Origin of the sequence: Streptomyces sp. NPDC050164 (assembly GCF_044459945.1) — a bacterium.
GTDB lineage: Bacteria > Actinomycetota > Actinomycetes > Streptomycetales > Streptomycetaceae > Streptomyces > Streptomyces coeruleorubidus_A.
Genome location: NZ_JBITJK010000005.1, coordinates 170982 through 283140 on the forward strand (window position 1 = coordinate 170982; position 112159 = coordinate 283140).

Here is a 112159-nt window from a genome sequence, read left to right on the forward strand (position 1 = left end):
GCGCCGGGCCAGCTTGACCTGGGCGTCGGTCAGTTCGCGCTTCTGCTTGCGGAAGTCGGCTTCGGCGACGCGCACCATGCGCTCGGCCGCCTCCTGTTCGATCGCGAGGGCCTCCTCGTAGTCGGAGTAGTTGCCGCCGTACCAGGTGATCTCGCCGGAGCGGAGATCGGCGATCTGGTCGACGAGGTCCAGCAGTTCCCGGTCGTGGCTGACGACGACCATCACGCCCGGCCAGGACTCGACGGCCGCGTACAGCCGCCTGCGCGCGTACAGGTCGAGGTTGTTGGTCGGCTCGTCCAGCAGCAGTACGTCGGGCCGGCGCAGCAGCAGCGCGGCCAGCCGCAGCAGCACCGACTCGCCGCCTGACACCTCGCCGATCGTACGGTCCAACTCGACGTGCCCGAGGCCGAGTTCGCCGAGTGTGGCCAGGGCACGCTCCTCCACGTCCCAGTCGTCGCCGACGGTCTCGAAGTGCGTCTCGGCCACGTCGCCCGCCTCGATGGCGTGCAGCGCGGCCCGCCGGTCGGCGATGCCGAGCGCCTCGTCGACGCGCAGGGTGGTGTCGAGGGTGACGTTCTGCGGGAGGTACCCGATCTCGCCGGCCACGCGGACGGTGCCGTCGGCCGGGGCGAGTTCACCCGCGATCAGCTTCAACAGGGTTGACTTCCCCGACCCGTTGACGCCGACCAGGCCGGTCCGGCCCGGGCCGAAGGAGACGTCGAGGTCCTCGAAGACGGGGGTGCCGTCGGGCCAGGTGAAGGCGAGGGAGGTGACGGTGATGGAAGTAGGCATGCGGGCCTCTTTCGCGGTTGCTTGATGCGGTCAGGGGCAAACGCGTGTCGAGACACCTGCGACCAGGACGGAGGGCTCCAGGGGCATGAGAAAAGCCCTGTACCGGGGGACGGCTCGAACGCCGAGGTCGCACGCAGCGCACCCACCTGATGCGGGTGACGCGGTGTCTCAGGACCTCAGACGAGCAACGTCCTTCTCCAATCGGCGGCAACAGGACGCTGTACAACGTACGAGGGGGCGTCGGGCCTGTCAACGAATTAACGTGAGATCCGATCTCCCGGCCCCGAGGAGGCCCCGTGCCCGACGGCCCGCTCTCGCTGCCGGCCAGGCTCTGCCTGCTGGCCTGGGACCCCGCGCGGGCGGCGGGCACCGGCGCCGCGCATCCGCCCGGCCCGGTACGGGCCGGCGCCCTCACCGAGCTGGCCCGGCGCGGACTGCTCGTCGACGAGGACGGCATCGCCACGCCGGTCGACCTGGACTCCCGCACGGGTGACGCGGTCCTCGACGGGCTGCTGGAACTCGTCCGCGAGTCGTGCCCGCACCCCTGGCGGACCTGGGTGACGCTGCGGTCTCGGGTGACCCTCGACGCGGTGCGGGAGCAACTGGTGGCCGAGGGGTATCTGCGGGCGGAGAAGAAGCGGGTCCTCGGGGTGTTCCCGTCCGTTGAATACGCGCTGGAGCGCGCCGCCGCCGTGGAGGCGCTGCGGGAGGAGACGCGGCAGGCCCTCCAGGGGCCGGTGCCGGTCGCCGAGGTCTGCGAGCGGGATGCGGCGGTCGTGACGCTGGCCGCCTCGGCGGAACTGCTCCCCGCAGCAGACGTCCGCGCCCACGAGCGGCGCGTGCGGGCGCTGGCGGAGCGTGCCGTGGCGTCGGTGCCCGGGCTCGGCGAGATCGTCCGCGAGCTCCGTACGGCGCTCGCCGCGACGACGACGGCGACCGCTCCGCGCTGACCCCGCGTCCACGTCGGATTCCTGCCAGCCACGGCCCATCGGCCGCTGGTTGAGTTGCCCGCATGACGAACCAGATCGATCGAGCCCTGGCCTTCAGCGCCCTGCACGTCCCCGGGACCCCGCTGGTCCTGCCCAACGCCTGGGACGTGGTGAGCGCCCGGCTCGTCGAGGACGCCGGTGCGGCGGCGGTGGCGACGACCAGCGCCGGGCTCGTCTGGGCGCTCGGCGCGCCGGACGGCGAGCGGGTGGACCGTGCCACGGCCCTCGCCGCCGTCGCCCGGATCGCCGAGGCCCTGACCGTTCCCGTGACGGCGGACATCGAGAGCGGCTACGCCGAGGACACCGAGGGCGTCGCCGATACCGTCCGCGCGGTCCTCGCCGCGGGAGCGGTGGGAGTGAACATCGAGGACGCGCTGTACGGCGCCGGAGCGGGCGGTCCGCTACGGGACGTCGGAGAGCAGGCCGAACGGATCGCCGCCGTCCGCGAGGCGGCCGACGCGGCGGGCGTGCCGCTGTTCGTCAACGCCCGGACCGACACCTTCCTGAGCGGCGCCGGGCGAGTGGACCTCACCCTGGAACGGGCCGCCGCCTTCCGCTCCGCCGGCGCCGACGGCGTCTTCGTCCCCGGGGCCGTCGACGCGGGGATCGTCAAGGAACTGGTGAACGGCGTCGACGGGCCGCTGAACGTCATGGCAGGACCCGGCGCCCCGACGGTCGCCGAACTGGCCGCCCTGGGCGTCGCCCGGGTCAGCGTGGGCTCGGGCGTCGCCCAGGCCGCCCACGCCCTGGTCCGCCGGGCCGCGCGGGAGTTGCTGGACACGGGGACGTACCGGTCACTGGCGGACGGACTCGACTACGGCGAGATCAACGCCCTGCTGGAGCGGGGACGTTAGCTCGGCACGCATCGGCTCAGCACGCGTCGCGCATCAGCTCCGCCAGGCCGTGGTCCAGATCCAGCTGGAGGTGCTCCAGGCCGACCGGCACCAGCTCGCTCGTGGCCTCCAGAAACCGGCGCACCTCGCTGGAGCGGACGTGCACGACGGCGGTGCCCTCGGGGGCGTGGAACTCCAGCACCGTACGGTCGTACCCGTACGGCCGCACCCGCACGTCGCCGTGGCCCTCGGCGTTCTTGAGGCCTGCGGCGAGCAGCTCGCGGGAGAAGGTCCAGCAGACTTCGACGCCCTCCAGCGTCGCGGGGGCGGGGAAGGTCATGCGAACGGCGAACGGATCACGTCGGTCGTAGTGGAGCGTCGCGGGAATGCTCGGCATACGCGGCGCGGCGGCGACGAGGCGGGCCTCCACGGGCTGCTCGATGACGATGGACAACGCCTTGCTCCCTTGTGACGGCTGGACGGACTTCCGGGCGTATGAGACCGGGGTACTGGAAGAGACGACGGAATCAGCCGATCCGTGCACACGAATGGCGAGTGACCTCTGTCACCGTGTTCATGCACCGGAGTGACGTGGCTCTCCTCGTGTGCCCTGCAGGGCATGTGTGGCGCGCGCCGGAACACCCGGAGCGTCCGCGAGGCCATCTGGACGGCGCCGGGGCGGTGGGCTAGCTTCGCCGGCCATGAGGCGCTTGGGGACCACGCGACGGACGGGACGGACACGGAGCAGGGCGACCGGAGTGGCGGCGGGCGCGGCGGCACTGGTCGCACTCGCGGCCCTGACAGCCGTACCGGCGCAGGCGCACGAGCCGGAGCGCCGGGTGCCGCACTGGGAACTCAAGGACACCGGCGCCCCCGACGTACGGTTGCGCGGCCTGGCCGCCGTCAGCCGGGACACCGCCTGGCTCGCCGGGACCTCCGGCACCGTCCTGCGCACCACCGACGGCGGCGCCACCTGGCGGAACGTCTCGCCCCCGGGTGCGGCGGAGTTGCAGTTCCGGGACGTCGAGGCGTTCGACGCGCGCCGGGCCGTGGTCCTGGCCATCGGCGAGGGCGAGGCGTCCCGCGTGTACCGCACCGACGACGGCGGAGCGACCTGGACGGAGTCCTTCCGCAACCCCGACCCGAAGGCCTTCTACGACTGCCTCACCTTCTTCGACCACCGCCACGGCCTCGCGATGAGCGACCCGGTGGACGGGAGGTTCCGCATCCTGTCGACCCGCGACGGCGGCCGCACCTGGAAGGTGCTGCCGGACGAGGGCATGCCGGCCGCGCAGGAGGGCGAGGCCGGATTCGCCGCGAGCGGCCAGTGCCTGGTCGCCTCCGGGCCGAAGGACGTCTGGCTCGCCACCGGCGGGGCGGCGCACGCGCGCGTGCTGCACTCCGCCGACCGGGGACACACCTGGACGGCCACCGACACGCCCCTCCCGGCGGGCGACCCGGCCCGCGGCGTCTTCGCGCTGGCCTTCCGCGACCGCACCCACGGTCTCGCCGTCGGCGGCGACTTCACCCCCGGCCGGCCCTCACCGAACGCCGCCGCGCGCACCGGCGACGGCGGTCGTACCTGGCGCACCGCCCCCGCGCCCCCGCCTGCCTACCGCTCCGGGGTCGCCTGGCTTCCGCACAGCCGCACCACCGCCCTCGCCGTCGGCCCCACCGGCACCGACCTCACCACGGACGCCGGCCGCACCTGGCGCACGGTCGACACGGGCTCCTACGACACCGTCGACTGCACCCCGGACCAAGGGTGCTGGGCCGCCGGCGAAAAGGGGCGGGTTGCCCGCCTGGAGCATTGAGCATGCGGTATGTCCTGATTGTTGGCAGTGTGGGTACTCGTTCACTGAAGCTGAAAGGAAGTGAGCGGTCATGCCACGCGGTTCGAGCTCCAAGCGGGAGCGCCAGTACGAGCACATCAAGAAGAGTGCGCAGGACCGGGGCGAGAGCACCGGCCGCGCCAAGGAGATCGCCGGGCGGACGGTGAACAAGGAACGTGCCCGCTCCGGCGAGTCGAAGACGGCCAGCCGTACCTCCACCAAGGACATGTCGTCCGGCAAGCGCGGCGGTCAGCGGTCCGGCCAGGGCTCCCAGGGTCCCACCTACGACCAGCTGTACCAGGAGGCCAAGCGCCGCGGCGTCGAGGGCCGTTCCAACATGAACAAGAGCCAGCTCCAGCGCGCGCTGGGCAAGTGAGTCGCACGCCCCCGAGGCCGGCGGGACTCCTGAGTCCCGCCGGCCTTCGCGCAGCCCATGGGCTCGGCAGCCCATAGGCTCGGGGGCACCATGACGACCGTACGCATCCCCGAGGACTGGCCCGCCACCGAAGAACAGGCCCGTGCCGTCCAGGACGAACTCCGCGAGCGCGTGGTCCTCGACGAACCGGGGCCGCCGCCCGGGACGGGCCATGTGACGGGGGTCGACGTCGCGTACGACGACGCACGGGACGTCGTCGCGGCGGCCGCGGTCGTCCTGGACGCGTCGAGTCTCGACGTCGTCGCCGAGGCCACGGCGGTGGGGCGGGTCTCCTTCCCCTACGTGCCCGGACTGCTCGCCTTCCGCGAGGTCCCCACGGTCCTCGCCGCCCTCGACGCCCTGCCGTGCACACCCGGCCTGGTGGTCTGCGACGGCTACGGCCTCGCCCACCCCCGCCGCTTCGGCCTCGCCAGCCACCTCGGCGTCCTGACCGGCCTGCCCACGATCGGCGTCGCCAAGAACCCCTTCACCTTCGCCTACGACGACCCGGACACCCCGCGCGGCAGCACCGCGGCGCTGCTCGCCGGCTCCGAGGAGGTCGGCCGCGCCCTGCGCACGCGCGACGGCGTCAAGCCGGTCTTCGTCTCCGTCGGCCACCGCGTGACTCTGGCGAACGCCTGCGCCCACACCCTCGCGCTGACCCCCGAGTACCGCCTCCCGGAGACCACGCGCAGGGCGGACGCGCTCTGCAGGAAGGCGCTGCGGGAGACCTATTCCGCCTGATCGGCCACGCTCCAGCGGCCCACCTCGCGGTACTCCGAGTCGTAGATGACCGACCCGTCCCCGGGCCGGAGCGCGTAGTGGCGCAGATTGCCGCCCCAGTACCTGAGGATCCGGCCCAGCTCGCCCGCCGGGTCCTCGGTCAACGCCGTGTCGTCCATGGTGACTTCGAGAAGGAACTTCATGCCTTCAATGGTTTCATTGAACTCCTTCTTGGCACTTTTCGAGCTGTCGCCAGGAGCGGAAGGCGGAAAGTCTCAAACCGGGGGGAGGGGTCCACCCAGGGCGGGGCGGCAGATCTGAGTACCGGCTCTGAGTACCTGTACGGATGCCCGGCCCCCACCCCCGTCGGCAGGCTGGGGCGCATGACAACGCACCGCGCCCCCAAGCCTGTTGCCGGCCCGACCCAGACCGTCGAGCGGGCCGTCACCATAGGGCTGATCCTCGCCGTGCTGGCGGGGCTCGGCTGGATCGCCGGCATGATCTACACCATCGCCGAGTGGCCGTTGTAGGATCTTTGGCCGCTGTCGGACCTTCAGCGGGTCGACGCGACGCGGAAGCGGATGCCTGCCGCGCGCAGCCGGCCCAGCAGCGCGTCGCCCATCGCCACCGCCGTGGTGACCTGACCCGCCGTCTTCCGAAGGTCGTCGAAGGCCAGGCACAGCGCCGACTCGGCGAGCATCTTCGCCGTCTCGTCGTAGCCGGGATCGCCGCCCGAGACCTCCGTGTACACCCGCCGGCCGCCGCCCTCGCCCACGAAGCGCAGGGAGAACCAGCTCTTCGCCCGCTTCTCGGGGCTCGGCCCGTCCCCGGGCCTGAGCCGGCCGGACAACCACCGTCGTGCCGGGGGCACCTGGGCCGCCGCCACCAGGGCGCCGACGGTCGCCACACCGCCCACCGCGACGGGCAGGTGCCGGACGGCCGCGTACTGCCGGTAGCGGAAGTCGGGACCGTACCGGTCGAGGGCCGAGGCCGACCGCCGCACGATCTGCGGGTCGATCGTCGGCATCGGCAGCGCCCACGCGCCGACCTCCTTGGCGAACCGCGGCCCGCCCAGCGGCGCCGACGCCCGCCGGCCCACCAGCCGCGGCTCGTGCCGCCGCCGGTCCCGCGCGGCCGCTGCCATCTCCCGCTGCCGCGCGAACTGGTTGAGCGCGGAGGCGAAGGTCCCGCCCGAGAACGCGGCGTCGGCGGTCACGAAGCCCTCCACGGTCAGCGGCACGTCCTCGGGCAGCTGCCGCACGGTGAAGTACACGCCCAGGTCGTGCGGGATCGAGTCGAAGCCGGCGGCGTGCACCAGCCGGGCCCCGGTCTCACGCGCGCGTGCGTCGTGCCGGACGTACATCAGGTCCACGAACTCGGGCTCGCCGCACAGGTCGAGGTAGTCGGTCCCGGTGTCCGCGCAGGCGGCGACGAGTTCCTCGCCGTACGTGATGTACGGGCCGACCGTCGTGGCCACCACGCGCGCGTGCTCGGCGAGGGCGCGCACCGAGGCCGGGTCGGAGACGTCCGCCCGCAGCACCCCGACCTCCGCACCGCCGGGCAGCCGCTCCCGCAGCCGCTCCAGCTTCTCGGCGCTGCGGCCCGCGATCGCCCACCGCAGCCCCTCGGGCGCGTGGGCGGCGAGGTACTCCGCGGTGAGCGCTCCGGCGAAACTCGTGGCTCCGAAGACCACGATGTCGTACGGACGGTCGGTCCTGTTCAGCCTGCTCATGACACCCCTCGGTCGCGCAGCCCGTGCCGCTGTCGGTGGCCGAGGCTAGCGTGAGGAGTGCGGAGCCCGACGACGAGCCCGGAGGACGATGATGGCCGTGCCCAGGAATGCCCTGAAGAAGTGGGAGAAAGTGCGCGCGTTCGCGCTGGGGCTGCCGGGTGCCGTCGAGGAGTTCCCCTGGGGCGAGTCCGTCGCGAAGGTCAACAAGAAGGTGTTCGTCTTCCTCGGCGTCGAGGACGGCAGCTATCCCCTGGGCGTGACGGTGAAGCTCAAGGACGAGACGGCCCACGCGCACGCGCTGGCCTGCTCCGGCGCCGAGCCCGCCGGATACGGCCTGGGCAAGGCGGGCTGGGTGAGCATCCCCCTGGAGCGGCAGGACGCCCCGGCCGCGGAGGTGCTCTGCGACTGGGTGGAGGAGAGCTACCGGGTGATCGCCCCCAAGCGGCTGATAGCGGAACTGGACGGGAACTGACGCGTCCGGCAGATTGCTAAGCGCTTGCTCGTTCAGGTCTTGTGCCGAGTGGAACGCGTTCTTAGCATCACTGGTGTTACATCAGATGTGTCACAGCGCTGGGGGCTGGATGACCACGGCAAGGACGCCAGGACACGGCCCGCTCACCGGCGTGCGCGTCGTCGAGCTGGCCGGCATCGGGCCCGGCCCGTTCGCCGCCATGCTCCTGGCCGACCTCGGCGCCGACGTCGTGCGCGTGGACCGCCCAGGCGGCCCCGGCCTCGCGATCGACCCGGCGTACGACGTCACCAACCGCAACAAGCGCTCGGTGGTCGTCGACCTGAAGTCCCCGGACGGCCCCGCCCGTGTGCTCGACCTCGCCGCGCGGGCCGACGTCCTGGTCGAGGGCTACCGCCCCGGCGTCGCCGAGCGCCTCGGCGTGGGACCCGAGCCCTGCCACGCCCGCAACCCGGCGCTCGTGTACGGCCGGATGACCGGCTGGGGCCAGGACGGCCCGCTCGCCGACCGCGCCGGGCACGACATCGCGTACATCGCCCCCACCGGCACGCTCGGCATGATCGGCCGGCCGGACGAGCCGCCGGCGGTTCCGGCCAACCTGCTCGGCGACTACGCGGGCGGCTCCCTCTACCTCGTCGTCGGCGTCCTCGCCGCCCTGCACCACGCCCGCGCGACCGGCACCGGGCAGGTCGTCGACGCCGCCATCGTCGACGGTGTCTGTCACCTCGCCACGATGATCCACGGCATGCTCGCCGCCGGCGGCTGGCAGGACCGCCGCGGCGCCAACCTCCTGGACGGCGGCTGCCCGCACTACGGCACGTACGAGACGGCCGACGGCCGGCACATGGCCGTCGGCGCCCTGGAGCCGCGGTTCTACGAGGAGTTCCTCGCCCTCCTCGGCGTCGAGGACCAGGCCGCCGCCCGCAAGGACGTCACCCGGTGGGGCGAGCTGCGCGAACAGATCGCCGCCCGCTTCAAGACCCGGACCAGGGACGAGTGGACGGCCGTCTTCGAGGGCTCCGACGCGTGCGTGGCGCCCGTCCTGTCGCTGCGCGAGGCACCGCACCACCCGCATCTGGCCGCCCGCGGCACCTTCACCGACCACGGCGGCATCTCCCAGCCCGCCCCGGCCCCCCGCTTCTCCACGACCCCGACCTCCGTCCGCACCGGCCCGGCCCGGCCGGGCGCCGACACGGCGGACGTCGCCCGGGACTGGGACGTTCCCGGGCTGCTCCCAGCGTCCCGAAACCCTCAGCGAAAGGCCTCCTCGTGAGCACCGAAGCGTATGTCTACGACGCGATCCGCACCCCGCGCGGGCGCGGCAAGGCAGGCGGCGCCCTGCACGGCACCAAGCCCATCGACCTGGTCGTCGGACTCATCCACGAGATCCGCGCCCGCTTCCCGGGCCTGGACCCGGCCGCCGTCGACGACATCGTGCTCGGCGTCGTCGGCCCGGTCGGCGACCAGGGCTCCGACATCGCCCGGATCGCCGCCATCGCCGCGGGGCTGCCCGACACGGTGGCCGGCGTGCAGGAGAACCGCTTCTGCGCCTCGGGCCTGGAGGCCGTCAACCTGGCCGCCGCCAAGGTCCGTTCGGGCTGGGAGGACCTCGTCCTCGCGGGCGGTGTCGAGTCGATGTCCCGGGTGCCGATGGCCTCCGACGGCGGCGCCTGGTTCAACGACCCGATGACCAACCTCCAGGTCAATTTCGTGCCGCAGGGCATCGGCGCCGACCTGATCGCCACCATCGAGGGCTTCTCCCGGCGCGACGTCGACGAGTACGCGGCCCTCTCCCAGGAGCGGGCGGCCACCGCCTGGAAGGAAGGCCGCTTCGAGAAGTCCGTCGTAGCGGTGAAGGACCGCAGCGGTCTCGTCGTCCTCGACCACGACGAGCACATGCGCCCCGGCACCACCGCCGACTCCCTGGCCAAGCTGAAGCCGTCCTTCGCGGACATCGGCGAACTCGGCGGCTTCGACGCGGTCGCGCTCCAGCAGTACCACTGGGTGGAGAAGATCGACCACGTCCACCACGCGGGCAACTCCTCCGGCATCGTCGACGGCGCCTCGCTCGTCGCGATCGGCTCCAAGGAGGTCGGCGAGCGCTACGGGCTCACGCCCCGCGCGCGGATCGTCTCCGCCGCCGTCTCCGGCTCCGAGCCCACCATCATGCTCACCGGCCCCGCCCCCGCCACCCGCAAGGCCCTCGCCAAGGCCGGACTGACGATCGACGACATCGACCTCGTCGAGATCAACGAGGCGTTCGCCGCGGTCGTGCTGCGCTACGCGCGGGACATGGGCCTGTCCCTGGACAAGGTCAACGTCAACGGCGGCGCGATCGCGCTCGGCCACCCCCTCGGCGCGACCGGCGCCATGATCCTCGGCACGCTCGTCGACGAACTCGAGCGCCAGGACAAGCGCTACGGCCTCGCCACGCTGTGCGTGGGCGGCGGCATGGGCGTCGCGACCATCGTCGAGCGCATCTGACCACCTCCCGACGGATCACACGGAGCACTCCACATGAGCACTGAGTCCACCACCATCCGCTGGGAACAGGACCGCACCGGCCTCGTCACCCTCGTCATCGACGACCCGAACCAGTCCGCGAACACCATGAACCAGGCGTTCCGCGACTCCCTCGCCGCCGTCACCGACCGCCTGGAGGCCGAGAAGGACACCATCCGGGGCGTCATCATCACCTCGGCGAAGAAGACCTTCTTCGCCGGCGGTGACCTGCGCGACCTGATCCGGGTCACGCCCGAGACGGCCCAGGAACTGTTCGACGGCGGCATGGCCATCAAGCGGAACCTGCGCCGCATCGAGACTCTCGGCAAGCCGGTCGTCGCCGCGCTCAACGGCGCCGCTCTCGGTGGCGGTTACGAGATCGCCCTGGCCTGCCACCACCGTGTCGCCCTCGACGCGCCCGGCTCCAAGATCGGCTGCCCCGAGGTCACCCTCGGCCTGCTGCCCGGAGGCGGCGGCGTCGTGCGCACCGTCCGCCTGCTCGGCATCGCCGACGCCCTGCTGAAGGTCCTCCTCCAGGGCACCCAGTACAGCCCGCGCCGCGCCCTGGAGAACGGCCTCGTCGACGAGGTGGCGCAAACGCAGGAGGAACTCCTCGAAAAGGCCCGCGCCTTCATCGACGCCAACCCCGAGTCGCAGCAGCCCTGGGACAAGCCGGGGTACAAGATCCCGGGCGGCACCCCCGCGAACCCCAAGTTCGCGGCGAACCTGCCCGCCTTCCCGGCCACCCTGCGCAAGCAGACGAACGGCGCCCCCTACCCGGCCCCACGGGGCATCCTCGCCGCCGCCGTCGAGGGCTCCCAGGTCGACTTCGAGACCGCCCAGGTCATCGAGGCCCGCTACTTCGTGGAACTGGCCGCGGGCCAGACCTCGAAGAACATGATCCAGGCCTTCTTCTTCGACCTCCAAGCCGTCAACTCCGGCGCCAACCGCCCCAAGGGCATCGAGTCCCGCCCGGTCCGCAAGGTCGCCGTCCTCGGCGCCGGGATGATGGGAGCCGGCATCGCCTACTCCTGCGCCCGCGCCGGCATCGACGTCGTCCTGAAGGACGTCTCCCTGGAGGCGGCCGTCAAGGGCAAGGGCTACTCCGAGAAGCTGTGCGCCAAGGCCGTAGCCAAGGGCCGTACGACGCAGGAGAAGGCCGACGCGCTCCTCGCCCGCATCACGCCGACGGCCGATGTGCAGGAACTGGCGGGCTGCGACGCCGTCATCGAGGCCGTCTTCGAGGACACGTCCCTCAAGCACAAGGTGTTCCAGGAGATCCAGCACGTCGTCGCCCCCGACGCGCTGCTGTGCTCCAACACCTCCACCCTGCCCATCACCGCGCTCGCCGAAGGCGTCGAGCGCCAGGCCGACTTCATCGGACTGCACTTCTTCTCGCCGGTCGACAAGATGCCGCTCGTCGAGATCATCAAGGGCGAGCGCACGGGGCAGGAGGCCCTGGCCCGCGCCTTCGACCTGGTCCGGCAGATCAACAAGACCCCGATCGTCGTGAACGACGCGCGCGGCTTCTTCACCTCCCGCGTCATCGGGCACTTCATCAACGAGGGCGTCGCCATGGTCGGCGAGGGCATCGAGCCCGCGTCGGTCGAACAGGCCGCCGCCCAGGCGGGCTACCCGGCCAAGGTGCTGTCCTTGATGGACGAGCTGACGCTGACCCTGCCCCGCAAGATCCGGGCCGAGACGAAGCGGGCGGTCGAGGAGGCGGGCGGCAGCTGGACGGCCCACCCCGCCGAGGCCGTCATCGACCGCATGGTGGACGAGTTCGGCCGCACGGGCCGCAGCGGCGGCGCCGGCTTCTACGACTACGGGGAGGACGGCAAGCGCACCGGACTCTGGCCGGGCCTGCGCGAGCACTTCACCAAGCCCGGGTACCGGATCCCGTTCGAGGACATGCGGGAGCGCATGCTCTTCTCCGAGGCACTGGACACCGTCCGGCTGCTGGAGGAAGGCGTGCTGACCTCCGTCGCCGACGCCAACATCGGCTCGATCTTCGGCATCGGCTTCCCGGGCTGGACGGGCGGCGTGCTCCAGTACATCAACGGCTACGACGGCGGCGCCGGGGCAGGGGTCGGCCTGCCCGGATTCGTGGCACGCGCGCGTGAACTCGCCGAGCGCTACGGCGACCGGTTCACGCCGCCCGCGCTGCTGGTGGAGAAGGCGGAGAAGGGGGAGCGGTTCAGCGACTCAGTCCGGGCCTGACGTACCTGAAGGCTTGGTCAGCCATTCGCCCAGCTCTTCCTTCAGCGACCGCTGAAAGGCGGTGAGAAGCGCCTGCACCACCAGGGGGTGCATGTGAGCGGACAGGGACCGCACGTCCCGCGCGTCACGCTCCGCCACCTCGCCGCGGAAGAGCCGGGAGAGTTCACGGGCCGCGGCGCGCGAGTGTTCCAGGAGAACCTTGCGCGCCGCGAAGATCGCCTCCTGGGAGAGCGGCATGTCCAGCAGGCCGACGCCCAGCCGCAGCAGACCGAGGTCGGCCTCGTACCCGTCGTCTCCGGGCCGGACCACGCCCATCGCGACCAGCCGCTCGACGTCCTCGTCGCCGAGCGGCCGCCCGGCCCGCCGCTCCAGTTCCTCCCGCCTGACCGTCTCGACGGTGTCCGGCGCCCAGGAGGCCACCACCGCCCGGTGAACGGCGAGGTCGCGCGCGCTCAGGTCCGGCGGCAACTGGCGCAGATGGCGCTCGATGCCCGCCAGCGTCATGCCCTGGTGCTGCAACTCCTCGATCAGCGCCAGCCGGGCCAGATGCTCCCGCCCGTAGTGCCCCACACGCCGGGGGCCGAGCACCGGCGGCGGCAGCAGCCCCTTCGTGCCGTAGAAACGGACCGTGCGCACCGTGACACCGGCCCGGGCGGCCAGTTCGTCGATCGTGAGGGTCGGTTCCTCGGTGTCGGTCGTCATGTGCAGCAGTATCGCTGTCTCACCAGTGCTGTGAAACCTCGTCCGCATCTCCTCATGACCATGCAGTGAACGACGAATGGTGGCTGTGCCTCTCGCTGGTGGATCTTGTGAGAGGTGACGCTCTGTGATGCCGGTCACCGTGTGCGAGCGAATCGGTGTGGGAAGGTGCTGGCTTGGTCTGTGCCGCGTCACAAGGGTGGTACGGGCCACTGCACTGTACGGACCCGGGCCCACGACGTCCGGGGCGATCCAGAGAGTGGAACCACCCGTGAGCAAGGACGCCGTGAACACGGCTGCGGCCACGCCGCGTACCGATGCGGCCCAGGTGCCCGCGGACGCGGGCGACGCCGGGTACAGCAAGGACCTCAAGGCCCGCCACGTCAACATGATCGCCATCGGCGGGGCCATCGGCACCGGCCTCTTCCTCGGCGCCGGCGGTCGCCTCCACGACGCGGGCCCGGCACTGGCGATCGCCTACCTGGTCTGCGGCATCTTCGCCTTCTTCGTGGTCAGGGCCCTCGGCGAGCTCGTGCTCTACCGCCCCTCCTCGGGCTCCTTCGTGTCGTACGCGCGCGAGTTCCTCGGCGAGAAGGGCGCCTACGTCGCCGGCTGGATGTACTTCCTGAACTGGTCGACCACCGGCATCGCCGACATCACCGCGATAGCGCTGTACACGCACTACTGGAGCATGTTCACCGACATCCCGCAGTGGGTGCTCGCGCTGGCCGCCCTCGCGGTCGTGCTGGCCGTGAACCTGATCTCGGTGAAGATCTTCGGCGAGATGGAGTTCTGGTTCGCGATCATCAAGGTCGCGACGCTGGTCGGCTTCATGTTCATCGGCATCTTCCTGCTGGCCACCCAGCACGAGGTGGGCGGCCAGACGCCGGGCCTGAGTGTCATCACCGACAACGGCGGCGTCTTCCCGCACGGCATGATGCCCGTCGTCCTGGTCATGCAGGGCGTGATCTTCGCGTACGCCGCGCTGGAGCTGGTCGGTGTCGCCGCGGGCGAGACCGCCGAGCCGGAGAAGGTCGTCCCGCGCGCGGTGAACTCGATCATGTGGCGGGTCGGCCTCTTCTACGTCGGCTCGGTCGTCCTGCTGGCCCTCCTGCTCCCCGGCTCGGTCTACTCGGCCGACCAGAGCCCCTTCGTCACGGTGCTGTCGAAGATCGGCGTCCCGGCGGCGGGCGACGTGATGAACCTGGTCGTGCTGACCGCCGCGATGTCCTCGCTGAACTCGGGCCTGTACTCCACGGGCCGCATCCTGCGCTCCATGGCGATGGCCGGCTCCGCACCGAAGTTCACCGCCCGCATGAACCGCAGCCAGGTCCCCTACGGCGGCATCCTGCTGACCTGCGCGGTGTGCGTGCTCGGCGTCGGCCTGAACTTCCTCGTGCCGGCCCAGGCCTTCGAGATCGTGCTGAACGTCGCCTCGCTCGGCATCATCAGCACCTGGGTGATCATCATGATCTGCCACCTGGTCTTCGTCCGCCGCGCCAAGGCGGGCCTGGTCACCCGCCCCTCCTTCCGCCTCCCCGGCAGCCCGGTCACGGAGATCACCACGATCGCCTTCCTGCTGGCCTGCCTCGGCATGATGTGGAACGACCCGGAGGTCGGCCGCAAGACGCTGCTGCTCATCTCGCTGATCGCGGCCGCGCTGGTCGTGGGCTGGTTCGGCATCCGCCGCCGGGTGTCGCAGACGGCCGACCAGGAGCTGTCGCAGTTCACGAAGTAGCAGGCCAGGGCCACTGTCAGTGGGAGCGCCTACGGTGGCGTCATGTCGGGGATCAGGTATGTCCGGGGTGACGCCACCGTTCCGTCGGTGAAGGGCGTCAAGGTCATCGCCCATGTCTGCAACGACAGCGGGGGCTGGGGCAAGGGCTTCGTCCTGGCGATATCCCGCCGCTGGCCCGAGCCGGAGGCGGCGTACCGGGCGTGGCACCGCAGCCGCGCGGCGAACGACTTCGGGCTGGGCGCGGTGCAGCTCGTCCAGGTCGAGCGGTACGTGTGGGTGGCCAACATGATCGGCCAGCGCGGCACCAGGACCGGCAGCAAGGGCGTCCCCGTCCGCTACGAGGCGATCGACACGGCGCTGGAGACCCTGGCCGAGCGGGCCGGCGACCTGGGCGCGACCGTCCACATGCCGCGCATCGGCTGCGGTCTCGCCGGCGGCAAGTGGTCCCGGCTCGAGCCGCTGATCGAGGAGCGGCTGATACGGCGGGGGATACAAGTGAGGGTGTACGACCACGGGGACTGACCGGCCTCGGCTCAGCCCTGGCCGTCCCTGTCGAACGCCCGGACCAGACAGTCGCCGAGGCGCTGCGCGATCGCCCCGTCGGGATCCAGCCGGGGGTTGAAGATCGCCACGTCGAGGCCGACGGCACCGCCGCCGGACAGGGCCGTGCGCAGGACGGTCTCCAGCTCCTGCCAGGTCAGCCCGTCCGGGAGCCGGTAGTCGACGGCGGGCATGACCGCGTCGTCCAGTACGTCGACGTCGAGGTGGATCCAGTACCCGGCGCCCGCGCCGTCGCCGGTCATCAGCCCGACCGCGCGCCGGGCCGCCTCGCCCGCCCCCAGGGCGCGCACGGTGTCCAGCTCCAGCGCGTGCAGCGCGGACGGCAGCGGCTGCATCCCGTACGCCGCGGACTCCTCCGCGTCCCGGAACCCCAGCGCGACGACGTCCTCGTCCCGCACCAGCGGACCCCGGCCCTCCAGGTCGGCCAGCACGCGCGGACCGCGCCCGGTGGCGAGGGCGAGCTCCATGGAGGCCACCTCACCGGCCGGTTCCGCGGAGGGCTGGTAGAAGTCGGTGTGCCCGTCGAGGAACAGCAGCCCGTGCCGGCCGCGGCGGCGCAGCGCGAGCAGGTTGCCGAGCAGCACGCTGCAGTCGCCGCCCAGCACGACGGGGAACCGGCCGTCGTCCAGGACACCGGCTACGGTGTCGGCCAGTGCGGTGGAGTATGCGGCGATGCCGCCGGGGTTCAGGACCCCGGTGTCCGGGTCCCGCTCCGGGTCGTACGGGGGCGGCTCGACCCGCCCCGCACGCACCGCACCCAGCCCTTCGGCCAGCCCGGCCCCGAGCAGCGCGTCCGGCAGCTGCTCGACGCCGGTCGGCCGCAGCCCCAGCACGGACGGCGCCTCGATGATCGCCAGGTTCCGCACGTCCGGCTCCTTCGTGTCAGCCGTCGGCTCCTTGGCCCAGCCGCCGGTCCACGGTGGGCCGGGCCCACGCGCCCGGCGCGCATGGGCCCACCGTAGACGGCCGTGCGGGACGCGGCGCGTCAGCGCACGTGTTCCCCGTGGTTTCCGTGCTCCCCGTGCTCCGCATGGCCCGAACCCGCACCCGCGTGCTCGTGCACACCGTTCGTCGCCGCGATCTTCTTCCACGACTTCGGCTGCGCCACCGTCCCGCCGGCCTTCGTAACCGCCGCGGCCCGAGCCGCCGGCACTCCCGGCTTCGACGGCTGGTACAGCCAGGTGTCGAACAGCGTTGCCAGGGGCTTGCCGGACACCTCCTCGGCGTACTGCTGGAAGTCGGCGACCGACGCGTTGCCGTGGGCGTACTTGCGCGGCCAGCCCCTGAGGATGGCGAAGAACGCCTCGTCGCCGATCTCGTTGCGCAGCGCCTGGACGGCCAGCGCGCCCCGGTCGTACACCGCTATGTCGAACTGGTTCTCCGGCCCGGGGTCCCCGGGCTTCACCGTCCAGAACGGGTCGTCAGCCGGATGCGAGGCGTACACGTAGTCGGCGAGTTCCTGTGCCGTGCCCTCGCCCTCGTGCTCGGACCACAGCCACTGCGCGTACCGTGCGAAGCCCTCGTTGATCCAGATGTCCTTCCAGTGCTTGAGCGACACGTCGTCGCCGTACCACTGGTGGGCCAGCTCATGGACGACGAGGGTGACGTTCGACCCGTTCGAGAACTGCCGCGGGCTGTAGTACGGCCGGGTCTGCGTCTCCAGCGCGTACCCGGTGGTGGTGTTCGGCACGTATCCGCCGAGCGCGTTGTAGGGGTACGGCCCGAAGTAGCCGGTCAGCCAGTCGGCGATCTCCCCGGTCCGTTCGATGCTCGCCCGCGCCGCGCCGGCGTGGCCGCCCAGGTCCTTGCTGTAGGCGTTGAGGACCGGAATGCCGCTCTCAGTGGTGCCGGTCGTGATGTCGAACCTGCCGACCGCGAGCGTGGCGAGGTACGTGGCCTGCGGCTTGTCGGAGCGCCAGTTCCAGCGGGTCCAGCCGAGGCGTGAACTCCTCGACTGGAGCGTGCCGTTGGAGATCGCCTGTGTGCCGTCCGGGACCAGCACGGACACGTCGTAGGTGGCCTTGTCGAGCGGGTGGTCGTTGCTCGGGAACCACCACGCCGCCGCCTCGGGCTCGTTCGCCGCGACGCCACCGTCCTGGGTGCGGTGCCAGCTGGTGAAGCCGTACGCCTTCTTCGACGACGGCACGCCGCGGTAGCGCACGACGACCGTGACGGGCGTGCCCTTGGCCAGCGGAGTCTTCGGGGTGATCTCCAGCTCGTGCTCGCCCGACGTCCTGAACGACGCCTTCGCGCCGTTGACACGCACCTCGCCGACGTCCAGCAGGAAGTCCAGGTTGAAGCTGGACAAGTCCTGGGTGGTGCGGGCCACGAGGGTCGCCGTGCCCTCGAGTTCGTCCGTGGCCGGCCGGTACTTCAGCCTGAGGTCGTAGTGGGAGACGTCGTAACCGCCGTTGCCGTAGGCCGGGTAGTAGGGGTCACCGATCCCCGGTGCGCCGGGGGAGCGGGGCGCGGCCGATGCCGGGATCGCCAGCAGGAGAACGGCCGCGGCGAGGGCTCCCGGCGCGATGATTCTGCGGTGCACGCAAAACTCCAAGTCGTAGGGTCCCGAAGTCTGTCCGGAGCTTATTGGCTCCCTGTGTCCCTGATCATGTCCATGGCCCCTGCTGTCACACGATCGCCATTCGGCCGACATGAGACACCGGGCCCTTGGGTCCATCCCGGACACGCCGGTCCGTCAGCTGCCCTCTTCTGAACAGGAGTTCACCGATGTAGCGTCCGCCGCATGCCGAAACGCACGCGCTTAACGACCTGGAGACCGCTCGCGACGGCGGCCTCGGCCGCCCTGTTGGCCACGCTGCTCACCCCGGCCGCGGCGGACGCCGCCCCGCGCGAGAGCCGTCCCGTCCACTCGTACGACGACGCCATCCGCGAGGCCGTCTGGGTGGACACCGGACTCGACGGCGACCGCGACGGAAAGGCCGACCGGGTCGCCGTGGACATCGTCCGTCCCCGCGAACCCGCCCGACAGGGCCGCAAGGTCCCCGTCATCATGGACGCCAGCCCGTACTACTCCTGCTGCGGGCGCGGCAACGAGAGCCAGAAGAAGACGTACGACGCGAACGGCGACGTCACGCGGATGCCGCTGTACTACGACAACTACTTCGTGCCCCGCGGCTACGCCTTCGTCGGCGTCGACCTGGCCGGAACCAATCGCTCCGACGGTTGCGTCGACGTCGGCGGCCGCTCCGACATCCAGTCCGCGAAGGCCGTTGTCGACTGGCTCAACGGCCGTGCCAGGGCCTACACGACCCGTACCGGCACCACCCGCGCCAAGGCCGCCTGGACCAACGGCAGGACGGGCATGATCGGCAAGAGCTGGGACGGCACCATCGCCAATGGCGTCGCCGCGACCGGCGTCGAGGGACTGAAGACCATCGTCCCGATCAGCGCCATCTCCTCCTGGTACGACTACTACTTCCAGCAGGGCGCCCCGCTCTACGACTCCGGCCCCGAACGGCTCTCCGACTACGTCAACAGCCCCGACGCCCGCGCCAAGTGCGCCGCCGTGCAGCACAAGCTCGTCGACGGGGCCCCGCGCACCGGCGACTGGACCCCGCTGTGGACCGAGCGGGACTACGTCAGGGCCGCGCGGAAGGTCAAGGCCAGCGTCTTCCTCGTGCACGGCATGCAGGACCTCAACGTGCGGATGAAGCACGTCGGGCAGTGGTGGGACGCCCTCGGCAAGAACGGCGTCGAGCGCAAGATCTGGCTCTCCCAGACCGGCCACGTCGACCCCTTCGACTTCCGGCGCGGCGCATGGGTCGACACCCTCCACCGCTGGTTCGACCACGAACTCATGGGCTACGACAACGGGATCGACCGCGAGCCCATGGCCGACATCGAACGCCGGCCCGACCAGTGGACCACCTCGAAGACCTGGCCGCCGAACGGCACCCGGGCCGCCACCCTGCGCCCCGACCGAGGCGCCCAGGCCGGCGTCGGCACCCTCGGCCTGCACCGCGGCCGCGGCACCGAGACCTTCACCGACGACCCGAAGCTGAGCGAGACCGACTGGGCCGCGAAGATAGGCAAGACGACACCGGAGAAGGCCGGTTTCGTCACCGGGCCGCTCACCCGCGACCTGCGCCTGTCCGGCTCCTCCGAGGTCACCGTCACCGCGACGCCCTCCACCCCGACGGCCCACCTGTCCGCCGTCCTCGTGGACATCGGCCCCGCCGCCATCCGCGACTACGCCGACGCGGGCGAGGGCATCACCACTCTCACCGACCGCACCTGCTGGGGCGCGAGCACCGCCGGCGACAGCTCCTGCTTCAAGGAGACGAAGGCGAAGAACGCCGACGTCGGCTACACGATCGTCAGCCGCGGCTGGGCCGACCTCGGCAACCACGCCTCCGACCTGACGGGTGCCCCGCTCGCCCCGGGCAAGCGGTACACGATCACCCTCGACCTGGCGGCGACCGACCACGTCGTCCCCGAGGGCCACCGCTTGGCGCTGATCGTCGCGGGCACCGACAAGGGCCTCATCGACCCTCCCGCGGACACCCCCAGGCTCACCGTCGACCTGTCCCGCACCTCGGCGCGCGTCCCGTTCGTCGGCGGAGCCACCGCCTTCGCCCGCGCCACCACGGGCGCCGCGTCCGCCACGCCCGACGCCATCCTCCTGGACGGTGTGCGGGACCCGCTTACCACTCACCGCATCCCGGAAGGAAGCCAGTGAGCCGCGACACCGCAGGCAGGATCATGCCCGGCGACACCGCAGCCGGGCCGGTGGCCCGCACGGCGGCAGGCAGGACCACGACCCGCGTCCGCGCCCTGACCCTGACCGCCGCGGCCGTCGCCGCGTCCCTGGTCGCCGCCCCGGCCCAGGCCACCACCGACTCCCCGCCCCGCACCGGCTTCGAGCAGACGAACGGTGTCCGCTGGACCACCCAGCCCGAGGAACAGGACTTCCTCACAGCCGTCGACCGGTCGAGCAGCCGCGTCTCCATGACCCGCTTCGGCACGACGAAGCAGGGCCGCCCGCTCCAACTGGTACGGATCGGCACCCACCCGACACCCAACAAGGTGCTGCTCGTGTGCAGCCAGCACGGCGACGAACCCGCCGGCCGCGAAGCCTGTCTGACCACCGTCCGCGACCTCGCGTACGCCCGTGACAGCCGCACCCGGCGCTTCCTGGACCGCACCACGGTCCTCGTCGTGCCCACCGCCAACCCCGACGGCCGGGCCGCCGACACCCGGGGCAACAGCGACGGCGTCGACATCAACCGCGACCACCTCGCGCTCCGGACCGCCGAAGGCCGGGCGCTGGCGAAGCTCGTCCGCGACCAGCATCCCGACCTCGTCTACGACCTGCACGAGTACGGTGCCACACCCCCGTACTACGACAAGGACCTCTTCGACCTGTGGCCGCGCAACCTCAACACCCACGAGGCGGTCCACGACGAGGCGAAGACCCTCTCCGAGGCGTACGTCCGCCCCGCGGCGCAGCGGGCCGGCCACTCGACCGGCACCTACGGGATCTGGACCGACCCCGAGACCGGCGAGCCGGTCAAGCAGGTCGCCGGAGACGGCCAGGAGCGCATTTTGCGCAATATGTCCGGTATTAAGCACGGGGTCGGACTGCTCATCGAGAGCCGCGTCGACCCGCTCACCGATGCCGAGAAGGCGGACGAGGCGTTGAACAACCGCCGCCGGGTCACCTCTCAACTGGACGCGCTGGGCGGCCTGTTCGGTTACGCCGACCAGCGCCGCGGCGCGGTCGAGGCGGCGACGGGCAGGGCCCGGCTCGCGGGATACGCCACCGCCGGCCCCGTCTACGTCGGCGGAGCCGACAACGACGCGCCCGAACCGGCCGAGGTGATCCAGACCCCACCCTGCGGCTACCGGCTCACGGCCGCGCAGTACGCGGAGGTGGGAGACGAACTCGCACTGCACGGGGTGCGCGTACGCCGGGACGCCGAGGGCGTGCTCGTGCCCCTGCGCCAGTCCCTGCGGGCGCTCGTGCCGTTGCTGGTCGACGAGCGCGGACCGTACCACCTGACGGCAGGGAAGCCGGAAACACAATGTTGAGGAGGGTGAAATTGCGCCATACGTGGTAGGGGCGTTACGGAGGACTTACGGTCCTCCTACGTCCCAATGAAAGGTGCCGCCTGTGACGCACGACCGACCAAGTGAAAGCGACCACCAAGCGGGGGCCGCGCTTCCGGGTTCGGAAGCGGGCCTCCCCGGTCAGGAACGTCCCAAAACCGACCGAATTGTCTTCGGGGTTACGGCCGTGCTCACCCTCGCCTTCGTGGTCTGGGGAGCCGCGGCGACCGACTCGCTGGAAGACGTCTCCACCAGCATGCTCGGCGGGCTGATGCACAACGGCGGCTGGGCGTTCATGCTCGCCGCCTCCGCCTTCGTCGTGTTCGCCCTCTGGCTCGCGGCCAGCCGCTACGGCCGTATCCACCTCGGGGCCGAGGGCGAGGAGCCCGAGTTCCGCACGGTGTCCTGGGTCGCGATGATGTTCAGTGCCGGCATGGGCATCGGCCTGATGTTCTACGGCGTGAGCGAACCGTTGTCGCACTACTCGACGCCCCCGCCGGGCAGCGACCCGGCCGACTCCGGTGAGCGCATGGAGACGGCCATGGCCACCACCCTGTTCCACTGGACGCTCCACCCCTGGGCGATCTACGCCGTGGTGGGTCTGGCCATCGCCTACAGCACCTTCCGCAGGCGGCGGCGCCAGACCATCAGCGCCGTGTTCACGCCGTTGATCGGCAAGAAGCACGCGAACGGCGCCGTCGGCCGCGTCATCGACATCCTCGCGATCGTCGCGACCGTCTTCGGTTCCGCCGCGTCCCTGGGGCTCGGCGCGCTTCAGATCGGCTCCGGTGTGCAGGAGCTGGACTGGATGGACAAGGTGAGCACCGGGCTGCTCGTCACGATCATCGCGGTGCTGACCCTGGCCTTCGTCGCGTCCGCGGTCTCGGGCGTGGAGCGCGGCATCCAGTGGCTGTCCAACACGAACATGGTGCTGGCGCTGGTGCTCGCCCTGTTCGTGTTCGTGGCGGGTCCGACCATCATCGTCCTCGACCTGCTGCCCACGTCCGTCTTCGCCTACCTCGGCGACCTGCCCCAGCTGGCCGGCCGTACGGAGGCCAGCGGCGGGGAGGGTGTCGCGGACTGGCTGAGCAGCTGGACCGTCTTCTACTGGGCGTGGTGGATCTCCTGGACGCCGTTCGTGGGCATGTTCATCGCCCGCATCAGCCGGGGCCGCACGATCCGGCAGTTCGTCGGTGGCGTCATCCTGGTGCCCAGCACGGTCAGCCTGATCTGGTTCGCGGTCTTCGGCGGCTCGGCGATGAAGATGCAGGCGCAGGGCAAGCTCGGCAAGGAGACGACCCCGGAGGGCCAGCTCTTCGACGTGCTCCAGCAGTTCCCCATCGCCACCGCCACGAGCCTGCTCGTGATGGTCCTCGTCGGCATCTTCTTCGTGTCGGGCGCCGACGCGGCGTCGATCGTCATGGGCACCCTGTCGCAGAAGGGCGCGCTCGAACCGGGCCGTATGGTCGTGGTGTTCTGGGGCGTCCTCACCGGTGCGGTGGCCGCGATCATGCTCCTGGTCGGCAGCGGCCAGGGCGACGCGCTGACGGGCCTGCAGAACCTCACGATCCTCGCGGCGGCCCCGTTCGTCGTCGTGATGGTCTTCATGTGCGTGGCCCTCATGCGCGACCTGCGCCGCGACCCGGTGATGGTGCGCGAGCAGATGGGCTCCGAGGCGGTGGAACTGGCCGTCATCGAAGGCCACAAGAAGTACGACGGCGACTTCGAGTTCCGCGTCGGCCCGGGCCGCGGCCCGGACGTCGAGGGCGACCCGATCGGCAAACACTGACCCACCCAACCCGGCTGCCCCGGCCGGCCCCTTGACCTAGACGCCCCCGGCCGACATCGGCCGGGGGCGTCGGGGTTGGACGACCCCGGCCTGGCGACACGGAGGCCCCCTAGGGGGTGCCCGCAAAGTCCCGCCTGCCCTGCGACGCCCGGCACGCACTCTCGCCGCACCGGTAACCAGTACGCGGGCGTCCGCCCGGCACGCCGAGAGCACGCACCGAACGCCGCAGGGCCCGCCCTCCGGGCGGACGACGGGACTTTGCGGACACCCCCTAGCCGACCAGTCGAGCCGCCTCCTGCGCACAACCCCAGGCCACCGTCACACCCGCGCCGCCGTGACCGTAGTTGTGGATCAGGGGCCGGCCGTCCGGCAGGGCGTCGCGCTCCAGGCGTACCGAGGGGCGGGTGGGGCGCAGCCCGACCCGGTGTTCCAGGACGCGCGCCCCGGCGATCTCCGGCCGCAGCGCCGCGCAGCGGCGGATGATCGCCTCGGCCGTCGCGGGGTCGGGTTCCAGCGACCACGCGTCCTCCTCCGCCGTACCGCCGAGGACGAGCCCGCCCGGCTGCGGGAACATGTACGCGTACTCCCCGGCCGCGTCGGTGGAGACCAGCCAGGTGTCGATCCCCGGGTTCTCCACGACGACCAGTTGCCCGCGCACGGGCCGCACGGACGGATCCGGCACCAGCTCCCGAGCGGCGAGCCCCGTGCAGTTGATCAGGACCGGCGCGTCGGCCTCCGCGAACCCGGACACCGTACGAGCCTCGACCACACCGCCCGCCGCGGCGAACCGCTCCCGCAGCCACGCCAGATGAGCCGGCATGTCGATGAGCGGCAACCGCGCCCGGACGCCGTACCCCGTGTACTCCCCGGCCGTGGCCGCCCGCAGCTCTTGCACCCGGTCCGCCAGCCACCCGTCGACCTCGTCGAGACGCGTCTCGCCCAGTACCCCTTCGACCATGCGTACGCCGCTCGACCCGGACCCCGCGGCCAGCTCCTCGTACACCTCCAGCGACCTCAGCGCCCACACCCGCGCCAGGGCGACCGGCTCGATCCGGTACGGCCACCACAGCGCCCCCGCGACCGCTGAGGTGGTCGCCTCGACGGGGTCCCGCGTCCACACCCGTACCCGCCGCCCCCGCTCGGCGAGAACCACCGCGGTCGTCAGCCCGACCACCCCGCCACCGACCACCACGATCTCGTCACCGCGCTCACCAGCCATGCCCGGACCGTAGCGGAATGCGTCATGCCGTGCTCACATCACTAGCGGTGTGGGGATACTCACAGCATGTGTGCCGAGTACACGACCTTCGGCCTGGCACCCGCGATGCGGGCCGGCGGAGTCCTCACAGACGGTGGTTACCAGCTCCACCGGGACTTCCTGGACTTCATCGTCGACGGACGCCCGCTGCTGTTCCAGCTCTCCGACCTCGACGCGGTCTCCCCGCTCGCCTCCGACGTACCCCCCTCGATCTTCACCGCGCAGGTCCGCAGCCTGCTCCTGGAAAGCCCCGCACCACTGCCCGGCGGCCGGTACGTCGTCTACGGCTGCCCCGAGTGCGAGGACCTGGCCTGCGGCGCCGTCACCGCGGTCATCCGGCGGGACGGCGAGGACTTCATCTGGCGGGACTTCGCCTGGCAGACCGACGAACACGCCGACCTCGAGCTCAACGGCTACCACGGCATCGGCCCGTTCCGCTTCCGCGGCGCCGAGTACCGTGCGGCGCTGAGCGCCCTGCTGAACGGCTCCGCCCCGGACACCCGCCGCCGCGTCCTGCTGATCGGCGCCCGCGTCGCCGTCCTGGCCAAGCTCGCCGCGGCGTTGCGCACCATCGGCGTCGGCGCCGACATCGCCCACGACGCCGACCACGTGCCCGCCGACGAGCTGCGCGGCTACGGCGCCGTCGCCTTCGGCCGCGGGACCGGCGAGCCGGAACGCGCCGCCGTCCGCCGCGCCTTCGAACGCGCCGAGGTCCACGTCGCCCACGTCGACGGCCTCGCCCCGATCGTCCCCCTCCTCGTCGCCCAGATCGAACATGCCCTGGACCGCAGCCCACTGGAGCAGCGCCGCCTCACCGGCCTGACCGCCACCGACGGCGGGGCCGACGTCGAGGTCACCTCCGCCTGCCGGGTCACCCTCACCGCGTACCGCCTCGACCGCCTCTCCCGCACCCACACCCAGGAGATCTTCGACGGCGTCCTGGAACCGGGCCGCCACCGCATCGCCCTCGACGCCAAGGCGGTGAAGGGGCAGTCCTTCCTGGTGGCGCGCACCGCCACCGGTGTGCTGGTGACGGCCGCGACCCCCTTGAAAACCCATCGGCGGACCGCCCGGGACGGCCGTTAGGATCGCGGTCTGATGACTGCCACCCTCGTCGCCAAGAACCTCGCCGCCGGCCACGGCGACCGCTCCCTGTTCACCGGACTCGACCTCGTCGTCGCGCCCGGCGACGTGATCGGCCTGGTCGGAGCCAACGGCGCCGGCAAGTCCACCCTGCTCAGGATGCTCGCCGGACTCACGGTCCCCGAGCAGGGCGAACTGCGCCTGTCCCCGCCGACCGCCACCGTCGGCCATCTGCCGCAGGAGCCGGACCGCCGCCCCGGCGAGACCGTACGGGCGTTCCTGGCCCGCCGCACCGGCGTCGCCGAGGCCCAGCGGATCATGGACGAGGCGACCCAGGCCCTGGTCGACGGGGCACCCGGCGCCGACGACGCGTACGCCACGAGCCTGGAGCGCTGGCTCGGACTCGGCGGCGCCGACCTCGACGAACGCTCCGAGGAGGTCGCCGACTCCCTCGGGCTCACGGTCGATCTGGACCAGCCGATGACGTCGCTGTCCGGCGGTCAGGCCGCCCGCGCCGGACTCGCCTCCCTGCTGCTGTCCCGCTACGACGTCTTCCTCCTCGACGAGCCCACCAACGACCTCGACCTGGACGGCCTGGAGCGCCTCGAACGCTTCGTGAGCGGCCTGCGCGCCGGGACGGTGGTCGTCAGCCACGACCGCGAGTTCCTCACCCGCACGGTCACCAAGGTCCTCGAACTCGACCTCGCCCAGCGGCAGATCAACCTCTACGGCGGTGGCTACGAGGCCTATCTGGAGGAGCGGGAGGTCGCGCGCAGGCACGCCCGCGACGAGTTCGAGGAGTACGCCGACAAGAAGGCGGCCCTCCAGGACCGCGCGCAGATGCAGCGTTCCTGGATGGACAAGGGCGTGAAGAACGCGCGCCGCAAGGCGGGCAACGACAACGACAAGATCGGCCGCAAGTTCCGCAGCGAGGCCAGCGAGAAACAGGCCGCGAAGGCCCGGCAGACCCAGCGCATGATCGAGCGGCTGGATGCCGTCGAGGAGCCCCGCAAGGAGTGGGAACTGCGCATGGAGATCGCGTCGGCCCCGCGCTCGGGCGCCGTCGTGGCCACCCTGCGCGACGCCGAGGTGCGCCGCGGCGGCTTCGTCCTCGGCCCGGTGTCCCTCCAGATCGACTGGGCGGACCGGGTGGCGGTGACGGGCGCGAACGGCGCCGGCAAGTCCACCCTGCTCGCCGCCCTGCTCGGCCGCGTCCCGCTCGACGCCGGGCACGCGGCCCTCGGCTCGGGCGTCCTGCTCGGCGAGGTCGACCAGGCCCGCAAGCTGTTCCACGGCCAGGAGCCCCTGATGGACGCCTTCCGCGCGGCCGTCCCGGACACCGAACCTGCCGAGGTCCGCACCCTCCTGGCCAAGTTCGGCCTCAAGTCGGACCACGTCCTGCGCCCCGCGGCGACCCTCTCCCCGGGCGAGCGCACCAGAGCAGCCCTGGCACTGCTCCAGGGCCGCGGCGTCAACCTCCTGGTCCTCGACGAGCCGACCAACCACCTCGACCTGCCCGCCATCGAGCAGTTGGAGTCGGCCCTCGACTCCTACGAGGGCACCCTCCTGCTGGTCACCCACGACCGCCGCATGCTCGACGCCGTACGCGTCACGCGCCGTATCGAGGTGGCGGACGGCAAGGTGACCGAGCGCTAACGGGTCGTCAGCCGGGTGGCGAGGGAGGGGTACTCCACGACGTACCCCTCCTCGTCGAATTCCAGGTCGCTGCGGAAGTCGCCGGAGGCGTACCGGACCCGCCCGGGGTCGAGATGCGTGTACGTCTGCCGGGACGGCCGCACCGTCAGATCCGGCACCGACACCCAGGCCATCAGGAACTCCATCTCGCCCGGCGCCTGATGGAGCCCGTGCCGGAGCACCGGCATGGTGTTGGTGAGCGGGCACAGCCCGAGATCGCAGTCGAGGGCTCCGTCGACATCCGGGAGCCGCTCGCCGTCGGCGGTCCATGCGCCCCCGCCGTCGTGCCGCAGATCGAGCGTGCGGCTGCCGTCGGCGGACTCGGCCGTCACTCGCAGCCGACGGGTCACGAACCCGTCGCTCGTGTCGAGTTCGTACGTGACCCAGTAGGGCTCCGGATCGGTCCCGACGGCCCGGCCGTGTGCCAGCAGCACGCCGTCCCCCACCTGGACCCAGGCGGTCTCGAACCCCCGGCTCGCGGACACTTCCCAGGTGATGGCACGCGAAGCGAACATGACGGTCACTCTAGGTGACAAGGGCGCGTCGCGCCCCTTCAGGGGCGCGGGGAACTGCGCGACCAGCCCCAACGGACCCGCAGCTCCCCACGCCCCCCGGCGGAGCCGTCAGCGGCCGTTCTTCGGGTCGGCCAGACCGGCGCGGCGCAGCGCGTCGGCCATCGCGCTGTTGGCGGGCGGGGGCGCCTGACGCGAACCGCCACGACCGGCGCCACCGCCACGGCCACCCTGCCGCTGCTGCGGCGGACGCCCGCCGCGCTGCCGGCGCTCGCCGGAGCCGCCCTGCCCCTCCGGGGCCGCCTCGTCGTCCAGACGCAGCGTCAGCGAGATCCGCTTGCGCGGGATGTCGACGTCGAGGACCTTCACCTTGACGATGTCCCCGGGCTTCACCACGTCCCGCGGGTCCTTGACGAACGTCTTCGACATCGCGGAGACGTGCACCAGACCGTCCTGGTGGACACCGACGTCCACGAACGCGCCGAACGCGGCGACGTTCGTCACGACGCCCTCCAGGACCATCCCGGCCGACAGGTCGGAGATCTTCTCCACACCCTCCTTGAAGGCGGCCGTCTTGAAGGCCGGACGCGGGTCGCGGCCGGGCTTCTCCAGTTCCTTGAGGATGTCGGTGACCGTCGGCAGACCGAACGTCTCGTCCACGAAGTCGTGCGGCTTCAGCGAGCGCAGCACCGCGGTGTTGCCGACGAGACCCGCTACCTCCTGCCCGGAGGTCTTCACCATGCGCCGGACCACCGGGTACGCCTCCGGGTGCACGCTGGACGCGTCCAGCGGGTCGTCACCGCCGCGGATCCGCAGGAAGCCCGCACACTGCTCGTACGCCTTCGGGCCGAGCCGCGCCACCTTCTTCAGCTCGCCACGGGACTTGAACGGCCCGTTGGCGTCCCGGTGCGCCACGATGTTCTCGGCGAGCCCGGAGGTGATGCCGGAGACCCGGGCGAGCAGCGGGGCCGACGCCGTGTTGACGTCCACGCCCACACCGTTCACACAGTCCTCCACCACCGCGTCCAGCGAACGCGACAGCTTCACCTCGGACAGGTCGTGCTGGTACTGGCCGACACCGATCGACTTCGGGTCGATCTTCACCAGCTCGGCCAGCGGGTCCTGGAGCCGCCGGGCGATCGACACGGCGCCGCGCAGCGACACGTCCATGTCGGGCAGCTCCTGCGAGGCGAAGGCGGACGCCGAGTACACGGACGCGCCGGCCTCGGACACCATCACCTTCGTGAGCTTCAGCTCCGGGTGCTTGGCGATCAGTTCCCCGGCGAGCTTGTCGGTCTCGCGGGACGCCGTGCCGTTGCCGATGGCGATCAGCTCGACCGCGTGCTCCTTCGCCAGCCGGGCCAGCTTGGCGATGGCCTCGTCCCACCGGTTGGCCGGGACGTGGGGGTGGATGACGTCCGTGGCGACGACCTTGCCGGTCGCGTCGACGACGGCGACCTTCACACCCGTACGGAATCCGGGGTCGAGGCCGAGCGTCGCGCGCGTGCCCGCCGGGGCGGCGAGCAGCAGGTCGCGCAGGTTCGCCGCGAAGACCCGCACCGCCTCGTCCTCGGCGGCCGTGCGCAGCCGCAGCCGCAGGTCGATGCCGAGGTGGACGAGAATGCGGGTGCGCCAGGCCCAACGGACCGTGTCCAGCAGCCACTTGTCGCCGGGGCGGCCCCGGTCGGCGATCCCGAACCGGTTCGCGACCATGCCCTCGTACGACGACGGGCCGTCCGTCGGCTCCTCGGGCTCCAGGACGAGATCGAGGACCTCTTCCTTCTCGCCGCGCAGCATCGCCAGGATGCGGTGCGAGGGCAGCTCGGTGAACGGCTCGGCGAAGTCGAAGTAGTCGGCGAACTTCGCGCCGGCCTCCTCCTTGCCGTCCCGCACCTTGGCGGCCAGCCGCCCGCGCACCCACATGCGCTCGCGCAGCTCGCCGATCAGGTCGGCGTCCTCCGAGAACCGCTCGGTGAGGATCGCCCGGGCGCCGTCGAGGGCCGCCTGCGGATCGGCCACGCCCTTGTCGGCGTCGACGAACGCGGCGGCCGCGGCGAGGGGCTCGACGGACGGATCGCCGAGCAGCCCCTCCGCCAGCGGCTCGAGACCGGCCTCACGGGCGATCTGCGCCTTGGTGCGCCGCTTGGGCTTGTACGGGAGGTAGATGTCCTCAAGGCGCGCCTTGGTCTGCGCGCCCCGGATCCGCGCCTGAAGTTCCTCGGTGAGCTTGCCCTGCTCGCGCACCGACTCCAGGATCGCCGTCCGCCGCTCCTCCAGCTCCCGCAGATAGCGCAGCCGCTCCTCGACGGTGCGCAGCTGCGCATCGTCGAGCATCTCGGTCGCTTCCTTGCGGTAGCGGGCGATGAAGGGCACCGTAGAACCGCTGTCGAGCAGCTCCACGGCAGCCCTGACCTGCCGCTCCCGTACGCCGAGCTCCTCGGCGATCCTGCCTTCGATGGACCCTACTTCGAGGGACCCGGGTGTCGTCACGATCCCGTACCGCCTTATCCACTGAGGTTGCGCGGCAATTGTGGCAGGTGACACCGACACTCGGGGGTCAGGGCGGCACTCGGCAGGTCGGGACGGTCGTTATCAGACCCTGCGGCTGCGGGTGGCGGACGAAGCGCCGCCGAAGAGCCGGGCCAGGGCCCGGAAGGGCAGCGTCACGACGGTGGCGATGGCACCGCCGATCTGGCGCAGCACATCTGCAATGGCACGGAACACGTAATTCCCCTTTCTCCTCTCCCGACCGCAGCGGCCGGGAGAGACCGGGTACCTCACCAAGGTCTCACCATGCGTCACGGCCGAACACAAGCCCCGGCCAGGGCTTGTCCCCCAGCCCGGATCAGCGCTTGCCGAGCAGATCCGCCGGATACGCCCCGGCCGTGAGCGCCGCCTGCGCGAACACCGCCCCCAGCTCGGTCAGCCGTGCCACCTCCTCCGCGCCCAGGTGCTCGTACGGCGCCAGGTCCAGGCGGTCCGTCTCCTGCTCGATCTCCTCGCGCAGGGCGACACCGCGCTCGGTGAGCTCGCCGGCCGTGTCCAGCAGCCCGCGCTCACGCAACCGGCCCGCCGCCGCGTCCCAGTCCTTCTGGCTCCAGCCCCGGGTCCTGAAGACCCACTTCGGTGTCATGCCCTTGCCCGTCGCCGTGTGGGTCACCATGGCCTCCAGCCCGTCCAGCCCCGCGGACATCAGCACGGCCAGATGCCCGTCGCCCCGGTGCTCGCGCAGCAGGGTCGCCGCGTGCCAGTAGGCGAGGTGCGGCTCTTCGGGGACGGGCAGGTCGGCATGGGCGGCGTACAGCGGCCGGGCCCCGCGCGAGCAGGCCTCGGCGGCGCGCAGCGCGAGCCGCGCGGCCTCGGCCATCTCCGCCGACGTCAGGGCCTCTTCGCCCAGCAGGCGGCGCAGCGTCGCGTCGACCGCACGCGCGCGTGCCGCCAGCACCTGGCCGGGCGTCGCGGTCTCCCACACGGCGGGCACGTGCCGGGCCACGAGCTCGTACTTGTAGTTGTGGAAGGCCGCCGCCACCGCCCCGGCACCGACCGGCCCGAGCGCGGCGGCGCGCACGGCGAAGTTCACGGCGTGGGGATGGGTGATCCCGGCAGCACCCAGTTCCCGCCCCAGATCCGGCGAGAAGTAGTGCGTCACGTGCAGGGCGTTGAGCACGTTCTGGCAGCGTCGGCCGGCGAGCGGCCGGAGGGCGGTGGTCATCATGCCGGGCAGGTTACCAACCGCTTGGTATGTGCTCTACGGTCGCGTCGCCCATGGCAGGAAAGGTGGGGAACTTGTCATTGCGGCCACACCCCGGGCCCGCGAAGAATCGACGGCATGGCCCAGCGCACCGTTCTCGCCGTCCTCTTCGAGGGCGTGCAGAGCCTCGACGTCACCGGGCCCGTGGAGGTCTTCGCGGGCGCGGAGCTGCTCTCCCCGGGGACGTACCGGATCCGCACGGCCTCCCTGGACGGTGCGCCGGTGCGGACCACCAGCGGTCTGACCCTCGTACCCGACGTGTCCCTGGCCACCGTGCCCGACCCGGACATCCTTCTCGTCCCCGGCGGAACGGGCAGCCTGCGCCCCGACCCGCGCCTGGTCGACTGGGTGCGCGAGCACGGGCCGCGCGCCGCCAGGCTGGTCTCCGTGTGCACCGGCGCGGCCGTGCTCGCCGAAGCCGGCCTGCTGGACGGCCGCCGGGCCACGACCCACTGGGCGTACTGCGACCGGCTCGCCCGCGACCACCCGGCCGTCGAGATCGACCCCGACCCCGTCTACGTACGCGACGGACACATCGCCACGTCGGCCGGAGTCACCGCCGGCATCGACCTCGCCCTCGCCCTGGTGGAGGAGGACCTGGGCCGGGACGCCGCCCTCACCATCGCCCGCCACCTGGTCGTGTTCCTGCGCCGGCCCGGGAACCAGGCCCAGTTCAGCGCCCAGCTCGCGGCCCAGACCGCACACCGCGAACCCCTGCGCGACGTCCAGCGCTTCATCACCGAACGCCCCGACGCCGACCTCTCCGTCGAGGCCCTGGCCGCCCGCGCCCGCCTGTCGCCCCGTCACTTCGCCCGTGCCTTCCGGTCCGAGACCGGTATGACGCCGGGCCGGTACGTGGACCGGGTCCGCCTCGAACACGCCCGCCGTCTGCTGGAGGACAGCGCCGACGGCATCGAGGAGATCTCCCGCACCAGCGGCTACGGCACCCCCGAGGCCATGCGCCGGGCCTTCGTCAAGGCTCTGGGCACGCCCCCGGCCGAGTACCGCCGCCGCTTCCGCCCCGCGACAACGTCCTGAACACCGCCGAACCGACGGAAGGGTCCCATGCAGATCGCCATCGTCCTCTACGACCGCTTCACCGCCCTCGACGCAGTCGGCCCCTACGAGACCCTGGGCCGGCTCCCGGACGCGGAGACCGTCTTCGTCGCCGAGGAGACCGGCCCCGTACGGAACGACTCCGGGAACCTCGCACTCATCGCCGACCGGACCTTCGCCGACGTACCGAACCCCGACATCATCGTGGTCCCCGGCGGCCCCGGCCCGCTCCCATTAGCGGCGGACGGACCCCTCCTCACCTGGCTGCGCACAGCCGACGCCACCAGCACCTGGACGACGTCCGTGTGCACCGGCTCCCTGCTGCTCGCCGCCGCCGGACTCCTCCGGGGCCGCCGCGCGACCTCGCACTGGCTGGCCCTGGACGAGCTGAAGCGCCACGGCGCCGAGACGACGGGGGAGCGGGTCGTCACCGACGGCAAGTACGTCACCGCGGCCGGCGTCTCCTCCGGTATCGACATGGGACTGACCCTGCTCGGCCGCATCGCGGGCGACGACCACGCACAGCTCGTCCAGCTCGCCACCGAGTACGACCCGCAGCCGCCCTACGACGCCGGATCACCCGGGAAGGCGCCCACGCACATCGTCGAACTGCTCCGGTCGCACGCCAACCTCACCCTGACGTAGACACACTCCAGCCGAACCGCGGCTGCCTGCGCTCCAGGAACGCGGCGACACCCTCCGCGGTGTCGCCGCTCTCGCGTGCCAGCCCGGCCCAGTGGGCGTCGCGGTCCGTGCGCCCGTTCGCGAACTCCTTGGCCGCGGCCTGCGTCAGCTGCGAACGGGACACCAGGACCCGGGTGAACTCGGCGACCCGCTTGCCCAGTTCACCCTCGGGCAGCACCTCGTCGGCCAGCCCGGTGCGCAGAGCCCGCTCCGCGTCGATCAGTTCGCCGGAGAACAGCAGGTACTTGGCGGTGGCCGGCCCGACCAGGGACACCAGCCGCCTGGTCGAGGACGCCGGATAGACGATGCCGAGCTTCGCGGGCGTCACACCGAACAGCGCCCCCTGCTCGGCGAACCGCAGATCACAGGCCGCCGCCAGCTGCGCCCCGCCGCCCACACAGTGCCCGCGCACCGCCGCCAGCGTCGGCTTCGGGAACGCGGCGAGCGCCTCCTCCGCCGCCACTTGCCAGCCTCTGCGCCTCCTTAGGTGAGCCCCGCAGCGTCGAGATGTCGGCCCCGGCGCAGAACGTCCCGCCCTCGCCGGTGAGCACCAGCGCCCGCACGGCCGGATCGCCCGCGAGCCCCTCCAGCAGCGGCGGCAGGGAGCGCCACATGGCGGCCGTCATGGCGTTGCGCTTCTTGGGATGGCGGATGACGACCGTCGCGACCGAGTCGGTCACGCTGTACTGCAGCTGCGGCTCCATGCGCCGGATGCTATCCGGATGCCAAACCCGTACAACCCGAATAGTTCGCCGAGACGGCACAACAGGGACAGGATCAGTCCCACAACTGACCGTGTCATACGCCAACGGTCAGAAGTGTTCGATACTTGCTGACTTCTGGTCAACTCTGGGGTGGGGAGCGCATCGTTACCAACACTCGGGGTGTGGCGACAATCGAGCGCGAGGGTGGCGACCGGACGATGGACAACGACGGGCGTGGGTTCGGCTCACGCCCAGAGGGCGGCGCGGCGCCCCTCGGCCCCGGGCCCGCGGATCCGCTGCCGTACGAAGGGGTCTGGCGGTTCATCGCACCAGCGGTCGACGCCTCGGTGCCGCAGGCGCGGCACGCCGTAGGGGACCTGCTGCTGCGTCAGGGGGTGCCCGTCTCGGACGACCTGGCCCAGGGGCTGCTGCTGATCGTCTCGGAGCTGGTGACGAACGCCGTGAAGCACGCGGCGGTGCTCTCGCCGACCATCGCCGTCGAGCTGGCCGTCGGTGCCGAGTGGCTACGCGTGTCCGTGGAGGACAACCACCCCTACCGGCCGACCGCGCTGGAGACCGACCACGGCCGGACCGGCGGTCGCGGACTGCTGCTGGTTCGCGAGATCACCCGGGAGGCGGGCGGGGTGTGCGACGTCGACCACACCGCGAGCGGCGGCAAGGTGATCTGGGCCACCCTGCCGCTCAAACCCACGCGCTTCACCTAGGGGTTGTCCGCCCGGGCCCTGTCGTCAGGGCCGTCGTCACCAGTCGGCCGACGTGCCGGTCAGCTCCCTGATCGCCGGCCGGGCCGCGTCCAGGACGGTCATGAACCAGGACGAGAAGGGGTCCTTGGCGTGCCGCTCGGCGAGTTCGGGCGGAGTCACGAACGCCGTCGACGCCACCTCCTGCGGATCCGGCCGCAGCACGGCCTGCAGCATCCCGACGAAGAGGTGGTTGTACTCCTGCTCCACCAGACCGGACTCCGGGTCCGGGTGGTTGTAGCGGACCGTGCCCGCCTCGGCCAGCAGGGACGGGGAGGCGCCGAGCTCCTCGAAGGTCCGCCGCGCCGCCGCCGCGAAGGGCGCCTCACCGGGGTAGGGGTGGCCGCAGCAGGTGTTCGACCACACGCCGGGGGAGTGGTACTTGCCCAGCGCCCGCTGCTGGAGCAGCAGCCGACCGTACTCGTCGAAGAGGAACACGGAGAAGGCGCGGTGCAGCTGCCCGGGAGGCTGGTGGGCGGCGAGCTTCTCCGCGGTGCCGATCGTCACGCCGTCCTCGTCGACCAGTTCCAGCAAAATCGCGTCTGCGGTGCCGTTCGACGGGCTGTGCGTCGCGGTGGCAGGTGTGATCGGCATACCCATCCTTCACATCGGTCTTCGCGCCCCAAGTCTGCCGTACGAATCCGGCACTCCCGGCACTTCGCGACGCGCCCGCATGTCCCGCGCGGCGGCGCGGAGCGCGGACGGTGCCGCTCGGGCCCGGAAGAGGGACCCAGTAGGTGATCGTGCCCGCCACGGCGGGCCGAAATCGTCCCTGCCGGTGCGGTGAGAGCCAGGACGCGGGCGCGCGCCGGAGGGCTGGCTTCCCCGGCGCACGCCCAGCGCAACGCGCCCCACCAGCGCCATCAGCCCCAGACGCCTCAGCAGCGGGCGCGTCAGTGACAGAGGTACGCCTCGTGCTCCCGGTGCCCGCCCGGCTCCAGCTGGAAGGTGCAGTGCTCCACGTCGAAGTGGCCGCCGAGACAGTCCTGGAGCTCGTGGAGCATCTTCTCGTGGCCTATCGCGCTGAGTACCTCCGAGCTGACGACCACGTGCGCCGACAGCACCGGCATGCCGGAGGTGATCGTCCAGGCGTGCAGGTCGTGGACGTCCTCCACCCCGTCGGTCGCCAGGATGTGGGCCCGCACCTCCGCCATGTCGACGCCCTTGGGCGCCGCCTCCAGCAGGACGGTCAGGGTCTCGCGCAGCAGCTTCACCGTGCGCGGCACGATCATCAGCGCGATGACGAGCGAGGCGATCGGGTCGGCGGCCTGCCAGCCGGTGAGCATGATCACCAGGGCCGAGACGATCACCGTGACCGAGCCCAGGGCGTCCGCCGCCACCTCCAGGAACGCGCCGCGCACGTTCAGGCTCTCCTTCTGGCCGCGCATCAGCAGCGCCAGCGACACCATGTTCGCGACCAGGCCGATGGCACCGAACACGACAGCGAGGTGGCCCTCGGTGTCCGCCGGGGTGACGAAGCGCTGGACCGACTCGTACACGACGTACCCGCCGACCCCGAGCAGCAGCAGACAGTTGGCCAGGGCGGCGAGTATCTCGGCGCGGGCGTACCCGAAGGTGGCCCGGTCGCTGGGCGGGCGGAGCGCGAAGCGGATCGCGAGCAGTGCCATGCCCAGGCCCAGCGCGTCGGTCGCCATGTGCGCCGAGTCCGCGACGAGGGCGAGCGAGTCGGCGAGCACCCCGCCGACGATCTGGACGACCACCACGCCGAGCGTGATCGCAAGCGCGACCCGCAGCCTGCCGCGGTACGCCGAGGTCGCCGTACCGCCGGCCGCCGCGCCGTGCGCGTGCCCGTGATCATGCCCAGCCCCCATGAAAGCCGCCCTCCTGTGTCCGTCCGAGTACCGGTCCGATCGTGCTCGGGCACCCCAGTGAACTACGGGGAGGGGGTATGCGCAATGCGGCAGTGAACACCGTTGTCATGTGCCCTGACCTGCGGAAACTATGCGCAGGTCAGGGCACCCTCAGTGGCTCGGGAGCGGTGTGGCTCAGGAGCCGTGGTGCAGGAGCCAGCCCCGCCACGCCGACTCGGCCATCTTGCGCACCCCGCGCCGCGCGGTCCAGCCGAGTTCCCCGGCCGCCCGGGACGCCGAGGCGACCGCCCGCGGAGCGTCCCCGGGGCGGCGGCCCTCGACGAGCGGCGGCCGGCGGTCACCGGTGACCTCGCCGATGACCGTGATGAGTTCGCGCACCGAGACACCCTCGCCGCGGCCGATGTTGACCGTCAGATCGCCCGCGACGCCCCCGTCGGCGAGCCGCCGGGCCGCCGCGAGATGCGCCTCGGCCAGGTCGGCGACGTGAATGTAGTCACGGACGCAGGTGCCGTCCGGGGTCGGGTAGTCGGCACCGAAGATCCGGGGCGCCTCGTCGCGCGTCAGCCGGTCGAAGACCATCGGGACGATGTTGAAGACGCCCGTGTCCGCCAGTTCCGGCGCCGTCGCTCCCGCCACGTTGAAATAGCGCAGACATACGGTGGAGATCCCGTGCGCCCGGCCCGCCGCCCGCACCAGCCACTCCCCGGCGAGCTTGGTCTCGCCGTACGGGTTGACCGGCGCACAGGGCGTGTCCTCCGTGATGAGATCCACACCCGGGTCGCCGTACACCGCCGCCGACGACGAGAACACGAAGCGCTCGATCCCGGCCCCGGCGACCGCGTCCAGGAGTGTCACCAGACCGCCGACGTTCTCCCGGTAGTACCGCGTCGGCTGCGCGACGGACTCGGCAACCTGCTTGCGCGCCGCGAGGTGCACCACACCCGTCACGCCGTGCTCGGCGAGCACCCGCTTCAGCAGGTCACCGTCGAGCGACGAGCCCTCGACGAGCGGTACGCCCGCCGGGAGCCGCGCGGGCACCCCGGCCGAGAGGTCGTCCAGGGCGAGGACGCGCTCCCCGGCCTCGCTCATGGCCCTGGCCACGTGGGCCCCGATGTAGCCGGCCCCGCCGGTGATCAGCCAAGTCATGGTCGCCCACCCTATGCGGCTATGGGCCGGACCCCGTGCGATGTCCTCGATGTCCGGTCTGGGGAGCGCGGTTTGTGGGGCGGGCCCCGGATCCACGATGATGATCGTGGCAAGGGCTTATGCGAACCACGTAGATCGATCTGCCGAACAGGCGGTGAACGTGGCCTTCCCGGCATCCGATAGCCTCTGCCGACATGCCGCCCGGGAGCCACCGGCGCGGGCGCCCCCACCACGTACAGCACTGGCGCGGACGCGTCGGTCCCCAGGGAGTGAATTCGGTTGTCGACCGCCATCCTCACCGGTCAGCCGGTCCCCGGATCGTCGATCGAGGGCGATCTGCGGTCCCTCGGCTTCGACGTGCGGGTGGCGGCCGACGCCGCCGAGGCCGAGACCCAGCTCGCCGGGGTGCCGGGCGAGGAGCGGGTCGCCCTGGTCGACGCCCGGTTCGTGGGGCATGTGCACGCGCTGCGCCTGGGTCTCACCGACCCCCGCTTCCCGCTCGCCGCGATCCCGGGCGCCGTCACCGCACAGCCGGCCGGCCGGCAGGCCCTGACCCGGGCGATGGCCCGCGAGAACTCCGCGGGCGACGGCACCACCCTCGTCGACAGCCTCGCCGACCGCATCCTCACCGCGCTGGACGCCGACGGCGCCGACGTGCACCGCCCCGAACTGGGCAGCCTCGTCGCCACCGTCCCCGCCGACCCGCAGGCCCGCAACGAGGCACGGCAGGCGGTGACGGACGTCGACGACGAGGCCGTACGCCTGAAGTCGGCCGTGAAGTCCCGCGACGGCTTCTTCACCACCTACTGCATCAGCCCGTACTCCCGCTACATCGCCCGCTGGTGCGCCCGCCGCGGCCTGACCCCGAACCAGGTCACCACCGCCTCGCTGTTCACCGCCCTCATAGCGGCGGCCTGCGCGGCCACCGGCACCCGCGGCGGCTTCGTCGCGGCCGGCGTCCTGCTGATCGCGTCCTTCGTACTGGACTGCACCGACGGCCAGCTCGCCCGCTACTCCCTCCAGTACTCCACACTCGGCGCCTGGCTCGACGCCACCTTCGACCGGGCCAAGGAGTACGCCTACTACGCCGGTCTCGCCCTGGGAGCCGCCCGCGGCGGCGACGACGTCTGGGCCCTCGCCCTCGGCGCCATGGTCCTGCAGACCTGCCGGCACGTCGTGGACTTCTCCTTCAACGAGGCCAACCACGACGCCACCGCCAACACCAGCCCCACCGCCGCCCTCTCCGACAAGCTCGACAGCGTCGGCTGGACGGTCTGGGTGCGCCGCATGATCGTCCTGCCCATCGGCGAGCGCTGGGCGATGATCGCGGTGCTCACGGCGGCCACCACGCCCCGCATCACCTTCTACGCGCTACTCGTCGGCTGCGCTTGCGCGGCGACGTACACCACGGCGGGCCGCGTGCTGCGCTCCCTGACCCGCAAGGCCGTGGGGGTCCCCCCAGGCGTTAAGCACTGGGGGAGGACCGACCGGGCGGCCGGGGCGCTCGCCGACCTCGCGGACAGCGGCCCGCTCGCACAGGGCTTCGCGGAGGCGTTCAAGAACCCCGCCCGCAGGCTGCCGGGCTTCGCGACCCCCGCCGTCGCCCTCCTCGGCGGTGCCGCCGTCGTCGCCGTGGCCGCGCTCACCGGCTTCGGCGGGCCCTGGCCGATCGTCGCCGCCCTTGCCTACGCCCTGACCTCCGGCCTGGCCGTCGCCCGCCCCCTCAAGGGCGCCCTCGACTGGCTGGTCCCGCCGTTCCTCCGCGCCGCCGAATACGGCACCGTCCTCATCCTGGCCGCCAAAGCGGACGTGAACGGAGCCCTTCCTGCGGCTTTCGGGCTGGTGTCCGCGGTCGCCTACCATCACTACGACACGGTGTACCGCATCCGCGGCAACGCCGGAGCGTCCCCGGCCTGGCTGGTGCGTTCCATCGGGGGGCATGAAGGACGGACGCTGCTCGTCACGGTCCTCGCAGCGTTGCTCACCGCCTCGCAGTTCATGGTCGCGCTCACGGCTCTCGCCGTGGCCCTGGCCCTGGTGGTGCTCGTCGAGAGCATCCGCTTCTGGGTGTCCGCAGGGGCGCCCGCCGTACACGATGAAGGAGAACCCGCATGATCGGCCTCGTGCTGGCGGCCGGCGCCGGACGGCGTCTGCGCCCCTACACCGACAGCCTTCCCAAGGCTCTGGTGCCGGTGGGCCCCGCGGGCATAGAAGGCGAACCCACGGTTCTCGATCTGACCCTCGCCAACTTCGCCGAGGTCGGCCTCACCGAGGCCGCGATCATCGTCGGCTACCGCAAGGAGGCCGTGTACGCGCGCAAGGAAGCGCTGGAGAAGAAGTACGGCCTCAAGCTCACCCTCATCGACAACGACAAGGCCGAGGAGTGGAACAACGCCTACTCCCTGTGGTGCGGCCGTGACGCACTCAAGGACGGCGTGATCCTCGCCAACGGCGACACCGTCCACCCGGTCTCCGTCGAGAAGACGCTGCTCGCCGCCCGCGGCGACGGCAAGAAGATCGTCCTCGCCCTGGACACGGTGAAGGACCTGGCCGACGAGGAGATGAAGGTCGTCGTCGACCCGGCCAAGGGCATGACGAAGATCACCAAGCTGATGGACCCCGCCGAGGCCACCGGCGAGTACATCGGCGTCACCCTCATCGAGGGCGACGCGGCCCCCGAGCTGGCCGACGCGCTCAAGACCGTCTGGGAGACCGACCCGCAGCAGTTCTACGAGCACGGCTACCAGGAGCTGGTGAACCGCGGCTTCCGTATCGACGTGGCGCCGATCGGCGACGTCAAGTGGGTGGAGATCGACAACCACGACGATCTCGCCCGGGGACGGGAGATCGCATGCCAGTACTGACCCGGCTCATCCCCTCGCCGCTGGTCGTGGACATCCGCCCGGGTGCCCTCGACGACCTGGCGTGCGTCCTCGCCGACGAGCGCATCTCGCACTCCGGCCGCCTCGCCGTCGCGGTCAGCGGCGGCTCCGGCGCCAAGCTGCGCGAGCGCATCTCGCCGAGCATGCCCGGCGCCACCTGGTACGAGGTCGGCGGCGGCACCCTCGACGACGCGGTCCGGCTGGCGAGCGACATAAAGGCCGGTCACTTCGACGCGGTCGTCGGTCTCGGCGGCGGCAAGATCATCGACTGCGCCAAGTTCGCCGCGGCACGCGTAGGCTTGCCCCTGGTCGCCGTGCCCACGAACCTCGCGCACGACGGCCTGTGCTCGCCGGTCGCCACCCTCGACAACGACGCGGGCCGCGGCTCCTACGGCGTGCCGAACCCGATCGCGGTCGTCATCGACCTGGACGTCATCCGTGAGGCCCCGGTCCGCTTCGTCCGCGCCGGCATCGGCGACGCCGTCTCCAACATCTCGGCGATCGCCGACTGGGAGCTGGCGGGCCGCGTCAAGGGCGAGCGGATCGACGGACTCGCCGCGGCCATGGCCCGCCAGGCCGGTGAGGCCGTACTGCGGCACCCGGGCGGCATCGGGGACAACAACTTCCTCCAGGTGCTCGCCGAGGCGCTGGTCCTCAGCGGCATCGCCATGTCGGTCTCCGGCGACTCGCGGCCGTCCTCCGGGGCGTGCCACGAGATCAACCACGCCTTCGACCTGCTGTTCCCCAAGCGGGCCGCCGCCCACGGCGAGCAGTGCGGTCTCGGCGCGGCCTTCGCGATGTGGCTGCGCGGGGCGCACGAGGAGTCGGCGTACATGGCAGAGGTGCTGCGCCGGCACGGGCTGCCCGTGCTGCCGGACGAGATCGGCTTCACGACGGACGAGTTCGTCAAGGCCGTCGAGTTCGCCCCGGAGACCCGGCCCGGCCGCTACACCATCCTCGAACACCTCGACCTGAACACCGAACAGATCAAGGACACCTACGCCGACTATGTCAAGGCCATCGGTAGCTGAACTACGTCCCGTCGTTCACCCCGCAGGGGTGAAGGACCGGCGCAGCGGTGAGCACTGGATGGGACGCCTCTACATGCGTGAGGTGTCCCTGCGGGTCGACCGCTACCTGGTGAACACCAGGGTCACGCCCAACCAGCTCACATACCTGATGACCGTCTTCGGTGTGCTCGCGGCCCCGGCACTTCTCGTGCCGGGGATCCCGGGCGCCGTGCTCGGCGTCGTCATGGTCCAGATGTACCTCCTGCTGGACTGTGTCGACGGTGAGATCGCGCGCTGGAAGAAGCAGTACTCCCTCAACGGCGTCTACCTGGACCGCGTCGGCGCCTATCTCACCGACGCCGCGGTGCTCGTCGGCTTCGGCCTGCGCGCCGCCGACCTGTGGGGCAGCGGCCGTATCGACTGGCTGTGGGCCTTCCTCGGCACCCTGGCCGCCCTCGGCGCCATCCTGATCAAGGCCGAGACCGACCTCGTCGGCGTCGCCCGCCACCAGGCCGGGAAGCCGCCGGTCAAGGAGGCCGCCGCCGAGATGCGCTCCTCCGGCATGGCGCTGGCCCGCAGGGCCGCCGCCGCCCTGAAGTTCCACCGTCTGATCCTCGGCATCGAGGCGTCCCTGCTGATCCTGGTCCTGGCGATCGTCGACCAGGCCCGCGGCGACCTGTTCTTCTCCCGGCTCGGCGTGGCGGTGCTGGCCGGGATCGCGCTGGTGCAGACGCTGCTGCACCTCGTGTCCATCCTCGCCTCCAGCAGGCTGAAGTGAGCGGCATGAAGGTCGGCGCCGTCATCATCACCATGGGCAACCGCCCCGACGAGCTGCGCGCCCTGCTCGACTCGGTCGCCAAGCAGGACGGCGACCCCGTCGAGGTGGTCGTCGTCGGCAACGGCTCGCCCGTCCCGGACGTCCCCGAGGGCGTCCGCACGATCGAACTGCCCGAGAACCTCGGCATCCCCGGCGGCCGCAACGTCGGCATCGAGGCCTTCGGCCCCGCCGGCCGGGACGTCGACATCCTGTTGTTCCTCGACGACGACGGCCTGCTGGCCGGCCACGAAACCGCCGAGCTGTGCCGGAAGGCCTTCGAGGCCGACCCGAAGCTCGGCATCATCAGCTTCCGCATAGCCGACCCGGACACCGGCATCACCCAGCGCCGGCACGTACCCCGGCTGCGGGCCTCCGACCCGATGCGTTCCTCCCGGGTCACCACCTTCCTCGGCGGCGCCAACGCCGTCCGCACCCGGGTCCTCGCCGACGTCGGCGGACTTCCGGACGAATTCTTCTACGCTCACGAGGAAACCGACCTGGCTTGGCGGGCCCTCGACGCGGGCTGGATGATCGACTACCGGTCCGACATGGTGCTGTACCACCCGACGACCGCTCCCTCGCGGCACGCGGTCTACCACCGCATGGTCGCCCGCAACCGCGTCTGGCTGGCCCGCCGCAACCTCCCCGCGCTCCTCGTCCCCGTCTACCTCGGCGTGTGGCTGCTGCTCACCCTGGTACGCCGTCCCTCCCGCTCCGCCCTGCGGGCCTGGTTCGGCGGATTCCGCGAGGGCTGGACCACCCCGTGCGGGCCCCGCCGGCCCATGAAGTGGCGTACGGTGTGGCGGCTGACCCGACTGGGCCGGCCCCCCGTCATCTGACAAGCTCGTATCCGGGAATATCCGGGAGCTCCCGGGCCGTACCCTGGCCCCCGGCTCATACAGGCCGGCACAGGCCGCGCATCTCGAAGACGAAAGTTTCCACTAGTGAGTGAGACAACGCACGACGCCACGGTCGCGGTGAGCGCGCCCGTGGCGCCCGACGAGGGACTCACGGCGAGGGAGCTCGCCGCCAAGTACGGGCTGAGCGTGAGCGGCGCCCGGCCGTCCCTCATCGAGTACGTCCGTCAGCTCTGGGGGCGGCGGCACTTCATCCTCGCCTTCTCCCAGGCGAAGCTGACGGCCCAGTACAGCCAGGCCAAGCTCGGCCAGCTGTGGCAAGTGGCCACACCGCTGCTGAACGCGGCTGTGTACTTCTTCATCTTCGGCCTGCTCCTTGAGGCCGACCGGGGCATGACCCGTGAGGAGTACATCCCGTTCCTCGTCACGGGCGTGTTCGTGTTCACCTTCACCCAGAGCTCGGTGATGGCGGGCGTGCGGGCGATCTCCGGCAACCTCGGTCTGGTCCGTGCCCTGCACTTCCCGCGCGCCTCGCTGCCGATCTCCTTCGCGCTCCAGCAGCTCCAGCAGCTGCTGTTCTCGATGATCGTGCTGTTCGCCATCGCGGTCGGCTTCGGCCATTACCCGGACCTGTCCTGGGTGCTGATCGTGCCGGTGCTCGCCCTCCAGTTCTGCTTCAACACCGGCCTCGCGCTGATCATGGCCCGGGCGGGCGCCAAGACCCCGGACCTCGCGCAGCTGATGCCGTTCGTGATGCGCACGTGGATGTATGCGTCCGGGGTGATGTTCTCCATTCCGATCTTCCTCAAGGACAAGCCGGACTGGATCTCGAACGTCCTCCAGTGGAACCCGGCCGCGATCTACATGGACCTGATGCGCTTCTCCCTCATCGACAGCTACGACCAGAAGTACCTGCCCGACCACGTGTGGGCGGCCGCGGGCGGCTGGGCCCTGCTCTTCGCGCTCGGCGGCTTCGTGTACTTCTGGAAGGCGGAGGAGAGGTACGGCCGTGGCTGAGCACAAGACGGACGCGCGGATTCCCACCGTCGTCGCGGACGACCTGCACATCGTCTACCGCGTCAACGGCGCCAAGACCGGCAAGGGCAGCGCCACCGCCGCCCTCAGCCGCATCCTCAAGCGCGGCTCCGACGACGCGGCACGGGGCGTGCGCAAGGTACACGCCGTGCGCGGCGTCTCCTTCGTCGCCTACCGCGGCGAGGCCATCGGCCTGATCGGCTCCAACGGCTCGGGCAAGTCGACACTGCTGCGCGCCATCGCCGGTCTGCTGCCCGCCGAGCAGGGCAAGGTCTACACCGACGGCCAGCCCTCGCTGCTCGGCGTGAACGCGGCCCTGATGAACGACCTGACCGGCGAGCGGAACGTCATATTGGGCGGGCTCGCCATGGGCATGTCCCGCGAGGAGATCAAGGAGCGCTACCAGCAGATCGTCGACTTCTCCGGCATCAACGAGAAGGGCGACTTCATCACCCTGCCCATGCGCACCTACTCCTCCGGCATGGCGGCCCGCCTCCGCTTCTCCATCGCCGCCGCCAAGGACCACGACGTCCTGATGATCGACGAGGCCCTGGCCACCGGCGACCGTAAGTTCCAAAAGCGCTCCGAGGAGCGCATCCGCGAGCTGCGCAAGGAAGCCGGCACCGTGTTCCTGGTCAGTCACAACAACAAGTCGATCCGCGACACCTGCGACCGCGTCCTGTGGCTGGAGCGCGGTGAGCTGCGGATGGACGGCCCGACCGACGAGGTGCTCAAGGAGTACGAGAAGTTCACCGGCAAGTAGCCCGGCTCGGCCAGGGCCCCGCCGGAACTGTTCCGGCGGGGCCCTGCGTCTGCAAAAGAAGCGTCAACTCCGGCCCTACTTAGGAATCTTGGGGCCAATCGGTGTGTTCTCGTGATGTGCGGGACACCCTGGCGAACCTCGATGCGTTGTACAACGTAAGCTGTACCGGTCTCGAAACACGGCAATCAGGGCGATAATGCGCGACATCGCTCGCCGCACCGCCGTGCGGACGGCTGGGCGGCGTGTCCGAAATAGTGTGTATTGGGTCGGCGGTGTAGAACGGGAGATGTGACGGCAATGGCTACGGAAACTCCCCAGCTCCACGCAGCACGTGCCGTCCTCGCGCCGGGCAGTCGGCGGTGACGGGAACCGGCACGGCGCGCGCCCTCGATCCGGAGCGCGGCACGCTCGACAAGGCCGCGGGCGAGAACTTCCCGGTGGCCCCCTTCTTCCTGCCCCGGGCCTGGCGCGCCGACCTCATGGCCGTCTACGGCTTCGCCCGTCTCGTCGACGACATCGGCGACGGCGACCTGGCCCCCGGCGGCGCCGACGCCCGCCTGCTCGGCGTGTCCCCGCAGGAGGCCGAGGACCGGCTGGTCCTGCTGGACGCCTTCGAGGCCGATCTGCGCAGGGTCTTCGACTCGACCCCCCGTCATCCCCTGCTGCGCCGCCTCCAGCCGACCGTCCGCCGCCGCTCCCTGCCCCCCGAGCCTTTCCTCGGCCTGATCGCGGCCAACCGCCAGGACCAGCTGATCGGCCGGTACGAGACCTACGACGACCTCCTCGCCTACTGTGAGCTCTCCGCCAACCCCGTGGGCCGTCTCGTCCTTGCCGTCACCGGCACCTCGACGCCCGAGCGGATCCGCCGCTCCGACATGATCTGCACGGCCCTCCAGATCGTCGAGCACCTCCAGGACGTGGCCGAGGACCTCGGCCGCGACCGCGTTTACCTGCCCGCAGCCGACATGAAACGCTTTCACGTCCAGGAGGCGGACCTCGCCACGAAATCCGCTGGAGCGTCGGTCCGTGCGCTGATTGCGTACGAAGCGCAAAGGGCCCTGGATCTCCTGAATGAAGGCGCCCCCCTGGTGGGAAGCGTCCACGGCAGGTTGAAGCTGCTGCTCGCAGGGTTCGTGGCGGGGGGAAGGGCGGCCGTCCGCGCGATCGCCGCCGCCGATTACGACGTACTTCCCGGCCCGCCCAAGCCCGGCAAGGTCCAGTTGCTGCGTGAGGTGGGCGTGACTCTGCGAGGAGAGGGGTGATCCGGACCGTGGAGTCGGAACCACACGCATCCCCGCCGGTACTCGCCGCCTACAGCTACTGCGAGGCCGTCACCGGGCGGCAGGCCCGTAACTTCGCCTACGGCATCCGGCTGCTGCCGACGCCCCAGCGCCGTGCGATGTCGGCGCTGTACGCGTTCTCGCGGCGGGTCGACGACATCGGCGACGGTGCGCTCGCCCACGACGTCAAGGTGGCCAGGCTGGAGGAGACCCGGACGCTGCTCACCCGGATCCGCGAGGGCGAGGTGGAGGAGGACGACACCGACCCGGTCGCCGTCGCCCTCACGCACGCCGCCGGGCACTTCCCGATCCCGCTCGGCGGCCTGGACGAACTCATCGACGGCGTCCTGATGGACGTACGCGGCGAGACCTATGAGACCTGGGACGACCTGAAGGTCTACTGCCGCTGTGTGGCGGGCGCCATCGGGCGGCTCTCGCTCGGCGTCTTCGGCACGGAACCGGGGGCGCGCGGCGTGGACCGCGCGCCGGAGTATGCCGACACGCTCGGGCTCGCGCTCCAGCTCACCAACATCCTCAGGGACGTCCGCGAGGACGCCGTGGGCGGGCGCACCTATCTGCCCGCCGACGACCTCGCCAAGTTCGGCTGCTCGGCCGGCTTCAGCGGGCCGCGGCCACCGGAGGGCTCCGACTTCGCGGGCCTCGTGCACTTCGAAGTGCGACGGGCCCGTGCTCTTTTCGCCGAGGGCTACCGGCTGCTCCCCATGCTCGACCGGCGCAGCGGTGCCTGCGTCGCCGCCATGGCCGGCATCTACCGCCGCCTCCTCGACCGCATCGAGCGCGACCCGGAGGCCGTGCTGCGCGGCCGCGTCTCCCTGCCCGGCCGGGAGAAGGCCTATGTCGCCGTGCGCGGCCTGTCCGGCCTCGACGCCCGCCATGTGACCCGACGGGCCGTCAGGAGGCGCGCGTGACGAACGAACCGGTCCAGGGTGACGCCACCGGCGACCGGGCTCACGCCCGCCGCGCGGGTGCAGTCCTGCGCTGCCGGACAGCGTCGGAAACCGCGGTGCCGCGCGCCTCGCGGGCCTGTCGTGAGGCCGAGCCGGTGTTCTTTCTGGTCCGTCGGCGGGGGTGCGTGGCGGTTGTCGGCGCGGGGTCGGGTGGTTCGGCCTGCGTTGCGTCGGCGGGCGAGCGCGGGCACGACGCCCCTCTCGGCCAGACCGTCGGAGACAAGCGGCGGGCAACCCTCCGGCGTGGGACGGCGTCCCTGACGGAGACGGTCGGTCGCGCACCGTTCGAGCAGTACGGCCGCCGCGCAGGGGAGGGTGCACGATGACCCACGGCACGGGATCCCGGGGACCGGTCGCGGACGGGCGGCACACCGTCGTGGTGGGCGGCGGGCTCGCCGGTGTCACCACCGCGCTCGCGCTCGCCGACGCCGGAGTGCGCGTCACCCTGCTGGAGGGCAGGCCGAGACTCGGCGGTCTGGCCTTCTCCTTCCAGCGCGGCGAGCTGACCGTCGACAACGGACAGCATGTGTACCTGCGCTGCTGCACCGCCTACCGCTGGTTCCTCGACCGCATCGAGGGCGCGGCGCTGGCTCCGCTCCAGGACCGGCTCGACGTGCCCGTCCTGGACGTCACTCGGCCCGCGGGGCGGCGGCTCGGCAGGCTGCGGCGCGACGCGCTGCCCGTGCCCCTGCACCTGGGCCGCAGCCTCGCCACCTACCCGCATCTGTCACTCGCCGACCGCGCCAAGGTGGGCCGGGCCGCGTTCGCGCTCAAGGGACTCGACCTCGCCGATCCGGCCCTGGACACGCAGGACTTCGGCAGCTGGCTGGCCGCGCACGGCCAGTCGAAGCGCGCCGTCGAGGCCCTGTGGGACCTGGTCGGGGTCGCCACCCTCAACGCGGTCGCGGGCGACGCCTCCCTGGGGCTCGCCGCGATGGTGTTCAAGACCGGTCTGCTGTCCGACCCGGGCGCGGCCGACATCGGCTGGGCGAAGGTCCCGCTCGGCGACCTGCACGACCGGCTGGCCCGCAAGGCGCTCGACTCCGCGGGCGTCCGTACCGAGGTCCGTACCCGCGTCACCTCCGTCTCCCTTAACGGGAGAGGCGGGTGGAGCGTCCGGGTTCCCGGCGAGACGCTCGAGGCGGACGCGGTGGTGCTCGCCGTACCGCAGCGCGAGGCGCACGACCTGCTGCCCGCGGGTGCCCTCGACGCGCCCGAGCGGCTCCTGGAGATCGGCACCGCGCCCATCCTCAACGTCCATGTGGTGTACGACCGGAAGGTGCTCGCCCGGCCTTTCTTCACGGCCCTCGGCACCCCGGTGCAGTGGGTCTTCGACCGGACCGAGGCGTCCGGGCTGCGCACGGGGCAGTACCTCGCCGTGTCCCAGTCGGCGGCCCAGGACGAGATCGACGAGCCCGTGGCCGTGCTGCGCGAGCGGTACCTGCCCGAGCTGGAGCGGCTGCTGCCCCTGACCCGCGGCGCCGAAGTGAAGGACTTCTTCGTCACCCGGGAGCGCACCGCGACGTTCGCTCCCACTCCCGGAGTCGGGCGCCTCAGGCCCGGCGCCCGCACCAAGGCATCCGGCCTGTACCTGGCCGGAGCGTGGACCGCCACCGGGTGGCCCGCGACCATGGAGAGTGCGGTCCGCAGTGGCGTCGGTGCGGCGGACGCCGTGCTGGGCGCCCTGGGCCGGCCCCGCCCCCGCCACCTCTTCGAGTTCGAGGAGGCGGCGTGATGCTCGACCGACGCAACGCGGCAGGCGGCCCCCGCACCCCCGGTACCGCAACAAGAGGAGAGACTGTGCCCACTGTGCCCCCGGCCTCCAAGGCCGCTCGAGAGACCGCGGTGGACGTGACCGCGCTCCTGGAGCGCGGCCGGACCCTGGCCACTCCGGTACTGCGGGCGGTCATCGACCGCCTGGCACCTCCCATGGACACTGTTGCCGCCTACCATTTCGGATGGATCGACGCCCAGGGCCGGCCCGCGGCGGGGGACGGCGGCAAGGCCGTGCGCCCCGCCCTCGCGGTGCTGTCCGCCGAGGTCATGTCGGCCGCCCCCGAGACCGGCATCCCCGGTGCCGTCGCCGTGGAGCTCGTCCACAACTTCTCCCTCCTCCACGACGACCTGATGGACGGGGACGAACAGCGCCGCCACCGCGACACGGTCTGGAAGGTGCACGGCCCCGCCCAGGCCATCCTGGTCGGCGACGCCTTGTTCGCCCTCGCCAACGAGGTGCTCCTCGAACTGGGCACCGTCGAGGCCGGTCGCGCCACCCGCCGTCTGACCACCGCCACCCGTGCCCTGATCGACGGTCAGGCCCAGGACATCTCCTACGAGCACCGCGACCGCGTCACCGTCGAGGAGTGCCTGGACATGGAGGGCAACAAGACCGGCGCCCTGCTCGCCTGCGCCAGCTCCATCGGTGCCGTCCTCGGCGGCGCCGACGACCGCACCGCCGACACGCTGGAGAAGTACGGCTACCACCTGGGCCTCGCCTTCCAGGCCGTCGACGACCTCCTCGGCATCTGGGGCGACCCGGTCTCCACCGGCAAGCAGACCTGGAGCGACCTGCGCCAGCGCAAGAAGTCGCTGCCGGTCGTGGCCGCGCTCGCGGCGGGCGGCCCCGCCTCCGAGCGGCTCGGCGAGATCCTCGCCGCCGACGCCAAGAGCAGCGACTTCGAGAACTTCTCCGAGGAGGAGTTCGCGGCCCGCGCCGCCCTCATCGAGGAGGCGGGCGGCCGCGAGTGGACCGCCGACGAGGCACGCCGTCAGCACACCATCGCCATCGAAGCCCTCGACGCCGTCGACATGCCCGACCGGGTGCGGGAGCAGTTCACGGCGCTCGCGGACTTCGTCGTCGTACGAAAGAGATGATCATTATCGGTCGAATAGCCCTCGCGTAGTCGCCGGCCGGTGCCGCGAGACACCACGGAGCACCGGCCGACGGCGGACCCACAGCAGCTGCACACCTTGCACCACTGCACGAAGGGGAAGCCATGACAGCGACGACCGACGGAAGCACCGGGGCCCTGCCACCCCGCGCCGCCGCGGCCAGCGAAACCGACACCGACACCCCCGCGGCGGCCGGGGTACCAGAAGCCGCCGCCCGCGCCGTACAGCGCGCCACGGACTTCCTGCTCTCGCGCCAGGACGCCCAGGGCTGGTGGAAGGGCGACCTCGAGACCAACGTCACGATGGACGCCGAGGACCTGCTGCTCCGTCAGTTCCTGGGCGTCCGCGACGAGAAGACCACACAGGCCGCCGCCCTCTTCATCCGCGGCGAGCAGCGCGAGGACGGCACGTGGGGCACCTTCTACGGCGGCCCCGGCGAACTCTCCGCCACCATCGAGGCCTACGTCGCGCTCCGCCTGGCCGGCGACGAGCCCGGCGCACCGCACATGGCGAAGGCCTCCGCCTGGATCCGCGAGCAGGGCGGCATCGCCGCCGCCCGGGTCTTCACCCGGATCTGGCTGGCCCTGTTCGGCTGGTGGAAGTGGGAGGACCTGCCCGAACTGCCTCCGGAGCTCATCTACTTCCCGAAGTGGATGCCGCTCAACATCTACGACTTCGGCTGCTGGGCCCGGCAGACCATCGTCCCGCTGACGATCGTCTCCGCGAAGCGGCCGGTACGCCCCGCGCCCTTCCCGCTGGACGAGCTGCACAGCGATCCGTCCCAACCGAACCCCTCCAAGCCCCTTGCCCCAGCGTTCAGTTGGGACGGCGCCTTCCAGCGGATGGACAAGGGCCTGCACGCCCTGCGGAAGGTCGCGCCGCGCAGGCTGCGCAGAGCCGCGATGAACAGCGCCGCCCGCTGGATCATCGAGCGGCAGGAGAACGACGGCTGCTGGGGCGGCATCCAGCCCCCGGCCGTGTACTCGATCATCGCCCTGCACCTGCTCGGCTACGACCTCCAGCACCCCGTGATGCGCGAGGGACTCGCCTCGCTGGACCGGTTCGCCGTGTGGCGCGAGGACGGGGCCCGGATGATCGAGGCCTGCCAGTCGCCCGTGTGGGACACCTGCCTGGCCGCGATCGCGCTGGTCGACGCCGGACTGCCCGCCGACCACCCGCAGTTGGTGAAGGCCGCGGACTGGATGCTGGGCGAGGAGATCGTCCGGCCCGGTGACTGGTCGGTGCAGCGGCCCGGACTGCCGCCCGGGGGCTGGGCGTTCGAGTTCCACAACGACAACTACCCCGACATCGACGACACCGCCGAGGTGATCCTCGCGCTGCGCCGGATCACCCACCACGACCCGGTGCGGGTGGACAAGGCCGTCGGGCGCGGCGTGCGCTGGACCCTCGGCATGCAGTCGAAGAACGGCGCGTGGGCGGCCTTCGACGTCGACAACACCAGCCCGTTCCCGAACCGGCTGCCGTTCTGCGACTTCGGCGAGGTCATCGACCCGCCCTCCGCCGACGTCACCGCCCACGTCGTCGAGATGCTCGCGGTGGAGGGCCTCGCCCACGACCCGCGCACCCGGCGCGGCATCGAGTGGCTGCTGGCCGAACAGGAGCCCGACGGCTCGTGGTTCGGGCGCTGGGGCGTCAACTACGTCTACGGCACCGGGTCCGTCGTACCCGCTCTGGTGGCCGCGGGCATCCCCGCCGCGCACCCGGCGATCCACCGGGCCGTGACCTGGCTGGAGTCGGTCCAGAACGACGACGGCGGCTGGGGCGAGGACCTGCGCTCCTACAAGTACGTCAGGGAGTGGAGCGGCAGGGGCGCCTCGACCGCCTCCCAGACGGCGTGGGCCCTGATGGCCCTGCTCGCGGCGGGGGAGCGGAACTCCAAGGCCGTCGAGCGCGGCATCGAGTGGCTCGCCGCCACCCAGCGGGAGGACGGTTCCTGGGACGAGCCGTACTTCACGGGGACGGGCTTCCCGTGGGACTTCTCGATCAACTACCACCTCTACCGGCAGGTGTTCCCGCTCACCGCGCTCGGCCGGTACCTGCACGGAGAACCCTTCGCCGACCGGCACCAGGGGAGCGGGGCGCCCGGGAAGCCGCTCGCCGAGGCCGGGAAGAGCGCAGAGACCGGGATGCCGCTCGCCGAGGCCAAGGGAGCTGAATGAGCACACAGCCCGCTCCGGCCCCGCTGCTGATCGCCTGCGCGCTCGGCATCGAGCAGCTCGCCCTGCGCGCGGGGGACCGTGGCGGCGCCGGCGGGCCGGTCACCGTGCTGCGCACCGGCATGGGGCCGGCGGCGGCCGAGCGGTCCGTCACCCGAATGCTCGCCGACCCGGCCCTGCGCGACGCCGCCGTCCTGGCCACCGGCTTCTGCGCGGGGCTCGCGCCCGGCATGCACCCCGGTGACCTGGTCGTCGCCGAGGAGACCCGCGACCCGCGCGGTACGACCGCCTGCGTCGGGACGGACCTGCTGGTCAAGGAGCTGGGCCGCGCGGTGCCCGGGCGGACGGTGCACACCGGGCCGCTCACCGGCTCCGACCACGTCGTGCGCGGTCACGAACGGTCCGATCTGCGCGCGACCGGCGCGATCGCGGTCGACATGGAGTCGGCTGCCACGCTTCTGAGCGCCGTGCGCGCGGGAGTGCGCCCGGTTGCGGCCGTCCGGGTGGTCGTGGACGCTCCAGAACATGAACTCGTCCGGATCGGCACGGTGCGCGGTGGAATATCGGCTTTCCGTGTCCTTCGTTCCGTCCTTCCCGCTTTCTTCGAATGGCACCGTTCCTTGCTGCTCCCCAGGAGGTGAGCCATATGGCCATGCCGCTCCGACAGTCCATCAAGGTCGCTACATACTTGGCTGAACAGAAGCTCCGCCGACGGGACAAGTTCCCGCTCATCGTCGAGCTGGAGCCGCTGTACGCCTGTAACCTCAAGTGCGAGGGGTGCGGCAAGATCCAGCACCCGGCCGGGGTGCTCAAGCAGCGGATGCCGGTCGCGCAGGCCGTGGGGGCGGTGCTGGAGTCCGGCGCCCCCATGGTGTCCATCGCCGGTGGCGAGCCGCTGATGCACCCGCAGATCGACGAGATCGTGCGTCAGCTGGTGGCCAAGCGGAAGTACGTTTTCCTGTGCACCAACGCCCTGCTCCTGCGTAAGAAGATGGACAAGTTCAAGCCCTCCCCGTACTTCGCCTTCGCGGTGCACATCGACGGGCTGCGCGAGCGGCACGACGAGTCGGTGGCGAAGGAGGGCGTGTTCGACGAGGCCGTGGAGGCGATCAAGGAGGCCAAGCGGCGCGGCTTCCGGGTGACCACCAACTCGACCTTCTTCAACACCGACACCCCGCAGACCATCATCGAGGTGCTGAACTTCCTCAACGACGACCTCAAGGTCGACGAGATGATGATCTCGCCCGCCTACGCCTACGAGAAGGCTCCCGACCAGGAGCACTTCCTCGGCGTGGAGCAGACCCGCGAGCTGTTCAAGAAGGCCTTCGCGGGCGGCAACCGGCGCCGTTGGCGGCTCAACCACTCCCCGCTCTTCCTGGACTTCCTGGAGGGCAAGGTCGACTTCCCGTGCACCGCCTGGGCGATCCCGAACTACTCGCTCTTCGGCTGGCAGCGCCCCTGCTACCTGATGAGCGACGGCTATGTGCCGACGTACCGGGAACTGGTCGAGGACACCGACTGGGACAAGTACGGCCGCGGCAAGGACCCGCGCTGCGCCAACTGCATGGCGCACTGCGGCTACGAGCCCACCGCCGTCCTCGCCACCATGGGATCGCTGAAGGAGTCCCTGCGCGCCATGCGCGAGACGGTCTCCGGAAACCGGGAGTGACACCATGACCGCCATCCCGCTGGGCGTTCCCGAGGTACCGGTCCGGCCGATCGCGGAGCGGCGCGCCTCGCGCCGGATCCAGGTCGGTCCCGTCGCGGTCGGGGGCGGGGCCCCGGTGTCGGTGCAGTCGATGACGACGACCCGCACGTCGGACATCGGCACCACCTTGCAGCAGATCGCCGAACTCACCGCGTCCGGCTGCCAGATCGTCCGGGTCGCCTGCCCCACGCAGGACGACGCGGACGCGCTCGCGACCATCGCGCGCAAGTCGCAGATCCCGGTGATCGCGGACATCCACTTCCAGCCGAAGTACGTGTTCGCGGCCATCGAGGCGGGCTGCGCCGCCGTACGCGTCAATCCCGGCAACATCAAGCAGTTCGACGACCGGGTCAAGGAGATCGCGCAGGCCGCCAAGGACCACGGCACCCCGATCCGGATCGGCGTCAACGCCGGGTCGCTGGACCGGCGGCTGCTGCAGAAGTACGGCAAGGCGACCCCCGAGGCGCTCGTGGAGAGCGCGCTGTGGGAGGCGTCCCTCTTCGAGGAGCACGACTTCCGGGACATCAAGATCTCCGTCAAGCACAACGACCCGGTCGTGATGATCGAGGCGTACCGGCAGCTCGCCGAGCAGTGCGACTACCCGCTGCACCTGGGGGTGACGGAGGCGGGGCCGGCGTTCCAGGGCACGATCAAGTCGGCGGTGGCCTTCGGCGCGCTGCTCTCGCGGGGCATCGGCGACACCATCCGGGTGTCGCTGTCGGCCCCGCCCGCCGAGGAGGTCAAGGTCGGCATCCAGATCCTCGAGTCGCTGGGGCTGCGGCAGCGCCGGCTGGAGATCGTGTCCTGCCCGTCCTGCGGACGCGCGCAGGTCGACGTCTACAAACTCGCCGACGAGGTCACGGCCGGCCTTACGGGCATGGAAGTGCCATTGCGGGTCGCCGTCATGGGGTGTGTGGTCAACGGACCCGGCGAGGCACGGGAGGCCGATCTGGGGGTGGCCTCCGGCAACGGCAAGGGGCAGATCTTCGTCAAGGGCGAGGTCGTCAAGACCGTCCCCGAGTCGAAGATCGTCGAGACGCTGATCGAAGAGGCGATGAAGCTCGCCGAGCAGATGGAGCAGGACGGCGTGGGGTCGGGGGAGCCGGCCGTCACCGTGAGCTGAACAGCACGGAACCGAAGGGGGCCCGATCGTGACGATTCTGGAGACCATCCGGGGACCACGCGACCTGAAGGCGCTGTCCGAGGCGGAACTCGGCGAACTGTCCGACGAGATCAGGGAGTTCCTGGTGCACGCGGTCGCCAGGACCGGGGGCCATCTGGGGCCCAACCTGGGGGTGGTGGAGCTCACCGTCGCCCTGCACCGGGTCTTCGAGTCGCCGGTCGACCGCGTCCTGTGGGACACCGGCCACCAGAGCTACGTCCACAAACTGCTGACCGGACGCCAGGACTTCTCCAAGCTGCGCGGCAAGGGCGGCCTGTCGGGCTACCCCTCGCGCGAGGAGTCCGAGCACGACGTCATCGAGAACAGCCACGCCTCCACGGCGCTCGGCTGGGCCGACGGGCTCGCCAAGGCCCGCCAGGTGCAGGGGGAGAAGGGCCATGTCGTCGCGGTGATCGGCGACGGCGCCCTGACCGGCGGCATGGCCTGGGAGGCGCTGAACAACATCGCGGCCGCCAAGAACCGCCCGCTGATCATCGTCGTCAACGACAACGAACGCTCCTACGCCCCGACCATCGGCGGCCTCGCGGGCCACCTCGCGACCCTGCGCACGACCGACGGCTACGAGCGGGTCCTGGCCTGGGGCAAGGACGTGCTCCAGGCCACGCCCCTGGTCGGCAACACCCTCTACGAGGCCCTGCACGGCGCGAAGAAGGGCTTCAAGGACGCGTTCGCCCCGCAGGGCCTGTTCGAGGACCTGGGCCTGAAGTACGTGGGCCCGATCGACGGGCACGACATCGGGGCCGTGGAGTCCGCGCTGCGGCGCGCGAAACGCTTCCACGGACCGGTCCTCGTCCACTGCCTCACGGAGAAGGGCCGCGGCTACGAACCCGCCCTCGCCCACGAGGAGGACCACTTCCACACCGTCGGCGTCATGAATCCGCTGACCTGCGAGCCGCTCTCGCCGGCGGGCGGCCCTTCCTGGACCTCCGTGTTCGGCGAGGAGATCGTCAGGATCGGTGAGGAGCGGGACGACGTGGTCGCGATAACCGCGGCCATGCTCCATCCGGTCGGCCTGGGCAGGTTCGCCGAACGGTTCCCGGACCGGGTGTGGGACGTCGGAATCGCCGAGCAGCACGCGGCCGTGTCCGCGGCGGGCCTGGCGACGGGCGGCCTGCACCCGGTCGTCGCCGTCTACGCCACCTTCCTCAACCGCGCCTTCGACCAACTCCTGATGGACGTGGCCCTGCACCGCTGCGGGGTGACGTTCGTGCTGGACCGGGCCGGTGTCACCGGCGTCGACGGGCCCTCCCACAACGGCATGTGGGACATGTCCGTCCTCCAGGTCGTCCCCGGTCTCAGGATCGCCGCGCCGCGTGACGCCGACCAGCTGCGCGCCCAGCTGCGCGAGGCGGTCGCCGTCGACGACGCCCCGACCCTGCTGCGCTTCCCGAAGGAGTCCGTCGGCCCGTCGATCCCGGCGGTCGACCGGGTGGGCGGACTGGACGTGCTGCACAGTTCTGCGGAGCCGCGGGTTCTCCTGGTGGCCGTGGGCGTGATGGCGCCCGTCTGCCTCCAGGCCGCCGAGCTGCTCGAAGCCCGCGGCATCGGATGCACCGTCGTCGACCCCCGCTGGGTCAAACCGGTCGACCCGGCGCTCCCGGGCCTCGCCCGCGAACACCGCCTGGTCGCCGTCGTCGAGGACAACAGCCGGGCGGCCGGGGTCGGTTCGGCCGTGGCGCTGGCCCTGGGCGATGCCGAAGTCGACGTCCCCGTACGGCGCTTCGGGATCCCTGAGCAGTTCCTCGCGCACGCCAAGCGCGGTGAGGTGCTCGCCGACATCGGCCTGACACCCGTCGAGGTCGCCGGACGGATCAGCGCGAGCTTGACCGTGAAGGAAGAGCTGTCCAAGGAGCCACAGGAATGACAACCGCCGAGTCCGCGTCGGAGTCGTCGCAGGCCGGGGCGTTCGACCTCGGCGCGCTGCTGGCCGAACGCGGAGCCGAGCGCTACGAGCTGCACACCCGGTACCTCAACCACCAGCTCCCGCGCATGCTGCACACCATCGGCTTCGACAAGGTCTACGAACGCGCCGAGGGCGCCTACTTCTACGACGCGGACGGCAACGACTACCTGGACATGCTCGCCGGGTTCGGGGTGATGGGGCTCGGCCGCCACCACCCCGTGGTGCGCAAGGCGCTGCACGACGTCCTGGACGCCCAGCTCGCCGACCTCACCCGGTTCGACTGCCAGCCGCTGCCCGGCCTGCTGGCCGAGCGGCTGCTCGCGCACAGCCCGCACCTGGACCGGGTGTTCTTCGGCAACAGCGGCACGGAAGCGGTCGAGGGCGCGCTGAAGTTCGCCCGGTTCGTCACCGGCAGGCCCAGGATCCTGTACTGCGCGCACGCCTTCCACGGCCTGACCACCGGCGCCCTCTCGGTGAACGGCGAGTCCGGTTTCCGCGACGGCTTCGCCCCGCTGCTGCCCGACACGGCCGTACCGCTCGGCAACCTCGACGGGCTGGAAAGGGAGTTGAGGAAGGGCGACGTCGCCGCCCTGATCGTCGAGCCGATCCAGGGCAAGGGCGTGCTGGAGGCCCCGCCCGGCTATCTGCGGGCCGCCCAGGAACTGCTGCGCCGGCACAAGGCGCTGCTCATCGCCGACGAGGTGCAGACGGGCCTCGGCCGCACCGGCGACTTCTACGGCTACCAGCACGAGGACGGCGTGGAGCCCGACCTGGTGTGCGTGGCCAAGGCGCTCTCCGGCGGCTATGTGCCGGTGGGTGCCACGCTCGGCAAGGACTGGATCTTCAAGAAGGTCTACTCGTCGATGGACAGGGTGCTGGTCCACTCGGCGAGCTTCGGGTCCAACGCGCAGGCCATGGCGGCGGGCCTGGCGGTGCTGTCGGTGATGGAGAACGAGCAGATCGTCGCGGGCGTCCGCGCCACCGGGGAACGGCTCCGAGCCCGGCTGGCGGCGCTGACGGACAAGTACGAGATGCTCGCCGACGTCCGCGGCCGGGGCCTGATGATCGGCATCGAGTTCGGCCGGCCGAAGTCGCTGAAGCTGCGCAGCCGCTGGGCCATGCTCCAGGCCGCGCGCAAGGGACTGTTCGCGCAGATGGTCGTCGTACCGCTGCTCCAGAAGCACCGGATCCTCACCCAGGTCTCCGGCGACCACATGGAGGTGATCAAGCTGATCCCGCCGCTGATCATCGGCGAGCGGGAGGTGGACCGGTTCGTCGACGCCTTCACGGCCGTGATGGACGACGCGCACGACGGCGGGCTGGTCTGGGACTTCGGGAAGACGCTGGTCAAGCAGGCGGTGGCCAACCGATAGGCCTCTTTGCCTCATAGGCAAGAAATTTGCCGCTGGGGCAAGCCTCCGGCTGAATGGAGGCATGAGCTCCTCCGAGACCGAGCGGTCCTCCGGGGCCGCCCCGTCGGCTGACCAGGCGGCCGGTGCGCTGCCCGCCGTCGCGCCGCAGCTGCGTGCACTGCGGCGCCGGGCCTCCCTGACCCTGGAGGCCGCGGCCCGCGCCGCCGGGCTGTCGCCCGCCCACCTCTCCCGCCTGGAGACCGGGCAGCGCCAGCCCTCTCTGCCGATGCTCCTCGCGCTGGCCCGCATCTACGGTACGACGGTCTCCGAGCTGCTCGGCGAGACGGTCGCCGGCCGGGACGCCGTCGTCCGCGCCGCCGACATGGAACCGACCGCCGCGGGTGGCTGGACGTACTGGCAGGCCGGCGCTCCCGGGCGCGGGATGCAAGCCCTGCGCGTCCACGTGCCGTACGGATCCCAGGGCGACATCGTGCGCGTCCACCCCGGCGAGGAGTGGCTCCACGTGCTCCGGGGGCGGCTGCGGCTGAGCCTCGGCGACACCACGCACCAGCTCGCACCCGGCGACAGCGCCCACTTCGACTCGCTGACCCCGCACCGGATCGCCGCCCAGGACCCGGACGGCGTCGAACTGCTCTTCGTGCACACCCTCTTGCAGAGCCCCACGGCCGCCCTGTGCCTTGGCTCCACCCCTGGAGACACGCGATGAAGGACATGGAGGAGAAGTTCCCCCGCGCCCTGTGGGTGCGGCTGTTCATCTACCTCGTGGTGGGGCACGTCTTCGCCGCTTTCGTGTACTTCCTGTTTGAGGCAGGGGCCCGCTAGCCGCTTGCCTCAGTCGAGCAGTCGCTCGCGCAGCCGCTCCCGGGTCTCCGGGGTGAGCCCGAGCCCCTTCTCCAGATAGGTGTCGACGCCGCCCCAGGTCTCCTCGATGGTGTCGAAGGCCGCCGCCAGGTACTCGGCGCGCGCGTCGAACAAGGGGCTGAGCAGTTCCATGACCTCGGGGGAGTAGGCCGAGGCGGCGGAGCTGCTGCGGTGCACCTTGTAGCGGCGGTGCTTGGCGTTGGACTTCAGGTAGTCGTCGACGATCGCCTCGCGCTCGACGCCCAGGGCGAGCAGCGTCACCGCGATGGACAGACCCGCGCGGTCCTTGCCCGCCGCGCAGTGCATCAGGGCGGGGACGCTGTCCTCGGCGAGCGCGTGCAGCACCCGGGAGTGCTCGGCCGTGCGGCTCCGGATGATCGTGCGGTACGAGGCGATCATCCGGTCCGCGCCCTTGCCGTCCGAGAGGATCGCGCGCAGCTGGTCCAGGTCGCCGTCGCGGACCATCCGCCAGAACTCGGCGCCGTCGGCCGGGTCGCTCAGCGGCAGGTTCACATTGCGCACGCCCGGCAGCTCGACGTCCGGCCCTTCGAGCTTCTGGTCCGCCGCGTTACGGAAGTCGAAGATCGTGTGCAGGCCCAGGGTGGCCAGGAAGGCGGCGTCCTCCCCGGTCGCATGCGCGAGGTGGCCGCTGCGGAACAGCACTCCCTGCCGCACCCGCCGACCGTCCACGGTCGGTAGTCCGCCCACATCACGGAAGTTGCGCACTCCGGCCAGCTCGGGTTCGGTCGACGGGATCTGCTGCGTCACGGGGGCTCCTCCCAGTCGGCGCCGCCGACGCGGCTCGTCGACGGGCACCACCCGACGATACGACATGCCTGCCTGGGGCAATGAGTTGTCCACAGGCGTTGCAGGGAGACCCCCGAGCCCTTGATGATGTTGCGGCCTGGTCGCACCTGGTCGGGCTTGTTCGAATCTGTGAGGGCCTGATGCTGGAGATCTCCGAAGACGGTCGTACGTGGGTGCTGTCGGGACCGGCCAGCAGCTACGCCGTCCATGTCACCGACCGGGACGAGCTGTTGCACCTGTACTGGGGTCCCCGGATCGGCCTCGCCGACGCCGAAGCCCTCGCCGTGAGGCCGCTGCCGGACTACTGGCCCTTCGAGTCCCCGCTCGACGGGCGCGAGGAGTATCCGGTCGAGGGCGGCCCCCGTTTCGTCCGGCCCGCCCTGTCCGTGCGCACCCCGCAGCGGCGCGGCACCGAGTGGGCCTACGAGGGGCATGACACCGAGGACGGCCAGCTGCGGCTGCGCTTTTGCGACGGTGACCTGACCATCACGCTGCACTACCGGATGCGCTCCTCGATGGACGTCGTCGAGCGGTGGGTGACCCTCGACAACCACGGACCCGCCGTCGAGGTGCTGCGCGCCGACTCCGCGACCTGGACTCTGCCCGACCGCGACACCTGGCGGCTGTCCCAGCTGCACGGCCGCTGGGGCGCCGAGTCCCGGCTGGAGCGCTCCGCCCTCACCCACGGCGAGAAGGTCATCGGCAGCCGTCGTGGCCACACCGGTCACCAGCACCTGCCGTGGGTCGCGCTCGACACCGACGCGACCGAGGAGCGCGGCGAGGTCTACGGATGCGCCCTGGGCTGGTCCGGCTCCTGGCGGATCGCCGTGGCCCAACTCCCGGACGCGCGCGTGCAGATCACCGGCGGGGCCGGGTACGACGACTCGGGCCTGCTGATGCTGGGCACGGGGGAGTCGTACACGACCCCCGTCTTCGCCGGGCTCTGGAGCGACGGCGGTTTCGGCGGGGCGAGCCGCGCCTGGCACGCCTACCAGCGGGCGTACGTGATCCCGGACGCGGGCCAGGACCGGCCGGTGCTGTTCAACTCCTGGGAGGCCACCGAGTTCGACATCTCCGAGGAGCAGCAGCGGGCGCTCGCCGAGCGGGCCGCCGCCATGGGCGTCGAGCTCTTCGTGGTCGATGACGGCTGGTTCGGGGCGCGCACCAGCGACCGGGCCGGGCTCGGCGACTGGAGCCCCAACCCCGACCGCTTCCCGGGTGGCCTCAAGCCGCTCGCCGACCATGTGCACGGCCTCGGCATGCGGTTCGGGATCTGGGTCGAGCCGGAGATGGTCAACCCGGACAGCGACCTGTACCGCGCGCACCCGGACTGGGTGCAGTACCAACCGGGACGAAAGCGGACGGAGTTCCGCAATCAGCTCGTACTGAACCTCGCCCGCGAGGACGTCCAGGAGTACCTCTGGCAGCAGCTCGACGCACTCCTCTCCAGCGCCCCGATCGACTACGTCAAGTGGGACTTCAACCGCTGCTTCACCGACGCCGGCTGGCCGGACGACCCCTACCCGCAGCGGCTGTGGGTCGACCACGTCCACGCCCTGTACGCCCTGCTGGACCGGCTGCGGGCCGCCCATCCCCAGGTGGCCTTCGAGTCCTGCTCGGGCGGCGGCGGCCGGATCGACCTCGGTGTGCTCGGCCGCACGGACCAGGTGTGGACCTCGGACAACACCGACCCGCTCGACCGGCTCGCCATCCAGCACGGCTTCAGTCAGATCCATCCGGCCCGGGTCATGGCCGCCTGGGTCACCGACAGCCCGAACGCCATGCTCAATCAGCGGGCCAGCTCCCTGCGGTTCCGGTTCGTCAGTGCCATGGCCGGTGTGCTCGGGGTCGGTGGTGACCTCACCAAGTGGACGGAGGAGGAGCTCGCCGAGGCGCGGGGCTGGGTGGGGCTCTACAAGGGGATCCGGCCCGTGGTGCAGCGCGGCGACCTCTACCGGCTGCGGCCCCCGGAGGGCGGCCTGAGCGCCGTGCAGTACGTCCTCGGCGACGAGACCGTCGTCCTCGCCTGGCTCCAGGCGCAGCGCTACGGCGAGCCCGTTCCGGCGCTCCGGCTGCGGGGTCTCGACCCCACGGCATCGTACAAATGCCTCGAAACGGGTGAAGTTCACCGGGGTGCCGTGCTGCTCCATCACGGGCTACGCGTCGGTCTGCGTGGGGATCTGGACGCCACTGTCGTCCAGCTTAAGCGTAAGTAGCCGTTCTGTCCGAATAGGGAGTTCTTTGGTTATTTCGGCATAACGTGCCCCGATTGTAAAGGAGATGGGGGCGGAGTGCGTGAGCATCGTCATATTCGTGACGATGTGTTGTTGCCATGTGCACGTAATTCTGGCGTTATTCAGGGCCATTGAGGAAAGCGGGAGATCCGTAATCCACGCTCCGTTACGGAAAATGTGCCGATGCGTCAAGAAAAACGCCGTCACAGGCAACCGCAAGCTTGTCCCTTTGCGTCCTGGTCGCTTACGTTCCACACCAATCCGGACGGACGCCTAATCCTGCCGCCGCCCGGAGCCCGCACACACTGACCCGACGTACGGCAGGAGCGGGGGACCCACAGGTAAGACGCCTGTTCCGGTTCCCGGAACGGCTTGGGGTTAAGCCGCGTCTCGGCGCGGCCGGGCATCTCCAGCCCGAACCCGACAGCTCACCTCGTAGGCGCCGGAGAGGAATTCGCCATGCCCGCGAAGGGTAAGCATCGCCGCCCGAAGACTCAGCGTTTTACCCGTTCCATCGCCGTCGCCGGAACCGGCGGGGCCGCTCTCGCCCTTCCGCTCATGGGGGCCGCCGGCGCCCACGCCGCCACCCCGCAGTCAGCTCCGGAAAAGACCGTCCAGTCCGCTCCGGCCGCCGAGAAGAAGGCCGCCGAAAAGGCCACGGGTGCCCGCACGTACACCGTGCGGCCCGGTGACTATCTCGCGAAGATCGCCGATGAGCAGAACGTCGACGGGGGCTGGAAGAAGCTCTACACGGACAACCGTGACGCCGTCGGCGACGACCCGTCGCTGATCCACCCGGGCCTGAAGCTGTCGATCGGCAAGAAGGCGGCGGCGAGCGAGTCCAAGTCCTCGTCCCCGTCCTCGCCGAAGTCCTCGGCCTCCAAGTCCACGAAGCCCTCGAAGTCCTCTGCTTCCAAGTCCTCGGCTTCGAAGTCCTCGGCTGCGAAGTCGTCCGCCTCCGAGTCGTCCCCGAAGCCGGCTGCCGCCAAGCCGGCCGCCGCTGCCTCCAGCGGCTACAGCGCCCCGGTGGACGGTGCCATCGTCGGCACGCCGTACCGGATGTCCGGCAGCATGTGGTCCAGCGGCTACCACACCGGTGTCGACTTCGTCGTCCCGACGGGCACCTCGCTCAAGGCCGTCGGCGCGGGCACGGTCGTCTCCGCCGGCTGGGGCGGCGCGTACGGCAACCAGGTCGTCATCAAGCTGAACGACGGCAACTACGCGCAGTACGCCCACCTGTCCTCGCTCTCCGTCTCGGCCGGCCAGACCGTGAGCGCCGGACAGCAGATCGGCCTGTCCGGTGCCACCGGCAACGTGACCGGACCGCACCTGCACTTCGAGATCCGCACCACGCCGGACTACGGCTCGGACGTGGACCCGGTCGCCTACCTGCGCTCGCACGGCGTCTCCGTCGGCTGACCGACCGCACGACCACCTGCCTGACACGCAACCGTCGGCCGGACCCCGATCCCCGGGTCCGGCCTTCGGTGTGTGTGGAGGCTTGTGGCGATCGGCCGGCCCAAGGGATCGACAGCGGGCGGCAGTTGGGACACAGTGATCCCGTCCGGAGCGCAAGCGCTTTCTAGAGCCGTCCAGGCGGATCCACCGAGGAGATGTGTCCCGTGCCCACCACTCGCAGAGCGTTCGCAGCCCTGGCCGCCGGAGCCGCCGCGGCGGCCCTCGTCCCGACGGGCGCCGCGCACGCCGCGCCCCGGCACCGCCGCCTCATCGCCCACGACGACTTCCGCCACGGCCTCGCCCAGTGGGCGACCGAACTCCAGGACGGCGGGACCGTCACCGCCTCTCGCGGTGTTCTGGAGATCGACGTGCCGAGCGGGGCGACCGTGTGGTTCAGGCGGCGGCTCGAAGGTCCGTACGTCCTGGAGTACACCGCCACGCCGGTCTCCGAGGGTGGGGTCAACGACCGCGTCTCGGACCTCAACAACTTCTGGAACGCGACCGACGTCCGCTCCCCGGACGATCTCTTCGCCGTGCCGCGTGGTGGGGCGCTGGAGGAGTACGACCACCTGACGACGTACTACGCCGGTTACGGCGCCAACTACAACACCACGACCCGGCTGCGGCGGTATGTCGGGGAGCCCGGTGTCCGACCCTTGATCTACGACTACACCGAGCCGCTGCTGGTGCCGGGTGAGCCCAACCGGGTCCGGATCGTCTCCGACGGCTCGACGGTCAGGTGGTGGAACAACGGGCGCCTCGTCTTCGACTACACGGACCCGCAGCCGTACACCAGCGGGCACTTCGCCTTCCGGACCGTGTGGAGTCACTTCCGGATCACGGGCTTCCGGGTGTGGCGACTGACCCTCCAGCACCGCTGACGGGTGGCCTATTCCGGAGCTGGCGAACACTTTGAGAGTGGCCTATCTCACCGCCCGTCAACCCTTGCCTACGGTCGCGTAGGTCACATTAGAGGGTGAATCATGAGCGGCTGTGGCAGACGATTCGAAGAGTGACAGCAGAGCAGTGATCGGGTCGTACGTTGCGGTGGGGGACAGCTTCACCGAGGGCGTCGGTGATCCCGGCCCCGACGGGGCGTTCGTCGGCTGGGCCGACCGGTTCGCCGTCCTGCTCGCCGACCGCCGGCCCGAAGGCGACTTCCAGTACACCAACCTCGCCGTGCGCGGGAAACTCCTCGACCAGATCGTGGCGGACCAGGTTCCGCAGGCCGTCGAAATGGCCCCGGACCTCGTCTCGTTCTGCGCCGGGGGCAACGACATCCTCCGCCCCGGTACCGACCCGGACGAGGTGGCCGAGCGCTTCGAGCGCGCCCTCGTGCAGCTCACCGCCGTGGCCGGCACGGTGATGGTGACGACCGGGTTCGACACCCGTGGGATGCCCGTGCTCAAGCACCTGCGCGGCAAGATCGCGACGTACAACGGGCACGTCCGGGCCATCGCAGACCGGTACGGCTGCCCGGTGCTCGACTTGTGGTCCCTGCGCAGTGTCCAGGACCGCAGGGCCTGGGACGCCGACCGGCTGCACCTGTCGCCCGAGGGGCACACGCGGGTGGCGCTCCGCGCGGGGCAGGTGCTCGGGCTGGAGGTTCCGGCCGACCCGGAGCAGCCGTGGCCGCCGCTGCCTGCGCGGGGGCCGCTCGAGGTGCGGCGGGACGATGTGCAGTGGGCGCGGGAGTTTCTGGTGCCGTGGATCGGGCGGCGGCTGCGTGGGGAGTCGTCGGGGGACCATGTGACGGCGAAGGGGGCCCTGTCGCCGGAGGACATCAGGATGCGGATCGCTTCGGTGGCGTGAGGGCCGGGTGCCTGCGGCGGCCTGTGCGGGTTCGGGGGTGCGCGTAGCGCCTTCTCGCCGGTGGTGGGTCGGGGCCGCGCCGAGGGTGTCCGTCCTCGGAACGGCGCGATGGGGTCGGACGCCGACTGACTGTCCGTTGACGCACCGACCGCTGCGGGCGGACACCTCCCGACACGTCCCCTTCTCACCGTAGGCGGTGCGGGCGGTCTCGGCTCAGCTGCCGCGGGCCGCCGCGCTGCGGGCCGCCGAGTCCGCCTGGCTGCGGGCAGTCGTGCCGCTTGGGGCGGTACCCGTCCCGGCGGCGGCGAGGCCGGCTACACGGACGGACAGCGGATGCCGTCGGTGTAAAGGACGTCGCTTCGGGCGGCGCTCGCCGACTGGAAGTACCCCAAGTCCACCGCTGATGCGCTCACGCCGAACCCGGAGAGCTCGGCGTGACCCGGTTCGTGTCCTACGTCCGTGGTGCTCGGCGCCGTTTACTGAGCCGGCTTGGCCAGGTCGGCCACCTCGGCATGCCCGCCGCAGAACACCTCCTTGACGAGCCTTTGCTGCGCCTTCTGGAACGCCTCGGCCGTGGCGGCGAAGTCGAGCTCGGCGTCCCCGGTGGTCAGGGAGGCGGTCAGGGTCTTACTGCCGTCGGGTGTGCTGTACATCAGCGCCCCCCAACCGAAAAAGCCGCCGTTGTGGTTGAAGATGGTGCCGCCGCCGTCCGTCTCCTCCACGAACAACCCCAGGCCGTAGCCGGCCTTGGGATGCGGCGTGCGCATCTCGGCAAGCAGCGAGTCCGGCAGGAGCTTGCCGCTCATCAGGGCGGAGAAGAACGTGTGGAGATCCTCGGTGGTCGAGATCATGTCACCGGCGGCGGAGATCCAGGAGACGTTGAAGCGGGTGACATCGACCACCTTCCACTGGCCGGCGTGCTCGTACCGGTAGTAGCCGTGAGCGTGCGGCTCGGGGATCTCCGGCGAGGCGCCCGGCACCACGGTGCCCGACATTCCCAGCGGCTGCAGGATCAGCCGCTGCAGCTCCTCGGCCAACGAGCGGCCGGTGACCTCCTCGATCAGCAACTTGGCCAGCACGTAGTTGGTGTTGGAGTAGCTCCAGTCCGTACCCGGCTCAAACCGCGTCGGCTTGGACAACGCCAGCCGTACCAGCTCCTCCGGCTGGTAGGTGTGGAACTGGTTGTCCACGTACTCCTGGCTCTGCCAGGGGATCCCCGGTGCGACCGTCCCGTCGTCGTAGTACTCGCCGGTGTAGTTGAACAGCCCGCTGGTGTGCTGTAGCAGCATCCGCACGGTGATCCGCCGGTCCAGCCCGAACCGGGGCAGGTAGTCATCCGCCGGGCTGTCCAGCCCGATCTTGCCCTCGGCCACCAGTTGCAGCACCACGGTCGCGGTGAAGGTCTTGGTGGTGCTGCCGATCCGGAACCGCCCGTTGGTCGGCGGCTTGGCGCTCTCGCCCAGCTTGCGCACCCCGGCGCTGCCGACCCACTCGCCTCGCTCGTCGTTGACGCGCAGCTGCACGCCGCTGAAACCGGAATCGACGATCTCCTGAATGGCCTTCTGCAACTCCGGGCGGTCCTGCCGGGCAATGGTGAGGGACATGGCTGTGCGCTCCTTGTGGGGTGGGGGCGGTGGTCGCGTGCAGGTTCAGGCCGGCGGCGCCGTCGAGGACGGTGAGGCGGGCGCCTCCCTCCTGCATCGTGCTCCCCTTCGGCTCGTTGTTTCGAACGATGGAAAAGCTACGTTGCATTCAAAGGTGTGGCAACAAGTTCGTTGCGTAGAAGTGCTATAAATGCAGGTCAGATCGGAATAATCGTTGCAATGGGTTTGACTTCAATGCAACGATTATCGTTCAGATCGTTGCAACGACTGAAGTGTGAACGCTATGGTGGGCCCACCAAGGAGCACGAAGGAGATCGCGATGCCGGGAGGCAGGCTCACCCAGCAGGAACGCCAGCAGATCACGCAGGGGCTGGCCGACGGCCTCGCCTACGCGGAGATCGCCAGACGTCTGGATCGTCCGACCTCGACGATCACGCGTGAGGTGATGCGGAACGGCGGCCCGACCGCCTACCGCGCCGACCTGGCCCAGCGTTCCACCGAGCGCCGCACCCGTCGGCGCAGGCAGGCCGCGCCCCGGGCAGCGGAGGCGCCCGCGCCGGCCCACGGGCGCGATGTCGAGGCCGTGCGCGAGTACGAGGAGGCGTTCACCACCCTCCTCATGCAGCAGGGCCTGCCCAAGATGATGTCCCGGGTGCTGACCTGCCTCTACACCACCGACGCGGGCAGCCTCACCGCGTCCGAACTCGTCCGGCACCTCCAGGTCAGCCCGGCGTCCGTCTCCAAAGCGGTCGCCTTCCTCGAAAGTCAGGGCCTCATCCGCAGGGAGCGCGACGAAGGCCGCCGCGAGCGCTACGCCGTCGACGACGACGTCTTCTACCAGGGAATGATGGCCAGCGCCCGATCCAGTGCCCAGCTCGCCGAGACCGCACGGCAGGGCGTCGGCGTCCTCGGGCCCGACACCCCGGCCGCCACCCGCCTCGAGAACATCGCCCGCTTCGTCGACTTCGTCGCCGAGAGCCTCATCCGCGCCGCGGAGCAGGCCCGCGAGGTCCTCCACGCCAAACCCGAAACGACCTCAGGTGGCACGGTCGATCGCGGATAGACAGCGGATGGACAGCCGTCTTGGGTTGCCGGCCCGGTCAGGGCCGGGTCAAGGCCGCCGGATCCAGGCCAAGTTCGCGAGCCAGTGCTTCCTCGGCCCACTCCTGTGCCCGTGCCCGCGGCACCGCGCCCGCGTAGGACGTCAGCTGGACGGCGAGGCCGTCGAGGAGGGCGGTGAGGCGCAGGGCCGTGCCGTGCGGGTCGGGGCAGTGGAACTCGCCGGCCGCCATGCCCTCCGTGATGACCTCGGCGAGGGCCGCCTTCCACTGCCTGTCGAGGTCCTGGGTGACCTCCCGCAGCGCGGGCTCGCGCAGCGCCGCCGCCCAGCCCTCGATCCACAGCCGCCAGCCCTTGGCCTGGCCTGTCGGGGCGTACCACCGTACGGCCGACCGCAGTCGGCGCAGTGCCGACGTACGGCGGCCGAGGAGCCTGCGCAGATGGGCCAGGTCGGCCTCGGCCGCGTGCCGGAACGCGGCGGCGACCAGCTTCTCCTTCGTCGAGAAGTGGTAGAGCACCAAGGCGTTGCTCACACCGAGCGCCGAGGCCACGTCGGCGATCCTGACCGCCACCACACCCCGGGCCTCGATCTGCTCGACGGCGGCCCGCAGCAGTTCCTCGCGCCGTTCCGCCACGCTCAACCGGACTCTCGTCACGCCGTCACCCTACACACGCGCCTGCACCCTCTTGACGTGTGTATTCGGCCCGTCCGGCAAGGGGCTCGCGGCTGCCTCGCCGTCCGTCAGCGGTACCAGCCGAACCGTTCCGCCATGACCGGCAGCCGGTCCGCCACGAGCGCGTGGGCGGCGGCCCGCGGTGTCGTGCCGTCGGCCAGTGCACGGGCCAGCATCCGCTCGACCAGAGACCGCATCGAGCGGCGTGTGTGCGCGAACGCCTCCTCGGCGTCGGCGCCGATGTCCCCGAACAGCGTCCACCACCACCAGGCATTCGTCCCGGAGTTGACCACGACGTCCGGCAGCACGGTCACGCCGCGCGCGGCCAGCAGCAGCTCCGCCTCCGGCCGTACGGGCATGTTGGCCGCCTCGACGACCCAGCGGGCGGTGATTCGCTCCTGGTTCCCGGCGTCGATCGCGTACGAGACGGCTGCGGGCACCAGGACGTCCGTGTCGGCCGACAGCCAGGCGTCGCCCGGCAGTTCGCGGTCGCCGGAGCGCAGCGCGGAGCGGTCCACGGTGCCGTGGGCGTCCCGCGCGGCGAGCAGCGCCTCGATGTCGAGCCCCGTGGGGTTGGCCATCGTGCCCTTGATGTCGGCGACGGCCACGACCGTGAGTCCCGCGCGTGTGAGGAAGCGCGCGGTGGCCCCGCCCATGGTGCCCAGCCCCTGGATGGCGACCCTCGTGCCCGCGTGGGGTACCCCGGCACGGTCCAGCGCCGTGAGGGCCGCCTCGGCGACACCGCAGCCGCCGACCAGCTCGTCCAGCCCGATGCCGTCCACCTCGACCGCGAACGCGTCCCCGAGCCGCCGCCGGGCCTCTGCCTCGTCGTCCAGGAGCGGGTACACGGCCTGGATGGAGGAGAGCAGTCCCGCCTCGGCCGCGGCACGGTCCACCAGGTCCTGGGTGAGCCCGAGGTCCTCGCCGGTCGTCCAGCAGCTCTCTATGTACGGCCGCATGGCGCGCAGATACCGCACCAGCAGCGGGTAGGCCTCCGGATCGCGCGGATCGCAGTCGATGCCGCCCTTGGCGCCGCCGAGCGGGACGTAGCGGCTGTCGGGGTCGTAGTGGAGTGCCTCCTTCATGGTCATGCCGCGGGCCAGGCCGGTGACTTCGTCCAGCGTGCAGCCCGGGCGCATCCGCAGACCGCCGCTGGCGACACCGCGCACCAGCCGGTCGACGACCAGGAAGCCCTGCCGGCCGGTGAGGTGGTCGGTCCAGGTGAGGGACAGCAGGGGACTGGCCATGCGGGCTCCTTCGCCGTGATTACTGAATCTCCGTTCAGTATCACCGTCGTGGGACCTCTGTGCGCCGGTGTTGTCGGAGGGGCCGACCATAATGGAATGCCTGACCGACTCCACCTGGAGGTACCGTGGCCGGTTTCCGTTCCCTGAGCTCCGGGCTCCGCGCGCTCCAGCCCGGGGCGTTCGGCGCGGACCCGAGCGGTGAGCGCATGGCGCGCATCCGCAGATCTCCCCATTTCAAGGACGGGGTCTTCCAGAACCCCGGAGGTCCCGCGCGGACCCGGCCCTCGGGCTCCACCCTGGACTTCGCCAAGGTCTTCTTCGACAAGGAGACCCGGCCCCGTCGCGCCCCGAAGGGCACGGTGCCGGTGCACGCCACCACCCTCGCCGACATCGCCCGGCCCCCGGCCACGGGGCTGCGGCTGACCTGGACGGGGCACTCCAGCGTGCTCGCGGAGATCGACGGCCGGCGCGTGCTGTTCGACCCGGTGTGGGGCGAGCGCTGCTCCCCGTTCCCGTTCGCCGGCCCGAAGCGGCTGCACCCGGTGCCCCTGCCGCTGGCCGCGCTCGGCCCGGTCGACGTCGTGGTCATCTCGCACGACCACTACGACCACCTGGACCTGCCCACCATCAAGGCCCTGGCCGGCACGGACACGCTGTTCGCCGTGCCGCTCGGCGTCGGGGCGCATCTGGAGCACTGGGGCGTGTCCGCCGGCCGGCTGCGCGAACTGGACTGGCATCAGACCACGAAGATCGGCGGCCTCACCCTGACCGCCACTCCGGCCCGGCACTTCTGCGGCCGAGGACTGCGCAACACCCAGCACACCCTGTGGGCCTCCTGGGTCGTCGCCGGCGAGGAGCACCGGATCTACCACAGCGGCGACACCGGCTACTTCGACGGTTTCAAGGAGATCGGCGCCGAGCACGGGCCGTTCGACGCCACGATGATCCAGATCGGCGCGTACTCCGACTTCTGGCCCGACATCCACATGACCCCCGACGAGGGCATGCGCGCCCACCTCGACCTTCAGGGTGGACCGGAGCACGGCCCGATGCTGCCGATCCACTGGGCCACGTTCAACCTGGCGACCCATCCGTGGGCCGAGCCCGGCGAGGGCACGCTCGCCGCCGCTCGTGCCGTGGGCGCCCGTATCGCCCTGCCCCGCCCCGGTGAACCCTTCGAGCCCACGGCCGGGACCGTCCCGTCCGAGCCGTGGTGGCGTGGGGTGGCGCTCGCCCCGACGGGTGGCTTTCCGGCCGGTGAAGCCCTCGCCGACGCCACGATCAGGACCGCGTCGAACGCGGCAGCCGTGGCCCAGGCCGATACGTTGAGTGACGACGAGGGCAAGGTGGGCAAGGGCTCGGAGGACCCTGAAACGCTTCCGGCGAGCTGAGCCAGGGCGGACGGCGGGCAGATCGCGGGCAGACGACGAGGGCCGGGGAGCGCAAGGTTCCCCGGCCTTCACCGTACCCGTGCGACCGCTTCTGACCAGGTCGTATCGAATTGCTTTCGTTCGCGGCCGGAAGTGTGACGGGGTTATCGGTCTGTCGTGCGAGACCTCATACCAGAGCGGGACGCTCACCGTATGAGTTTGTCAACTGCCCACCGCACATGATGCGCTGACGACTACTGTCAGTGTCCGTCGGGAAACAGGCGGATCAAGGAGTGGGGACCGGCACGTGCAGGCGCAGGGCGGACGAGGGGGTCGACGCGAGGGGGATACCCGCTGTCCGCGCACGACCGACGCCGGTACGGGTGCCGCCGTGGTGGCCCCCTCCGGCCCCGGGCAGCACGCAAACTCCGGACGCGGCGGTGCCGAACGGGAGCCGGCCGAGCCCGGGCGGGCGGCTCGGGGTGCGCGGAAGCGACCGCGTGAGCCCGGTCGTACCAGCGCAAGCCCCCCTGGCACCCAGGCCCGACGGACCAGTACGAGGACACCGATGTCTCACCTCCGCCCCCCGGCCGCACGCGCAGACCGCCGTGAGGGCGGGCGGCACGGGCGGCCGGCCGCCCGCACCGCACCCGCGCTGCCTGAGACCCATATACGGCCCCAGCTGCTGCGTCTCGCCGTGCTGCCGCCCGTCGCCGTCGCCCTCAGCGGCTGTGCCGCCGTCCTCTTCACCGTCCGGTCCACCGGAGCCCGGCCGGGGCCGACACTGTGGGCCGTGCTCGCCGGGGCGGTCTCGGTGACCCTCGTCGGCATCGTCGTCGCCGCGGTGGCCGCCAACCGGGCCGCCCGGTCCGTGCACGACCGCGTCGGCCTCCTGCGCCGCACCACCGCACGGCGCGAGGCCGACCTGCGCGGCCTGGTCGAGACGCTGCGCCGCGGCGACGGACCGCCGCAGCCCAGTCCACAGCCCAGTCAGCCCGGTGGTCCCGCCGACGACTTCGAGCTCCTCGCCGCCGACCTGACCCGTGCGCACGACGGCGCCGTCACCGCCGTCGTCCAGGCCTCGCAGCTCTCCAGCCAGGCGGGCAGCGAACAGAAGCTCGAGGTGTTCGTCAACCTCGCCCGGCGCCTGCAGTCGCTGGTGCACCGCGAGATCTCCATCCTCGACGAGCTGGAGAACGAGATGGAGGACCCCGACATGCTCAAGGGGCTCTTCCACGTCGACCACCTCGCCACCCGCATCCGCCGCCACGCCGAGAACCTCGCCGTGCTCGGCGGGGCCGTCTCCCGCCGCCAGTGGAGCAACCCGGTCTCCATGACCGAGGTGCTGCGCTCGGCCATCGCCGAGGTCGAGCAGTACTCGCGGGTCAAGCTCGTGCCGCCGATCGACGGCACCCTGCGCGGACACGCCGTGGCCGACGTCATCCACCTGCTGGCCGAACTCGTCGAGAACGCCACGGTGTTCTCCGCCCCGCAAACCCAGGTGCTGCTGCGCGCCAACCTCGTCACCTCCGGGCTCGCCGTCGAGGTCGAGGACCGTGGGCTGGGCATGCCCCTGGAGGAGCAGACGCGGATGAACTCCCTGCTCGCCGACCCGCACCAGGTGAACGTCGCCCGGCTCCTCGCGGACGGCCGCATCGGGTTGTTCGTCGTCTCGCAGCTGGCCAGGCGGCACGGCATCACCGTCCGCCTCCAGAGCAACATCTACGGCGGAGTGCAGGCGGTGCTCGTGGTGCCGCAGGCCCTGCTCGGGGCGGGGGCGGGGGCGTCCGGGGGCGCCGGGCAGCCGCAGAGCGGGGCGGGCGGTACGGATCGTCCGGCCGGCGGTATGGATCGTCCGGTCGTACCGCTGCGGGAGGCCCGGCAGCACGGGCATGCCGCGGTCGGGGGAGGAGACCGTGGCGGGCCCGTGTCAGGGGCCTCGGCGGTGTACGGATTCCCGTCCGGGGCAGGTACCGCGTCCCAAGCACCGCCGTCGGCCGCGCCCGCCGCATCCCGGGCGCACCGGCATGAGGCCGAACCGGCCTCGGGCGCAAGCCCGCGGAGCGGCCGGCCCGCGCCCCTGCCCGTGCGCGGGACCCATCGGGAGCGGCCCAACCCGGCCGAGGCGAGGCCCGGTATCAGCCCCGACGACCGGCGCATCCTCGCCGAGAACGTGACCACGCCGCCCACCCCGCGCAACGGCACCGTGCGCGGCACCATGGGCAAGCCCCAACTGCCCCGCCGCCGCGCCCAGGAGCACATCGCACCCCAGCTGCGCGACGGTCCCGCGCCGCGCCAGGACCCCGACCACCTCGTCGGCCACGACCCCGGCCTGATGGCGACCTTCCAGCGTGGCATCAGCCTCGCCGAGGCCCAACAGCACATGGAGGCCGGGAACATGGAGTGGGGCGACATGGAGCAGTCGACGCACATGGAGTCGTCGACGCGCATCGAGCCCGCCCACATGGAGCCGACGCACACGGAGTCGACACACGTGGGGTCCGCACATGTGAAGCCGCCCCGCAGGGAGTCCGCACACAGGGATCCCGCACACAGGGACCCGATCGCCATGGAGCCGGTGCACACCGAGTCCCTCCCCACCGTGGACGCAGCCCGCATAACCGAGGCGCGCGACGCCCGGGACGGTGTGACCGCGTCCCGCCCCGACCACACCACCACCCGGCACGACGGGAGCGCACCCGCCGGATGACCACCCCCGTTTCCACCCCCACTCCCAGCGCTCCCTCAGACCTTCGTACCCCAAGGAGTCGATCCACCATGGCGAGCGATGCGCCGACCGTCCATGTTTCCGATCTCGACTGGCTGATGAGCGGCCTCGTGCAGCGCGTACCGCACACGACCGCCGCGGTGCTCCTGTCCAGCGACGGGCTCGTGAAGTCCGTGCACGGCCTGGACCCGGACAGCGCGGACCACATGGCCGCCCTGGCCTCCGGCCTGTACTCCCTCGGCCGCAGCGCCGGCGTCCGCTTCGGCGACGGCGGCGACGTCCGGCAGGTCGTGGTCGAACTCGCCTCGACACTGCTGTTCGTCACCACCGCCGGCTCCGGCACCTGCCTGGCCGTGCTCGCCGGCCGCGAGGCCGACGCGGCCGTCCTCGGCTACGAGATGGCGATGCTGGTCAAGAGCGTCCGCCCGTACCTGGTCACCGCGCCCCGCCAGCAGTCCGTCGAATCCACGGCGATGAGGCCTTGAGGATGGCGGCGGCCGCTGACGGGCCCTGGCTCGACGACGCGGCCGGGCGGCTGGTGCGCCCGTTCACGGTCAGCAACGGCCGCACCCGTCCCACCGTCGCGCTCGACCTGATGTCGCAGGTGATGGCCACCGGGGCGACCCCCCTCGGCTACCTCGGCCCCGAGCACGCGCAGGCGCTCGAGCGGTGCAGTGTGCCCGTCGCCGTCGCGGAGGTCGCCGCCCATCTGAAGCTGCCGGTGGCCGTCACCAAGGTGCTGCTGGCGGACCTCGTCGACTGCGGGGCGCTGACCACCAAGCCCCCCGCGTTCCACCACAACCCGACGGACCGGGCCCTTCTGGAGGCAGTGCTCGATGGACTACGACGACAGCTCTGACAACGCCGACGGTTCCGGCCACGGCGGCGACCCGTTCCCCACCGCCCTCAAGATCCTGGTGGCGGGCGGGTTCGGCGTGGGCAAGACGACCTTCGTCGGCGCGGTCAGTGAGATCGCGCCGCTCAGCACGGAGGAGCTGCTCACCACCGTCAGCGCCGCGACCGACAACCTCGACGGCATCGAGAACAAGGTCGAGACGACCGTGGCCATGGACTTCGGCCGCATCACGCTCGACCCGAAACACGTGCTGTACCTGTTCGGCACCCCCGGCCAGGAACGGTTCTGGTTCATGTGGGACGAGTTGTGCGAGGGCGCGCTCGGGGCGGTCATCCTCGCCGACACCCGTCGCCTCCAGGAGTGTTTCGCGGCCGTCGACTTCTTCGAACAGCGCGGCCTCGGCTTCATCATCGCCGTCAACGAGTTCGACGGCGCCCACCATTACGACCCGGAGGAGGTGCGCGCGGCCCTCGACCTCTCCGAGGAGATCCCCGTCGTGTGCTGCGACGCCCGGATCTCCAGCTCCGGGGTCCAGACCCTGCTGACCCTCGTGCGTCACCTCATCGCCCATACGCCGGCCCCCACCACGGGGTATGGCGCCCACACGTGATCCCCCAACGCCCGTCAGGGAGCCCATATATGACACATGCCCACAGTCCGGGAGGACGCCCATGAGCTACGACCCGCCGCGTCCGGCCGGTCGTCTGCTGCTCACACCCGAGGACAAGGAGGCCCCCGCCAGAGCCGGCCGACTGCGCCTGCTGGGTCTGGGGGAGCGCCCCGACCCCGCACTCGACGCCTTCGCGCACGGCCTCGCCGAGCTCACCGGGACGCCGTACGCCATGGTCAACTTCCCGGACGAGCAGGGCCAGTTCTACGCGGGCCTGTGCGTCCCGGCCGTCGCGCCGGTGGTGCGGAGCGACGGCACCAGCCCCAGGGTGGGCCGTGCTCTGCCCCGCGACCATGGTTTCTGCCCCCATGTGGTGGCGCGACGCAAGGTCCTGGTCCTGGAGGACGTCCACGACTATCCGCGGTTCGCGGGCAATCCGGTGGTCGACGAGTTCGGTATCCGCTCCTATCTGGGAGCACCGATCATCGACGGTACGGGCCTGGTACTGGGCACGGTCAGCGTCGCCGACGTCGGGCCCCGGCCGTGGGGGAAGCCGGGCCTGACCGCCATCAAGGAACACGCCGCGCAGCTCGTCGTACAGCTGGAGGGCTGGGACGGCCGGCTGCCCTACTGATACGCCCGCCCCGGATCTCCGCAGCGCACCCACGGGGCGTGAAGGAAAGCTGAGGCGGCGCTTAAGAAAACCTCGATGGACCGGTGTGGCGGGCGTACGGCAGATTGCTGTGCGATCCCACTCCTCACCCGGCCCAGGGGCTCCTTCGGCATACCCGGAGCCGGGACTCACCCTCAGGAGCCGTAGCGGTGAAGGCGCTGGTCAAACAGAAGGCGGAGCCCGGGCTGTGGCTCGCGGACGTCCCGGAGCCCGCCGTCGGGCCCGGTGACGTCCTGATCAAGGTGCTGCGCACCGGTATCTGCGGCACGGACCTGCACATCAGGTCCTGGGACGGCTGGGCGCAGCAGGCGATCCGCACCCCGCTCGTGGTCGGGCACGAGTTCGTCGGCGAGGTCGTGGAGACCGGACGGGACGTCACCGACATCGGCATCGGTGACCGGGTGAGCGGCGAGGGCCACCTGGTGTGCGGCAAGTGCCGCAACTGCCTGGCCGGGCGCCGTCACCTGTGCCGCGCCACCATAGGTCTGGGGGTGGGCCGGGACGGGGCGTTCGCCGAGTACGTCGTCCTGCCCGCCGCCAACGTCTGGGTGCACCGGGTGCCCGTCGACCTCGACGTCGCCGCGATCTTCGACCCGTTCGGCAACGCCGTGCACACCGCGCTGTCGTTCCCGCTGGTCGGCGAGGACGTGCTGATCACCGGCGCGGGCCCGATCGGTCTGATGGCCGCCGCCGTGGCCCGGCACGCCGGAGCCCGCAACGTCGTGATCACCGACGTCAGCGAGGAGCGGCTGGAACTGGCCCGCAAGATCGGTGTCAGCCTCGCGCTCAATGTCGCGGGCGCCACCGTCGCCGACGGGCAGCGCACGCTCGGCCTGCGCGAGGGCTTCGACATCGGACTGGAGATGTCCGGCCGCCCCGAGGCGATGCGGGACATGATCGCCAACATGACGCACGGCGGCCGGATCGCGATGCTCGGCCTGCCCGCGCAGGAGTTCCCCGTGGACTGGGCCCGGATCGTCACCTCGATGATCACCGTCAAGGGCATCTACGGCCGCGAGATGTTCGAGACCTGGTACGCGATGTCCGTGCTGCTGGAAGGCGGCCTAGACCTCGCGCCCGTGATCACCGGCCGGTACGGCTTCCGCGACTTCGAGGCGGCGTTCGCCGACGCGGCGAGCGGCCGCGGCGGCAAGGTCATCCTCGACTGGTCCGCGTAACTCCCCCTGACCGCAATGCACTTCAGGAGCCCCTCATGTTCGATTCCGTGCGCGACGACCTGCGCGCCACCCTCGACGAGATCCGCGCCGCCGGCCTGCACAAGCCCGAGCGCGTGATCGGCACCCCGCAGTCCGCCACCGTGAGCGTCACCGCGGGCGGCCGCCCCGGCGAGGTCCTCAACTTCTGTGCCAACAACTACCTCGGCCTCGCCGACCACCCCGAGGTCGTCGCCGCCGCCCACGAGGCCCTGGACCGCTGGGGCTACGGCATGGCCTCCGTCCGCTTCATCTGCGGCACGCAGGAGGTGCACAAGGAGCTGGAGGCGCGGCTGTCGGCGTTCCTCGGCCAGGAGGACACGATCCTGTACTCCTCCTGCTTCGACGCCAACGGCGGCGTGTTCGAGACGCTGCTCGGCCCCGAGGACGCGGTCATCTCCGACGCGCTCAACCACGCGTCGATCATCGACGGCATCCGGCTGTCCAAGGCCCGCCGTCTGCGGTACGCCAACCGTGATCTGGCCGAGCTGGAGGCCCGGCTGAAGGAGGCCGCCGACGCGCGTCGCCGGCTGATCGTCACCGACGGCGTCTTCTCCATGGACGGCTACGTCGCCCCGCTGCGCGAGATCTGCGACCTCGCCGACCGCTACGACGCGATGGTCATGGTCGACGACTCGCACGCCGTCGGCTTCGTCGGCCCCGGCGGCCGCGGCACGCCCGAGCTGCACGGCGTCATGGACCGGGTCGACATCATCACCGGCACCCTCGGCAAGGCGCTCGGCGGAGCCTCGGGCGGTTACGTCGCGGCCCGCGCCGAGATCGTCGCCCTGCTGCGCCAGCGCTCCCGGCCGTACCTGTTCTCGAACACGCTCGCCCCGGTGATCGCGGCGGCCTCCCTGAAGGTGCTCGATCTGCTGGAGTCGGCGGACGACCTGCGCGTCCGGCTCACCGAGAACACGGCCCTGTTCCGCAGCCGGATGACCGAGGAGGGCTTCGACGTCCTGCCCGGTGACCACCCCATCGCCCCGGTGATGATCGGGGACGCGGCGGTCGCCGGGCGCATGGCGGAGCTGCTGCTGGAGCGCGGTGTGTACGTGATCGGCTTCTCGTACCCGGTCGTGCCGCAGGACCAGGCCCGGATCCGCGTCCAGCTGTCGGCCGCGCACTCGACGCAGGACGTCAATCGCGCGGTCGACGCCTTCGTGGCGGCACGGGCGGAGCTGGCCGGCTGAGGAACGCCGGTGACCTGAGAGAATCGATCGCATGATCGAGGCGCGGCGGCTCCACATCCTCCGTGCGGTGGCCGACCACCGTACGGTGACGGCGGCTGCCGCCGCGCTGTACCTGACCCCGTCGGCCGTGTCCCAGCAGCTCGCCGCGCTGGAGCAGGAGACCGGGCACCGGCTCGTCGAGCGCGGCGCCAAGGGCGTACGCCTCACCCCGGCCGGCGAGATCCTGCTGAGCCACACCAACGCGGTCCTCGCCCAACTGGAGCGGGCCGAGGCCGAGCTGGCCGCCTACAGCTCTGGAGCGGCCGGCACCGTCACGGTCGCCTCCTTCGCGACCGGCATCGCCCTGGTCGTCGCGCCCGCGGTGGCCCGCCTCGCCGAGTCGGCGCCCGGGATCCGCATCCGAGTCCAGGACGCCGAGGGCGATGCCAGCCTGCCGATGGTGCTGGACCGGCAGGTCGATGTCGCCGTCGCCGTCGAGTACCGGGGCGCCCCGCCCGCCGACGACCCGCGACTGACCCACGTGCCGCTGTACGCCGAGCCCTTCGACGCGGTCGTCCCGGTCGCCCACCGTCTGGCCGGGGCGGCGGAGGTCCCGCTCGCCGAACTGGCCAAGGACTCGTGGATCGGCCCCTACCCCGGCAACCCCTGCCACGACGTGGTGGTCCTGGCCTGCGAGAACGCCGGCTTCCAGCCCTGCATGGAGCACTCCTCGGACGACTTCCGCGCGGTCGTAGCCCTCGCCTCCGCCGACGCGGGCGTCGCCCTCGTGCCGCGCTCGGCGCTGCGCGGCATGGACCTCGCCGGGGTGGTCGTCCGCCCCGTCGACGGCACGGCGCCCACCCGGCGGGTCTTCGCCGCCGTACGCCGGGGAGCCGAGGAGCATCCGCTGATCCGCCCGGTGCTGGACGCGCTCGGCGCGGCGGCCCAGGTGTGAGGGCTCGTTAACCGGGTCGTCTCATATCCGGGATAGTGTCCCGTATATGAGAAGCGACGACACGGACCCGGTCGACGCTCGGCTGGGCACCCGCCTGGCCGAGCTGCGGACCGAACACGGCTATTCGCTGGACGAGTTGGCCGACCGCAGCGGAGTGAGCCGCTCCACCCTGTCCCGGGCCGAGCGGGCGGAGATCAGCCCCACCGCCTCCCTCCTGAACCGCCTGTGCGCCGTCTACGGGCGCACCATGTCCCAACTGCTCAGCGAGGTCGAGGCCGAGCCGGCGCCCGTGCTGCGGTCCGCCGACCAGCCCGTCTGGCAGGACCAGGCCTCCGGCTTCGTACGGCGATCCGTGTCACCACCACACGCCGCCCTGCGCGGCGAACTCGTCGAGGCCCGGCTCTCGCCCGGCGCCGACATCGCCTACGACCGTCCGCCCGTCACCGGCCTTGAGCAGCACATCTGGGTCCTGGAAGGGGCCCTCGACGTGACCGCGCAGGACACCGAACACCACCTCGGCGCCGGCGACTGCCTGCGCATGCGCGTGTGGGGCCCGACCCGGTTCCGGTGCGCCGCTCCCGAGGGCGTGCGGTATCTGCTGGCGGTGGTGCGGCCGTGATCCGTCTGGACGAGACTCAACTGCTCCGGTGCGCCGGGGCGTTGGCGGATCTGTTGACCGACACCGTGAACGGCGGTGCCTCGGTCGGCTTCCTCGCCCCGCTCGACCGTGCGGAGGCGCTCGCCTGGTGGGAGGAACGGGCCGTCGAGGTGGCCGCGGGACGGCTCGCCGAGTGGGCGGCGCACGACGGGGACCGGGTGCTGGGCACCGTGAGCCTGGCCTTCCCCGGCAAGCCGAACAGCCGTCACCGCGCCGAACTCGTCAAGCTCATGGTGCACCGGGACGCCCGCGGCCGTGGCCTCGGACGCAGGCTCCTGGCCACGGCGGAGGGCGCTGCCGCCGAGGCCGGCGTCACCCTCCTGCACCTGGACACCGAGACCGGCAGCCCCGCCGAGCAGCTGTACCGGTCCGCCGGCTGGACCGCGATCGGCGCGATCCCCGACTACGCGGCGAGCCCCGACGGAGAGCTGCGACCGACGACGATCTACTACAAGCACGTACCGGCAACCACTCTCACCAGGTGATTGTCAGTGGCAGCGGATACCGTGCCTGCCATGCCGGATGCCGAAGACGTACGACGTATCGCTCTGTCCCTGCCGGACACGACGGAGAAGATCGCCTGGAGCATGCCCACGTTCCGGGTCGCGGGAAAGATGTTCGCCACACTGCCGGAGGACGAGACGTCCATCGCCGTGCGCTGCCCCAAAGAAGAGCGGGACGAACTGGTGCTCGCCGAGCCGGGGAAGTTCTGGATCGCCGACCACGAGGCGCAGTTCGCCTGGGTGCGGGCCCGGCTCGACGCGCTGGAGGACGAGGGCGAGCTGCGGGACATCCTGGCCGACTCCTGGCGCCAGGCCGCCCCGACCCGGCTCCTGGAGGCACACCCCCGGCTGGGCCTCGCGGCGGGGGAGTGACCTCCTGGTCTCACGCGGGAGCCGCCGCCCCGACGAAGCTCCCGATGCGCTCCCGCAGCGACCGGGCGTCCAGGCCGTGGGCGGCGACATGCTCCGCCACCTGCCCGTACCGCCGCAGCTCGCGACGGCCCACGCCCAGCCCCAGCACCCGGTGCGGCACCTCGGACAGCGCGCTGTTCGCGGCGGCCGTCGAGGTGCCCGCCAGATAGGGCTCGACGAGGACGACGTCCGTCCCGGCCGCCCGGGTGGCCCGGCGCAGGGCGGCCCCGTCGAAGGGGCGGACGGTCGTCGCGTACAGGACCGTGACGTCGAGGCCCTCCGTGGCGGCGAGCACCGTGTCGAGCGTCGGCCCGACGGCGACCACGACACCGGAGCGCCCCTCGCGGACCGTGCGGAAACGCTCCCCGTCGACGGGCAGCGCCTGCCCGTTGGACTGCACGGACAGCCGCACGTACACCTTGTCGTCGCCCGCGGCGACCGCGTGCCGCAGCAGCGTCTCGGCCTCGTCCGGGTGGCCCGGCACGTGGACGGTCCAGCCGTCCAGAGTGTCGAGCAGCGCCACGTCGCCCGGCGCCATGTGGGTGTAGCCGCCCGCCGGCCAGTCGAAGGACGCGGCGGCACTCACCAGCACCGCGCCCAGGTCCTGGTGCCCGAGATCCAGCTTGACCTGCTCGAAGGGCCGCTCGACGAGAAAGCTGGCGAAGGTGTGCACGACGGGCCGCAGCCCGGTCAGCGCCAGCCCCGCCGCCGCCCCGACCAGGAGCTGCTCCCGGATGCCGACGTTGACGACCCGGTCGGGATGGCGACGGGCGGCCTCGGCGAAGCCGTCCCTGCCGATCTCGGCGAGGACCACGGCGACGCGGGGATCCTCGTCGAGCAGCCGGGAGACGACAGGGGTGAAACGGTCACGCATGGTGTCCATGGAGTTCGGATTCCTTTCCGGCAGGGAGGTCAGGCGGACTTCGGCTCGACCCGGGCCACGACCACGTGCGGGCGGCCCGGGTGCGGTGCGGTGAAGGCGGCGTACAGTGCCTCGTGGTCACGGCCGTCGACGGTCAGCGCGGACCAGCCCGCAGCCTCGAAGCGGGCGGCGATCCCGCCCGGCCGCGCGTACGACGCGGAGGAGTTGTCGACGACGACGGTGTGCAACCGGTCGAGCCCGGCGGGCCCGGCGAAGGCGATCGCCTCGTGGTTACTGCCCTCGTCCAGCTCGGCGTCCCCGATCAGCGCCCACACCCGCGGCTCGTCGAGCCCCTGGGCGCGCAGCCCCAGTGCCGTACCGACGGCGATCGGCAGCCCGTGCCCGAGCGATCCGCTGCCGATCTCGGCCCCCGGCACGAGCGTGCGGTCGGGGTGATGGCCGAGCGGGGAGTCGTACGAGCCGAAGCCGGGCAGCCACTCCACCGGCACGAAGCCCTTGGCGGCCAGCACGGCGTAGTACGCCATCGGCCCGTGCCCCTTCGACAGCAGGAACCGGTCCCGCTCCGGGTCGGCCATCCACTCCGGATTCACCCGCAGCACCCGGTCGTACAGCACCCACAGCACGTCCAGCGTGGACGTCGCGGCCGGGCCGTGCTTCTCGTCGCCGGTCATCAGGCCCATGAGTCCCGGCAGGTCGGCGTACGTGTGTGTCATGTCCGTCGCGTTCGTCATGTGCACGAGCGTGCAACCTCAAGCAATGTTGAGGTCAAGCGACGGACGCCCGGAAACGGATGCGCGATCACCGGCGCGAGTGCGGTATTGTTTCCCTGCACGTTCGGCCGGGGGAATCCCCAGGTCAGACGGGCAACGGGACGTGGCGCAGCTTGGTAGCGCACTTGACTGGGGGTCAAGGGGTCGCAGGTTCAAATCCTGTCGTCCCGACAGAAACGACAGCGGGTCTGCCGGAAACGGCAGGCCCGCTGGTGTTTCCGGGTCAGCCGCCACCGTCCAGGTCACTGCGCCGGCGCAGTACCTCCAGTTCGTGACCGCGCAGCTCCATCTCGTACAGCTTCCCGCGGGCGTTCTCGAAAGGCCGGTGGAGGATCATCATCAGGCGGCCGTCGAAGGTGTGGAACAGCATGCCGTGGCCGCTGTCGTCGCGGACCAGCGGCCGGTGCTGCTGCCACGGGCCGCGGATGTCCCCGGATCTCGATACGGCGTACGTCTGCACATAGCCGCCGCTGATCGTGCCGTCCTGGCCGGCCGTGTTCTTCTCGTAGGTCGACCACAGCATGAGCAGGGACCCGTCAGGGGTGCGGTACAGCTGAGGGCCGTCGGTGATGTAGGGCGGCAACTGGTGCGGTACGCCCGCGGGGATCTGCTCGGCGGTCCAGGGTGCGTCGGAGGCCTTGAAGAGGTAGACAGGGTCGCCGACCGTCCGGGCCAGGTCGGGGGCCAGCCGGATCGCCTCCATCGTTCCGTCGATCGTCTGGAGCCACTCGTGCGCGTACACCATCCAGGGCTGCCCGGAGGGGTCGACGTACAGCGTGCCGTCGAGGGTCATGAGGTGCTCGGGCGGGACGGGGCGCGCCGGGTCGAGCACGGTGAACGGGCCGAGCAGTGAGTCGGAGACGGCCGTGACAGTGCCGCGCATATGGGTCGGGGTCCGGAACGGGACACCCCACCGGTTGGGCGGTGGGGCCGGGAGCGGCCTGTCCGCGTTGTGCAGCGTGGTGAAGAGGTAGTACCTGCCGTCCCAGGCGTGCACCTCCGGCGCCCACGCGCCGTCCGTCGCCCAGACGCCCTCTTGCTCGGCGGCCAGGAACACCACGACGGGGCGCGTCCAGTCGCGCAGGTCGTGGCTGCGGTAGACCATCGTGCCGGTGCCGTCCACGCCCGACACGGAGGGGTCGTTGGACGTGTAGAGGTGATAGGTGCGCGTCGGTTCGTCGGCGACGACGAACGGGTCGTGCAGTGGCATGTCCGGCAGCCGCATTCGCGCGGGTCCTTATCTGACCGCCCGGGCGGTCAGATCGCGCAGCCCGCATGGGCCAGCGCCTGCTTGAGCAGCACCCCGTGGCCGCCCGGCATCTCGCTCTGCACCGCCTCCGAGACGGCCTCCTGCGGGCTGAACCACACCAGGTCCAGGGCGTCCTGCCGGGGCCGGCAGTCGCCCGTCACCGGCACGATGTAGGCGAGGGAGACCGCGTGCTGGCGGGGGTCGTGGTACGGCGTGATGCCCTGCGTCGGGAAGTACTCCGCGACCGTGAACGGCTGGAGCGACGCCGGGACGCGGGGCAGCGCTACCGGGCCGAGGTCCTTCTCCAGGTGGCGCAGGAGGGCGTCGCGGACGCGTTCGTGGTGCAGTACGCGGCCGGAGACCAGCGTCCGGCTGACCGTCCCGTCGGGCCCGATGCGCAGCAGCAGGCCGACACTGGTGACTTCGCCGCTGTCGTCGACGCGGACCGGGACGGCCTCGACGTACAGGATCGGCATGCGGGCGCGAGCCATCTCCAGTTCGTCGGAGGACAGCCAGCCGGGCGTGGTTTCGGTCATGTCAGACATTGCTTGATCATACTTTCAGCCGTTCGAACTTCCTGGGTAGCCGCTCGGGAGGAACTGTGACCGGCTACACGCCGTTCAACCGCCTCCCGCGGAGTCGTCCGGGAGCCGGTAGACCCGCCGGGCGTTGTCCCGGCCCGCCCACCGGGCGATCCGCAGCGCGTCCGGCAGGGAGAGTTCGTCGGCGTCCACCCGCTCCTGGAGCAGTCCCGCCAGCCCCTGCCGGAAGGCGAGCGCCCCGAGGTGGAAGAACTCCGGCACACCGTAGGCGTCGGAGCTGTACAGCAGTTTGCGGAACGGTGTGATCTCCAGGGCCTCCGCCAGGACCGCACCGGCCCGGGCGGGGCCGACGTGGTGGAGGGTGAGGCCGACATCGAGATACACCTGCTCGAAGACCGCCGCGAGGTACGCGGCCTGCCGCTGGTAGGGCCAGCAGTGCAGCAGCAGGACGGGAATCGTCCCGGCGGTCAGGTGCAGCCAGTCCGTGAGGCGGGCCGGGTCGGCCCGGTGCAGCCGGATCTCGTTGTCGCCGAACCCGGTGTGCAGCTGGAGCGGCAGGCCGAGGTCGACGGCGGTCCACAGCAGGTGCCGTACCAGGACCGGGTCGTCCAGGCGGCTGCCGCGGGCCGCCCAGTGCCGGGCGGCGCCGGTGACCTCCGCGTCCGAGGGGCGGGCCGGGTCCAGGTCGAAGCCGGTGCGGTAGGCCGCCACCGACTTCACGCCCACCACGCCGGGCCGCCGTACGGCGGTCAGCGCCGCCGCGTGGAAGGCGTCCGCGTAGGCGTCCGGCTCGACCCCGGCGGCCCGCACCGACTCGGCGACGCTCTCCAGCCGCACGACCTCGTAGGCGGACCCGCCCGCGGCCTCGGCGATCTCGCCCGGGGTGGTGAGCCGGTCAGGGGTGTAACCGGTGTCGACGCAGAAGACGTCCGTGCCCGAGGCGCTCAGGAAGCGCCGCTGCACCTCACGCCAGCCGAGCTCCGAGCGCCGGGCCAGGTACTGCTCGACGGGGGCGTGGCGCGGCAGGTCCAGCACGGGAGCGCAGTGGCGGCGCACGGCCACGCCCACAGGGCTGTCGAAAGGCGAGACGCCCGGCCACGCGTCGCCCTCCGTCAGGAGCGGCTCGAAGGACTCCCGGCCGAGATCGGCGGCCACCGTGCCGTGGCAGTGGTGGTCGAGCAGGCTCAGCGCGTCGAGCGCCTCGCGGACCGCGCCCACGTCAGTACTTCCACCGGTACGCCGCCGCCACCTGGTCGTCGTCGAGACCGGCGACGGACGCCAGCTCTCCCCGCCGTACGGCGATCACCGCGTCGGCCAGGACCGGGCCGAGGGCGGCCCGCAGCGGTTCGTCCGCGCGGAACTCCTCGACAGCCTGCTCCAGCGAGACCGGCAGCCGCCGTACGCCCCGGGCCGCCGCCTGAGCCTCGCCCAGCCGTGCCGGGTCCCCGGTGGTCTCCTCGGGCAGGGCCGCGGACGAGGTCAGACCGTCCAGCCCGGCGGCGATCAGGGAGCCGATCGCGAGGTAGGGGTTGGCGGCCAGATCGACGGGTTTGACCTCGACGTTCGCCGCCTGGTCGCGCAGGCCCGCGGTGCCGGTGACGACGCGCAGGGCGGTCTCCCGGGTCTCGCGGCCCCACGCGGTGAACACCCCGGCCCACTGGGAGGGCCTGAGCCGCAGATAGCTGGCGGGGCTCGGCGCGGTCACGGCCGTGAGAGCCGGCAGATGGGCGAGGAGGCCGGCCGCGAACGACTCCGCCTCGGCCGTCATGCCGTACCGGCCCTCGCCGCCGGAGTGCAGATTGACCCCGTCGCGCCAGGCGGAGAGATGGACGTGCCCGCCGTTGCCGACGCCCTGCCCCACGACGGCCGGGGCGAACGAGACGCGCAGCCCGTGCCGCTGGGCCACCGCGCGGACCGTCTGCCGCACCAGCACGCTGCGGTCGGCCGCCGCCACCGGGTCGACGGCACCCACCGACATCTCGAACTGCCCGGCCGCGTACTCGGGATGGACCTGTTCCACGTCGAGGCCCTGGGCCGCGCACGCCGCCAGCAGGTCGGCGGTGCAGTCACCGAGCTCGACCTGCCGCGCGGCCCCGTACGCCGGACCGGTCGTCGCGGGCACGAACGCGTCGCCCGGCGCGTCCCCGCGGGCCACGGTCCACTCGACCTCCACGGCGGCCTTGAACGTCAGGCCGTGCCGCTCGGCCGCCTCGGTGACGACGCGGCGCAGGAACGTGCGCGCGCAGCCGGGATGCCGCTCCCCGTCCTGCGTGACCCGGTCCACCGGCGCCCACGCCCAGCCGGGCTGCCCGGCCAGCACCACGAGCTGGTCGAGGTCCGGATAGAGACGCAGATCGCCGTCGGGGGAGCCGAGGACGTCGGTGGTGACGATGGAGTCGTTCGCCAAGAACGTGTCGAACACCGGGGACATGCCGACGCCCCAGGCCGCGGCGGAGGCGAGGCGGGCCGTCGGGACGGTCTTCACCCTGCCGATGCCCGCGGTGTCGACATAGGACAGCACGACGCCGTGCACACCCCGCCCGGACAGCTCGCCGCTCAGCGCGGTGGCCCGCTCGACGTCGCCGGGACGCCCGCCGGGCACGGGATCGGCCAGGGTCGTCATGCGGCCTCCTCGACGAAGATGGGCGCCCGGCGTCAGGGCTTCACGGCCACCGCGCCGTACTGCGGTACCAGCACGGCCGAGTCGGCGTCGGCACGCCACTGCCCGCACGACACCATGCCCGGCTCGAGCAGCTCGAGGCCCTCGAAGAACGCGGCGATGTCCGCGCCGCTGCGGGCGGTGATCGGGGGAGTGGCGTTCTCGTTCCAGAACTTCATGGCCGGGATCTGGCCCGCGCCGCCGAGCTCGTCGTCGAACGTCGGGTGGGTCAGGACCAGGAAGCTGCCGGAGGGGACCGCGGCCATCACGCGGCGCACGATGTCCCGGGCCTTGTCCGTGTCCAGGACGAAGTTGAGGATGCCCAGCATCATCACGGCGACGGGACGGGTGAAGTCGAGGGTGTGCCCGGCCCGTTCGAGGATGGCGTCCGGGTCGTGCACGTCGGCGTCGATGTAGGCGGTGACGCCGTCGCGGGTGCCGGTCAGCAGGGTGCGGGCGTGCACCAGCACGATCGGGTCGTTGTCGACGTAGACGATCCGTGAGTCGGGCGCGAGCCGCTGGGCGATCTCGTGGGTGTTGTCCGCCGTCGGCAGCCCCGTGCCGATGTCGAGGAACTGCCGCACTCCGCGCTCGCCGGCCAGGAACGACACGGCCCGGCCCAGGAAGTCCCGGTCCGCCCGGGCGATGTCCCGGATGAGCGGGAACATGCCGGCCACGTGCTCGCCGACCTGCTGGTCGACCTCGTAGTTGTCCTTGCCGCCGATCCAGTAGTTCCACACGCGCGCGTTGTGCGCCACACCGGTGTTCAGCCTCGCCGAGCCGCTCGTCGGGGTGTGGCTCTCACTCACGTCTCTTCCTCTCCTCGCACGAGCGACCGGTACCGGCCGTCGCCGCCATTGTGCCGCTGCGATGATCACGCTGTCCCGGGAATCGGCAGAGCCGGCGGGGCCGTCGGCGCGCGGCGGGGAGAGCTGCGGACCGTGCTACTCGACCTCGCCGGGGTTCGGGGAGGGCGTCTTGCCGGCCAGTACGTCCTTCAGGCGCTGGGTGCCGAGCCGCACCGCCTGCACGACGGAGTCGTTCTCGTCCCCGTCGAGCCCGCCCGCGGTGACGGTGATCGCGTCGTCGCCGACGCGTACGGCGGCGACGCCCAGGGTCAGCGTGGCGTCCGTGCCCCCGGTCCTGCCCCGCACCGTCACGCGCAGGCCCGCACGGGCGTCGCCCACGCCCGGCAGCGTGGTCTCGACGACCTGGACGGTGCGCTGTTCGCCGTCGTCGGTGACGGTGAACTGGTCGCACTTCTCCGGCAGGTTCGCCATCCGGTTCAAGGAGTCCTGCGGGTCGGTCCGTTCGTAGGAGGCGACCTGGTACAGCATGCGCGAGTCGCCCTGCTCGAAGCCGCGCAGCTCGGACGCTCCGGACGGCCTGCCCAGCAGATCGTCGTCGAAGAGGGAGTCGAGGAGGCGCTGGCAGTCGGCGGCCTGGGCCTTGGCGGTGAGGAAGTCGGAGACGTCGACCGTGCCGATGAGCAGGCCGTCATGCCAGTTCTCGGCTTCCTTGTCCTTGACCTGGGTCCAGTCGTCCTCGATGTCCGCCTCGGTGATCAGCGCGGTGCGGGCGCGGTCCGTGGTGAGGGTGGCGGTGGGAGAAGGGGTCTGCCGCTTCCCGGCGGCCTGTGACGCGGTGACGCCCGACACGCGCGAACCGTCTTCGCCGCCGTCGTCCGAGCAGGCGGCGGTGGTCAGCAGCGTGCCTGCCGCCAGGGCACAGGAGAGAACGCGGACGAGCCGGTACCGACGGGTCATCGGGAGTGCCTCCTGGGAACGTGTCGCGTGTCCTCAGGGCACCACCGGCACCGACGGCCCACCACCGGCACCGGACTGTTCGGGTGAGCGCCGCCCGCGGCGCGGACACCTCACGCTCCGGCCCGGGCGTGCCCGTTCTGCCAGGCCCAGGCCGCGATCTCGACCCTGTTCCGGGCGGCCAGCTTGAGCTGGACGCTGGACAGGTGCGTCTTGACCGTGGAGAGGGAGACGTACAGTTCGGCCGCGATCTCGGCGTTGGTCCGGCCGAGGGCGACCAGGCGGACCACGTCCAGCTCGCGCTCGGTCAGCGGCTCCTGGAGCGGAGCCGAGGGGGCCGGGGGCGCCGGCCGTGGCGCGGTGTCGGCGGCCGTCGGCGCGGTGACGTGCTTGAGCAGCCGGACCGTGACCGACGGGGAGACCAGCGAGTCGCCCGCGGCGGCGGCCCGGACGGCCTCGGCGAGGAGCGTCGGCCCGGAGTCCTTGAGCAGGAAGCCGCAGGCGCCGCCGCGCAGCGCGCCGTACACGTACTCGTCGAGGTCGAAGGTGGTGACCACGACCACCCGCATCGGGTCGGCGACGTCCGGTCCGGCCAGCAGCCGGGTCGCCTCCAGCCCGTCCAGCTTCGGCATCCGGATGTCCAGCAGGCACACGTCCGGCCGCTCGCGGCGGGCCAGCGCCACGGCCTCCTCGCCGTCGCGGGCCTCGGCGACCACGGTGATGTCCGGCTGGGCGTCGAGGAAGAACCGGAACCCGGTGCGGATCATGTCCTGGTCGTCCGCGATGAGTACCCGGATGGGAGCGCCGCGGCGGGCGGCGGCGCCGGGCTCGCCGGCCGGGCCGGGCGGTACGGGGGTTGTCATGGGTCGATCATGCCTCAGGGCTGGGACAGAGCGGGGGCAAGGGGCGTCAGTGTGTGCAGTGGCTCCAGCCTCGCCCGCGGACCCGGGCGCGCGTCTCCGCCGAACGGCCAGGTCCGGGCGCAGGCCACTCGGCCGTTCGGCCGATCCCGGCGCTCAGTGCCTCGCCTACCGTGAGCCGCATGAGATCCACCTCTCCCCGGGGCTGCGCCCGGGGCTTCGGCGTCGGCTTCCTGCTGGCGGCCTCGGTCTACGACCTGCTCATCGCGAACGACTTCCACCACACCCTCTGGCCGTCGGTGACGGTGCTGCTCGTCGGGTTCGCCGCCGTGCTGTGGCCGGTCGGCCGGAGGCCTCGGTGGCTCACCCCGCAGCTGCGCACCGCCGTGCCCGCCGTGGTCTCCGGGCTCTTCACGGCGGGCGTGCTGCTGGCGGACCGCGCGGAGGTGCCGTTCGGGCCGGGCGAGGTGGCGGTCCTGCTGAGCCTGCTGTTCATCGCCGTACGCCACTGCCCGTGGCCGTGGGCCCTGGTGTGCGGAGTGCTCGACGCGGTCGCCCTGCTCCTGCTGCCGGTGCGGTACTTCCGGTCGTTGCGGGAGGAGGTGCTGGTGTTCGTCCTGTTGGGCCTGGTCCTGGTCGGGCTCACCGCCGGGCTCGCCGCGTACCTGCGCTCCCTGGACTACCGGCGCACCGTCGCCGTCAGCGAGACCCGCCGCGCCGAACGCGTCGCCATCGCCGCCGACCTGCACGACTTCGTCGCGCACCACGTCACCGGGATCCTCGTGCAGACGCAGATGGCCCGCATGATGGCGGCCCGGCAGCCGCAGGACCTGGACCCCGTCCTGGCCGGCATCGAGCGCGCCGCGACCGAGGCGCTGGCCTCCATGCGGCGCACGGTGGGCGTGCTGCGCGACACCGGCCCGGAGGCCGCCGACCGCCGTCCCGTCGGCGACCTGGCCGCCGTCACGGACCTGGTCGAAGGCTTCGCGACCCCGGTGCAGAGGACCGTCCTGCACCGTGACCCGGCCGTGTCCGACGACCTGCCGCACGAGGTGCAGGCCGCCGCCTTCCGGGTCGTGCAGGAGGCGCTGACCAACGTACGGCGCCACGCGGGCGACGCCACGGAGGTCACCGTCCGGCTGGCCCGCCCCGGCGACCGGCTGGAAGTCACGGTGACGGACGACGGCCACGGCGGCACCCAGCTCCCGGAGGCCGCCCACGGCGGCGGCTTCGGCCTCGTCGGCCTGACGGAGCGCGTGACGGCGCTGGGCGGCGAACTGCGCGCCGGGCCGAGGGCGGGGGAGGGGTGGCAGGTGACGGCGACGTTCCCGGCGGGGAAGGGCTGAGGCCTTGACCCATGGCGTGGGGCGCCACTGTCTATGGCGTCGCACACCGCACCGGCTGTTCAATGTAGCTGCACACACGCCGCTCGTGAGAGGAGCCGCCCGTGTCCCCCGCCGTCGTGCCGCCCGTCGGTGCGCGTATTCGGCAGGCACGTCTGGAGCGCGGGACGAGCCTGCGCGCGCTCGCCCGCGAGGTCGGTGTGTCGGCGAGCCTCGTGTCGCAGATCGAGACCGGCAAGAGCCAGCCCTCCGTCAGCACGCTGTACGCGATCACGACGGCCCTGGGCATCTCCGTCGAGTCCCTCTTCGACGTACGGGAAAGCGCCGGAGCGACTCCGCAGGCGGCCCTCGGCACCGTCCTGCCCGCCCTCGCCGCCTTTGCCGCCGACCCGGGGCGGCGGATCGGCCCGCTGGTCGGCGCGGGTGAGCGCGAGACCCTGGAGCTGGACTCCGGCGTCGTATGGGAGCGCCTCGGCCGGGTGCCGGGCGCGGATGTCGACTTCCTGCTGGTGACCTACCGGCCCGGCGGCTCCTCCTCCGGCTCCGGAGGACTGATGCGGCACCCCGGCACCGAGTACGGCTATCTGACGTCCGGCGAGCTGATCCTCACCCTCGGTTTCGACGAGTACACCGTGCGCCCGGGCGACGCCGTCTGCTTCGAGTCGACGACCCCCCACCGCTACCGCAACGATGGAGAGGTACCCGCTGTGGGTGTCTGGTTCGTCTCCGGCGATGTTCAGTGACACTTGACACCCGTAGTACCCGGGCGTTCACTCCGAAGTGGGGGTGGTCGCCATGGCGATCCGCACATACGGGCCCAACGCCGTCGACTGGGAAGAGCGCATCGACCTGGACCGGCTGCGCGGACAGCGCCTGGCCCGGCTGCACGAGTCCCTGAACCGCTCCGCGCTGGGCGCGGTGCTCAGCTTCGACTTCGCCAACATCCGCTACATGACCGCCACACACATCGGCACCTGGGCGATGGACAAGCTGATCCGCTTCGCCCTGCTGGTGCAGGGCGGCGAACCGGTCGTCTGGGACTTCGGCTCCGCCGCCCGCCACCACCAGCTGTACAACCCGTGGCTCGACTACAGCGACGGCAAGGGCGGCCCGCTCACCGGCGCCCGCGCCGGCATCTCCACCCTGCGCGGCGCCTTCCACCCGGACGCGGGCATCGCCGAGGACGTGGCCGCCAAGATCGCCACCGAGCTGCGCGAGCACGGGCTGGCGAACGAACCGCTCGGCGTCGACGTCGCCGAGATGCCCGTCCTCGCCGCCCTGCGCGCCGCAGGCATCGACGTCGTCGACGGACAGCAGGTCTTCCTGGAGGCCCGCCGGATCAAGACCGGCGACGAGATCGCCCTCCTCACCCAGGCCTGCGCCATGGTCGACGCGGCCTACGAGGAGCTGTACGGCCATCTGCGCCCGGGCGTGCGCGAGAACGAGTGCGTCGGCGTCGTGGCCAAGGTCCTGTACGACCTCGGCAGCGAGTACGTCGAGGGCGTCAACGCCATCTCGGGCGAGCGGTGTTCACCGCATCCGCACGTCTACAGCGACCGCCTCATCCGCCCCGGCGACCCGGCCTTCTTCGACATCCTGCACAGCCACCTCGGCTACCGCACCTGCTACTACCGCACGTTCGCCGTGGGCAGCGCCTCCGGTGCGCAAAGGGACGCCTATGTGCGCTGCCGTGAGTACATGGACCAGGCGATCGCGCTCGTCCGGCCCGGCGCGACCACCGCCGACATCGTGCGGGTGTGGCCGCGTGCGGAGGAGTTCGGCTTCGCCGACGAGACCGCCGCCTTCGCCCTCCAGTACGGCCATGGCGTCGGCCTGTCGATCTGGGAGAAGCCGATCTTCAGCCGCCTGGTCTCCCTCGACCACCCCGAAGTCCTTCAAGAGGGCATGGTCTTCGCCCTGGAGACCTACTGGCCGGCCGCCGACGGCTGGTCCGCCGCCCGGATCGAGGAGGAGCTCGTCGTCACCGCCGACGGTTGCGAGGTCATCACCAAGTTCCCCGCCGAGGAGCTGCTGGTGGCCGGGCGCAAGTACTGGACGGTGGGCGGTGAGCTGAACACCCGCCGGGAGGCGCAGTCCCATCTCAACACCTCTCGTGGCGACGGGGCGGGCTGATGGACGCCGCCGCACTCCTCACCTGCTACGAGCGGATGGCCGTCATCCGCCGTACGGAGAAGGCCGCCCACGACCTGTTCCTCCAGGGCCTGGTGAAGGGCACCACGCATCTCGCCGCCGGGCAGGAGGCGATCGCCGTGGGTGCGAGCGCCGCCCTGCGCCCGGACGACTATGTGTTCGCCACCTACAGAGGCCACCACCATGCCCTCGCCCGGGGCGCCACCCCCGAGGAGTGCCTCGCCGAGCTGATGAGCCGGGCGACGGGGCTGTGCAAGGCCAAGGGCGGCTCCATGCACCTGACCAAGGCGGCCACGGGCATGCTCGGCTCGTACGCCATCGTCGGCTCCCATCTCCCGATGGCCGTCGGCGCGGCCTGGTCGGCCCGGCTGCGCGGCACGGACCAGCTCGCGGTGGCCTTCTTCGGTGACGGCGCGACGAATATCGGCGCCTTCCACGAGTCGCTCAACCTGGCCGCCGTGTGGAAGCTGCCGGTGCTTTTCGTGTGCGAGAACAACCAGTACATGGAGTACACGCCGATCGCCGATGTCACGGCGGTGGCCCGGCCCGCGGCCGACCGGGCGCCCGCCCACGGCATCCCGGGCGAGGTCGTCGACGGCAACGACGTCGTGGCCGTCGAGGAGGCGGTGGCGCGGCTCGCGCGGCGGGCCCGGGCCGGGGACGGGCCCGCCGTACTGGAGGCCGAGACCTACCGGCACTTCGGGCACAGCCGCGCCGACCCGGCGGCCTACCGCCCGGCCGAGGAGGTCGAACGGTGGCTGAAGCACGACCCGCTGGACCTCGCCCGGGGACGGCTCGCCGAGCTCGGGGTCCAGGCGGAGGCGGTCGCGGAGGCCGACGAGCGGGCCCGGGCCGTCGTGGAGCGGGCCGTGGAGGCGGCGAAGGCCGGGCCGCCGCCCGATCCGCGGGAGGCCCTGACCGACGTGTGGGCGGACGGAGGTGCCGCATGGCGGACGTGATCACCTACCGGGAGGCGGTCGCCGAGGGCATCGCGCGCGAGATGCGCCGGGACACCTCGGTCGTGTGCCTCGGGGAGGACATCGCCGCGGCCGAGGGCGTGTTCAAGACGACCGTGGGTTTGCGAGCGGAGTTCGGGCCCGAGCGGGTGTGGGACACGCCCATATCCGAACAGGCCATCGTGGGCGCGGCGATGGGCGCCGCGATGACCGGGATGCGGCCCGTCGCGGAGATCATGTTCTCCGACTTCCTGGCCTGCTGCTGGGACTACCTCGCCAACGAGATCCCCAAGGTCCGCTACATGACCGGCGGCCAGGTGACGGTGCCCCTGGTCGTGCGCACCGCCAACGGCGGCGGGCTCGGCTTCGGCGCCCAGCACTCCCAGGCCACCGAGAACTGGGCACTGACCGTCCCCGGTCTGAAGATCGCGGCACCGGCCACACCCGCCGACGTCATCGGCATGATGGCCGCGGCGATCCGCAGCGACGACCCCGTGGTCTTCTTCGAGCACAAGGCCCTCCTGGCCACCAAGGGAGCACCGCCACCGCCTGATCATGTCGTCGAACTGGGCCGGGCCGCCGTCGTACGCGAGGGCGCCGACGTCACGCTCGTCGCGCTCGCCTCCACAGTGCCCCTGGCGCTGAAGGCCGCCGACGTGCTGGCGGAGGAGGGGATCGAGGCGGAGGTGATCGACCTGCGCTGCCTGGTCCCGCTGGACGCCGCGACGGTCCTCGACTCACTGCGCAGGACCTCGCGGCTCCTCACCGTCGAGGAGAACCCGTACCAGGGCGGCTGGGGCGCCACCGTCGTCTCGATCGTCGCCGACGAGGGCTTCGGCCTGCTGGACGCGCCCGTGCGGCGGGTGGCGGCGGAGTGCGTCCCGCTGCCGTTCGCCGACGCACTGGAGGAACAGGTCATCCCCACCGTCGACAAGGTCGTCACGGCGGTCCGCCAACTCGCCGCCTATTGAGCTGCCCACCCGTCCACGCACCGAACACCCCATGGGAGGAAGCGCGATGACCACCAGAACACTGCTGCGCTCCGGTCACGTGATCTCGATGGACCCCGCCGTCGGGGATCTGCCCCAGGGGGACGTCCTCGTCGAGGACGGCAGGATCGTGGACGTGCGGCCCGAGATCAGCGCCGACGCCGAGGTGCTCGACATGACCGGCCGCATCGTGATCCCCGGCTTCGTCGACACCCACCGCCACACCTGGGAGGCGCCGATCCGGGGCGTCGCCCCCGACGCCACCCTCGACGACTACTTCGTCGACATCCTCGACACCTTCGCGCCCCTGTACACCCCGGAGGACGTCTACGCGGCCAACCTCGCGGGCGCGCTGGAATGCCTCAACGCCGGTATCACCACCCTCGTCGACTGGTCGCACATCAACAACACCCCGGACCACCCGGACGCCGCGATCCAGGGCCTGGCGGAGTCCGGCATCCGGGCGCGGTACGCGTACGGCAGCGCCAACACCTCCCTCGCCGACTACTGGTTCGAGAGCAAGATCGCGATACCGGCCGACGACGTCCGGCGGATCCGCGCCCAGCACTTCGCGTCCGACGACGGCCTGCTGACCATGGCCCTCGCCACGCGCGGACCCGGTTTCTGCGTCAACGACGTCGTCGCCTCCGAGTGGGCCCTCGCCCGCGAACTCGGCATCCCGATCACCGTGCACGTGGCCATGGGGCGGCTGGCCGGCCGCTTCGGCATGGTCAAACAGCTGCACGGCATGGGGCTCCTGGGCCCGGACACCACTTACGTCCACTGCTGCTACCTCAGCGAGGAGGAGTGGCGGATGGTCGCCGACAGCGGTGGCACGGTGTCCATCGCACCGCAGGTGGAGGTCCAGATGGGGCACGGCTGGCCGCCCGTGATGCAGGCGATCGAGCACGGTCTGCGGCCGTCGCTCAGCATCGACGTCGTCACCACCGTGCCCGGCGACATGTTCACCCAGATCCGCGCGGCCTTCGGCGCCGAACGCGCCCGCGTCAACGCCGACTGCTGGCAGGCCAACATGCCGGTCCCCCGCACCATGCTGACAGCACGTCAGATGCTGGAGATCGCCACCGTCAACGGCGCCCACGTCGCGGGCCTGGAGGACCGTACCGGCTCCCTGACCCCCGGCAAGCGCGCGGACATCGTCGCGATCGACGCCACCGCGCTGAACGTCGCGCCCGTGCACGACGCGGCGGCCGCGGTGACCCTGTGCGCGGACGTGTCCAACGTGGACACCGTCCTCGTCGAGGGTGTGATCCACAAGCGCGACGGCAGGCTGCTCGCCGACACCGGGCGCGCGCTGCGGCTCGTCACACAGGCCCGGGACCGGCTCCTCGCGGCGAAGGAGGCCAAGGAGCCGAAGGGAGAGAGGGCCACGGCATGACGAATCATCTGGTGCGCCGTGCGGCCGATCCGCCAGAGCCGCCGTACGACGGCCTGGGCTTTTGGCGGCGGACGCTGGTCGGCGAGGACGACGGCAGTGTGCACACCGGCTTCGGCGCGTGCGCACTGCGACCGGACGGCCGTGTGCCCGCCCATGTGCACTCGTACGAGGAGAGCTTCCACGTCCTCGACGGGGCCGTGGTCCTCGATGTGCCCGAGGGCTCGTACCTGCTGCAGGAGGGTGACTACGGCCTGCTGCCGATCGGCGTCCCGCACGCCTGGCGCGGCGGCGGGGACACCGGCGGCCGCTGGGCGGACATGCTCGCCCCCGTGCCGCGGGCCCGCTACGGGTACGACACCCAGACGGTGCCTGACCTGCCCGCTCGCGAGCCCGTCCGGGTCGACGTCCGCGACCCGCGCACCCGCTCCTTCGGCCATGTCGAGCCCGGCCAGATGGATCCCGGCAAGCAGTCCCAGGACCTGCTGGCCGTCACGGCGAGCATGCGCACCGCGCTGCTGGTCTACAGCGGCATCACCGTGAAGATGATGGTCGACAGCGACCTGGGCGCGGTCGGCTCGACGATGTTCATGGTGCAGTACGCGTCCGACGGCGTCATCGGCACCCACGACCACCCCTTCGAGGAGACGTATCTGATCCTGGAGGGCGTGGCCGAGACCACCCTCGACGGCGAGCGGTACCGGCTGGAGCCCGGGGACCTCGCGTGGGCGGGCGCCGGCTGTGTGCATGGGTTCGTGAACGCTGGGCAGGGGCCCCTGCGGTGGCTGGAGACGCAGGCGCCGCAGCCACCGCCGCGGCACTCGTACCGGTTCACCAGGGACTGGGACTATCTGCGCCAGATGCTTGAGGAGGGGTCATGAGCAGTGTCCTTGTCGTCGGCGGCACGTCGGGCATCGGCCTCGCGTTCGCCCGGGCCCGCGCCGAGCAGGGGGACGAGGTAATCCTGACCAGCCGCGACGCCCACCGCGCCGACCTGATCGCCAAGGAGTTCGGCGCCCGGGGAATCGCCCTCGACCTGGCGCGACCACTGGAGATCGCGGCGGCACTGGCCGACGTGGGACGCGTCGACCATCTGGTGCTCGCGGGCGTCTCCCGGGACGACAACAAGGTCAGCGAGTACGACATCGACGCCGCCCTGCGGCTGGTCACCCTCAAGCTCGTCGGCTACACCGAGGTCGTGCACACGCTGCGGACCCGGCTGCACGACGACAGCGCCATCGTGCTCTTCGGCGGACAGGCCAAGGAACGCCCCTACCCGGGGGCGACGACGGTGGCGACGGTCAACGCGGGCGTGCGGGGCCTGATGAACTCCCTGGCCGTCGAACTCGCTCCCGTCCGGGTCAGCGTCGTGCATCCCGGCGTCGTCGGCGACAGCCCGTACTGGCAGGCCAAACCGGAGAAGGTGCTCGAGGTGCTGCGCACCGAGACGCCCACCGGGCGGCTGGCCACGATGGCGGACGTGGTGGACGCGGTCGACTTCCTGCTGCGCAACCGGTCGGTCAACGCGGTGGAACTGACCGTGGACGGGGGCTGGTTGCTGGGGTGAGTGTCGGGCCCGGGACGGTCACCCGGCAGTGCCGGGCCCGGGACGGTCACCCGGTGCGCCGCAGCGTCTCCTCGATCACGTCCTTGTCCACCGCCGCCCGCACCAGCGCCGCGGCGAGGACGGCCGGGTCGGTCCGCCCGGCCAGTTCGGTGAGACGGTCCGGGTCCTTCGGCAGCTGCAGCCGCTCGGCGCCCTGGAGGGCCTTGGCGTCGAGGTAGGGGGCGGCCTCCGGCCACACACCCTGTGCCTCGCGAAGGAAGATGTCGGCGCCGGCCGGGCCGATCCCGGGGAACTCCTGGAGCAGATGGCGCAGTTCGGACACCTTGCCGTCCGCCTCCCGGCGAAGTCGCCGCAGGTCCCCGCCCCACCGCTCGTTCAACAGCTCGGCCGCTTCGCCCAGCTGGGTCGCCGTGCGCTCGTCGTAGCGCCGGTAGCCGCCCCGGCCGAGCGCGTCCACCCGCTCCTGCCAGTCGGCCTGCGCCATGCGACGCGGGTCGCGCAGCCCCGCCTCGTGCAGGGCACGGGCGGTGGCCAGCGCTACCGAGGCGCGGATGCGGGCACTGAGCAGATGGGCCAGCACCAGCAGCCGGTACAGCGGCTGCGGGGTGTCCTTCAGCCGGATGCCCGCCTCATCCGCGTACGTCCGGCCGTGCGCGTCGAGGAGTTCGCGTACGACACGCTTGTGCCGATCCACGGCTCCTACCCCTTGAGCGGATCGTGGCCGACCGTCATCAGCCGGCGCCGGCGGCGCGTGTCCTCGGCCGTCACCTCGGGCTCCGGCTCGTTCTCCACGTCCACCTGCGAGGTGACCGTGTCCACGACCTTCCGCATCACGCGCAGGTCGTCCTCGGTCAGGTCGGTGCGCCGCTTCTGCAGGATCGCCAGGACGTGCTGTCCGGTCTGCGTACCCGCCTGATCGGGCAGCGGTTCCGCGTCCTCGTCGGCGTCCCGCATCCGCAGCCAGGCCGCGAGCTCCTGCGAGGTCATGTTCACCACGCGGTGGAAGTCCTCCCACAGCGCGTCGAGTTCAAGGGCGTCGGTCATCACATGCCCCTTCCGTACGTACGTGCGCGCCGGTCAGCCCTCACGGGGGAAGTTCTCGGCGTCGAACATCCACCGCTGCTTCTCCAGCTCGGCGGTGATGCTGATCAGCAGGTCCTGGGTGACCAGGTCGGCCTTCTCGGTCGCGTCGATGCGCTCGCGCAGCCGGCCGATGGCGTCCTGGAGGGACTCCACCATCACCTGCACGGCGTCCGAGTCGCGCACCCAGCCCTCCTTGGGGGCGGGCAGGGTGAAGGTCTTGGCGATGGTCTCGGGCCGGCCGTCCGGCGGGACGCCGAGCGCCGCGGACCGCTCCGCCACCGTGTCGGCGAAGTTCCGCGCGGCCGAGACCACCTCGTCGAGCTGGAGGTGGATCGACCGGAACCGCGGTCCGACGATGTTCCAGTGCGCCTGCTTTCCGATCAGCGAGAGTCCGAGCAGATCCACCAGCGTGTCCTGGAGTGCCTCGCACGAGACCCGGCCGGCCTCGTCGGGCAGTGTGCTGCGCACAGCCGTCATAGGGCGCTTCTCCTTCTCGCGTCGTGCGTCGTGTTCCGGAGCAGTGCGTCGCGCTCCTCCTCGCAGGTCCCGCCCCACACGCCCGCGGCCTGACCACTGCTCAGCGCGAAGCTCAGGCACTGGTCGGTCACCGGGCAGCGCGCGCAGATCCGCTTCGCGGCCGCGACGTCCCGCAGGGCCGGACCTGCCGTGCCCACGGGGAAGAACAACTCGGGGTCCTCGTCCACGCAGGCGGCGCTCCGCAACCACTCCATGAACGCGCGGGTGCCCAGGGCGCACTGGTGCAAACGCGACGCGCGACGGACGCGGGCGGTCCCGGAACGGCGACCTGGCCTGCGACAACGCCCTCCTGGACCTTCGGGACCCGCAGAAATCTTCTCAGGCGGCGGCCGAGGGTCTAATATTCGAAACTAGCGGTGCTAATTAATCTGCGGTGTGTGAGGAGTCCTCCCGTGCGTCCCGTCCACTTCGCGGCCGCCCGCCGCACCCCCATCGGCAAGCTGCGCGGCTCCCTGTCGCCGGTACGGCCCGACGACCTCGCCGCGACCGTCGTCCGCGCCCTGGTCGGCGAGGTGCCCGCGCTGGACCCGGCCCGCGTCGACGACGTCTACTGGGGCGCCGCCAACCAGGCCGGCGAGGACAACCGCAACGTCGCCCGCATGGCCGCGCTGCTGGCCGGCCTCCCCGAGTCCGTGCCCGGCGCCACCGTCAACCGGCTCTGCGCCTCGGGCCTGGAGGCCGTGACCACGGCAGCCCGCACCATCGCCGCCGGCGAGGCCGACATCGTGATCGCGGGCGGCTCCGAGTCGATGAGCCGCGCCCCCTTCGTCCTGCCCCGCCCCGACGAGGCCCTGCCGCACCGCATCGAGACCGTGGACACCCGCCTCGGCTGGCGCCTGGTCAACCCCGCGATGCGCGACCTGCACGGCCTGCTCTCCATGGGCGAGACGGCGGAGGAGGTCGCCGCGCGCTACGGCATCCCGCGCGAACGCCAGGACGAATTCGCCCTGCGCAGCCACCAACGGGCCGCTCTGGCCCGCGGATACGGCCACTTCGACGACGAACTCCTGCCCGTGGAACGCCCCGACGGAGTGGTCGTCGACAGCGACGAGTGCGTACGCGAGGACACGTCGTACGAGAAGCTGGCCCGGCTGAAGCCGGTCTTCCGGGAAGGCGGCACGGTCACCGCGGGCAACGCCTCGCCGATGAACGACGGCGCCGCCGGACTGCTCCTGGTCAGCGAGGAGGCCCTGAACGAGCTGGGCCTGGAGTCCCTGGGCCGCTACGTCGCCGGAACCTCGGCGGGCGTCCACCCCGACGTCATGGGCATCGGCCCGGTCCCCGCCACCCGCAAGGCACTGACCCGGGCCGGCTGGAGCATCGGCGACCTGGAGGAGGCCGAGTTCAACGAGGCCTTCGCGGCCCAGGCCCTGGCCTGCGTGGACCAGCTCGGCATCGACCCCGAGCTGGTCAACCCGAGCGGCGGAGCCATCGCACTCGGCCACCCGCTGGGCTGCTCCGGTGCCCGCATCCTGACGACGCTGCTCCACCGGATGCGGCGAACGGGGGCGGGGCGGGGGCTGGCGACGATGTGTGTGGGGGTCGGGCAGGGGAGTGCCGTACTCGTCGAACGGTAGGTACTCGGGCCCACCAGGCGAGACGCCGCTACCCGCACCGGTTCGTTGCACATAGCATCAGTGTTCGCATGAACACCATGACGCTCTGGCACATCACCGGCTGGGAGTTCGCCGCGCTCGCTTTCGCGGCCCTGCTCGTCGGCTTCTCGAAGACCGCCGTGAGCGGGGCCAACACGGTCAGCCTCGCCATCTTCGCCGCGGTGCTGCCCGCCCGCGCCTCCACCGGCGTGCTGCTGCCGATCCTGATCGCCGGGGACCTGCTCGCCGTCGCCACCTACCGGCGGCACGCCCACTGGCCCACGCTGTGGCGGCTGTTCCCGGCGGTCGCCGCGGGCGTCGTCGTCGGCACGGTGTTCCTGGTGTGGGCGGACGACGCGATCGTACGGACCTCGATCGGCGCGATCCTGCTGCTGATGGCCGCGGTGACGGTCTGGCGCAGGCGCACGGCGGAAGCGGAGCAGGAGCCGGAGACGGTCACCACCCGGGCGGGCCGTCTCAAGGCCCGCTCCTACGGCGTACTCGGCGGCTTCACCACCATGGTCGCCAACGCGGGCGGCCCGGTGATGTCGATGTACCTGCTGTCCGCCGGCTTCCGCAAGCTCGGCTTCCTCGGCACGTCGGCCTTCTTCTTCCTGATCGTCAACGTCTCCAAGCTGCCCTTCAGCGCCGGCCTCGGCCTGATCGACGGCCGCTCCCTGCTCCTCGACCTGGCACTCGTGGCGTTCGTCGTGCCCGGCGCGCTGTTCGGCAAGTGGGCGGTCAACAAGATCAACCAGCGGTTGTTCGAACAGCTGGTCATCGCGGCGACGGTCGTGGGCGGACTGCAGCTGCTGCTGCGCTGACGCGTCACTGCCGCCGAGCCGACCCGCAACTACCGCTGTGCCGAACCCCGCAGCAGCGCCGGAAGGTCCGCGAACGACTCGATCACGTGGTCGGGCGTGCCGTCGGCGGCCCGGAGCACCTCCGGCTGGAACTTGCCGGTCCGGACGAGGACCCCGGTGATCCCGGCCCGCTGCGCCGCGAGCACGTCGGACTCGACGTCGTCGCCCACCATCACGGCCTCGTCCGCGCCGGCGCCCAGCCGGGCGAGCGCCGCCTCGAAGAACGCCCGGGCCGGTTTCCCGGTGATCTCGGCCTCCACCCGGGCGGCCTGCTCCAGCCCGGCCAGGAACGCACCCGAGTCCAGCCGCAGCCCCTCGGCCGTACGCCAGTACAGATTGCGGTGCATCGCCACCAGCCGTGCCCCGCGCTGCAGATGCCCGAAGGCCCGGTCGAGCGCCGCGTAGCCGAACTCCGGGCCGGCCCCGCCGACCAGCACGACATCCGGCACGGTGGCGGAGTCCGCCGCGTCGACGACGGTCACACCGTCGAGGTCCTCCGCGATGTCGCCGCTGTTCAGCAGGGCGCACCGGGCGCCGGGACAGTGCTCGGCGAGGTGGGCGGCGGTGGCGGCGGGCGCGGTCAGGATGTCCTCGGCGGACACCGGGAACCCCGCGTCCGCGAGCGTCCCGGCGATCGACGCCCGCGTGCGGGACGTCGTGTTCGTGACCAGCAGCACGGCGAACCCGGCATCCCGGATCTCCCGCAACGCCCCGACGGCCCCCGGCAAGGGCCGCCACGAGACGGTCAGCACCCCGTCGATGTCGACGAGCACGGCACGTACGGACTCCATGCCTGGACGATAACCACGGTGAGCCGCGTCCGCCGGTCGGTGTCCGGGCAGGGCAGCAGCCGCCCGTCATGCCGTGCTGGTCGCCATGACCTTCGCCGGCCTGCCCGGCAGACCGTGGCGCCCCTCGTCGACCATCCGCTCGAAGACCGGCAGCAACACCTCGGGCGGCATCCGGCGCCGCGCGGGGATCAGCCCGAGACCGGCATGACCGACCATCCGCGTGAACAGCTCGACCTGTATCACCGCCCAGGCACCCGACACATCCAGCCGGGTGTCCGACTCCAGGGTGATCCGGCGCGCGGTGTCCAGGTGCGTACTGCCGATGATCTTGCCGACGGCGGCCTCCAGCACCCGCTGGGAGTCCGCGCCGCTCGGCGAGGCGAAACCCTCGCCCCTGTCGGTCGACCCCGTCCGCGCGGTGCCGCGCAGCCGGACCTGCTTGAGGAACAGGGCGACGAGGAATCCCAGTGCGGCGATCGGCACCGTCCACAGGAACACCGTCTGGAGGGTGTCGGCGTAGGCGTCGACGATCGGGGCGGCCGTGGCCGGCGGCAGCTCGTGCACGCCGTACGGGCTGGTCGCCGCCCTGGCGACGGTGCCCGGCTCCACGCCACCGGTCTGCGCCGCCCGCGCCACGCCCTCGCGGAGGTTGGGCGCCAGCGCGTTGGTGTAGATCGTGCCGAAGACGGCCGTGCCGAACGAACTGCCCAGCGTGCGGAAGAAGGTCACCCCGGAGGCCGCCGTGCCCAGGTCGGCGTAGTCGACGGTGTTCTGCACCGCGATCGTCAGCACCTGCATGCACAGGCCGATGCCGGTGCCCATGACGAACATGTACAGGGACTCCAGCCACGAGCCGGTGTCCGGCCCCATGAGGGACATCAGGAACAGACCGGCGCCCATCACCAGCGCGCCGACGACAGGAACACTCGATACCGCCCGGTCCTGCTGACGACGCCGCCGCTGAAGACCGACGCGATGAGCAGCCCGGCCACCATCGGCAGCGTCCGCACGCCGGACACCGTGGCCGAGTCACCGTCGACGTACTGGAGATACGTCGGCAGATACGTCAGCGCGCCGAGCATCGCGAAGCCGACGATGAAGCTCAGCACCGAGCAGACGGTGAACACCGGGTTGGCGAACAACCGTATGGGCAGCGTCGGTTCGCGCGCCCGGGTCTCCACCCGGCAGAACAGGCCGAGCGCGACCATACTGCCCACAAACAGCGCGATGATCACGCCCGAGCCCCACGCGTACTCGTTGCCGCCCCAACTCGTCGCCAGGATCAGCGCGCTGGCGCCGGCCGCGACGAGCGCGATGCCCAGGTAGTCGATGACCGGCCGGGAGACCGACTTCACGACCGGGATGGTGCGGGCGGCCGCCGCGACGACGACGATCGCGATGGGGACGTTGACGTAGAACGCCCACCGCCACGTCAGATGGTCGGTGAACAGCCCGCCGAGCAGCGGCCCGATGACGGTGGACACACCGAACACCGCGCCGATCGCGCCCTGGTACATGCCACGCTCGCGCAGCGGGATCACATCGGCGATCAGCGCCATCGACGTGACCATCAGCCCGCCGGCGCCGACGCCCGGCATGGCCCGCCAGGCGATCAGCAGCGACATGTTGGTGGCCGGACCGCACAGGAACGAGCCCGTGATGAACACGATGGCCGAGACCTGGAAGACCACCTTGCGGCCGAGTGCGCGCGCCCTCGGGCAGCACGGCCTGGCGGTCGCACCTGTGGACTACGTGCGCATGCCAGAACGTCCGCACGGGTGCCCGGTGATGTGCACCCCAGTCGTGTCAGTCGCGGGGGCGCCGGCGCAGCAGATACGTGTCCATGACCCAGCCCTTGCGCTCGCGGGCCTCGGCACGCAACCGCTCGATGCGGGGCGCGGCCTCGGCGATCGGTCCGGAGACGAGGATCTCGTCCGGGGTGCCGATGTAAGCCCCCCAGTAGATGTCGACATCGTCCTGCACGTACCGCCGGAAGGCCCGCTGGGCGTCCAGCATCACCACCACGTCGTCCACGCCCTCCGGGAAGCCCTCCGCGAGTCGCCGCCCGGTGGTGATCTGCACGGGCCGGGCGACCCGGCTGAGCCCCGTCCGGTGCCGGGCGGCGAGCGCCGAGACGCTGGAGACGCCCGGCACGACGTCGTACTCGAACACCACCACGCCCCGCTCCAGCACCTCCTCCAGGATCCCCAGCGTGCTGTCGTACAGCGCGGGATCGCCCCACACCAGGAACGCGCCGGTCTCCTCCGCGCCGAGCTCCTCGCCGATCAGCCGCTCGTAGATGCGGGCGCGGGCGCTGCGCCAGTCCCCGACGGCGGGGGAGTAGGCCGCACCGCCGGCGGTCCGGTCCCGCTCCGGGTCGCGGGCCTCGACGACCCGGTACGTCCCGTCCGGTATGTGCGCGTCGAGCATGTCCCGGCGCAGCCGGGTGAGGTCGGCCGTCACCTCGCCCTTGTCCAGGACGAAGAACACGTCCGTGCTCCGCAGCGCCCGGACCGCCTGGAGGGTCAGCTGGTCGGGGTCGCCCGCGCCGATACCGATGACATGAATCTTCCGCACGGCGACGAGTGTGCCGCACACCACCGACAACGTTCCGGCGCGTCCCAGGTCAACGCGGTGCGTCCGCTCCCCGCAGCCGGGGCGCCCGCGCCCCCGCGTCCACGGCCCGGCCGCTGTCCTCCACGTCCTGGGCCAGCTGCCGGGCCCAGGCGGAGACTCCCGCGACATCGATCCCGTACGGCCGTGACCGCCCCGAGCCCGACACCCACGCCCCGGCCGCCCCGGCGCCGCGCCGCAACAGTCGCACCCCGCCGGTGAGGTTCCCCCGGGCGGCGTGCGTGAGCCCCACGGCCAGCTGGGCGAGTCCGCGCCACAGCTCTCGCTCCTCCTCGGGCCCCGACTTCCAGGCGTCCTCGAAGACCTCGTGCGCGTGGAACGGCTTCCCCTCGTCCAGCAGCCGCTGCGCCTCGGCGACGGTCTCCTCCGGGGTGCGGACGACGCCCTCGGGCTGTCGGGGCACACCGTCCTCGCCGTACGGCAGGGGTCGCCCGAGTCCGTCCCGCGGCCGGGCGTTCCTCGCCCGCCCCTCACTGTCGCGGTCTCGCTCCCCGACCGGCCGGCCGTCGGACGTGCTGCCCGCGCTTTCCGTACTCCCTGTACTGCCCATACGCCGATTGTCCCGCGCCACTGCCCGTTTTCTGCACGGCCCGGGGTGTGGGGTAGAGTGCTGTTCGCGCGCTTACGCGGTTTCACCGCGCGTGAGCGCACCGGGACGTGGCGCAGCTTGGTAGCGCACTTGACTGGGGGTCAAGGGGTCGCAGGTTCAAATCCTGTCGTCCCGACGGTGCGGAAGGCCGCCGCAGGCAGATGCCTGCGGGGGCCTTTTTCTGTGGGCCGGTGGCGAAGGTGATCACGGCAACCGGTGTCCGTAGAGCCAGTCCAGCCGGCGGTGGTACCGGCGGGGTGCCAGTTTCCCGAGGAGCCACAGGGGAAGGTAGGCGAAGCTGTTTCCCTGGTGGAACCGCTGCCCGTTCTGGCGTGATCCGGCCTGGACGCGTGCGGTGCGCGGTCGCCGCGTCGCGGAGTAGGAGAGCAGCGCCCGGGGCACGTCGTCGGTGCCCTCGAGCCGGTGGGCGAGAACCCGTGCGTCCTCGATGGCCATGGTGGCGCCCTGGGCCAGGTAGGGCAGCATGGGATGGCACGCGTCACCGAGGAGCGCGACGCGTCCGTCGGCCCAGGTCTCGAGGGGCTCGCGGTCGAACAACGCCCAGCGGTAGTGGGCGTCGGCCTCCCGGATGGTGGTGGTGACCGTGGGGTGCCAGCCCTCGAAATCGGCCAGCGCCTCCTGTCGTGTGCCGCGCTCGGTCCAGGACTCTCCCCGCCACTCGTCGCGCTCCACGACCGCCACGAGATTGGCCAGTGCCCCGCCCCGGAGCCGGTAGGTGATCGCGTGACGCCGGTCGCCCACCCAGAGGCACGCGGTGGGCGGGGGCACGTCAGGCCCCAGACGCTCGATCGGGACGGTGACCCGCCAGGCGACATGGCCGGTGAACCGGGGCTCGCCGGCACCCAGCATCTGACTGCGGATCACCGAGTGGATGCCGTCGGCACCGACGAGCAGGCTGCCGCTGACGCGCCGGCCCGAGTCGAGCAGTGCCGTGACCTCCTCGGGGCTCTGCTTGTAGCTCTTCACCGCCGACCCGGTGTGGATCGTGATGTCCAGGCCGCTGCCGACCGTCCCGGTGAGGAGGGCGTCGATCAGGTCCGCACGGTGGACGTGCAGATAGGGGGCGCCCCACCGCCGTACGGCGGTCTCGGCGAGCTCGATGCGGAACACGTGCCGACCGGAACGGCCGAGTCGCATTTCGACGGCCCCGGGACGGAACGTCGTGGGCAGCAGTTCGTCCAGCACGCCGAGGGACCTCAGCACGCTCACCCCGTTGGGGCTGAGCTGGATGCCCGCGCCGATCTCCGCGATGGCCGCCGCCTGCTCCAGCACGGTCACGCGCCGCCCGGCACGGCCGAGGGCGAGCGCGGTGGCCAGTCCGCCGATACCGGCGCCGACGACGAGCGCGTCTCCGGTACTCCGGCCGGTTTCCATGCGTCCTCCCCCGTGAGGCGAATCGGAGCGCCGTGGCCCACAGGCCTGCCCGCAGGAGCCGCGACACCGGCCTCCCACTGTCTCCCGACTCACCGGGCGACGGACAGTCGCAGACGCGTCAGACCCCCATAGTCGATCCGGAACGTGCGGCACCGGGCAGACCCGGATGGTAGAAGCGGGCATGACCACTTCGCCCTTCTCCTCCCGCCCGGCCGGCGCCCGATGATCGCCGGTATCGACACCCCCGACCGCAGGGGCCGCACCGGACTCGACCGGACCGGCCGGGACCTGACCGGCAACCCCCGCGTCAAAGTGCGGGACGTGAAGCTCCTGTCCAGCCACTGGTACGTCGAGCGGACCACGACCTTCGACTTCCGGCACGCCGACGGCACCTGGAGCACCCAGGAACGCGAGACGCACGACCGCGGCAACGGGGCCACCATGCTGCTGTACGACACCGAACGCGAAACCGTGCTGCTCACCCGTCAGTTCCGCTTCCCCGTGTACGTCAACGGGCACCCCGACGGCATGCTCGTGGAGACGCCGGGCGGCCTGCTCGACGACGATGACGAGCACCCGGAGATCGCGGTGCGGCGCGAGGTCGTGGAGGAGACCGGCCACACCATCGGCGAGGTCCGGCACGTCTTCGACGTCTACATGAGCCCCGGCTCGGTCACCGAACGCGTCAGCTTCTACGCCGCCGCCTACGGCCCCTCGACCCACACCCATGAAGGCGGGGGTCTGGACGAGGAGGGCGAGGACATCGAGATCCTCGAACTGCCCTTCCGGCGGGCCCTGGAAATGATCCGCACCGGGGAGATCGCCGACGCGAAGACCATCATGCTGCTGCAGTGGGCTGCACTGGAGGGGCCGTTCGCCAACTGACCTTCCCGGCCCTTGACTTGAAGTGCGCTTCAAGGTGAAGGCTCCCGTTCGTGCCCCGAACCCCGGGGCGCGCACGGGAGGAGCAGCCATGAAGTACCGCACGATCGGGACGGATCCGCAGACCCGCCGCGAGGTGAGCGTGCTCGCGCTCGGCGCGATGCTGTTCGGCTCGGTGACGGACGAGAAGACGTCCTTCGCCGTGCTCGACCGCTACGTCGAGGCCGGCGGCACCTTCATCGACACGTCCGACAACTACGCCTTCTGGGTCGACGGGAGCCAGGGCGGCCAGAGCGAGGAACTGCTCGGCCGCTGGCGGCGCAGCCGGGGCATCGGCGACGAGATCGTCATCGCGACCAAGCTCGGCGCCCGCCCCCTGGCCCCGGGCACCAGCTACGTCGACAACCCCGAGGGCCTGTCCGCGAAGGTGATCCGCGAGTCGGCCGAGCGGAGCCGGGAACGGCTCGGGGTGGAGAAGCTGGACCTGCTGTACGCCCACATCGAGGACCGCAAGGTCCCCCTCCAGGAGACCGTCGAGGGCTTCGCCGAACTGGTCGTTGAGGGCACGGTCGGTCTTCTCGGCGTCAGCAATCACGCGACCTGGCGGGTCGAGCGGGCCCGCGCGCTCGCCGCCGCGGCGGGACTGCCCGGCTACGAGGTGCTCCAGTACGCCCACAGCCACCTGCGGCCCCGCACCGACGTCCCCGATGACCTGTTCCCCGACGGCAGCCTCGGCCCCGCCGGGCCCGATCTGCTGGCCTACCTGCGGGCCGAGCCCGGACTGACCCTGGTCGCCTACTCGCCGCTGCTGAAGGGCGCCTACACGCACTCCGACAGGCTGCCCCGGGACTTCGGCCACCCGGGCACCCCGGCGCGTCTGGAGGTCCTGCGGGAGGTCGCCCAGGAGACGGGGGCCACCGTCAACCAGGTCGTCCTGGCCTGGCAGATCGGCGGCGAGCTGCCGGTCGTCCCGCTAGTCGGGGCGTCGTCCGTGGCGCAGCTGGAGGAGAACCTGGCCGCCGTCGACCTGGAGCTGACCTCCGAGCAGCGGGCCCGGCTCGACTCCGTCCACTGACCGCGCTGGTCGCAGGACCGCGCAGTAGGCTCCGGAGAGGAGCGGAAGGAGAATGGGCCATGCCTCTGTTCCCCACCGAGCGGTCGGTCCGTGCGACCCCCGAAGGCCTTCTGTGGGAGCCCAGCGAGCGCTGGGTGCGGGGCCGCAAGGGTGATGTCACCGTCGTCGACAGCCGGCACCCCGTCCTGGTCTGGGAGCGCGATGCGCCGGTCCCGCTGTACGCGTTCCCGCGCGAGGAGGTCCGCACTGACCTCCTCCGCCCGGCGAAGAACCCGCCCACCGGCAGGCACACCGGATCGCGAATCTTCTACGACCTCGAGTTCGACGGCGATCTGCTGGAGAACGCGGCCTGGACGTTCCCGGCCGACGATCTGGCCGACCACATCGCCTTCGAGTGGTTCCGGCGCACCGGCATGGGCCTCGACCAGTGGTACGAGGAGGAGGAAGAGATCTTCATCCACCCTCGGGACCCGCACAAACGCGTGGACGTCCTGCCCGGCAGCCGCCACGTCCGGGTCGGGATCGACGGCAGGGTCGTCGCCGATACCCACCGTCCGGTGCTGCTGTTCGAGACCGGCCTGCCGACCCGGTACTACATCCCCCGCGAGGATGTCCGCCTCGACCTGTTCGAACCCACCGATCACAGCACCGGATGCCCGTACAAGGGCACGGCCCGGTACTGGTCCCTGCGTGGCGGGGCCGTCGCACCGCCCAACATCGTCTGGAGCTATCCGGACCCGCTGCCCGCGGTGGCCGCGATCAAGGGGCGGCTCGCCTTCTTCAACGAGGCGGTCGACATCTCCGTGGACGGCGAGCCACTGGAGCGCCCCGTCACGCCCTTCAGCCGGATGCTGCGTCCGCGGGCCTGACGGTCTGCTCCCTCCGGGCGAACCGGTCGAGGAGCGCGTCCAGTCCGGCCGTCAGACCCTCCGGACCGCCCCGGTCGGCGAGCGCGGTGGCGGTCTCCCGGAGTGTGGGCAGTTCCTGCGGTGACAGGCGGTGCAGGCCGAGGCGGAAGGCGGGGTCGGGCTCGTCGGGGTTGTCCACCATGGGCCGCAGTTCCACGGAGACGTAGCCGAGCAGCCAGGCGGTGAAGGCGCGGAACACGGCGGAGGCGAGCGCCTCGTCGAACCCCGCCTCCTTCAGCAGGGCGAGCACGTGCTCGTGGTCCCTGAGGACGGCGGCCGGCCGCCGCGCCAGCGGCACCGCGAGCATGCGCGTGGCGAGCAGCGGGACCGCCTCGGGGTGGGCCAGGCAGATGTCGTAGGTCGCCAGCGCGATGCGGTGGAGCCGGGCGCGCCACGCGGGCACCTCGGCCGTGGCGGCGGGATCGGGCTCGGCGGCCAGACGCTCCTCGAGTTCGAGGTAGAGGGCCTCGACCAGTCCGTCCAGGAGTGCGTCCTTGCTCGCCGCGTACCGGTAGAGCGCCATCGCCTCCACGCCGAGCTCGGCGCCCAGCCGGCGCATGCTCAGCGCGCTCAGGCCCTCCCGGTCCACCAGTTCCAGGGCGCTGGCCAATACCCGCTCCCGGCTCAGCCGGCCGTAGCGGCCGCGATCGCTCGCGCGACGCGCCGGGTTGTCCCCCGGGTCCTTCCGTCGCGCCGCGGCCTGTTCCTTGGCCATGCGTTTCCTCCAGCGGTCGAACCGAGCGGTGTTCGTTCTCCTGTTGACTCTACGCACGGAGGGGCGCAATCTGTACGTATACGTCGTAAATATACGCGATAGGGGCGCGGAGAGACAGCGGACGGCGTCATCGTTCCCGACGGAACGTTCCCCACGGAAGCCAGCACAGGGGGAGCACCTCATGACGGTTCACAAGCTGCGGTCCGGGCAGCAAGCGGTCGGGCGCGGTCGGCCCCCCGCCCCCGACGGCGAGTCGCGTGCCGACGTCCTCGCGCGCGAGCCTGCGGACGGGGACGTGCCCTTCGCCCTCACCTGGATCAGTCCGGAGGCCCGGAGGGCGGCGCAGCGGGTGCTCGCTTCCGGAT

General features: G+C 71.6%; 108 protein-coding genes, 2 tRNA genes, 2 pseudogenes and 1 riboswitch (2 of these 113 only partly in view). Of the genes and pseudogenes, 73 read left to right on the plus strand and 39 right to left on the minus strand.

Annotated features, from left to right (window positions below; all coding sequences use genetic code 11):
- Window positions 1–792, minus strand: the 5' end (the start) of a protein-coding gene (locus ACIBNA_RS10640) for an ABC-F family ATP-binding cassette domain-containing protein (RefSeq protein WP_399164845.1). 834 nt of this gene lie to the left of the window's left edge; 792 of the gene's 1626 nt are visible here — the first part of the coding sequence; its start codon is at window positions 790–792; its stop codon lies off the left edge, out of view.
- 296 nt (window positions 793–1088) lie between these two features.
- Between ACIBNA_RS10640 and ACIBNA_RS10645 the strand changes: the two genes are divergently transcribed.
- Both ACIBNA_RS10645 and ACIBNA_RS10650 read left to right on the plus strand, forming a co-directional pair.
- On the plus strand, window positions 1089–1742 hold the full coding sequence (locus ACIBNA_RS10645; RefSeq protein WP_399164846.1) for a GPP34 family phosphoprotein: 654 nt from the start codon (window positions 1089–1091) through the stop codon (window positions 1740–1742).
- 62 nt (window positions 1743–1804) lie between these two features.
- A complete protein-coding gene (locus tag ACIBNA_RS10650) occupies window positions 1805–2635 on the plus strand; it encodes an isocitrate lyase/phosphoenolpyruvate mutase family protein (RefSeq protein ID WP_399164847.1) in 831 nt (276 codons plus the stop codon).
- 16 nt (window positions 2636–2651) lie between these two features.
- Here the strand turns inward: ACIBNA_RS10650 and ACIBNA_RS10655 are convergent, their stop codons facing one another.
- The gene (locus ACIBNA_RS10655; protein ID WP_399164848.1) at window positions 2652–3068 is read right to left on the minus strand and encodes an SsgA family sporulation/cell division regulator; all 417 of its coding nucleotides are present in this window, start codon (window positions 3066–3068) and stop codon (window positions 2652–2654) included.
- 247 nt (window positions 3069–3315) lie between these two features.
- On the opposite strand from ACIBNA_RS10655, the gene ACIBNA_RS10660 reads away from it, so the two are divergent.
- The 3 genes from ACIBNA_RS10660 to ACIBNA_RS10670 all read left to right on the plus strand — a co-directional run bounded on the left by ACIBNA_RS10660 (window position 3316) and on the right by ACIBNA_RS10670 (window position 5605).
- On the plus strand, window positions 3316–4428 hold the full coding sequence (locus ACIBNA_RS10660) for a WD40/YVTN/BNR-like repeat-containing protein (RefSeq protein ID WP_399164849.1): 1113 nt from the start codon (window positions 3316–3318) through the stop codon (window positions 4426–4428).
- 70 nt (window positions 4429–4498) lie between these two features.
- Complete coding sequence (locus ACIBNA_RS10665; protein ID WP_274821093.1) at window positions 4499–4822, plus strand: plasmid stabilization protein; 324 nt, start codon at window positions 4499–4501, stop codon at window positions 4820–4822.
- Window positions 4823–4912: 90 nt separating this feature from the next.
- Window positions 4913–5605, plus strand: coding sequence for an endonuclease V (locus ACIBNA_RS10670; protein WP_399164850.1), 693 nt, complete (start codon window positions 4913–4915; stop codon window positions 5603–5605).
- Here the strand turns inward: ACIBNA_RS10670 and ACIBNA_RS10675 are convergent.
- Entirely contained in the window at window positions 5593–5787 is a 195-nt protein-coding gene (locus tag ACIBNA_RS10675) for a hypothetical protein (protein WP_399164851.1), read from the minus strand. The genes ACIBNA_RS10670 and ACIBNA_RS10675 overlap by 13 nt on opposite strands.
- Before the next feature lie 180 nt (window positions 5788–5967).
- Between ACIBNA_RS10675 and mmpA the strand changes: the two genes are divergently transcribed.
- The gene (gene mmpA / locus ACIBNA_RS10680) at window positions 5968–6114 is read left to right on the plus strand and encodes a morphogenic membrane protein MmpA (RefSeq protein WP_010042861.1); all 147 of its coding nucleotides are present in this window, start codon (window positions 5968–5970) and stop codon (window positions 6112–6114) included.
- A 23-nt stretch (window positions 6115–6137) separates the two neighbouring features.
- Here mmpA and ACIBNA_RS10685 read toward each other — a convergent pair whose 3' ends face one another.
- Entirely contained in the window at window positions 6138–7316 is a 1179-nt protein-coding gene (locus tag ACIBNA_RS10685) for a saccharopine dehydrogenase family protein (RefSeq protein WP_399164852.1), read from the minus strand.
- 91 nt (window positions 7317–7407) lie between these two features.
- Here ACIBNA_RS10685 and ACIBNA_RS10690 point away from each other — a divergent pair, with 91 nt between their 5' ends.
- The 4 genes from ACIBNA_RS10690 to ACIBNA_RS10705 all read left to right on the plus strand — a co-directional run bounded on the left by ACIBNA_RS10690 (window position 7408) and on the right by ACIBNA_RS10705 (window position 12507).
- The gene (locus tag ACIBNA_RS10690) at window positions 7408–7788 is read left to right on the plus strand and encodes an MmcQ/YjbR family DNA-binding protein (protein WP_399164853.1); all 381 of its coding nucleotides are present in this window, start codon (window positions 7408–7410) and stop codon (window positions 7786–7788) included.
- Window positions 7789–7897: 109 nt separating this feature from the next.
- Window positions 7898–9058: a CaiB/BaiF CoA transferase family protein gene (locus ACIBNA_RS10695; RefSeq protein WP_399164854.1), complete on the plus strand. Its 1161-nt coding sequence runs from the start codon at window positions 7898–7900 to the stop codon at window positions 9056–9058.
- Window positions 9055–10269 carry an acetyl-CoA C-acetyltransferase gene (locus ACIBNA_RS10700; protein ID WP_399164855.1) on the plus strand — a complete coding sequence of 405 codons (1215 nt, stop codon included), beginning with the start codon at window positions 9055–9057 and terminating at the stop codon, window positions 10267–10269. Before ACIBNA_RS10695 ends, ACIBNA_RS10700 begins: the two co-directional genes overlap by 4 nt.
- Before the next feature lie 33 nt (window positions 10270–10302).
- Complete coding sequence (locus ACIBNA_RS10705; RefSeq protein WP_399164856.1) at window positions 10303–12507, plus strand: 3-hydroxyacyl-CoA dehydrogenase NAD-binding domain-containing protein; 2205 nt, start codon at window positions 10303–10305, stop codon at window positions 12505–12507.
- Here the strand turns inward: ACIBNA_RS10705 and ACIBNA_RS10710 are convergent.
- Window positions 12493–13209, minus strand: a complete 717-nt coding sequence (locus ACIBNA_RS10710) for a MerR family transcriptional regulator (protein ID WP_399164857.1) — start codon at window positions 13207–13209, stop codon at window positions 12493–12495. The genes ACIBNA_RS10705 and ACIBNA_RS10710 overlap by 15 nt on opposite strands.
- 268 nt (window positions 13210–13477) lie before the next feature.
- On the opposite strand from ACIBNA_RS10710, the gene ACIBNA_RS10715 reads away from it, so the two are divergent.
- Both ACIBNA_RS10715 and ACIBNA_RS10720 read left to right on the plus strand, forming a co-directional pair.
- On the plus strand, window positions 13478–14944 hold the full coding sequence (locus ACIBNA_RS10715; protein WP_399164858.1) for an amino acid permease: 1467 nt from the start codon (window positions 13478–13480) through the stop codon (window positions 14942–14944).
- A 42-nt stretch (window positions 14945–14986) separates the two neighbouring features.
- On the plus strand, window positions 14987–15466 hold the full coding sequence (locus ACIBNA_RS10720) for a macro domain-containing protein (protein ID WP_399164859.1): 480 nt from the start codon (window positions 14987–14989) through the stop codon (window positions 15464–15466).
- A gap of 11 nt (window positions 15467–15477) precedes the next feature.
- Here the strand turns inward: ACIBNA_RS10720 and ACIBNA_RS10725 are convergent, their stop codons facing one another.
- The gene (locus ACIBNA_RS10725) at window positions 15478–16371 is read right to left on the minus strand and encodes an arginase family protein (protein WP_399164860.1); all 894 of its coding nucleotides are present in this window, start codon (window positions 16369–16371) and stop codon (window positions 15478–15480) included.
- A gap of 119 nt (window positions 16372–16490) precedes the next feature.
- Complete coding sequence (locus ACIBNA_RS10730) at window positions 16491–18047, minus strand: M1 family metallopeptidase (RefSeq protein ID WP_399164861.1); 1557 nt, start codon at window positions 18045–18047, stop codon at window positions 16491–16493.
- A 201-nt stretch (window positions 18048–18248) separates the two neighbouring features.
- Between ACIBNA_RS10730 and ACIBNA_RS10735 the strand changes: the two genes are divergently transcribed.
- From ACIBNA_RS10735 to ACIBNA_RS10745, 3 genes are all read left to right on the plus strand, one after another.
- On the plus strand, window positions 18249–20204 hold the full coding sequence (locus ACIBNA_RS10735) for a Xaa-Pro dipeptidyl-peptidase (protein ID WP_399164862.1): 1956 nt from the start codon (window positions 18249–18251) through the stop codon (window positions 20202–20204).
- Window positions 20205–20227: 23 nt separating this feature from the next.
- Window positions 20228–21556 carry a M14 family metallocarboxypeptidase gene (locus ACIBNA_RS10740; protein WP_399165028.1) on the plus strand — a complete coding sequence of 443 codons (1329 nt, stop codon included), beginning with the start codon at window positions 20228–20230 and terminating at the stop codon, window positions 21554–21556.
- 82 nt (window positions 21557–21638) lie between these two features.
- On the plus strand, window positions 21639–23363 hold the full coding sequence (locus ACIBNA_RS10745; protein ID WP_399164863.1) for a BCCT family transporter: 1725 nt from the start codon (window positions 21639–21641) through the stop codon (window positions 23361–23363).
- A gap of 271 nt (window positions 23364–23634) precedes the next feature.
- Here ACIBNA_RS10745 and ACIBNA_RS10750 read toward each other — a convergent pair whose 3' ends face one another.
- Window positions 23635–24582 carry an FAD-dependent oxidoreductase gene (locus ACIBNA_RS10750; protein WP_399164864.1) on the minus strand — a complete coding sequence of 316 codons (948 nt, stop codon included), beginning with the start codon at window positions 24580–24582 and terminating at the stop codon, window positions 23635–23637.
- A 66-nt stretch (window positions 24583–24648) separates the two neighbouring features.
- Between ACIBNA_RS10750 and ACIBNA_RS10755 the strand changes: the two genes are divergently transcribed.
- Both ACIBNA_RS10755 and ACIBNA_RS10760 read left to right on the plus strand, forming a co-directional pair.
- Window positions 24649–25707, plus strand: a complete 1059-nt coding sequence (locus tag ACIBNA_RS10755) for an oxidoreductase (RefSeq protein WP_399164865.1) — start codon at window positions 24649–24651, stop codon at window positions 25705–25707.
- Between the two features lie 12 nt (window positions 25708–25719).
- A complete protein-coding gene (locus tag ACIBNA_RS10760) occupies window positions 25720–27360 on the plus strand; it encodes an ABC-F family ATP-binding cassette domain-containing protein (RefSeq protein WP_399164866.1) in 1641 nt (546 codons plus the stop codon).
- Here the strand turns inward: ACIBNA_RS10760 and ACIBNA_RS10765 are convergent.
- The 4 genes from ACIBNA_RS10765 to ACIBNA_RS10780 form a co-directional block, all read right to left on the minus strand.
- Entirely contained in the window at window positions 27357–27914 is a 558-nt protein-coding gene (locus ACIBNA_RS10765; protein ID WP_399164867.1) for a putative glycolipid-binding domain-containing protein, read from the minus strand. The two genes, ACIBNA_RS10760 and ACIBNA_RS10765, sit on opposite strands and share 4 nt — an antisense overlap.
- Window positions 27915–28022: 108 nt before the next feature.
- Window positions 28023–30401, minus strand: a complete 2379-nt coding sequence (locus ACIBNA_RS10770; protein ID WP_399164868.1) for a Tex family protein — start codon at window positions 30399–30401, stop codon at window positions 28023–28025.
- Between the two features lie 102 nt (window positions 30402–30503).
- A complete protein-coding gene (locus ACIBNA_RS10775) occupies window positions 30504–30635 on the minus strand; it encodes an LPFR motif small protein (protein ID WP_274821112.1) in 132 nt (43 codons plus the stop codon).
- 121 nt (window positions 30636–30756) lie between these two features.
- A complete protein-coding gene (locus ACIBNA_RS10780; RefSeq protein ID WP_399164869.1) occupies window positions 30757–31626 on the minus strand; it encodes a hypothetical protein in 870 nt (289 codons plus the stop codon).
- Between the two features lie 114 nt (window positions 31627–31740).
- On the opposite strand from ACIBNA_RS10780, the gene ACIBNA_RS10785 reads away from it, so the two are divergent.
- Entirely contained in the window at window positions 31741–32700 is a 960-nt protein-coding gene (locus tag ACIBNA_RS10785; protein ID WP_399164870.1) for a GlxA family transcriptional regulator, read from the plus strand.
- A 27-nt stretch (window positions 32701–32727) separates the two neighbouring features.
- On the plus strand, window positions 32728–33363 hold the full coding sequence (locus ACIBNA_RS10790; RefSeq protein ID WP_399164871.1) for a DJ-1/PfpI family protein: 636 nt from the start codon (window positions 32728–32730) through the stop codon (window positions 33361–33363).
- Here ACIBNA_RS10790 and ACIBNA_RS10795 read toward each other — a convergent pair.
- Window positions 33350–34106 (minus strand): annotated as a pseudogene (locus tag ACIBNA_RS10795) (enoyl-CoA hydratase/isomerase family protein). The gene ACIBNA_RS10790 and the pseudogene ACIBNA_RS10795 sit on opposite strands and share 14 nt — an antisense overlap.
- A gap of 218 nt (window positions 34107–34324) precedes the next feature.
- Between ACIBNA_RS10795 and ACIBNA_RS10800 the strand changes: the two are divergent.
- Window positions 34325–34831, plus strand: coding sequence for an ATP-binding protein (locus ACIBNA_RS10800; protein ID WP_399165029.1), 507 nt, complete (start codon window positions 34325–34327; stop codon window positions 34829–34831).
- Window positions 34832–34867: 36 nt separating this feature from the next.
- On the opposite strand, the gene idi is transcribed toward ACIBNA_RS10800, so the two are convergent.
- The 3 genes from idi to galE form a co-directional block, all read right to left on the minus strand.
- A complete protein-coding gene (gene idi / locus ACIBNA_RS10805) occupies window positions 34868–35461 on the minus strand; it encodes an isopentenyl-diphosphate Delta-isomerase (protein ID WP_399164872.1) in 594 nt (197 codons plus the stop codon).
- A gap of 299 nt (window positions 35462–35760) precedes the next feature.
- Window positions 35761–36699, minus strand: a complete 939-nt coding sequence (locus ACIBNA_RS10810; RefSeq protein ID WP_399164873.1) for a cation diffusion facilitator family transporter — start codon at window positions 36697–36699, stop codon at window positions 35761–35763.
- Window positions 36700–36873: 174 nt separating this feature from the next.
- The gene (gene galE, locus ACIBNA_RS10815; RefSeq protein ID WP_399164874.1) at window positions 36874–37845 is read right to left on the minus strand and encodes a UDP-glucose 4-epimerase GalE; all 972 of its coding nucleotides are present in this window, start codon (window positions 37843–37845) and stop codon (window positions 36874–36876) included.
- 279 nt (window positions 37846–38124) lie between these two features.
- On the opposite strand from galE, the gene ACIBNA_RS10820 reads away from it, so the two are divergent.
- The 20 genes from ACIBNA_RS10820 (at window position 38125) to ACIBNA_RS10915 (ending at window position 59515) form a co-directional block, all read left to right on the plus strand.
- On the plus strand, window positions 38125–39960 hold the full coding sequence (locus ACIBNA_RS10820) for a DUF5941 domain-containing protein (protein WP_399164875.1): 1836 nt from the start codon (window positions 38125–38127) through the stop codon (window positions 39958–39960).
- A complete protein-coding gene (locus tag ACIBNA_RS10825; protein ID WP_399164876.1) occupies window positions 39957–40709 on the plus strand; it encodes a sugar phosphate nucleotidyltransferase in 753 nt (250 codons plus the stop codon). Before ACIBNA_RS10820 ends, ACIBNA_RS10825 begins: the two co-directional genes overlap by 4 nt.
- Window positions 40697–41758 carry an iron-containing alcohol dehydrogenase family protein gene (locus ACIBNA_RS10830; RefSeq protein ID WP_399164877.1) on the plus strand — a complete coding sequence of 354 codons (1062 nt, stop codon included), beginning with the start codon at window positions 40697–40699 and terminating at the stop codon, window positions 41756–41758. Before ACIBNA_RS10825 ends, ACIBNA_RS10830 begins: the two co-directional genes overlap by 13 nt.
- Window positions 41736–42515, plus strand: a complete 780-nt coding sequence (locus tag ACIBNA_RS10835) for a CDP-alcohol phosphatidyltransferase family protein (protein ID WP_399164878.1) — start codon at window positions 41736–41738, stop codon at window positions 42513–42515. The genes ACIBNA_RS10830 and ACIBNA_RS10835 overlap by 23 nt, the downstream gene beginning before the upstream one ends.
- Before the next feature lie 5 nt (window positions 42516–42520).
- A complete protein-coding gene (locus tag ACIBNA_RS10840; RefSeq protein ID WP_399165030.1) occupies window positions 42521–43393 on the plus strand; it encodes a glycosyltransferase family 2 protein in 873 nt (290 codons plus the stop codon).
- Between the two features lie 105 nt (window positions 43394–43498).
- The gene (locus ACIBNA_RS10845) at window positions 43499–44428 is read left to right on the plus strand and encodes an ABC transporter permease (protein WP_399164879.1); all 930 of its coding nucleotides are present in this window, start codon (window positions 43499–43501) and stop codon (window positions 44426–44428) included.
- Complete coding sequence (locus ACIBNA_RS10850; protein WP_399164880.1) at window positions 44421–45209, plus strand: ABC transporter ATP-binding protein; 789 nt, start codon at window positions 44421–44423, stop codon at window positions 45207–45209. The genes ACIBNA_RS10845 and ACIBNA_RS10850 overlap by 8 nt, the downstream gene beginning before the upstream one ends.
- Before the next feature lie 359 nt (window positions 45210–45568).
- A complete protein-coding gene (hpnC, locus tag ACIBNA_RS10855; RefSeq protein ID WP_399164881.1) occupies window positions 45569–46471 on the plus strand; it encodes a squalene synthase HpnC in 903 nt (300 codons plus the stop codon).
- Window positions 46468–47418: a presqualene diphosphate synthase HpnD gene (hpnD, locus tag ACIBNA_RS10860; RefSeq protein ID WP_399164882.1), complete on the plus strand. Its 951-nt coding sequence runs from the start codon at window positions 46468–46470 to the stop codon at window positions 47416–47418. Before hpnC ends, hpnD begins: the two co-directional genes overlap by 4 nt.
- 164 nt (window positions 47419–47582) lie before the next feature.
- On the plus strand, window positions 47583–47783 hold the full coding sequence (locus ACIBNA_RS10865) for a DUF6380 family protein (protein ID WP_399165031.1): 201 nt from the start codon (window positions 47583–47585) through the stop codon (window positions 47781–47783).
- Window positions 47780–49192 (plus strand): hydroxysqualene dehydroxylase HpnE, encoded by a 1413-nt coding sequence (gene hpnE / locus ACIBNA_RS10870; protein ID WP_399164883.1) that lies wholly within the window; start codon window positions 47780–47782, stop codon window positions 49190–49192. Before ACIBNA_RS10865 ends, hpnE begins: the two co-directional genes overlap by 4 nt.
- Window positions 49192–50331 (plus strand): polyprenyl synthetase family protein, encoded by a 1140-nt coding sequence (locus ACIBNA_RS10875; protein ID WP_399165032.1) that lies wholly within the window; start codon window positions 49192–49194, stop codon window positions 50329–50331. Before hpnE ends, ACIBNA_RS10875 begins: the two co-directional genes overlap by 1 nt.
- A 122-nt stretch (window positions 50332–50453) precedes the next feature.
- Window positions 50454–52529, plus strand: a complete 2076-nt coding sequence (gene shc, locus ACIBNA_RS10880; RefSeq protein ID WP_399164884.1) for a squalene--hopene cyclase — start codon at window positions 50454–50456, stop codon at window positions 52527–52529.
- Entirely contained in the window at window positions 52526–53167 is a 642-nt protein-coding gene (locus ACIBNA_RS10885; protein WP_399164885.1) for a 1-hydroxy-2-methyl-2-butenyl 4-diphosphate reductase, read from the plus strand. Before shc ends, ACIBNA_RS10885 begins: the two co-directional genes overlap by 4 nt.
- A gap of 5 nt (window positions 53168–53172) precedes the next feature.
- Window positions 53173–54195, plus strand: a complete 1023-nt coding sequence (gene hpnH / locus ACIBNA_RS10890) for an adenosyl-hopene transferase HpnH (protein WP_059423944.1) — start codon at window positions 53173–53175, stop codon at window positions 54193–54195.
- Between the two features lie 4 nt (window positions 54196–54199).
- Window positions 54200–55357, plus strand: coding sequence for a flavodoxin-dependent (E)-4-hydroxy-3-methylbut-2-enyl-diphosphate synthase (gene ispG, locus ACIBNA_RS10895; protein WP_399164886.1), 1158 nt, complete (start codon window positions 54200–54202; stop codon window positions 55355–55357).
- Window positions 55358–55385: 28 nt separating this feature from the next.
- A complete protein-coding gene (dxs, locus tag ACIBNA_RS10900; RefSeq protein ID WP_399164887.1) occupies window positions 55386–57281 on the plus strand; it encodes a 1-deoxy-D-xylulose-5-phosphate synthase in 1896 nt (631 codons plus the stop codon).
- Window positions 57278–58693, plus strand: coding sequence for an aspartate aminotransferase family protein (locus ACIBNA_RS10905; protein WP_399164888.1), 1416 nt, complete (start codon window positions 57278–57280; stop codon window positions 58691–58693). The genes dxs and ACIBNA_RS10905 overlap by 4 nt, the downstream gene beginning before the upstream one ends.
- Before the next feature lie 61 nt (window positions 58694–58754).
- A complete protein-coding gene (locus tag ACIBNA_RS10910; RefSeq protein WP_399164889.1) occupies window positions 58755–59399 on the plus strand; it encodes a helix-turn-helix domain-containing protein in 645 nt (214 codons plus the stop codon).
- A complete protein-coding gene (locus tag ACIBNA_RS10915) occupies window positions 59396–59515 on the plus strand; it encodes a DUF6126 family protein (protein WP_351407790.1) in 120 nt (39 codons plus the stop codon). The genes ACIBNA_RS10910 and ACIBNA_RS10915 overlap by 4 nt, the downstream gene beginning before the upstream one ends.
- A gap of 9 nt (window positions 59516–59524) precedes the next feature.
- Here the strand turns inward: ACIBNA_RS10915 and ACIBNA_RS10920 are convergent, their stop codons facing one another.
- Complete coding sequence (locus tag ACIBNA_RS10920) at window positions 59525–60322, minus strand: tyrosine-protein phosphatase (RefSeq protein WP_399164890.1); 798 nt, start codon at window positions 60320–60322, stop codon at window positions 59525–59527.
- Window positions 60323–60501: 179 nt separating this feature from the next.
- Here ACIBNA_RS10920 and ACIBNA_RS10925 point away from each other — a divergent pair, with 179 nt between their 5' ends.
- The 4 genes from ACIBNA_RS10925 (at window position 60502) to ACIBNA_RS10940 (ending at window position 65865) form a co-directional block, all read left to right on the plus strand.
- Window positions 60502–62577, plus strand: a complete 2076-nt coding sequence (locus tag ACIBNA_RS10925; protein WP_399164891.1) for an alpha-galactosidase — start codon at window positions 60502–60504, stop codon at window positions 62575–62577.
- Between the two features lie 311 nt (window positions 62578–62888).
- A riboswitch (cyclic di-AMP (ydaO/yuaA leader) is annotated at window positions 62889–63050 on the plus strand.
- A 4-nt stretch (window positions 63051–63054) separates the two neighbouring features.
- Window positions 63055–64014, plus strand: a complete 960-nt coding sequence (locus ACIBNA_RS10930; RefSeq protein ID WP_399164892.1) for a peptidoglycan DD-metalloendopeptidase family protein — start codon at window positions 63055–63057, stop codon at window positions 64012–64014.
- Window positions 64015–64217: 203 nt separating this feature from the next.
- Entirely contained in the window at window positions 64218–64934 is a 717-nt protein-coding gene (locus ACIBNA_RS10935) for a DUF6250 domain-containing protein (RefSeq protein WP_399164893.1), read from the plus strand.
- Between the two features lie 145 nt (window positions 64935–65079).
- A complete protein-coding gene (locus tag ACIBNA_RS10940; protein ID WP_399165033.1) occupies window positions 65080–65865 on the plus strand; it encodes an SGNH/GDSL hydrolase family protein in 786 nt (261 codons plus the stop codon).
- A gap of 476 nt (window positions 65866–66341) precedes the next feature.
- On the opposite strand, the gene ACIBNA_RS10945 is transcribed toward ACIBNA_RS10940, so the two are convergent.
- Complete coding sequence (locus tag ACIBNA_RS10945) at window positions 66342–67469, minus strand: serine hydrolase domain-containing protein (protein ID WP_399164894.1); 1128 nt, start codon at window positions 67467–67469, stop codon at window positions 66342–66344.
- Between the two features lie 319 nt (window positions 67470–67788).
- On the opposite strand from ACIBNA_RS10945, the gene ACIBNA_RS10950 reads away from it, so the two are divergent.
- Complete coding sequence (locus ACIBNA_RS10950) at window positions 67789–68532, plus strand: helix-turn-helix domain-containing protein (protein ID WP_399164895.1); 744 nt, start codon at window positions 67789–67791, stop codon at window positions 68530–68532.
- Window positions 68533–68569: 37 nt separating this feature from the next.
- On the opposite strand, the gene ACIBNA_RS10955 is transcribed toward ACIBNA_RS10950, so the two are convergent.
- Window positions 68570–69184, minus strand: coding sequence for a TetR/AcrR family transcriptional regulator (locus tag ACIBNA_RS10955; protein WP_399164896.1), 615 nt, complete (start codon window positions 69182–69184; stop codon window positions 68570–68572).
- Window positions 69185–69270: 86 nt separating this feature from the next.
- The gene (locus ACIBNA_RS10960; protein WP_399164897.1) at window positions 69271–70449 is read right to left on the minus strand and encodes a Glu/Leu/Phe/Val dehydrogenase dimerization domain-containing protein; all 1179 of its coding nucleotides are present in this window, start codon (window positions 70447–70449) and stop codon (window positions 69271–69273) included.
- A gap of 125 nt (window positions 70450–70574) precedes the next feature.
- On the opposite strand from ACIBNA_RS10960, the gene ACIBNA_RS10965 reads away from it, so the two are divergent.
- From ACIBNA_RS10965 to ACIBNA_RS11020, 12 genes are all read left to right on the plus strand, one after another.
- Window positions 70575–71840: an MBL fold metallo-hydrolase gene (locus ACIBNA_RS10965; RefSeq protein ID WP_399164898.1), complete on the plus strand. Its 1266-nt coding sequence runs from the start codon at window positions 70575–70577 to the stop codon at window positions 71838–71840.
- A gap of 547 nt (window positions 71841–72387) precedes the next feature.
- Window positions 72388–74529, plus strand: coding sequence for a sensor histidine kinase (locus tag ACIBNA_RS10970; RefSeq protein WP_399164899.1), 2142 nt, complete (start codon window positions 72388–72390; stop codon window positions 74527–74529).
- Window positions 74530–74597: 68 nt separating this feature from the next.
- The gene (locus tag ACIBNA_RS10975) at window positions 74598–75032 is read left to right on the plus strand and encodes a roadblock/LC7 domain-containing protein (RefSeq protein ID WP_399164900.1); all 435 of its coding nucleotides are present in this window, start codon (window positions 74598–74600) and stop codon (window positions 75030–75032) included.
- Window positions 75033–75034: 2 nt separating this feature from the next.
- Entirely contained in the window at window positions 75035–75406 is a 372-nt protein-coding gene (locus tag ACIBNA_RS10980) for a DUF742 domain-containing protein (RefSeq protein WP_399164901.1), read from the plus strand.
- Window positions 75384–76013 (plus strand): GTP-binding protein, encoded by a 630-nt coding sequence (locus tag ACIBNA_RS10985; RefSeq protein WP_399164902.1) that lies wholly within the window; start codon window positions 75384–75386, stop codon window positions 76011–76013. Before ACIBNA_RS10980 ends, ACIBNA_RS10985 begins: the two co-directional genes overlap by 23 nt.
- A gap of 61 nt (window positions 76014–76074) precedes the next feature.
- The gene (locus ACIBNA_RS10990; protein ID WP_399164903.1) at window positions 76075–76647 is read left to right on the plus strand and encodes a GAF domain-containing protein; all 573 of its coding nucleotides are present in this window, start codon (window positions 76075–76077) and stop codon (window positions 76645–76647) included.
- A gap of 188 nt (window positions 76648–76835) precedes the next feature.
- Window positions 76836–77864, plus strand: coding sequence for an L-threonine 3-dehydrogenase (gene tdh / locus ACIBNA_RS10995; RefSeq protein ID WP_399164904.1), 1029 nt, complete (start codon window positions 76836–76838; stop codon window positions 77862–77864).
- Window positions 77865–77899: 35 nt separating this feature from the next.
- Window positions 77900–79093, plus strand: a complete 1194-nt coding sequence (locus ACIBNA_RS11000; RefSeq protein ID WP_399164905.1) for a glycine C-acetyltransferase — start codon at window positions 77900–77902, stop codon at window positions 79091–79093.
- 31 nt (window positions 79094–79124) lie between these two features.
- Window positions 79125–80027, plus strand: coding sequence for a LysR family transcriptional regulator (locus tag ACIBNA_RS11005; RefSeq protein WP_399164906.1), 903 nt, complete (start codon window positions 79125–79127; stop codon window positions 80025–80027).
- A gap of 46 nt (window positions 80028–80073) precedes the next feature.
- Window positions 80074–80646 (plus strand): helix-turn-helix domain-containing protein, encoded by a 573-nt coding sequence (locus ACIBNA_RS11010; RefSeq protein WP_399164907.1) that lies wholly within the window; start codon window positions 80074–80076, stop codon window positions 80644–80646.
- Entirely contained in the window at window positions 80643–81170 is a 528-nt protein-coding gene (locus tag ACIBNA_RS11015) for a GNAT family N-acetyltransferase (RefSeq protein ID WP_399164908.1), read from the plus strand. The genes ACIBNA_RS11010 and ACIBNA_RS11015 overlap by 4 nt, the downstream gene beginning before the upstream one ends.
- 30 nt (window positions 81171–81200) lie before the next feature.
- Window positions 81201–81560 carry an MmcQ/YjbR family DNA-binding protein gene (locus ACIBNA_RS11020; protein ID WP_399164909.1) on the plus strand — a complete coding sequence of 120 codons (360 nt, stop codon included), beginning with the start codon at window positions 81201–81203 and terminating at the stop codon, window positions 81558–81560.
- Window positions 81561–81570: 10 nt separating this feature from the next.
- Here the strand turns inward: ACIBNA_RS11020 and ACIBNA_RS11025 are convergent, their stop codons facing one another.
- Both ACIBNA_RS11025 and ACIBNA_RS11030 read right to left on the minus strand, forming a co-directional pair.
- Window positions 81571–82482 (minus strand): transketolase family protein, encoded by a 912-nt coding sequence (locus tag ACIBNA_RS11025; protein ID WP_399164910.1) that lies wholly within the window; start codon window positions 82480–82482, stop codon window positions 81571–81573.
- A 29-nt stretch (window positions 82483–82511) separates the two neighbouring features.
- Window positions 82512–83213: a transketolase gene (locus ACIBNA_RS11030; protein WP_399164911.1), complete on the minus strand. Its 702-nt coding sequence runs from the start codon at window positions 83211–83213 to the stop codon at window positions 82512–82514.
- Window positions 83214–83349: 136 nt separating this feature from the next.
- Between ACIBNA_RS11030 and ACIBNA_RS11035 the strand changes: the two genes are divergently transcribed.
- Window positions 83350–83423 (plus strand) — tRNA-Pro (locus ACIBNA_RS11035).
- Window positions 83424–83475: 52 nt separating this feature from the next.
- Here ACIBNA_RS11035 and ACIBNA_RS11040 read toward each other — a convergent pair.
- The 7 genes from ACIBNA_RS11040 to ACIBNA_RS11070 form a co-directional block, all read right to left on the minus strand.
- Entirely contained in the window at window positions 83476–84477 is a 1002-nt protein-coding gene (locus tag ACIBNA_RS11040) for a glycoside hydrolase family 43 protein (RefSeq protein WP_399164912.1), read from the minus strand.
- Window positions 84478–84509: 32 nt separating this feature from the next.
- Window positions 84510–85046: an NUDIX hydrolase family protein gene (locus ACIBNA_RS11045; RefSeq protein WP_399164913.1), complete on the minus strand. Its 537-nt coding sequence runs from the start codon at window positions 85044–85046 to the stop codon at window positions 84510–84512.
- A gap of 75 nt (window positions 85047–85121) precedes the next feature.
- A complete protein-coding gene (locus ACIBNA_RS11050; protein ID WP_399164914.1) occupies window positions 85122–86261 on the minus strand; it encodes an amidohydrolase family protein in 1140 nt (379 codons plus the stop codon).
- 1 nt (window position 86262) lies between these two features.
- On the minus strand, window positions 86263–87666 hold the full coding sequence (locus tag ACIBNA_RS11055) for a glutamine synthetase (RefSeq protein WP_399164915.1): 1404 nt from the start codon (window positions 87664–87666) through the stop codon (window positions 86263–86265).
- A 32-nt stretch (window positions 87667–87698) separates the two neighbouring features.
- Window positions 87699–88511 (minus strand): SAM-dependent methyltransferase, encoded by an 813-nt coding sequence (locus ACIBNA_RS11060; RefSeq protein WP_399164916.1) that lies wholly within the window; start codon window positions 88509–88511, stop codon window positions 87699–87701.
- A 135-nt stretch (window positions 88512–88646) separates the two neighbouring features.
- Entirely contained in the window at window positions 88647–89468 is an 822-nt protein-coding gene (locus tag ACIBNA_RS11065) for a hypothetical protein (protein ID WP_399164917.1), read from the minus strand.
- Between the two features lie 110 nt (window positions 89469–89578).
- The gene (locus tag ACIBNA_RS11070; RefSeq protein WP_399164918.1) at window positions 89579–90328 is read right to left on the minus strand and encodes a response regulator; all 750 of its coding nucleotides are present in this window, start codon (window positions 90326–90328) and stop codon (window positions 89579–89581) included.
- 179 nt (window positions 90329–90507) lie between these two features.
- On the opposite strand from ACIBNA_RS11070, the gene ACIBNA_RS11075 reads away from it, so the two are divergent.
- From ACIBNA_RS11075 to ACIBNA_RS11110, 8 genes are all read left to right on the plus strand, one after another.
- Window positions 90508–91671, plus strand: a complete 1164-nt coding sequence (locus ACIBNA_RS11075; protein ID WP_399164919.1) for a sensor histidine kinase — start codon at window positions 90508–90510, stop codon at window positions 91669–91671.
- A 101-nt stretch (window positions 91672–91772) separates the two neighbouring features.
- The gene (locus ACIBNA_RS11080) at window positions 91773–92411 is read left to right on the plus strand and encodes a helix-turn-helix domain-containing protein (protein WP_399164920.1); all 639 of its coding nucleotides are present in this window, start codon (window positions 91773–91775) and stop codon (window positions 92409–92411) included.
- Between the two features lie 52 nt (window positions 92412–92463).
- On the plus strand, window positions 92464–93801 hold the full coding sequence (locus tag ACIBNA_RS11085; protein ID WP_399164921.1) for a M24 family metallopeptidase: 1338 nt from the start codon (window positions 92464–92466) through the stop codon (window positions 93799–93801).
- On the plus strand, window positions 93801–94778 hold the full coding sequence (locus tag ACIBNA_RS11090; protein WP_399164922.1) for a thiamine pyrophosphate-dependent dehydrogenase E1 component subunit alpha: 978 nt from the start codon (window positions 93801–93803) through the stop codon (window positions 94776–94778). The genes ACIBNA_RS11085 and ACIBNA_RS11090 overlap by 1 nt, the downstream gene beginning before the upstream one ends.
- Entirely contained in the window at window positions 94766–95746 is a 981-nt protein-coding gene (locus ACIBNA_RS11095) for an alpha-ketoacid dehydrogenase subunit beta (RefSeq protein ID WP_399164923.1), read from the plus strand. Before ACIBNA_RS11090 ends, ACIBNA_RS11095 begins: the two co-directional genes overlap by 13 nt.
- Before the next feature lie 46 nt (window positions 95747–95792).
- Window positions 95793–97163 carry an amidohydrolase family protein gene (locus ACIBNA_RS11100; RefSeq protein ID WP_399164924.1) on the plus strand — a complete coding sequence of 457 codons (1371 nt, stop codon included), beginning with the start codon at window positions 95793–95795 and terminating at the stop codon, window positions 97161–97163.
- On the plus strand, window positions 97160–98041 hold the full coding sequence (locus tag ACIBNA_RS11105) for a cupin domain-containing protein (protein ID WP_399164925.1): 882 nt from the start codon (window positions 97160–97162) through the stop codon (window positions 98039–98041). The genes ACIBNA_RS11100 and ACIBNA_RS11105 overlap by 4 nt, the downstream gene beginning before the upstream one ends.
- On the plus strand, window positions 98038–98727 hold the full coding sequence (locus ACIBNA_RS11110; protein WP_399164926.1) for an SDR family oxidoreductase: 690 nt from the start codon (window positions 98038–98040) through the stop codon (window positions 98725–98727). The genes ACIBNA_RS11105 and ACIBNA_RS11110 overlap by 4 nt, the downstream gene beginning before the upstream one ends.
- 46 nt (window positions 98728–98773) lie before the next feature.
- Here the strand turns inward: ACIBNA_RS11110 and ACIBNA_RS11115 are convergent, their stop codons facing one another.
- From ACIBNA_RS11115 to ACIBNA_RS11130, 4 genes are read right to left on the minus strand one after another with little or no spacing between them, the layout of a single operon-like run.
- On the minus strand, window positions 98774–99421 hold the full coding sequence (locus tag ACIBNA_RS11115; protein WP_399164927.1) for an endonuclease: 648 nt from the start codon (window positions 99419–99421) through the stop codon (window positions 98774–98776).
- A gap of 5 nt (window positions 99422–99426) precedes the next feature.
- Complete coding sequence (locus tag ACIBNA_RS11120; protein WP_010044727.1) at window positions 99427–99771, minus strand: DUF3140 domain-containing protein; 345 nt, start codon at window positions 99769–99771, stop codon at window positions 99427–99429.
- 33 nt (window positions 99772–99804) lie between these two features.
- Window positions 99805–100287: a Dps family protein gene (locus ACIBNA_RS11125; RefSeq protein WP_399164928.1), complete on the minus strand. Its 483-nt coding sequence runs from the start codon at window positions 100285–100287 to the stop codon at window positions 99805–99807.
- Window positions 100284–100541, minus strand: coding sequence for a WhiB family transcriptional regulator (locus ACIBNA_RS11130; protein WP_274821180.1), 258 nt, complete (start codon window positions 100539–100541; stop codon window positions 100284–100286). The genes ACIBNA_RS11125 and ACIBNA_RS11130 overlap by 4 nt, the downstream gene beginning before the upstream one ends.
- A 198-nt stretch (window positions 100542–100739) precedes the next feature.
- Between ACIBNA_RS11130 and ACIBNA_RS11135 the strand changes: the two genes are divergently transcribed.
- Window positions 100740–101924, plus strand: coding sequence for a thiolase family protein (locus ACIBNA_RS11135; protein ID WP_399164929.1), 1185 nt, complete (start codon window positions 100740–100742; stop codon window positions 101922–101924).
- Window positions 101925–101992: 68 nt separating this feature from the next.
- Window positions 101993–102766 carry a sulfite exporter TauE/SafE family protein gene (locus ACIBNA_RS11140; protein WP_399164930.1) on the plus strand — a complete coding sequence of 258 codons (774 nt, stop codon included), beginning with the start codon at window positions 101993–101995 and terminating at the stop codon, window positions 102764–102766.
- A gap of 29 nt (window positions 102767–102795) precedes the next feature.
- On the opposite strand, the gene ACIBNA_RS11145 is transcribed toward ACIBNA_RS11140, so the two are convergent.
- The 4 genes and pseudogenes from ACIBNA_RS11145 to ACIBNA_RS11160 form a co-directional block, all read right to left on the minus strand.
- On the minus strand, window positions 102796–103596 hold the full coding sequence (locus ACIBNA_RS11145; protein WP_399164931.1) for an HAD-IIA family hydrolase: 801 nt from the start codon (window positions 103594–103596) through the stop codon (window positions 102796–102798).
- Between the two features lie 120 nt (window positions 103597–103716).
- Window positions 103717–105296 (minus strand): annotated as a pseudogene (locus ACIBNA_RS11150) (MFS transporter); the annotation flags it as partial.
- A gap of 106 nt (window positions 105297–105402) precedes the next feature.
- The gene (cobF, locus tag ACIBNA_RS11155) at window positions 105403–106173 is read right to left on the minus strand and encodes a precorrin-6A synthase (deacetylating) (protein WP_399164932.1); all 771 of its coding nucleotides are present in this window, start codon (window positions 106171–106173) and stop codon (window positions 105403–105405) included.
- Window positions 106174–106222: 49 nt separating this feature from the next.
- Window positions 106223–106780, minus strand: coding sequence for a DUF309 domain-containing protein (locus tag ACIBNA_RS11160; protein WP_399164933.1), 558 nt, complete (start codon window positions 106778–106780; stop codon window positions 106223–106225).
- 101 nt (window positions 106781–106881) lie between these two features.
- Between ACIBNA_RS11160 and ACIBNA_RS11165 the strand changes: the two genes are divergently transcribed.
- Window positions 106882–106955: transfer RNA gene (locus ACIBNA_RS11165), tRNA-Pro, on the plus strand.
- A gap of 68 nt (window positions 106956–107023) precedes the next feature.
- On the opposite strand, the gene ACIBNA_RS11170 is transcribed toward ACIBNA_RS11165, so the two are convergent.
- Window positions 107024–108214 carry an FAD-dependent monooxygenase gene (locus ACIBNA_RS11170; RefSeq protein ID WP_399164934.1) on the minus strand — a complete coding sequence of 397 codons (1191 nt, stop codon included), beginning with the start codon at window positions 108212–108214 and terminating at the stop codon, window positions 107024–107026.
- 222 nt (window positions 108215–108436) lie between these two features.
- Between ACIBNA_RS11170 and ACIBNA_RS11175 the strand changes: the two genes are divergently transcribed.
- From ACIBNA_RS11175 to ACIBNA_RS11185, 3 genes are all read left to right on the plus strand, one after another.
- Window positions 108437–109099 (plus strand): NUDIX domain-containing protein, encoded by a 663-nt coding sequence (locus ACIBNA_RS11175; protein WP_399165034.1) that lies wholly within the window; start codon window positions 108437–108439, stop codon window positions 109097–109099.
- An 88-nt stretch (window positions 109100–109187) separates the two neighbouring features.
- Entirely contained in the window at window positions 109188–110171 is a 984-nt protein-coding gene (locus tag ACIBNA_RS11180) for an aldo/keto reductase (RefSeq protein WP_399164935.1), read from the plus strand.
- A gap of 59 nt (window positions 110172–110230) precedes the next feature.
- A complete protein-coding gene (locus ACIBNA_RS11185; RefSeq protein WP_399164936.1) occupies window positions 110231–111040 on the plus strand; it encodes a DUF427 domain-containing protein in 810 nt (269 codons plus the stop codon).
- Here ACIBNA_RS11185 and ACIBNA_RS11190 read toward each other — a convergent pair.
- Window positions 111012–111794 (minus strand): TetR/AcrR family transcriptional regulator, encoded by a 783-nt coding sequence (locus ACIBNA_RS11190; RefSeq protein ID WP_399164937.1) that lies wholly within the window; start codon window positions 111792–111794, stop codon window positions 111012–111014. The two genes, ACIBNA_RS11185 and ACIBNA_RS11190, sit on opposite strands and share 29 nt — an antisense overlap.
- A 181-nt stretch (window positions 111795–111975) precedes the next feature.
- Between ACIBNA_RS11190 and ACIBNA_RS11195 the strand changes: the two genes are divergently transcribed.
- Window positions 111976–112159, plus strand: partial view of a DegT/DnrJ/EryC1/StrS family aminotransferase gene (locus tag ACIBNA_RS11195; RefSeq protein ID WP_399164938.1) — the beginning only. It continues 2555 nt past the right edge of the window; the window shows 184 of its 2739 coding nt (coding positions 1–184); it begins with the start codon at window positions 111976–111978; the stop codon falls past the right edge of the window.

Bases quoted from the DNA above. Each gene is read 5' to 3' on its own strand.
- ACIBNA_RS10950 (WP_399164895.1), top strand. From the start codon at position 67,789: ATGCCGGGAGGCAGGCTCACCCAGCAGGAACGCCAGCAGATCACGCAG.
- ACIBNA_RS10685 (WP_399164852.1), bottom strand. From the start codon at position 7,316: ATGAGCAGGCTGAACAGGACCGACCGTCCGTACGACATCGTGGTCTTC.
- ACIBNA_RS10930 (WP_399164892.1), top strand. From the start codon at position 63,055: ATGCCCGCGAAGGGTAAGCATCGCCGCCCGAAGACTCAGCGTTTTACC.
- ACIBNA_RS11140 (WP_399164930.1), top strand. From the start codon at position 101,993: ATGAACACCATGACGCTCTGGCACATCACCGGCTGGGAGTTCGCCGCG.
- ACIBNA_RS10760 (WP_399164866.1), top strand. From the start codon at position 25,720: ATGACTGCCACCCTCGTCGCCAAGAACCTCGCCGCCGGCCACGGCGAC.
- ACIBNA_RS11185 (WP_399164936.1), top strand. From the start codon at position 110,231: ATGCCTCTGTTCCCCACCGAGCGGTCGGTCCGTGCGACCCCCGAAGGC.
- ACIBNA_RS11005 (WP_399164906.1), top strand. From the start codon at position 79,125: ATGATCGAGGCGCGGCGGCTCCACATCCTCCGTGCGGTGGCCGACCAC.
- ACIBNA_RS11130 (WP_274821180.1), bottom strand. From the start codon at position 100,541: ATGGAGTGGTTGCGGAGCGCCGCCTGCGTGGACGAGGACCCCGAGTTG.
- ACIBNA_RS10735 (WP_399164862.1), top strand. From the start codon at position 18,249: ATGCCGAAACGCACGCGCTTAACGACCTGGAGACCGCTCGCGACGGCG.
- ACIBNA_RS11175 (WP_399165034.1), top strand. From the start codon at position 108,437: ATGATCGCCGGTATCGACACCCCCGACCGCAGGGGCCGCACCGGACTC.
- ACIBNA_RS11040 (WP_399164912.1), bottom strand. From the start codon at position 84,477: ATGCGGCTGCCGGACATGCCACTGCACGACCCGTTCGTCGTCGCCGAC.
- ACIBNA_RS10720 (WP_399164859.1), top strand. From the start codon at position 14,987: ATGTCGGGGATCAGGTATGTCCGGGGTGACGCCACCGTTCCGTCGGTG.
- ACIBNA_RS10650 (WP_399164847.1), top strand. From the start codon at position 1,805: ATGACGAACCAGATCGATCGAGCCCTGGCCTTCAGCGCCCTGCACGTC.
- ACIBNA_RS11025 (WP_399164910.1), bottom strand. From the start codon at position 82,482: ATGGACACCATGCGTGACCGTTTCACCCCTGTCGTCTCCCGGCTGCTC.
- ACIBNA_RS10695 (WP_399164854.1), top strand. From the start codon at position 7,898: ATGACCACGGCAAGGACGCCAGGACACGGCCCGCTCACCGGCGTGCGC.
- ACIBNA_RS11065 (WP_399164917.1), bottom strand. From the start codon at position 89,468: ATGACCCGTCGGTACCGGCTCGTCCGCGTTCTCTCCTGTGCCCTGGCG.
- ACIBNA_RS10830 (WP_399164877.1), top strand. From the start codon at position 40,697: ATGCCAGTACTGACCCGGCTCATCCCCTCGCCGCTGGTCGTGGACATC.
- ACIBNA_RS11120 (WP_010044727.1), bottom strand. From the start codon at position 99,771: ATGACCGACGCCCTTGAACTCGACGCGCTGTGGGAGGACTTCCACCGC.
- ACIBNA_RS10755 (WP_399164865.1), top strand. From the start codon at position 24,649: ATGTGTGCCGAGTACACGACCTTCGGCCTGGCACCCGCGATGCGGGCC.
- ACIBNA_RS10740 (WP_399165028.1), top strand. From the start codon at position 20,228: ATGCCCGGCGACACCGCAGCCGGGCCGGTGGCCCGCACGGCGGCAGGC.
- mmpA (WP_010042861.1), top strand. From the start codon at position 5,968: ATGACAACGCACCGCGCCCCCAAGCCTGTTGCCGGCCCGACCCAGACC.
- ACIBNA_RS10785 (WP_399164870.1), top strand. From the start codon at position 31,741: ATGGCCCAGCGCACCGTTCTCGCCGTCCTCTTCGAGGGCGTGCAGAGC.
- ACIBNA_RS10810 (WP_399164873.1), bottom strand. From the start codon at position 36,699: ATGGGGGCTGGGCATGATCACGGGCACGCGCACGGCGCGGCGGCCGGC.
- ACIBNA_RS11100 (WP_399164924.1), top strand. From the start codon at position 95,793: ATGACCACCAGAACACTGCTGCGCTCCGGTCACGTGATCTCGATGGAC.
- ACIBNA_RS11110 (WP_399164926.1), top strand. From the start codon at position 98,038: ATGAGCAGTGTCCTTGTCGTCGGCGGCACGTCGGGCATCGGCCTCGCG.
- ACIBNA_RS11090 (WP_399164922.1), top strand. From the start codon at position 93,801: ATGGACGCCGCCGCACTCCTCACCTGCTACGAGCGGATGGCCGTCATC.
- ACIBNA_RS10840 (WP_399165030.1), top strand. From the start codon at position 42,521: ATGAAGGTCGGCGCCGTCATCATCACCATGGGCAACCGCCCCGACGAG.
- shc (WP_399164884.1), top strand. From the start codon at position 50,454: ATGACAGCGACGACCGACGGAAGCACCGGGGCCCTGCCACCCCGCGCC.
- ACIBNA_RS10835 (WP_399164878.1), top strand. From the start codon at position 41,736: ATGTCAAGGCCATCGGTAGCTGAACTACGTCCCGTCGTTCACCCCGCA.
- ACIBNA_RS11125 (WP_399164928.1), bottom strand. From the start codon at position 100,287: ATGACGGCTGTGCGCAGCACACTGCCCGACGAGGCCGGCCGGGTCTCG.
- ACIBNA_RS10990 (WP_399164903.1), top strand. From the start codon at position 76,075: ATGAGCTACGACCCGCCGCGTCCGGCCGGTCGTCTGCTGCTCACACCC.
- ACIBNA_RS11070 (WP_399164918.1), bottom strand. From the start codon at position 90,328: ATGACAACCCCCGTACCGCCCGGCCCGGCCGGCGAGCCCGGCGCCGCC.
- ACIBNA_RS10960 (WP_399164897.1), bottom strand. From the start codon at position 70,449: ATGGCCAGTCCCCTGCTGTCCCTCACCTGGACCGACCACCTCACCGGC.
- ACIBNA_RS10980 (WP_399164901.1), top strand. From the start codon at position 75,035: ATGGCGGCGGCCGCTGACGGGCCCTGGCTCGACGACGCGGCCGGGCGG.
- ACIBNA_RS11145 (WP_399164931.1), bottom strand. From the start codon at position 103,596: ATGGAGTCCGTACGTGCCGTGCTCGTCGACATCGACGGGGTGCTGACC.
- ACIBNA_RS10800 (WP_399165029.1), top strand. From the start codon at position 34,325: ATGGACAACGACGGGCGTGGGTTCGGCTCACGCCCAGAGGGCGGCGCG.
- ACIBNA_RS10875 (WP_399165032.1), top strand. From the start codon at position 49,192: ATGCTCGACCGACGCAACGCGGCAGGCGGCCCCCGCACCCCCGGTACC.
- ACIBNA_RS10985 (WP_399164902.1), top strand. From the start codon at position 75,384: ATGGACTACGACGACAGCTCTGACAACGCCGACGGTTCCGGCCACGGC.
- ACIBNA_RS11085 (WP_399164921.1), top strand. From the start codon at position 92,464: ATGGCGATCCGCACATACGGGCCCAACGCCGTCGACTGGGAAGAGCGC.
- ACIBNA_RS10750 (WP_399164864.1), bottom strand. From the start codon at position 24,582: ATGGCTGGTGAGCGCGGTGACGAGATCGTGGTGGTCGGTGGCGGGGTG.
- ACIBNA_RS10765 (WP_399164867.1), bottom strand. From the start codon at position 27,914: ATGTTCGCTTCGCGTGCCATCACCTGGGAAGTGTCCGCGAGCCGGGGG.
- ACIBNA_RS10675 (WP_399164851.1), bottom strand. From the start codon at position 5,787: ATGAAGTTCCTTCTCGAAGTCACCATGGACGACACGGCGTTGACCGAG.
- ACIBNA_RS10780 (WP_399164869.1), bottom strand. From the start codon at position 31,626: ATGATGACCACCGCCCTCCGGCCGCTCGCCGGCCGACGCTGCCAGAAC.
- ACIBNA_RS10790 (WP_399164871.1), top strand. From the start codon at position 32,728: ATGCAGATCGCCATCGTCCTCTACGACCGCTTCACCGCCCTCGACGCA.
- ACIBNA_RS10915 (WP_351407790.1), top strand. From the start codon at position 59,396: ATGAAGGACATGGAGGAGAAGTTCCCCCGCGCCCTGTGGGTGCGGCTG.
- idi (WP_399164872.1), bottom strand. From the start codon at position 35,461: ATGCCGATCACACCTGCCACCGCGACGCACAGCCCGTCGAACGGCACC.
- hpnE (WP_399164883.1), top strand. From the start codon at position 47,780: ATGACCCACGGCACGGGATCCCGGGGACCGGTCGCGGACGGGCGGCAC.
- ACIBNA_RS10825 (WP_399164876.1), top strand. From the start codon at position 39,957: ATGATCGGCCTCGTGCTGGCGGCCGGCGCCGGACGGCGTCTGCGCCCC.
- ACIBNA_RS11180 (WP_399164935.1), top strand. From the start codon at position 109,188: ATGAAGTACCGCACGATCGGGACGGATCCGCAGACCCGCCGCGAGGTG.
- ACIBNA_RS10905 (WP_399164888.1), top strand. From the start codon at position 57,278: ATGACAACCGCCGAGTCCGCGTCGGAGTCGTCGCAGGCCGGGGCGTTC.
- ispG (WP_399164886.1), top strand. From the start codon at position 54,200: ATGACCGCCATCCCGCTGGGCGTTCCCGAGGTACCGGTCCGGCCGATC.
- ACIBNA_RS11055 (WP_399164915.1), bottom strand. From the start codon at position 87,666: ATGACGACCCTGGCCGATCCCGTGCCCGGCGGGCGTCCCGGCGACGTC.
- ACIBNA_RS11160 (WP_399164933.1), bottom strand. From the start codon at position 106,780: ATGGGCAGTACAGGGAGTACGGAAAGCGCGGGCAGCACGTCCGACGGC.
- ACIBNA_RS11170 (WP_399164934.1), bottom strand. From the start codon at position 108,214: ATGGAAACCGGCCGGAGTACCGGAGACGCGCTCGTCGTCGGCGCCGGT.
- ACIBNA_RS10665 (WP_274821093.1), top strand. From the start codon at position 4,499: ATGCCACGCGGTTCGAGCTCCAAGCGGGAGCGCCAGTACGAGCACATC.
- ACIBNA_RS11190 (WP_399164937.1), bottom strand. From the start codon at position 111,794: ATGGCCAAGGAACAGGCCGCGGCGCGACGGAAGGACCCGGGGGACAAC.
- ACIBNA_RS11030 (WP_399164911.1), bottom strand. From the start codon at position 83,213: ATGACGAACGCGACGGACATGACACACACGTACGCCGACCTGCCGGGA.
- ACIBNA_RS11075 (WP_399164919.1), top strand. From the start codon at position 90,508: ATGAGATCCACCTCTCCCCGGGGCTGCGCCCGGGGCTTCGGCGTCGGC.
- ACIBNA_RS10970 (WP_399164899.1), top strand. From the start codon at position 72,388: ATGTCTCACCTCCGCCCCCCGGCCGCACGCGCAGACCGCCGTGAGGGC.
- ACIBNA_RS11020 (WP_399164909.1), top strand. From the start codon at position 81,201: ATGCCGGATGCCGAAGACGTACGACGTATCGCTCTGTCCCTGCCGGAC.
- ACIBNA_RS10925 (WP_399164891.1), top strand. From the start codon at position 60,502: ATGCTGGAGATCTCCGAAGACGGTCGTACGTGGGTGCTGTCGGGACCG.
- ACIBNA_RS10705 (WP_399164856.1), top strand. From the start codon at position 10,303: ATGAGCACTGAGTCCACCACCATCCGCTGGGAACAGGACCGCACCGGC.
- ACIBNA_RS10690 (WP_399164853.1), top strand. From the start codon at position 7,408: ATGGCCGTGCCCAGGAATGCCCTGAAGAAGTGGGAGAAAGTGCGCGCG.
- ACIBNA_RS10670 (WP_399164850.1), top strand. From the start codon at position 4,913: ATGACGACCGTACGCATCCCCGAGGACTGGCCCGCCACCGAAGAACAG.
- ACIBNA_RS10945 (WP_399164894.1), bottom strand. From the start codon at position 67,469: ATGTCCCTCACCATTGCCCGGCAGGACCGCCCGGAGTTGCAGAAGGCC.
- ACIBNA_RS10710 (WP_399164857.1), bottom strand. From the start codon at position 13,209: ATGACGACCGACACCGAGGAACCGACCCTCACGATCGACGAACTGGCC.
- ACIBNA_RS11010 (WP_399164907.1), top strand. From the start codon at position 80,074: ATGAGAAGCGACGACACGGACCCGGTCGACGCTCGGCTGGGCACCCGC.
- ACIBNA_RS10885 (WP_399164885.1), top strand. From the start codon at position 52,526: ATGAGCACACAGCCCGCTCCGGCCCCGCTGCTGATCGCCTGCGCGCTC.
- ACIBNA_RS10975 (WP_399164900.1), top strand. From the start codon at position 74,598: ATGGCGAGCGATGCGCCGACCGTCCATGTTTCCGATCTCGACTGGCTG.
- ACIBNA_RS11105 (WP_399164925.1), top strand. From the start codon at position 97,160: ATGACGAATCATCTGGTGCGCCGTGCGGCCGATCCGCCAGAGCCGCCG.
- ACIBNA_RS10660 (WP_399164849.1), top strand. From the start codon at position 3,316: ATGAGGCGCTTGGGGACCACGCGACGGACGGGACGGACACGGAGCAGG.
- ACIBNA_RS11045 (WP_399164913.1), bottom strand. From the start codon at position 85,046: ATGTCTGACATGACCGAAACCACGCCCGGCTGGCTGTCCTCCGACGAA.
- ACIBNA_RS11095 (WP_399164923.1), top strand. From the start codon at position 94,766: ATGGCGGACGTGATCACCTACCGGGAGGCGGTCGCCGAGGGCATCGCG.
- galE (WP_399164874.1), bottom strand. From the start codon at position 37,845: ATGACTTGGCTGATCACCGGCGGGGCCGGCTACATCGGGGCCCACGTG.
- ACIBNA_RS11000 (WP_399164905.1), top strand. From the start codon at position 77,900: ATGTTCGATTCCGTGCGCGACGACCTGCGCGCCACCCTCGACGAGATC.
- hpnH (WP_059423944.1), top strand. From the start codon at position 53,173: ATGGCCATGCCGCTCCGACAGTCCATCAAGGTCGCTACATACTTGGCT.
- ACIBNA_RS10910 (WP_399164889.1), top strand. From the start codon at position 58,755: ATGAGCTCCTCCGAGACCGAGCGGTCCTCCGGGGCCGCCCCGTCGGCT.